At 57.1% G+C, this 114,344-nt stretch carries 105 protein-coding genes, 1 tRNA gene, 2 pseudogenes and 1 riboswitch (1 of these 109 running past the window's edge); of the genes and pseudogenes, 59 read left to right on the top strand and 49 right to left on the bottom strand.

The window, feature by feature from the left end:
* The 5 genes in view from IM303_RS17130 to IM303_RS17110 are tightly spaced (at most 44 nt apart) and all read right to left on the bottom strand, a layout consistent with a single transcriptional unit that may run on beyond the window.
* Window positions 1-526 carry the 5' portion of an ABC transporter ATP-binding protein gene (locus IM303_RS17130; RefSeq protein WP_049000655.1) on the bottom strand. It extends 446 nt beyond the left edge of the window, so the window shows 526 of its 972 coding nt (coding positions 1-526); the start codon lies at window positions 524-526; its stop codon lies off the left edge, out of view.
* Complete coding sequence (locus tag IM303_RS17125; RefSeq protein WP_047367402.1) at window positions 523-1,497, bottom strand: ABC transporter ATP-binding protein; 975 nt, start codon at window positions 1,495-1,497, stop codon at window positions 523-525. Before IM303_RS17125 ends, IM303_RS17130 begins: the two co-directional genes overlap by 4 nt.
* Window positions 1,490-2,335, bottom strand: a complete 846-nt coding sequence (locus IM303_RS17120; protein WP_028014404.1) for an ABC transporter permease — start codon at window positions 2,333-2,335, stop codon at window positions 1,490-1,492. Before IM303_RS17120 ends, IM303_RS17125 begins: the two co-directional genes overlap by 8 nt.
* A 4-nt stretch (window positions 2,336-2,339) precedes the next feature.
* On the bottom strand, window positions 2,340-3,293 hold the full coding sequence (locus IM303_RS17115; RefSeq protein ID WP_028014405.1) for an ABC transporter permease: 954 nt from the start codon (window positions 3,291-3,293) through the stop codon (window positions 2,340-2,342).
* A gap of 44 nt (window positions 3,294-3,337) precedes the next feature.
* On the bottom strand, window positions 3,338-4,927 hold the full coding sequence (locus IM303_RS17110; RefSeq protein ID WP_045260792.1) for an ABC transporter substrate-binding protein: 1,590 nt from the start codon (window positions 4,925-4,927) through the stop codon (window positions 3,338-3,340).
* A 245-nt stretch (window positions 4,928-5,172) separates the two neighbouring features.
* On the opposite strand from IM303_RS17110, the gene yghU reads away from it, so the two are divergent.
* On the top strand, window positions 5,173-6,039 hold the full coding sequence (gene yghU / locus IM303_RS17105; RefSeq protein WP_028014407.1) for a glutathione-dependent disulfide-bond oxidoreductase: 867 nt from the start codon (window positions 5,173-5,175) through the stop codon (window positions 6,037-6,039).
* A 158-nt stretch (window positions 6,040-6,197) separates the two neighbouring features.
* Window positions 6,198-6,530 carry a glycine zipper domain-containing protein gene (locus IM303_RS17100; protein WP_041908148.1) on the top strand — a complete coding sequence of 111 codons (333 nt, stop codon included), beginning with the start codon at window positions 6,198-6,200 and terminating at the stop codon, window positions 6,528-6,530.
* Window positions 6,531-6,579: 49 nt separating this feature from the next.
* On the opposite strand, the pseudogene IM303_RS17095 reads toward IM303_RS17100, so the two are convergent.
* A pseudogene (locus IM303_RS17095) lies at window positions 6,580-8,128 on the bottom strand (methyl-accepting chemotaxis protein).
* Between the two features lie 219 nt (window positions 8,129-8,347).
* Here IM303_RS17095 and IM303_RS17090 point away from each other — a divergent pair.
* Window positions 8,348-9,388: pseudogene (locus tag IM303_RS17090) on the top strand (aldo/keto reductase).
* Window positions 9,389-9,458: 70 nt separating this feature from the next.
* Here the strand turns inward: IM303_RS17090 and IM303_RS17085 are convergent.
* Together IM303_RS17085 and IM303_RS17080 are read right to left on the bottom strand one after the other, a co-directional pair.
* Window positions 9,459-9,947 carry a TIGR00645 family protein gene (locus tag IM303_RS17085; RefSeq protein ID WP_003862473.1) on the bottom strand — a complete coding sequence of 163 codons (489 nt, stop codon included), beginning with the start codon at window positions 9,945-9,947 and terminating at the stop codon, window positions 9,459-9,461.
* A gap of 81 nt (window positions 9,948-10,028) precedes the next feature.
* Complete coding sequence (locus IM303_RS17080; protein WP_041908140.1) at window positions 10,029-10,532, bottom strand: ESA_00282 family adhesion-associated protein; 504 nt, start codon at window positions 10,530-10,532, stop codon at window positions 10,029-10,031.
* A gap of 103 nt (window positions 10,533-10,635) precedes the next feature.
* Here IM303_RS17080 and IM303_RS17075 point away from each other — a divergent pair, with 103 nt between their 5' ends.
* Both IM303_RS17075 and IM303_RS17070 read left to right on the top strand, forming a co-directional pair.
* Window positions 10,636-11,040 carry a hypothetical protein gene (locus IM303_RS17075; protein WP_041908138.1) on the top strand — a complete coding sequence of 135 codons (405 nt, stop codon included), beginning with the start codon at window positions 10,636-10,638 and terminating at the stop codon, window positions 11,038-11,040.
* A 1-nt stretch (window position 11,041) separates the two neighbouring features.
* Window positions 11,042-11,494 carry a cytoplasmic protein gene (locus IM303_RS17070; protein ID WP_192971889.1) on the top strand — a complete coding sequence of 151 codons (453 nt, stop codon included), beginning with the start codon at window positions 11,042-11,044 and terminating at the stop codon, window positions 11,492-11,494.
* A 42-nt stretch (window positions 11,495-11,536) separates the two neighbouring features.
* Here the strand turns inward: IM303_RS17070 and exbD are convergent, their stop codons facing one another.
* On the bottom strand, window positions 11,537-11,962 hold the full coding sequence (gene exbD / locus IM303_RS17065) for a TonB system transport protein ExbD (protein WP_032643392.1): 426 nt from the start codon (window positions 11,960-11,962) through the stop codon (window positions 11,537-11,539).
* A 4-nt stretch (window positions 11,963-11,966) separates the two neighbouring features.
* Window positions 11,967-12,698: a tol-pal system-associated acyl-CoA thioesterase gene (gene exbB / locus IM303_RS17060; RefSeq protein ID WP_028014417.1), complete on the bottom strand. Its 732-nt coding sequence runs from the start codon at window positions 12,696-12,698 to the stop codon at window positions 11,967-11,969.
* Between the two features lie 251 nt (window positions 12,699-12,949).
* Between exbB and metC the strand changes: the two genes are divergently transcribed.
* Together metC and yghB are read left to right on the top strand one after the other, a co-directional pair.
* Complete coding sequence (gene metC, locus IM303_RS17055) at window positions 12,950-14,137, top strand: cystathionine beta-lyase (protein ID WP_049000643.1); 1,188 nt, start codon at window positions 12,950-12,952, stop codon at window positions 14,135-14,137.
* 143 nt (window positions 14,138-14,280) lie between these two features.
* Window positions 14,281-14,940 carry a DedA family general envelope maintenance protein YghB gene (gene yghB, locus IM303_RS17050; RefSeq protein ID WP_028014419.1) on the top strand — a complete coding sequence of 220 codons (660 nt, stop codon included), beginning with the start codon at window positions 14,281-14,283 and terminating at the stop codon, window positions 14,938-14,940.
* A 45-nt stretch (window positions 14,941-14,985) separates the two neighbouring features.
* On the opposite strand, the gene IM303_RS17045 is transcribed toward yghB, so the two are convergent.
* Window positions 14,986-15,885 carry an AraC family transcriptional regulator gene (locus IM303_RS17045; protein ID WP_049138328.1) on the bottom strand — a complete coding sequence of 300 codons (900 nt, stop codon included), beginning with the start codon at window positions 15,883-15,885 and terminating at the stop codon, window positions 14,986-14,988.
* A gap of 195 nt (window positions 15,886-16,080) precedes the next feature.
* Between IM303_RS17045 and yqhD the strand changes: the two genes are divergently transcribed.
* Both yqhD and dkgA read left to right on the top strand, forming a co-directional pair.
* Complete coding sequence (yqhD, locus tag IM303_RS17040) at window positions 16,081-17,244, top strand: alcohol dehydrogenase (RefSeq protein ID WP_192971892.1); 1,164 nt, start codon at window positions 16,081-16,083, stop codon at window positions 17,242-17,244.
* A 105-nt stretch (window positions 17,245-17,349) separates the two neighbouring features.
* Window positions 17,350-18,177 carry a 2,5-didehydrogluconate reductase DkgA gene (gene dkgA / locus IM303_RS17035; protein WP_021242117.1) on the top strand — a complete coding sequence of 276 codons (828 nt, stop codon included), beginning with the start codon at window positions 17,350-17,352 and terminating at the stop codon, window positions 18,175-18,177.
* Window positions 18,178-18,250: 73 nt separating this feature from the next.
* Here the strand turns inward: dkgA and IM303_RS17030 are convergent, their stop codons facing one another.
* From IM303_RS17030 to IM303_RS17010, 5 genes are all read right to left on the bottom strand, one after another.
* Window positions 18,251-20,422, bottom strand: coding sequence for a YgiQ family radical SAM protein (locus IM303_RS17030; protein WP_224066003.1), 2,172 nt, complete (start codon window positions 20,420-20,422; stop codon window positions 18,251-18,253).
* 131 nt (window positions 20,423-20,553) lie between these two features.
* Window positions 20,554-21,966: a cell division protein FtsP gene (gene ftsP / locus IM303_RS17025; protein ID WP_193360115.1), complete on the bottom strand. Its 1,413-nt coding sequence runs from the start codon at window positions 21,964-21,966 to the stop codon at window positions 20,554-20,556.
* Between the two features lie 58 nt (window positions 21,967-22,024).
* Complete coding sequence (gene plsC, locus IM303_RS17020) at window positions 22,025-22,762, bottom strand: 1-acylglycerol-3-phosphate O-acyltransferase (RefSeq protein WP_193360114.1); 738 nt, start codon at window positions 22,760-22,762, stop codon at window positions 22,025-22,027.
* 162 nt (window positions 22,763-22,924) lie between these two features.
* Window positions 22,925-25,183 (bottom strand): DNA topoisomerase IV subunit A, encoded by a 2,259-nt coding sequence (parC, locus tag IM303_RS17015; protein ID WP_192971893.1) that lies wholly within the window; start codon window positions 25,181-25,183, stop codon window positions 22,925-22,927.
* 118 nt (window positions 25,184-25,301) lie between these two features.
* Complete coding sequence (locus IM303_RS17010; RefSeq protein ID WP_023309189.1) at window positions 25,302-25,703, bottom strand: YgiW/YdeI family stress tolerance OB fold protein; 402 nt, start codon at window positions 25,701-25,703, stop codon at window positions 25,302-25,304.
* 139 nt (window positions 25,704-25,842) lie between these two features.
* Between IM303_RS17010 and qseB the strand changes: the two genes are divergently transcribed.
* The 5 genes from qseB (at window position 25,843) to lysM (ending at window position 29,395) form a co-directional block, all read left to right on the top strand.
* Complete coding sequence (qseB, locus tag IM303_RS17005) at window positions 25,843-26,502, top strand: quorum sensing response regulator transcription factor QseB (protein WP_047364588.1); 660 nt, start codon at window positions 25,843-25,845, stop codon at window positions 26,500-26,502.
* A complete protein-coding gene (gene qseC, locus IM303_RS17000) occupies window positions 26,499-27,836 on the top strand; it encodes a quorum sensing histidine kinase QseC (RefSeq protein WP_193360113.1) in 1,338 nt (445 codons plus the stop codon). Before qseB ends, qseC begins: the two co-directional genes overlap by 4 nt.
* Before the next feature lie 105 nt (window positions 27,837-27,941).
* Entirely contained in the window at window positions 27,942-28,523 is a 582-nt protein-coding gene (locus tag IM303_RS16995) for an NAD(P)H-dependent oxidoreductase (RefSeq protein ID WP_193360112.1), read from the top strand.
* Window positions 28,524-28,554: 31 nt separating this feature from the next.
* Window positions 28,555-28,869 carry a putative quinol monooxygenase gene (locus tag IM303_RS16990; RefSeq protein WP_008502984.1) on the top strand — a complete coding sequence of 105 codons (315 nt, stop codon included), beginning with the start codon at window positions 28,555-28,557 and terminating at the stop codon, window positions 28,867-28,869.
* Window positions 28,870-28,954: 85 nt separating this feature from the next.
* Window positions 28,955-29,395, top strand: coding sequence for a peptidoglycan-binding protein LysM (lysM, locus tag IM303_RS16985; RefSeq protein ID WP_028014428.1), 441 nt, complete (start codon window positions 28,955-28,957; stop codon window positions 29,393-29,395).
* A gap of 32 nt (window positions 29,396-29,427) precedes the next feature.
* Here the strand turns inward: lysM and IM303_RS16980 are convergent, their stop codons facing one another.
* The 3 genes from IM303_RS16980 to IM303_RS16970 are packed head-to-tail and all read right to left on the bottom strand — an operon-like array spanning window position 29,428 to window position 33,745.
* A complete protein-coding gene (locus IM303_RS16980) occupies window positions 29,428-30,615 on the bottom strand; it encodes a glycoside hydrolase family 88 protein (RefSeq protein ID WP_193360111.1) in 1,188 nt (395 codons plus the stop codon).
* Window positions 30,616-30,632: 17 nt separating this feature from the next.
* Complete coding sequence (locus tag IM303_RS16975; protein WP_193360110.1) at window positions 30,633-31,898, bottom strand: oligosaccharide MFS transporter; 1,266 nt, start codon at window positions 31,896-31,898, stop codon at window positions 30,633-30,635.
* 32 nt (window positions 31,899-31,930) lie between these two features.
* Window positions 31,931-33,745 carry a DUF2264 domain-containing protein gene (locus tag IM303_RS16970; RefSeq protein WP_049000620.1) on the bottom strand — a complete coding sequence of 605 codons (1,815 nt, stop codon included), beginning with the start codon at window positions 33,743-33,745 and terminating at the stop codon, window positions 31,931-31,933.
* 166 nt (window positions 33,746-33,911) lie between these two features.
* Here IM303_RS16970 and IM303_RS16965 point away from each other — a divergent pair, with 166 nt between their 5' ends.
* Window positions 33,912-34,751 (top strand): AraC family transcriptional regulator, encoded by an 840-nt coding sequence (locus tag IM303_RS16965; RefSeq protein ID WP_049000618.1) that lies wholly within the window; start codon window positions 33,912-33,914, stop codon window positions 34,749-34,751.
* 40 nt (window positions 34,752-34,791) lie between these two features.
* On the opposite strand, the gene IM303_RS16960 is transcribed toward IM303_RS16965, so the two are convergent.
* From IM303_RS16960 to IM303_RS16940, 5 genes are read right to left on the bottom strand one after another with little or no spacing between them, the layout of a single operon-like run.
* Window positions 34,792-35,667: a MurR/RpiR family transcriptional regulator gene (locus tag IM303_RS16960; RefSeq protein ID WP_049000616.1), complete on the bottom strand. Its 876-nt coding sequence runs from the start codon at window positions 35,665-35,667 to the stop codon at window positions 34,792-34,794.
* Window positions 35,664-36,614, bottom strand: coding sequence for an iron-siderophore ABC transporter substrate-binding protein (locus IM303_RS16955; protein WP_193052552.1), 951 nt, complete (start codon window positions 36,612-36,614; stop codon window positions 35,664-35,666). Before IM303_RS16955 ends, IM303_RS16960 begins: the two co-directional genes overlap by 4 nt.
* Before the next feature lie 9 nt (window positions 36,615-36,623).
* Entirely contained in the window at window positions 36,624-37,664 is a 1,041-nt protein-coding gene (locus IM303_RS16950; RefSeq protein WP_150145055.1) for an iron ABC transporter permease, read from the bottom strand.
* Window positions 37,661-38,644, bottom strand: coding sequence for an iron ABC transporter permease (locus IM303_RS16945; protein ID WP_193360109.1), 984 nt, complete (start codon window positions 38,642-38,644; stop codon window positions 37,661-37,663). The genes IM303_RS16950 and IM303_RS16945 overlap by 4 nt, the downstream gene beginning before the upstream one ends.
* On the bottom strand, window positions 38,641-39,453 hold the full coding sequence (locus tag IM303_RS16940) for an ABC transporter ATP-binding protein (RefSeq protein ID WP_193360108.1): 813 nt from the start codon (window positions 39,451-39,453) through the stop codon (window positions 38,641-38,643). The genes IM303_RS16945 and IM303_RS16940 overlap by 4 nt, the downstream gene beginning before the upstream one ends.
* A 384-nt stretch (window positions 39,454-39,837) precedes the next feature.
* On the opposite strand from IM303_RS16940, the gene IM303_RS16935 reads away from it, so the two are divergent.
* On the top strand, window positions 39,838-41,976 hold the full coding sequence (locus IM303_RS16935; protein WP_193360107.1) for a TonB-dependent siderophore receptor: 2,139 nt from the start codon (window positions 39,838-39,840) through the stop codon (window positions 41,974-41,976).
* Between the two features lie 83 nt (window positions 41,977-42,059).
* Here IM303_RS16935 and parE read toward each other — a convergent pair whose 3' ends face one another.
* Genes parE through nudF form a run of 5 tightly spaced genes read right to left on the bottom strand, consistent with a single transcriptional unit; the run spans window position 42,060 to window position 46,468 of the window.
* The gene (gene parE / locus IM303_RS16930) at window positions 42,060-43,952 is read right to left on the bottom strand and encodes a DNA topoisomerase IV subunit B (RefSeq protein ID WP_193360106.1); all 1,893 of its coding nucleotides are present in this window, start codon (window positions 43,950-43,952) and stop codon (window positions 42,060-42,062) included.
* 28 nt (window positions 43,953-43,980) lie between these two features.
* Complete coding sequence (gene yqiA / locus IM303_RS16925) at window positions 43,981-44,562, bottom strand: esterase YqiA (protein WP_041908103.1); 582 nt, start codon at window positions 44,560-44,562, stop codon at window positions 43,981-43,983.
* Window positions 44,562-45,389: a 3',5'-cyclic-AMP phosphodiesterase gene (gene cpdA / locus IM303_RS16920; protein WP_028014441.1), complete on the bottom strand. Its 828-nt coding sequence runs from the start codon at window positions 45,387-45,389 to the stop codon at window positions 44,562-44,564. The genes yqiA and cpdA overlap by 1 nt, the downstream gene beginning before the upstream one ends.
* Before the next feature lie 27 nt (window positions 45,390-45,416).
* Window positions 45,417-45,839 (bottom strand): DUF1249 family protein, encoded by a 423-nt coding sequence (locus IM303_RS16915; protein WP_003862516.1) that lies wholly within the window; start codon window positions 45,837-45,839, stop codon window positions 45,417-45,419.
* Complete coding sequence (nudF, locus tag IM303_RS16910; protein ID WP_028014443.1) at window positions 45,836-46,468, bottom strand: ADP-ribose diphosphatase; 633 nt, start codon at window positions 46,466-46,468, stop codon at window positions 45,836-45,838. The genes IM303_RS16915 and nudF overlap by 4 nt, the downstream gene beginning before the upstream one ends.
* Window positions 46,469-46,672: 204 nt before the next feature.
* Here nudF and tolC point away from each other — a divergent pair, with 204 nt between their 5' ends.
* The 3 genes from tolC to IM303_RS16895 all read left to right on the top strand — a co-directional run bounded on the left by tolC (window position 46,673) and on the right by IM303_RS16895 (window position 50,141).
* A complete protein-coding gene (tolC, locus tag IM303_RS16905; RefSeq protein WP_028014444.1) occupies window positions 46,673-48,151 on the top strand; it encodes an outer membrane channel protein TolC in 1,479 nt (492 codons plus the stop codon).
* Between the two features lie 161 nt (window positions 48,152-48,312).
* Window positions 48,313-48,978, top strand: a complete 666-nt coding sequence (locus IM303_RS16900; RefSeq protein WP_049000611.1) for a DUF1190 family protein — start codon at window positions 48,313-48,315, stop codon at window positions 48,976-48,978.
* 2 nt (window positions 48,979-48,980) lie between these two features.
* Window positions 48,981-50,141 (top strand): glutathionylspermidine synthase family protein, encoded by a 1,161-nt coding sequence (locus tag IM303_RS16895; RefSeq protein ID WP_047364600.1) that lies wholly within the window; start codon window positions 48,981-48,983, stop codon window positions 50,139-50,141.
* Between the two features lie 37 nt (window positions 50,142-50,178).
* On the opposite strand, the gene ygiD is transcribed toward IM303_RS16895, so the two are convergent.
* Window positions 50,179-50,967: a 4,5-DOPA dioxygenase extradiol gene (gene ygiD / locus IM303_RS16890; protein ID WP_048959959.1), complete on the bottom strand. Its 789-nt coding sequence runs from the start codon at window positions 50,965-50,967 to the stop codon at window positions 50,179-50,181.
* A gap of 130 nt (window positions 50,968-51,097) precedes the next feature.
* Here ygiD and zupT point away from each other — a divergent pair, with 130 nt between their 5' ends.
* The 5 genes from zupT to IM303_RS16865 all read left to right on the top strand — a co-directional run bounded on the left by zupT (window position 51,098) and on the right by IM303_RS16865 (window position 57,093).
* Complete coding sequence (gene zupT / locus IM303_RS16885) at window positions 51,098-51,871, top strand: zinc transporter ZupT (protein ID WP_028014448.1); 774 nt, start codon at window positions 51,098-51,100, stop codon at window positions 51,869-51,871.
* A gap of 333 nt (window positions 51,872-52,204) precedes the next feature.
* Complete coding sequence (locus tag IM303_RS16880) at window positions 52,205-52,765, top strand: fimbrial protein (RefSeq protein ID WP_045261131.1); 561 nt, start codon at window positions 52,205-52,207, stop codon at window positions 52,763-52,765.
* A 73-nt stretch (window positions 52,766-52,838) separates the two neighbouring features.
* Window positions 52,839-55,277 carry a fimbria/pilus outer membrane usher protein gene (locus IM303_RS16875; protein WP_193360129.1) on the top strand — a complete coding sequence of 813 codons (2,439 nt, stop codon included), beginning with the start codon at window positions 52,839-52,841 and terminating at the stop codon, window positions 55,275-55,277.
* A gap of 9 nt (window positions 55,278-55,286) precedes the next feature.
* Window positions 55,287-56,048, top strand: a complete 762-nt coding sequence (locus tag IM303_RS16870; RefSeq protein WP_048959459.1) for a molecular chaperone — start codon at window positions 55,287-55,289, stop codon at window positions 56,046-56,048.
* Entirely contained in the window at window positions 56,032-57,093 is a 1,062-nt protein-coding gene (locus IM303_RS16865) for a fimbrial protein (protein WP_028014452.1), read from the top strand. Before IM303_RS16870 ends, IM303_RS16865 begins: the two co-directional genes overlap by 17 nt.
* Window positions 57,094-57,138: 45 nt before the next feature.
* Here the strand turns inward: IM303_RS16865 and ribB are convergent, their stop codons facing one another.
* Window positions 57,139-57,792: a 3,4-dihydroxy-2-butanone-4-phosphate synthase gene (gene ribB, locus IM303_RS16860; RefSeq protein ID WP_028017147.1), complete on the bottom strand. Its 654-nt coding sequence runs from the start codon at window positions 57,790-57,792 to the stop codon at window positions 57,139-57,141.
* Window positions 57,793-57,898: 106 nt separating this feature from the next.
* Window positions 57,899-58,049, bottom strand: a riboswitch (FMN riboswitch).
* A 121-nt stretch (window positions 58,050-58,170) separates the two neighbouring features.
* Here ribB and ubiK point away from each other — a divergent pair.
* Entirely contained in the window at window positions 58,171-58,467 is a 297-nt protein-coding gene (ubiK, locus tag IM303_RS16855; RefSeq protein WP_028014454.1) for a ubiquinone biosynthesis accessory factor UbiK, read from the top strand.
* Between the two features lie 64 nt (window positions 58,468-58,531).
* Here the strand turns inward: ubiK and hldE are convergent, their stop codons facing one another.
* The 3 genes from hldE to IM303_RS16840 are packed head-to-tail and all read right to left on the bottom strand — an operon-like array spanning window position 58,532 to window position 64,181.
* Window positions 58,532-59,962, bottom strand: a complete 1,431-nt coding sequence (gene hldE / locus IM303_RS16850) for a bifunctional D-glycero-beta-D-manno-heptose-7-phosphate kinase/D-glycero-beta-D-manno-heptose 1-phosphate adenylyltransferase HldE (protein ID WP_003862540.1) — start codon at window positions 59,960-59,962, stop codon at window positions 58,532-58,534.
* A gap of 40 nt (window positions 59,963-60,002) precedes the next feature.
* A complete protein-coding gene (gene glnE / locus IM303_RS16845) occupies window positions 60,003-62,858 on the bottom strand; it encodes a bifunctional [glutamate--ammonia ligase]-adenylyl-L-tyrosine phosphorylase/[glutamate--ammonia-ligase] adenylyltransferase (RefSeq protein ID WP_192971902.1) in 2,856 nt (951 codons plus the stop codon).
* Between the two features lie 21 nt (window positions 62,859-62,879).
* Window positions 62,880-64,181 carry an inorganic triphosphatase gene (locus IM303_RS16840; RefSeq protein WP_193360105.1) on the bottom strand — a complete coding sequence of 434 codons (1,302 nt, stop codon included), beginning with the start codon at window positions 64,179-64,181 and terminating at the stop codon, window positions 62,880-62,882.
* Between the two features lie 229 nt (window positions 64,182-64,410).
* Between IM303_RS16840 and IM303_RS16835 the strand changes: the two genes are divergently transcribed.
* Both IM303_RS16835 and IM303_RS16830 read left to right on the top strand, forming a co-directional pair.
* Entirely contained in the window at window positions 64,411-65,031 is a 621-nt protein-coding gene (locus tag IM303_RS16835) for a TIGR04211 family SH3 domain-containing protein (protein WP_028014457.1), read from the top strand.
* Window positions 65,032-65,091: 60 nt separating this feature from the next.
* Complete coding sequence (locus IM303_RS16830; protein ID WP_028014458.1) at window positions 65,092-66,333, top strand: multifunctional CCA addition/repair protein; 1,242 nt, start codon at window positions 65,092-65,094, stop codon at window positions 66,331-66,333.
* 13 nt (window positions 66,334-66,346) lie between these two features.
* On the opposite strand, the gene bacA is transcribed toward IM303_RS16830, so the two are convergent.
* Both bacA and folB read right to left on the bottom strand, forming a co-directional pair.
* Complete coding sequence (gene bacA, locus IM303_RS16825) at window positions 66,347-67,168, bottom strand: undecaprenyl-diphosphate phosphatase (protein WP_028014459.1); 822 nt, start codon at window positions 67,166-67,168, stop codon at window positions 66,347-66,349.
* A gap of 107 nt (window positions 67,169-67,275) precedes the next feature.
* Window positions 67,276-67,644 (bottom strand): bifunctional dihydroneopterin aldolase/7,8-dihydroneopterin epimerase, encoded by a 369-nt coding sequence (gene folB, locus IM303_RS16820; RefSeq protein WP_028014460.1) that lies wholly within the window; start codon window positions 67,642-67,644, stop codon window positions 67,276-67,278.
* A 107-nt stretch (window positions 67,645-67,751) separates the two neighbouring features.
* Between folB and plsY the strand changes: the two genes are divergently transcribed.
* Together plsY and IM303_RS16810 are read left to right on the top strand one after the other, a co-directional pair.
* Complete coding sequence (gene plsY, locus IM303_RS16815; RefSeq protein WP_014833311.1) at window positions 67,752-68,366, top strand: glycerol-3-phosphate 1-O-acyltransferase PlsY; 615 nt, start codon at window positions 67,752-67,754, stop codon at window positions 68,364-68,366.
* Window positions 68,367-68,458: 92 nt separating this feature from the next.
* Window positions 68,459-69,925: an MFS transporter gene (locus IM303_RS16810; RefSeq protein ID WP_193052561.1), complete on the top strand. Its 1,467-nt coding sequence runs from the start codon at window positions 68,459-68,461 to the stop codon at window positions 69,923-69,925.
* Between the two features lie 40 nt (window positions 69,926-69,965).
* Here IM303_RS16810 and IM303_RS16805 read toward each other — a convergent pair whose 3' ends face one another.
* Complete coding sequence (locus IM303_RS16805; RefSeq protein WP_047367377.1) at window positions 69,966-70,388, bottom strand: MarR family winged helix-turn-helix transcriptional regulator; 423 nt, start codon at window positions 70,386-70,388, stop codon at window positions 69,966-69,968.
* Window positions 70,389-70,531: 143 nt separating this feature from the next.
* Between IM303_RS16805 and IM303_RS16800 the strand changes: the two genes are divergently transcribed.
* The 9 genes from IM303_RS16800 to ureG all read left to right on the top strand — a co-directional run bounded on the left by IM303_RS16800 (window position 70,532) and on the right by ureG (window position 77,168).
* On the top strand, window positions 70,532-71,545 hold the full coding sequence (locus IM303_RS16800) for an alpha/beta hydrolase (RefSeq protein WP_028014463.1): 1,014 nt from the start codon (window positions 70,532-70,534) through the stop codon (window positions 71,543-71,545).
* A 137-nt stretch (window positions 71,546-71,682) separates the two neighbouring features.
* Entirely contained in the window at window positions 71,683-72,510 is an 828-nt protein-coding gene (locus IM303_RS16795) for an urease accessory protein UreD (protein WP_193360104.1), read from the top strand.
* 10 nt (window positions 72,511-72,520) lie between these two features.
* Window positions 72,521-72,823, top strand: a complete 303-nt coding sequence (locus IM303_RS16790) for an urease subunit gamma (RefSeq protein ID WP_041908071.1) — start codon at window positions 72,521-72,523, stop codon at window positions 72,821-72,823.
* A 10-nt stretch (window positions 72,824-72,833) separates the two neighbouring features.
* Complete coding sequence (locus IM303_RS16785) at window positions 72,834-73,148, top strand: urease subunit beta (RefSeq protein ID WP_028014465.1); 315 nt, start codon at window positions 72,834-72,836, stop codon at window positions 73,146-73,148.
* Window positions 73,141-74,844, top strand: a complete 1,704-nt coding sequence (gene ureC / locus IM303_RS16780; protein ID WP_193360103.1) for an urease subunit alpha — start codon at window positions 73,141-73,143, stop codon at window positions 74,842-74,844. The genes IM303_RS16785 and ureC overlap by 8 nt, the downstream gene beginning before the upstream one ends.
* A gap of 9 nt (window positions 74,845-74,853) precedes the next feature.
* On the top strand, window positions 74,854-75,318 hold the full coding sequence (gene ureE, locus IM303_RS16775; RefSeq protein ID WP_049000589.1) for an urease accessory protein UreE: 465 nt from the start codon (window positions 74,854-74,856) through the stop codon (window positions 75,316-75,318).
* A gap of 9 nt (window positions 75,319-75,327) precedes the next feature.
* The gene (locus tag IM303_RS16770) at window positions 75,328-75,867 is read left to right on the top strand and encodes a HupE/UreJ family protein (protein ID WP_049000588.1); all 540 of its coding nucleotides are present in this window, start codon (window positions 75,328-75,330) and stop codon (window positions 75,865-75,867) included.
* Window positions 75,867-76,541, top strand: a complete 675-nt coding sequence (locus IM303_RS16765) for an urease accessory protein UreF (RefSeq protein WP_193050849.1) — start codon at window positions 75,867-75,869, stop codon at window positions 76,539-76,541. Before IM303_RS16770 ends, IM303_RS16765 begins: the two co-directional genes overlap by 1 nt.
* A 9-nt stretch (window positions 76,542-76,550) precedes the next feature.
* Window positions 76,551-77,168, top strand: a complete 618-nt coding sequence (gene ureG / locus IM303_RS16760) for an urease accessory protein UreG (RefSeq protein ID WP_022651876.1) — start codon at window positions 76,551-76,553, stop codon at window positions 77,166-77,168.
* A 47-nt stretch (window positions 77,169-77,215) separates the two neighbouring features.
* On the opposite strand, the gene tsaD is transcribed toward ureG, so the two are convergent.
* A complete protein-coding gene (gene tsaD / locus IM303_RS16755) occupies window positions 77,216-78,229 on the bottom strand; it encodes a tRNA (adenosine(37)-N6)-threonylcarbamoyltransferase complex transferase subunit TsaD (protein ID WP_063438607.1) in 1,014 nt (337 codons plus the stop codon).
* 236 nt (window positions 78,230-78,465) lie between these two features.
* Between tsaD and rpsU the strand changes: the two genes are divergently transcribed.
* From rpsU to rpoD, 3 genes are all read left to right on the top strand, one after another.
* Window positions 78,466-78,681, top strand: a complete 216-nt coding sequence (gene rpsU, locus IM303_RS16750; RefSeq protein ID WP_001144069.1) for a 30S ribosomal protein S21 — start codon at window positions 78,466-78,468, stop codon at window positions 78,679-78,681.
* A 115-nt stretch (window positions 78,682-78,796) separates the two neighbouring features.
* On the top strand, window positions 78,797-80,542 hold the full coding sequence (gene dnaG / locus IM303_RS16745; RefSeq protein ID WP_028014472.1) for a DNA primase: 1,746 nt from the start codon (window positions 78,797-78,799) through the stop codon (window positions 80,540-80,542).
* 153 nt (window positions 80,543-80,695) lie between these two features.
* Window positions 80,696-82,540, top strand: a complete 1,845-nt coding sequence (gene rpoD / locus IM303_RS16740) for an RNA polymerase sigma factor RpoD (protein ID WP_028014473.1) — start codon at window positions 80,696-80,698, stop codon at window positions 82,538-82,540.
* Window positions 82,541-82,640: 100 nt separating this feature from the next.
* Here rpoD and mug read toward each other — a convergent pair whose 3' ends face one another.
* Window positions 82,641-83,147 carry a G/U mismatch-specific DNA glycosylase gene (gene mug / locus IM303_RS16735; protein ID WP_048998545.1) on the bottom strand — a complete coding sequence of 169 codons (507 nt, stop codon included), beginning with the start codon at window positions 83,145-83,147 and terminating at the stop codon, window positions 82,641-82,643.
* Window positions 83,148-83,271: 124 nt separating this feature from the next.
* Between mug and IM303_RS16730 the strand changes: the two genes are divergently transcribed.
* Window positions 83,272-83,347, top strand: a tRNA-Ile gene (locus tag IM303_RS16730).
* Between the two features lie 320 nt (window positions 83,348-83,667).
* Window positions 83,668-84,837, top strand: a complete 1,170-nt coding sequence (locus IM303_RS16725) for a DNA repair protein (protein WP_193360102.1) — start codon at window positions 83,668-83,670, stop codon at window positions 84,835-84,837.
* Here IM303_RS16725 and IM303_RS16720 read toward each other — a convergent pair whose 3' ends face one another.
* Complete coding sequence (locus IM303_RS16720; RefSeq protein WP_048958934.1) at window positions 84,838-85,602, bottom strand: siderophore-interacting protein; 765 nt, start codon at window positions 85,600-85,602, stop codon at window positions 84,838-84,840.
* A gap of 147 nt (window positions 85,603-85,749) precedes the next feature.
* Here IM303_RS16720 and IM303_RS16715 point away from each other — a divergent pair, with 147 nt between their 5' ends.
* Window positions 85,750-86,244, top strand: coding sequence for a PadR family transcriptional regulator (locus tag IM303_RS16715; protein WP_048998879.1), 495 nt, complete (start codon window positions 85,750-85,752; stop codon window positions 86,242-86,244).
* Here IM303_RS16715 and IM303_RS16710 read toward each other — a convergent pair.
* Together IM303_RS16710 and IM303_RS16705 are read right to left on the bottom strand one after the other, a co-directional pair.
* Window positions 86,241-87,800: a methyl-accepting chemotaxis protein gene (locus tag IM303_RS16710; protein WP_028014479.1), complete on the bottom strand. Its 1,560-nt coding sequence runs from the start codon at window positions 87,798-87,800 to the stop codon at window positions 86,241-86,243. The genes IM303_RS16715 and IM303_RS16710 overlap by 4 nt on opposite strands.
* A 336-nt stretch (window positions 87,801-88,136) precedes the next feature.
* Complete coding sequence (locus IM303_RS16705) at window positions 88,137-89,657, bottom strand: PAS domain-containing methyl-accepting chemotaxis protein (RefSeq protein ID WP_193360101.1); 1,521 nt, start codon at window positions 89,655-89,657, stop codon at window positions 88,137-88,139.
* Between the two features lie 435 nt (window positions 89,658-90,092).
* Between IM303_RS16705 and ygjG the strand changes: the two genes are divergently transcribed.
* From ygjG to IM303_RS16660, 9 genes are all read left to right on the top strand, one after another.
* Complete coding sequence (gene ygjG, locus IM303_RS16700; protein ID WP_048338836.1) at window positions 90,093-91,472, top strand: putrescine aminotransferase; 1,380 nt, start codon at window positions 90,093-90,095, stop codon at window positions 91,470-91,472.
* 484 nt (window positions 91,473-91,956) lie between these two features.
* Entirely contained in the window at window positions 91,957-92,499 is a 543-nt protein-coding gene (locus IM303_RS16695; protein WP_028014482.1) for a fimbrial protein BcfA, read from the top strand.
* A 153-nt stretch (window positions 92,500-92,652) separates the two neighbouring features.
* Window positions 92,653-93,360, top strand: coding sequence for a fimbria/pilus periplasmic chaperone (locus tag IM303_RS16690; RefSeq protein WP_028014483.1), 708 nt, complete (start codon window positions 92,653-92,655; stop codon window positions 93,358-93,360).
* Between the two features lie 49 nt (window positions 93,361-93,409).
* Window positions 93,410-96,028 (top strand): fimbrial biogenesis usher protein, encoded by a 2,619-nt coding sequence (locus tag IM303_RS16685; protein WP_047367093.1) that lies wholly within the window; start codon window positions 93,410-93,412, stop codon window positions 96,026-96,028.
* Entirely contained in the window at window positions 96,029-97,045 is a 1,017-nt protein-coding gene (locus IM303_RS16680; protein ID WP_049000025.1) for a fimbrial protein, read from the top strand.
* Between the two features lie 9 nt (window positions 97,046-97,054).
* Complete coding sequence (locus IM303_RS16675) at window positions 97,055-97,597, top strand: fimbrial protein (RefSeq protein WP_049000026.1); 543 nt, start codon at window positions 97,055-97,057, stop codon at window positions 97,595-97,597.
* A 9-nt stretch (window positions 97,598-97,606) separates the two neighbouring features.
* Entirely contained in the window at window positions 97,607-98,137 is a 531-nt protein-coding gene (locus IM303_RS16670) for a fimbrial protein (protein WP_049000027.1), read from the top strand.
* Window positions 98,103-98,840 (top strand): molecular chaperone, encoded by a 738-nt coding sequence (locus IM303_RS16665; RefSeq protein ID WP_074171846.1) that lies wholly within the window; start codon window positions 98,103-98,105, stop codon window positions 98,838-98,840. The genes IM303_RS16670 and IM303_RS16665 overlap by 35 nt, the downstream gene beginning before the upstream one ends.
* 31 nt (window positions 98,841-98,871) lie before the next feature.
* Window positions 98,872-99,498, top strand: coding sequence for a hypothetical protein (locus IM303_RS16660; protein ID WP_049137050.1), 627 nt, complete (start codon window positions 98,872-98,874; stop codon window positions 99,496-99,498).
* Between the two features lie 45 nt (window positions 99,499-99,543).
* Here the strand turns inward: IM303_RS16660 and lsrG are convergent, their stop codons facing one another.
* The 6 genes from lsrG to lsrA are packed head-to-tail and all read right to left on the bottom strand — an operon-like array spanning window position 99,544 to window position 105,229.
* Entirely contained in the window at window positions 99,544-99,837 is a 294-nt protein-coding gene (lsrG, locus tag IM303_RS16655) for a (4S)-4-hydroxy-5-phosphonooxypentane-2,3-dione isomerase (protein ID WP_003862606.1), read from the bottom strand.
* Window positions 99,834-100,721 carry a 3-hydroxy-5-phosphonooxypentane-2,4-dione thiolase gene (gene lsrF, locus IM303_RS16650; RefSeq protein ID WP_028014491.1) on the bottom strand — a complete coding sequence of 296 codons (888 nt, stop codon included), beginning with the start codon at window positions 100,719-100,721 and terminating at the stop codon, window positions 99,834-99,836. The genes lsrG and lsrF overlap by 4 nt, the downstream gene beginning before the upstream one ends.
* An 11-nt stretch (window positions 100,722-100,732) precedes the next feature.
* Complete coding sequence (gene lsrB / locus IM303_RS16645) at window positions 100,733-101,734, bottom strand: autoinducer 2 ABC transporter substrate-binding protein LsrB (RefSeq protein WP_047367089.1); 1,002 nt, start codon at window positions 101,732-101,734, stop codon at window positions 100,733-100,735.
* Between the two features lies 1 nt (window position 101,735).
* Window positions 101,736-102,713: an autoinducer 2 ABC transporter permease LsrD gene (gene lsrD / locus IM303_RS16640; protein ID WP_047367088.1), complete on the bottom strand. Its 978-nt coding sequence runs from the start codon at window positions 102,711-102,713 to the stop codon at window positions 101,736-101,738.
* Entirely contained in the window at window positions 102,714-103,745 is a 1,032-nt protein-coding gene (gene lsrC / locus IM303_RS16635) for an autoinducer 2 ABC transporter permease LsrC (RefSeq protein WP_049000033.1), read from the bottom strand.
* Window positions 103,742-105,229 carry an autoinducer 2 ABC transporter ATP-binding protein LsrA gene (lsrA, locus tag IM303_RS16630; protein WP_049000035.1) on the bottom strand — a complete coding sequence of 496 codons (1,488 nt, stop codon included), beginning with the start codon at window positions 105,227-105,229 and terminating at the stop codon, window positions 103,742-103,744. Before lsrA ends, lsrC begins: the two co-directional genes overlap by 4 nt.
* 215 nt (window positions 105,230-105,444) lie before the next feature.
* Between lsrA and lsrR the strand changes: the two genes are divergently transcribed.
* The 3 genes from lsrR (at window position 105,445) to IM303_RS16615 (ending at window position 110,236) form a co-directional block, all read left to right on the top strand.
* Window positions 105,445-106,416: a transcriptional regulator LsrR gene (gene lsrR, locus IM303_RS16625; RefSeq protein WP_049000036.1), complete on the top strand. Its 972-nt coding sequence runs from the start codon at window positions 105,445-105,447 to the stop codon at window positions 106,414-106,416.
* A gap of 32 nt (window positions 106,417-106,448) precedes the next feature.
* Complete coding sequence (lsrK, locus tag IM303_RS16620; protein WP_193360100.1) at window positions 106,449-108,029, top strand: autoinducer-2 kinase; 1,581 nt, start codon at window positions 106,449-106,451, stop codon at window positions 108,027-108,029.
* Window positions 108,030-108,214: 185 nt separating this feature from the next.
* Window positions 108,215-110,236 carry an NADPH-dependent 2,4-dienoyl-CoA reductase gene (locus IM303_RS16615; RefSeq protein WP_028014498.1) on the top strand — a complete coding sequence of 674 codons (2,022 nt, stop codon included), beginning with the start codon at window positions 108,215-108,217 and terminating at the stop codon, window positions 110,234-110,236.
* Here the strand turns inward: IM303_RS16615 and rlmG are convergent.
* Window positions 110,233-111,369: a 23S rRNA (guanine(1835)-N(2))-methyltransferase RlmG gene (gene rlmG / locus IM303_RS16610; RefSeq protein ID WP_193360099.1), complete on the bottom strand. Its 1,137-nt coding sequence runs from the start codon at window positions 111,367-111,369 to the stop codon at window positions 110,233-110,235. The genes IM303_RS16615 and rlmG overlap by 4 nt on opposite strands.
* Before the next feature lie 83 nt (window positions 111,370-111,452).
* On the opposite strand from rlmG, the gene IM303_RS16605 reads away from it, so the two are divergent.
* The 3 genes from IM303_RS16605 to IM303_RS16595 all read left to right on the top strand — a co-directional run bounded on the left by IM303_RS16605 (window position 111,453) and on the right by IM303_RS16595 (window position 114,244).
* Complete coding sequence (locus IM303_RS16605) at window positions 111,453-111,956, top strand: YgjP-like metallopeptidase domain-containing protein (RefSeq protein WP_193066168.1); 504 nt, start codon at window positions 111,453-111,455, stop codon at window positions 111,954-111,956.
* Between the two features lie 70 nt (window positions 111,957-112,026).
* Window positions 112,027-113,025, top strand: a complete 999-nt coding sequence (locus IM303_RS16600) for a Gfo/Idh/MocA family protein (RefSeq protein WP_193360098.1) — start codon at window positions 112,027-112,029, stop codon at window positions 113,023-113,025.
* 250 nt (window positions 113,026-113,275) lie between these two features.
* Window positions 113,276-114,244 carry a TerC family protein gene (locus IM303_RS16595; RefSeq protein ID WP_063438525.1) on the top strand — a complete coding sequence of 323 codons (969 nt, stop codon included), beginning with the start codon at window positions 113,276-113,278 and terminating at the stop codon, window positions 114,242-114,244.
* Window positions 114,245-114,344: the final 100 nt, after the last annotated feature.

The following is a 114,344-nucleotide window of genomic DNA, read 5'->3' as shown; positions in this document are numbered from 1 at the left end:
CAGGATGCACGGACAACGCGCGGGCAATACTGATGCGCTGACGCTGCCCGCCGCTGAACTCATGCGGGAACCGTTCAAGGTGTTCGTGCTTCAGCCCCACTTTGTAGAGCAGCGTTTCCGTACGTTCTCGCTGTTCTTCGCGGCTGTAGCCGTGGATCTGCATCGGTTCGGCCACCAGCTGTCGCACCGTCATACCGGGGTTGAGCGAGGAGTAAGGATCCTGAAAAATTGCCTGCATCCGCTTACGCAGCGGCTTGAGCTCTCTTTCGCGGACGTGGGCGATTGCCTGTCCGGCAAAGTGGATCTCGCCAGAGGTAATATCGAAAAGGCGCAGTATGGCGCGCCCGAGGGTGGATTTTCCGCAGCCGGACTCCCCCACCAGGCCAAACGTCTCGCCGGGCTGGATATCAAAGCTCACGCCATCAACCGCCTTCACGGCCACGCCTTTACGCAGCAAACCGCCGTTGAGCGGATAGTGCTTCCGCAGATCGCGCACGCTCACTAATGGCGCCTGTTGTTCACTCATGCCTGAATCTCCTCGGCCCATAGCCAGCAGGCGGCGCGATGGCCCTCTCCGGCGGTGTAAAATGCGGGTTGCCGTTCACACTGGGGCATGCGCTTCGGGCAGCGTTCCGCAAATGGACAGCCCGGCGGCGGGTTAAGCAGGCCAGGCGGCGAACCTTCAATGGGCGATAAACGTTGGTTGACCTCATCCGGGCGCGGCAGAGAGGCCAGCAGACCTTGGGTGTAAGGATGCGCAGGGCGATAAAAAATGTCCTCCACGCTCCCCTCCTCCATCACCAGCCCGCCGTACATCACCACCACGCGGCTGCAGACCTGCGCCACCACGCCGAGATCGTGGGTGATCAGCAAAATCGCGGTCCGGGTCTGCTGTTGCAGACTTTTCAGCAGGCGCAGGATCTGCGCCTGAATGGTCACGTCCAGCGCGGTGGTCGGCTCATCGGCAATAAGAAGCTTCGGATTGCAGGAGAGCGCAATAGCGATCATCACCCGCTGGCGCATCCCGCCGCTGAACTCGTGGGGATACTGGTCGTATCGGCGTTCCGCTTCAGCAATGCCCACCTGATCCAGCATGGCTATTGCTGCCGCTTTGGCCGCTTTTTTCGACAGTTTTTTATTTCGCACCAGGATCTCAGACATCTGCTTGCCGATAGTGAGCACCGGGTTCAGGGCGGTCATCGGATCCTGAAAAATCATCGCGATCTCGTTGCCGCGAATGGCGCGCATCTGCGCGGGCGTTTTCTGCGCCAGGTCCTCATTCTGGAAGCGAATGCTGCCGCCGGTTATCCGTCCGTTGCTCCCCAGAAGCTGGATAATCGACTTACAGGTGACGCTTTTCCCGCAGCCCGACTCGCCGACGATACCGACGAGTTCCCCCGGCTGAACCTGAAAGCTCACGCCGCGCACCGCGTGAACCTCGCCCTCGCGGGTGCGGAACGTGGTTTGCAGGTTCTCAAGCGCTAATAAGTTACTCATCGCGATTTGCTCCCGGCTCAAAGGCGGTACGGAACACATCGCCCAGCACGTTAAAGCTGAACACCGTCAGCAGGATCAGAATGCCGGGGAACATCGCCAGCCACGACGCTTCGCCAATATAAGACTGGGCGTTGTTAAGCATGCTTCCCCATGATGCCGCCGGTGCCTGCACGCCCAGCCCTAAGAAGCTGAGCGTTGACTCCATCAGAATGGCCGAGGCGATATTCAGCGTGGCCGCCACGATAATGGTCGGCAGCACGCCGGGAATGATGTGGCGCACGATAATACGCAGCGGATGCGCTCCCGACGCGCGGGCATAAAGCACGTACTCGCGCTCTTTCACCGATAGGGTTTCAGCACGCACCAGACGCGACATGTTCATCCACGTCAGCAGGCTGATAATCAGAATGATGTTATCCACGCCCGGCTTGAGGTAAGCATTCACCACCAGCAGCAGGAAGAAGGCCGGAATGGCCATCAGGATATCCACGGCGCGCATCATCAGGTTATCCAGCCAGCCGCCAAAATAGCCGCTCACCGTTCCTACCACCGTGCCGATAAGCGTGGAAAAGAGCATGGCAAGAAAACCGACCATCAGGGAGATCTGGCCGCCGTACAGCGCGCGGGTAAAGTAGTCGCGCCCGTATTCGTCGGTGCCGAACCAGTGCGCGGCATCCGGCGGCAACGTGCGCGCGCCGAGCGCCATCCGATCTGGATCGTACGGACTTAACCCCGCACAGAGCGCGGCGACAACGAAAATAAAAAGCACAAACAGGGAGAACTGCGCCGGACGGTTGCGGCGCAGCTGGTGACGAACCTGCTGCCAGCGTCTGCTCATCCGGTTACCTCAGCGTACGAATGCGGGGATCGGCGAAGCGATAAAGCACGTCGGCGATCAGGTTACCGACGATCAGCATTATCGACGAGAGCATGATGATCGCCATAATCAGCGGGTAGTCCAGCGAGGCGATCGACTGGATCCCGAGCAGCCCCATCCCCGGCCAGGAGAAGACGCTTTCCGTCACATAGGCCCCCACAATCAGCTCACCGAACGACAATCCGAACAGGGTGATCACCGGCAGCAGCACGTTTTTCAGCACGTGGCGGAACAGAATGCTGGAACGCGTGGCGCCGTAGGCCAGCTGGGTCTGCACGTAGTCGGCCGAGAGCTGCGAGATGGTGTTGGAGCGGATGTAGCGTACGTAGCTGGAAAGATTATAAAACGTGAGAGCAATACACGGCAGCACGCCGTGGCGCAGCAGATCCAGCGCATTATCTTCCATGCCGATGGTGCGCATCCCCATGCTGGGGAACCAGTTAAGCTGCACGGCAAAAACGGTGATGAGCAAAATGCCGAACCAGAAAATCGGTACCGAGATGCCGATATAGGCAAACAGGTTCAACAGGTGATCCAGCCAGCGGTGCTTAAATGCCCCCGCCAGCAGCCCCAGCGGGATCGCCAGCACGATAGCCATCAGCAGCGACGCCCCCATCAGCCCCAGCGTGGCCGGAATGCGTTCGCCGATCATCTCCAGCACCGGGCGGTGGTAAATCAACGAATAGCCGAGATCGCCCTGCAGGACGCTTTTCAGCCACAGGACGTACTGCGTGACCAGCGGCTTATCCAGCCCCAGGCTCTGGCGAATGCGCTCAATATCTTCCGGCGCCATACGCGGCGTGATGTACGCGGCCACGGGGTCGCCGGGCGCGAGCTTGACCAGCAAAAACGCCACCAGCGAAATAAAGAAAAGCATCGGCAGCAGCTGCAGCAGCCGACGCGTGAGGAGTGTGTTCACGACGTGCCCTTAAAAGGCCCCGATCTTACGACCGGGGCAACAGCCTATTTTTGATAAATTTTTGACAGATCCTGGAACAGATAAACCGGCTTCGGCTCCGCTTCCTTCGTGCCGCCGAAGCGTTTATCCACGGCGACGGTCGCATTGGTGTAGGCGATCGGGTAGTAGGTCATCTCGTTCGCCACGGTCTGCTGAATTTGCTTGTAGATATCGGCACGTTTCGCGGCGTCGGTTTCCACCGCACCTTTATCCCACAGGGCATCAAACTGCGGATTTTTGTAGTGCGCGTAGTTATAGGCTTCGTTGCTCATGAACAGCGATTTGTAACCGTCCGGCTCTGCTCCCATAATGTAGCCGCCCAGGTTCAGTTCCCACGCGGTGTTGTTCATATCAAGACTGCGCTGAGACATGGCGTTGGAGTCCAGCGGCATCAGCTCCACGTTCACCCCAATGCCCTTCAGCGCCTGCTGAATGTAGAGCGCCATGCTCTCCTGGGTTTTGTTGGTGTTCACATACGCCAGGCGCAGCTTGAGGTTGTCCGGCGCGCCGGACGTCTTGAGCAGGTCTTTGGCTTTTTGCAGATCGAATTTGTACTGTTCAACGTCATCCGTCTTGTAAAGCGTATCTGGCGTCAGGAACGAGGTTGCCGGTTTAGCGTAGTCCAGCGAGGTAAACGCGGTCTGGGTTAGCTCGTCTTTGTTGATGGCGTACGCGATGGCCTGACGCAGCGCTTTGCTCTTCATCACCGCCACGTTCTGGTTGAACGTCATATAGGCCAGACGGCCTTCCGGATAGACCACGAAGTCAAATTTCCCGGTATTTTTCAGGCGGTTCACATCCTGCGGGTCAACCATCTTGAGGTTGATTTCACCGTTTTGCAGCGCCAGGTTGGCGGCGTTGCTGTCTTTGGCGAAACGGTAGGTGACGGAATCGAGCTTCGGTTTGCCGTTCCAGTAATCGTCGAAGCGCGTAAGGGCGTAATACTGACCGGCGCGATACTCTTTAAATTTGAACGGCCCGGAACCGACCGGCGCATCGTTTTTGGTGCTCTTTTCCAGGTCGCCTTCACCGGCGAACACGTGCTGCGGGATCGGGTAGATCTGCACCAGGGTGCCGGTAAAGGCCGCGCTGACCTGCGGTAAGGTGAACTTAACGGTGCGCTCATCAACCTTGCTCACTTCAACAGGCTTGCCGCCGTAGGTAAACATGCTGCGGAAGAAGCTGTGCTGTTTGGCATCCAGCAGCTTATTGAAGGTGAAGACCACGTCGTCCGCCGTCAGCGGCTGGCCGTCCTGCCATTTCAGGTTCGGTTTTAACGTCAGAGTGTAGCTCAGGTTGTCGGCAGAGGGCGTCAGGCTTTCCGCCAGGCCCCACTCAATGTTGCCGTTATTAAAGCTGTACAGCGGGGCATAAAGCGCCTGCATGATGGTTAACGTTGTGCGGTCGCTGGCGTAGAGCGGATTAACGGCTAACGGGTCGCCGGAGGTAATCCCGATAATGAGCGAACCGCCCTCTTTTGGCGCGTCGCTTTTTGCCGCCGCGGCCGAATTTGTCTCTTTATTTTTCGCATCATCACAGCCCGCCAGGCCTAACGCGAGCGAAACGACCACTGCCGATAACAGAAGCTTGCGCATCTCACTAACTCCTTGCCTTATAAAGTGTTTATTACTGCATCTTTTATTTATGTTGAAGCATCATATTCAGCTTTAGTGGTTTACGCATTAATTATGAAAATGCGATTTTCGATTAAGCTTATGCCGGATTTGATATATATAAGCAGCAGAAGGAATAGCGGTTAATTGCTTGCGCTCACAACGTTAAACGCTTCACAAATCTCCTGCTACACTGCCTCAACACATCACTAAAAAGGCAGGCCAACATGTCAGACAACACGTATCAGCCACCCAAAGTGTGGGAATGGAAAAAGAACGGCGGCGGCGCGTTCGCCAACATCAACCGTCCAATTTCCGGCGCAACGCATGAGAAAGATCTTCCTGTCGGCTCTCACCCGCTGCAGCTCTACTCGCTGGGCACACCGAACGGCCAGAAGGTGACGATCATGCTCGAAGAGCTGCTGGCGCTGGGCGTGACGGGCGCGGAATACGATGCGTGGTTGATCCGCATCGGCGAGGGCGACCAGTTCTCCAGCGGGTTTGTAGACGTGAACCCGAACTCGAAAATACCGGCGCTGCGTGACCACTCCACGAACCCGCCAACGCGCGTCTTTGAATCCGGCAATATCCTGCTCTATCTGGCGGAGAAATTCGGCCACTTCCTGCCGAAAGATCCGGCGGGACGCACCGAGACGCTGAACTGGCTGTTTTGGCTCCAGGGCGCGGCACCGTTCCTCGGCGGCGGCTTTGGCCACTTCTACAACTATGCGCCGGTAAAAATCGAGTACGCGATTGACCGCTTCACCATGGAAGCTAAGCGCCTGTTCGACGTGCTGGATAAACAGCTGGCGCGCGGTCGCTACGTGGCGGGTGAGGAGTACACCATCGCGGATATGGCGATCTGGCCTTGGTTCGGCTGCGTGGCGCTGGGCAGCGTCTATAACGCCGCCGAGTTCCTGGACGCGGAGAAGTACACCAACGTCCAGCGCTGGGCGAAGGACGTGGCGAACCGCCATGCGGTTAAGCGCGGTCGCATCGTTAACCGCACCAGCGGCGAGCTGAACGAGCAGCTCCACGAACGCCACGCGGCGAGCGACTTCGATACCAATACGGAAGACAAGCGTCAGGCGTAACGTTTCGCCGGGCGGCTCCCCGCCCGGCAGCCGCGATCCTTGCCCAGGGCATGATTAGCCTAAAGGTTGAGTGGCTATTGCTGGCACTATCTGGACGTTTTTCTCACCTCAGAATGAGAAACGCCGTATCAACTGACAGCAGTCACAAAGGATCTGTTATGAAACTTATTAAAACAACGCTGGTTATCAGCGCCCTCATTTTTTCCACCTCGGGAATGGCCATCGACAAAACCGCCGCCGGCGCGGTAGCAGGTGCTGCTATTGGCGCTGCCACGGGCAAAGATCTGAAATCAACCGTGGGCGGTGCCGTGGTTGGCGCAGGCACGGGGGCAATGTTCAAAAACGGCGAAAAAGGCAAAGACGCACGTAAGGGCGGTGCCGTGGGTGCCGTCGTTGGCGCGGGCGCGGCTGCGGTGACGGGCAATAGCGTGCTGAAAGGCGCGGCCGTGGGTGCCGGCACGGGCGCGCTGATTGGTGAAGCGACGCACTAACAGCATCGGGAAAAGAAAGAAGTAAGGCCGCATCAGGCGGCCTGTTGTGTTATGCCGTCAGGCGGAACTTCTGCACCGAGCGTTGAAGCTCTTCGGTCTGGCGTTCCAGCGCCGCGGCTGCCGCGGAAACCTCTTCGACCAGCGAGGCGTTCTGCTGGGTGACGCCGTCCATCTGCGTAATGGCAATCCCGACCTGCGAAATGCCCTTACTTTGCTCCTCAGAAGCCGACGCGATTTGCTTCATAATGGTCGTCACCTCCGTCACGTCGCGCAAAATCGCATCCATGGTGGTGCCCGTGTCGCTCACCAGCTGCGCACCCTGCTCTACGCGGGTCACGGAATCGGTAATCAGACCCTCAATTTCTTTTGCCGCATTGGCGCTGCGGCTTGCCAGGTTGCGGACTTCACCCGCTACCACGGCGAACCCACGCCCCTGCTCGCCCGCGCGCGCCGCTTCTACGGCCGCATTGAGCGCCAGAATATTGGTCTGGAAGGCAATGCTGTTGATGACGTTGGTGATTTCAGCAATTTTCTTCGAGCTTTCCGAAATACCGCTCATGGTGGTGACCACCTCTTCCACCAGCGAGCCGCCGCGGCTGGCGGTGGTTGAGGCCACATCGGCAAGCTGGCTGGCCTGACGCGCGCTTTCGGCGTTCAGCTTCACGGTAGCGGTCAGCTGTTCCATGCTGGCCGCCGTCTCTTCCAGCGCGGCAGCCTGCTCTTCGGTACGGGAAGAGAGATCGTTGTTGCCGCTGGAGATCTCCGTCGCACCGCGCCAGATATTCTCACTGCCGGAGCGAATGGTGCTGACCGCTTCACGCAGGCTGTCCTGCATGGCGCTCAGCAGCGGCACCAGCTGTCCCACGCAGTTGCGGCCGAAAGGCGCAATGGGCTGGCTGAGATCGCCCTGGGCAATCTGGCGGAACTGCTGGCGAATGCGCTCCAGCGGTTTGACCAGCATCGCCACCAGGTAGCGGTCGGTAAAGAGCAGGATCAGCAGGCCGATAATGGTGGCGACGATAATAACCGTGCGGGTCATGCTGGTCAGGCCGTCGACCACCATGCGGGTGCTGTCGAGCGTCTTCGCGGCGGCATTATTGAACTTCTCGGCGGCGGCACCGAACGCACGGCTTAGCGGCGGCGTAACGTTGTTGGCCTGCTGGCGGTAGCCGTCCAGGGTCGCCTGCTTCGCCTGCTCCATTTGCGGCGTCACGCCCTGTTCAAGCAGCGCCTGCCAGGTACCGATCACCTGCGCAGAGACCTGCTCATCCATTGGGCCAGGCGAGATCGCCTTCATTTCGGCCAGTTTCTTACCCATGTTGTCCAGCGCCTGTTGGGCAGAGGACCAAATCCGGCGTGCCGCCAGCGGCTTTGACCTCCATGGCGCGGCTCAGACGGGTCACAAAGCGGAAATACTGATCGTTGCCCTGGCTGAGCACCATCATCTGTTTAACCAGCTGGCGATCGACTTCATTGCCGTCTGATACCCGTGACAGGGACCAGGTGCTGTACAGCCCGACGCCCGCCCACATTAAACAAAAAATCCCGAGGATCGTCAGCATGACGAAACGGATCGTGAAATTACGGAGCATATTCATAAGTCTTCCTTGCCGTGAGGGTGAATTCGCCCAGAGGCGAGTGCTACTCTCGTTATCGGCAGGGTGCAGGGAAATTATAACCTTTTGTGATTATTTTTAGTTAGCGTGGCTTCACAGGTCGCACAGCCACCGTTAACCCTTATCTTCGCACGACATGATGTGATAAGTTCAGAATGAAAACGACGTTTCAAAAAATCATCTATAAGAAAAGGAGACATCATGTCCTGGTACCCTGACGCTACCCGCTACGAGAATATGCAGTACCGCTACTGTGGCAAGAGCGGCCTGCGCCTGCCCGCGCTGTCGCTGGGCCTGTGGCATAGCTTCGGCCACGTTCAGCCCCTTGACTCCCAGCGCGCGCTGCTGCGTAAAGCCTTCGATCTCGGGATTACCCATTTCGATCTTGCCAACAACTACGGCCCGCCTGCGGGAAGCGCGGAAGAGAACTTTGGCCGCCTGCTGCGTGAGGACTTTGCCCGGTATCGCGACGAGCTGATTATCTCCACTAAAGCCGGTTACGACATGTGGCCAGGCCCGTACGGTTCAGGCGGCTCACGCAAGTATCTGCTCGCCAGTCTCGACCAGAGCCTGAAACGTATGGGCGTCGAATACGTGGATATTTTCTATTCCCACCGCGTGGATGAAAATACGCCAATGGAAGAGACGGCCTCCGCGCTGGCTCATGCTGTTCAGAGTGGGAAAGCGCTGTACGTGGGCATTTCCTCCTACTCTACCGAGCGCACACAAAAAATGGCCGCGCTGCTGCACGAGTGGAAGATCCCGCTGCTGATCCACTAGCCGTCCTATAACCTGCTTAACCGCTGGGTCGATAAGACCGGCTTGCTGGATACGCTGGAAGCAAACGGCACGGGGTGTATTGCCTTTACCCCGCTGGCGCAGGGTCTGCTGACCGGAAAATACCTGAACGGTATTCCGGAAGGTTCTCGCATGCAGCGCGAGGGGAACAAAGTGCGCGGCCTGACGCAGAAAATGCTGACGGAAGCTAACCTGAACAGTCTTCGTCTGCTTAATGAGATGGCGCAGGCGCGCGGGCAGACAATGGCGCAGATGGCGTTGAGCTGGCTGCTGAAAGATGCTCGCGTGACGTCAGTGCTGATTGGCGCGAGCCGCCCGGAACAGCTGGAGGAGAACGTTCAGGCGCTGGGTAATCTGCGCTTTACGGAAGATGAACTGACGCGGATTGACCAGCACGTGGCGGACGGGGAACTGAATTTGTGGCAGGCGTCGTCGGATAAATAGTGTGGTTCGATGCTTTCTCCCCTAACCCTCTCCCCGGGAGAGGGTTAGGGTGAGGGGAGAAATGTGTACCTTATTTCTTACTGATCTTATCCAGATACCCCATCACAAACGCCGACAGCACAAACGTCAGGTGGATAATCACATACCACATCAGCTTATTATCCGGGACGTTTTTCGCGTCCATAAACACGCGTAACAGGTGGATAGAGGAGATTGCCACTATAGATGCCGCAACTTTATTCTTCAGCGACGAGGCGTCCATTTTCCCCAGCCAGCTGAGCTTTTCTTTATGCTCGGCGATATCAAGCTGAGAGACGAAGTTCTCATAACCGGAAAACATCACCATCACCAGTAAGCCGCCCACCAGCGTCATATCCACCAGCGACAGCAGAACCAGAATTAAATCAGCTTCCGCCACGGAGAAAATGTTAGGCAATACGTGGAAAATCTCCTGGAAGAACTTGATCGTCAGGGCGACCAGCGCCAGGGAAAGACCGAAATAGACGGGTGCGAGCAGCCAGCGAGAGGCATACATTGCGTTTTCAAAGAAGCGTTCCATAAAATCCTGTCTGCAAACGAAACCAGCGCTCAGTATATCTCAACGGCGCTGACTGTTTGCAAGAACTAACCAGTACGCCACTCAGACGTCGTCCGGGTTAACCTCAGGACGCGCATACTCCGGCCAGACCAGCACCACCAGCTCCGGGTAGGCTTCCAGGCTAAACTCGCGAAAACACTGGCGAAGGTTTAATACGTCCAGGTCTGAATACGAGACCTTCTCACCGTTAAGACAGCGCTTTTTGATGTTGTCGTAATATTTATAAACCGCTGAATTCAGATCGCTACAGCGACGCTGCGCCTCAAACAGACCGGGCGTGTCATTAATTTCCGACATTTTCATGCGCTTAATTGTCGCGTGTAAGAAGTCGATATATTCATGATTCACCCGCCAGTACCAGACAGGCGTAACGGAGTTCATCAAAACAGAGAAATGATCTTCTCCTTCCTCTTTTGTCATCAGTTCAGGTTGTGGCGGTTCACTGGTGTCTTTCGACACTTTCGTTTTATTGAACTCCTGCATCAATAAAAGCACACCAGCGGTCAGTAATAGTAATGTGATGACCGTAAAAAAGATGCTGTTCATGGGTTGGCTCCATTTTTTTTGATTTTAAAATTGCCTCATGATATTGTCAACGAATCTCACGCCTTTACCAACCCCACCCTGTTGAAACTAAAGGAAATTAAAAATGCTGCCCGACTATCTCGTCCCGGCTAAGTACCACATTACGCCTGTGGAACAGCAACCGACGGAAGAAGAAAAAAAGGCCAGTTTCACTCAAGGGAAAAGAAAGCTCTCTGATTTCGAGCCTGATATATTAATTGGCGTTTCTCACACTGGCAAATCCCGTAATATGCTGCTGGAAGAGCACGATCGCCATATAAAAGACCGCTTATTTCGCGCTATAAAAATTGAAGCGTTCGTCCACCTGCTGAATGACCTGCAGGCAGAAGGCGAAATAGATGCCCAGAAACTAAGTCAAATAATGGCTGAAAAAACGAAGGAAATAAATGAGGCCGGCAATGAAATTTGGCTTAATCTAATTACGCGAGAAAAAAACAACCCTATTTTTTATACCCTGGGGGAAGATTAACGTGAAAGAAGTTAAAGACAATAACGTTTATTTGACTTTAGATGATAAAAAAAGTGATGAATTTATCTTAAAGCAAAATATCGAGGCGCTAAGAAATGCAAAAAATGCCGAGATGACGCGTATTACACAAGACCTGGTATCGATCCCGGCAACGCTGGTGCGTCTGAAATGGCAGAATCGCCGCGAGATTTATCCGTTACAGGTTAAAGAAGAAATTTACGGCGCCGTGATGAACGCCATCATCGAGCAGCTTCCAGAACTGAAAGAGAAACTGCTGGGACGTCTTGAGGCCAACTATCAGTATCTGCTTGCCAGAGAAGTCGCCACCCTGCGCCTGACGCGCAAACTGTCAGCCGGTGAGTACCGTACGTCAAACGTCACCTGCGTTGCGCTCGATGAGGACGCGCTGACCACCACCCCCTCTACCGCACCGACGGACAGCAAAAACGCATAAACCGACAGGCATAAAAAAAGCCGGCTTTCGCCAGCTTCTTTATCACTTCGAGGCCGCTTTCTCTTCCCCGACCAGCCCAATCTTCAGATAACCCGCCTGATGCAGCGTGTCCATTACCTTCATCATGGTTTCATAGTCGACGGTTTTGTCCGCCCGGAAGAAGACGGTGGTGTCCTTCTTGCCGCCGGTCAGCTGGTCCAGCGCCGGAATAACGGAGGCATCCGTCACAGGGTCGTTCCCCAAGAACATGGATTTATCCGCTTTCACCGACAAATAAATTGGCTTTTCCGGACGCGGCTGCGGCTGGCTGGAGGAGGCAGGCAGATTCACCTTCACGTCGACCGTCGCCAGGGGTGCTGCCACCATGAAGATAATCAGCAGCACCAGCATGACGTCGATAAACGGCGTCACGTTGATTTCGTGCATTTCGCCGTTATCGTCCAGATTTTCGTTTAGACGCATTGCCATACAATCAACCTACGCGCAGTTTAGACGCCGCATGCACCGGCTTCACGGCGCTGGCATTCAGGTCGAGATCGCGGCTTTGCAGCAGCAGAACCTGAGCGGCAACGTCGCCGAGCGTGGCTTTGTAGTTGCCGATCATACGCGCGAAAATGTTGTAGATAACCACCGCCGGAATTGCCGCGACCAGACCGATTGCCGTCGCTAGCAGCGCTTCCGCGATACCCGGGGCCACTACCGCCAGGTTGGTGGTTTGGGTCTGAGCAATGCCGATAAAGCTGTTCATGATGCCCCAGACCGTACCGAAAAGACCGATGAACGGTGAAATCGCGCCGATGGTCGCCAGATACCCATTGCCGCGTCCCATGTGTCGGCCAACGGCCGCAACGCGACGCTCCAGACGGAAACCGGTACGCTCTTTAATACCTTCGTTATCTTCACTGCCGGCGGAGAGTTCCAGCTCGTTCTGAGCTTCATTCACTAACAGGGTGGTCAGGCTTTTCGGGTGGAAGGATGAGGTCATCTCAGAAGCCTGATCCAGAGAGCGGGCTTCTGCCAGCTGCTGCTGTTCCCGCTTGAGGCGACGCTTCTGCGAAAGCAGCTCGGCGCTTTTGCTGAAGAAGATAGCCCAGGTGACAACGGACGCCAGAATCAGGCCGATCATCACAATCTTAACCACGATGTCAGCATGATGATACATGCCCCAAACGGAGAGATCCGTCTGCATCAAATTATTACCCACTCTGTATCTCCAGGACGCAAATCACAAAATCTGAACGTAATAATATCAAAAAGCCGTCGAATTGATAGTCGTTCTCATTAGTATTTACATGGTGCCGTAATTTTCGCTCAGTTTCCTTGCGCTTACGCAGTAAAAATTTCTTATGCGCTTTTTTGCTAATATTTTCTGCTTATTCGATAAGCATGCGGGTGCAGTTTTTTACAATCGTGGTAGTCTGGACGTCCAGACGTATAAAAACAGGGTTAGCGAACATGACCAAGAAGCATCTTGATACCACGCTGGTGCAGGCGGGACGCAGCAAGAAATACACTCAGGGATCGGTCAACAGCGTGATTCAACGCGCCTCCTCGCTGGTGTTTGATACCGTTGAGGAGAAAAAAATCGCCACGCGTAACCGCGCAAAAGGTGGGCTGTTCTACGGTCGCCGCGGAACGCTAACCCATTTTTCGCTGCAGGAAGCGATGTGCGAGCTGGAGGGGGGCGCGGGCTGCGCGTTGTTCCCGTGCGGTGCGGCGGCGGTCGCCAACACCATTCTGGCGTTTGTCGAACAGGGCGACCATATCCTGATGACCAACACCGCCTATGAACCCAGCCAGGATTTCTGCACCAAAATTCTCAGCAAGCTCGGCGTGACCACCAGCTGGTTTGACCCGCTGATTGGTGAAGGCATTGCTGAACTTATCCAGCCAAACACGCGCATTGTGTTCCTGGAATCTCCCGGCTCCATCACCATGGAAGTGCACGACGTTCCGGCTATCGTGAAGGCCGTGCGCAGCAAAGCGCCAGAGGCGATTATCATGATCGACAACACCTGGGCGGCAGGTGTGCTGTTTAAGGCGCTGGAATTCGATATTGATATCTCGATTCAGGCGGCAACGAAATACCTGATTGGGCACTCTGACGGGATGATTGGCACCGCGGTTTCCAACGCGCGCTGCTGGGACCAGCTGCGGGAAAATGCCTACCTGATGGGCCAGATGGTGGATGCAGACACGGCATACATGACCAGCCGGGGCATTCGTACGCTCGGCGTGCGTCTGCGTCAGCATCATGAAAGTAGCCTGAAAATCGCTGAATGGCTGGCGCAGCATCCGCAGGTTGAGCGCGTGAACCATCCGGCGCTTCCGGGTAGTAAAGGCCATGAGTTCTGGCAACGTGACTTTACGGGCAGCAGCGGGCTGTTCTCGTTTGTGCTTAAAAAACGGCTGAGTAATGACGAACTGGCAAGCTATCTGGATAATTTTACCCTCTTCAGCATGGCCTACTCCTGGGGCGGTTTTGAATCTCTGATCCTGCCGAATCAGCCGGAGCAGATCGGGGCCCTGCGCCCCGGCGGAGAAGTGGACTTCAGCGGCACCCTCATTAGATTGCATATCGGTTTAGAAAATGTGGACGATTTAATTGCGGATTTATCTGCAGGCTTTGAACGTATCGTGTAGAGTGCGGGCTGAAAATGTACTCCCCGGACGCTTTTGTGAACACTGCATGCAGAAAAGTCTGCATGAGTTGCGCCTGCGATCAATCCCGACAGGTGAAATTGGGAGTACAATAGCGTTATCTCTGCTGTTCCACAGGAAAGTCCATGGCTGTTATTCAAGATATTATCGCGGCGCTCTGGCAACATGATTTTGCCGCCCTGGCGGATCCCCACGTTGTAGGCGTCGTCTATTTCGTGATGTTCGCGACGCTGTTTCTGGAAAATGGATTACTGCCAGCCTCGTTTTTACCCGGTGACAGTTTGCTTTTGCTTGCCGGGGCGCTGATCGGCAAAGGCGTCATGGACTTTACGCCAACGATGGTTATCCTTACCTCCGCCGCGAGCCTGGGCTGCTGGCTGAGCTATCTGCAGGGCCGCTGGCTGGGGAACACGCGCGTGGTGAAGGGCTGGCTGGCGCAGTTACCGCATAAATACCACCAGCGTGCGACCTGCATGTTTGACCGCCACGGCCTGCTGGCGCTGCTCGCCGGGCGTTTCCTGGCGTTTGTTCGCACCCTTCTGCCCACCATGGCGGGTATTTCCGGGTTGTCTAACCGCCGCTTCCAGTTCTTCAACTGGCTGAGCGCCCTGCTGTGGGTTGGCGTGGTAACCACCCTCGGCTACGCGCTGAACATGATCCCCTTTGTGAAGCACCATGAAGATCAGGTGATGACCTTCCTGATGATCCTGCCAATATTCCTGCTGGTTGCTGGGCTGGTGGGTACCATTGCGGTGGTGATTAAGAAAAAGTATTGCAGTGCATAAACAAAAGCCGGGTGGCGCTACCGCTTTCCCGGCCTACGTTTCACCTCAGGCGCCCTGCATCGTTCTTATACGTGACGCATCCTCTCCCGGCGTGACGCCGAAATAGCGCTTAAACTCCCGACTGAACTGCGACGCACTTTCATAGCCGACGCGCATGGCCGCCGCGCTGGCCTTCATGCCGTCGTGAATCATCAGCATCCGTGCCTTATGCAAACGGTAGGTTTTGAGGTACTGCAGCGGCGAGGTGCTGGTCACCGACTTAAAGTTGTGGTGAAACGCCGAAACGCTCATGTTCGCTTCCGCCGCCAGCTGGTCAACGCTGAGGTTCTCCGTGTACTGGCTTTCAATACGCTTGAGCACGCGGCTGATCAGGCTGAAGTGGGTCTGTCGGCTCACCAGCGCGAGTAACGCCCCGCCGCCCGGCCCCAGCAGCACGTGATAAAGAATTTCGCGGATAATCTGCTTGCCGAGAATACGCGCGTCCAGCGGCCTTTCCATGACGTCCAGCAGGCGCTCAATGGCGCAGAGGATCTCTTCCGACAACGTCGCCGAGTTAATCCCGCTGGAGGCCATCGACGGCTGGAAAAGCTCGTCTTCGCCAATCTCCATCAGCAGCTCCTGCAGTTGAAGAATATCGACGTTGACGCGAATACCCGCCAGCGGGACCGACTCTGTCGCGAAGGTTTCACATTCGAAGGGTAAAGGTACCGTCAGGAGCAGATATTCATTGGTGTCGTAGCGGAACACCCGCTCGTTGATATAGCCAATCTTATGGCCTGAAAAGAGAAAAACGATGCCCGGCTGGTACATCACCGGCGTGCGCGTCCCGGGCTGCGTGCCGTAGAGCAGGCGAATGTCCGGCAGCAGGTCGCTAACATTATTTTCTTTATCTATCAGCATTTTAATCTGCGAGGTAAGCTGAAGGCAGATCGCTTCACGGTTCATTTTACGTTACTCCGGGTACGGTTTCCGACCCTCACAGTCTGCGCATTTTTACGAAGTTTCTCCAGCGCTCTGTAGAAATGGGCAAGACATCGGCAGGAATGTGCATTGAGAGCCTGGCCCCGGACGGCCACAATGAGCAGCATCAGGTAGCCATCAGCGCCACCACGGTTTTTCACCCACTAAAGGGAACGAGCAATGAACAACTTTAATCTTCACACCCCAACCCGCATTCTGTTTGGTAAAGACGCTATCGCCGACCTGCGCGCGCAGATCCCTGCTGACGCCCGCGTGCTGATCACTTACGGTGGCGGCAGCGTGAAAAAAACCGGCGTGCTGGATCAAGTTTACAGCGCTCTGGACGGACTGGACGTGCGTGAGTTCGGCGGCATTGAGCCAAACCCGTCTTACGAAACGCTGATGAACGCGGTGAAAATCGCCCGCGAAGAAAACATCACCTTCCTGCTGGCGGTCGGCGGCGGCTCCGTGCTGGACGGCACTAAATTCATCGCGGCGGCAGCGCACTACGCTGATGGCATCGATCCGTGGCACATCCTCGAAACCCGCGGCAGCGACATTAAAAGCGCGATCCCGATGGGATCCGTATTGACCCTGCCAGCGACGGGTTCTGAATCCAACAAGGGCGCGGTGATCTCCCGTAAAACTACCGGTGATAAGCAGGCCTTCATGAACGAACACGTTCAGCCTGTCTTCGCCATTTTGGATCCGGTTTACACCTACACCCTGCCCGCACGTCAGGTGGCGAACGGCGTGGTCGACGCCTTTGTACACACCGTCGAGCAGTACGTGACCTACCCTGTTAATGCCAAAATTCAGGATCGCTTCGCGGAAGGCATTCTGCTCACGCTGATTGAAGACGGCCCGAAAGCGCTGAAAGAGCCGGAAAACTACGACGTGCGTGCCAACGTCATGTGGGCCGCGACGCAGGCGCTGAACGGCCTGATCGGCGCTGGCGTGCCGCAGGACTGGGCAACCCATATGCTGGGCCACGAGCTGACGGCGATGCACGGCCTGGACCACGCCCAGACGCTGGCCGTTGTGCTGCCTGCGCTGTGGAACGAAAAACGGGATACCAAGCGCGCCAAACTGCTGCAGTACGCCGAGCGCGTGTGGAACATCACCGAGGGTTCTGACGATGCGCGTATTGATGCCGCCATTGCAGCGACCCGTAACTTCTTTGAAAGCCTGGGCGTGCCAACGCGTCTGTCCGGCTACGGCCTGGACGGCAGCTCCATCCCTGCCCTGCTGGTAAAACTCGAAGAGCACGGCATGACCCATCTGGGCGAGCATGGAGACATTACGCTGGACGTCAGCCGTCGAATCTACGAAGCGGCACGCTAAGCGTTTTTGGCATCCTGACTTTCGTTTTTTGACATTTCGTCCAGACTTAATGCACACCCCATCGCCGGAGTCCCCCTCCGGCGATGCGCACCTGAAGGAGGAAAAATGGCAAACCAAACCGTAATCAAGCTGCAGGACGGCAACGTGATGCCCCAGCTGGGGCTAGGTGTATGGAAAGCCGGTAACGACGAGGTCGTCTCCGCCATTCATAAAGCACTCGAAGTCGGCTATCGGTCGATTGATACCGCCGCCGCGTACAAAAACGAGGACGGCGTGGGGACCGCGCTGGCCAGCGCCGGCGTCCCCCGCGATGAGCTGTTCATCACCACTAAACTGTGGAACGACGATCAAAAGCGCCCCCGCGAAGCATTGCAGGAGAGCCTGGAGAAACTCCAGCTTGATTTCGTCGATCTGTACCTGATGCACTGGCCGGTTCCGGCCATCGACCATTACGTTGACGCCTGGAAAGGGATGATTGAACTGCAGAAAGAGGGGCTGGTGAAAAGCATCGGCGTCTGTAATTTCCAGGTGCATCACCTGCAGCGCCTGATCGACGAAACGGGCGTCGCTCCGGTGATTAACCAGATCGAGCTGCACCCGCTGCTGCAGCAGCGCCAGCTTCACGCCTGGAACGCCACCCACAAGATCCAGACCGAGTCCTGGAGCCCGCTGGCGCAGGGCGGTGAAGGCGTGTTCGACCAGAAAATTATCCGCGACTTGGCGGATAAATACGGCAAAACCCCGGCGCAGATCGTCATTCGCTGGCATCTGGACAACGGCCTGGTGGTGATCCCGAAATCGGTCACGCCGTCGCGCATTGCCGAGAACTTCGACGTCTGGGATTTCCGACTGGACAAAGACGAGCTGGGTGAAATTGCGAAGCTGGATAAAGGTAAGCGGCTTGGGCCGGACCCGGATCAGTTTGGCGGGTAATCGCGTTAAAACGCCGGGTGGCGGCTTCGCCTTACCCGACCTACAAAAAACCCCGGCAAGCCGGGGTTTTCTTTTACGCTTTACGCTTCACAGGTTTCTTCACACTGGAATTACCGTTCGAACGCTGATGCACAATCGGCGTATGTTTGGTCAGCGCCGGGCGCGTATTGCGGTTCTGGCGACGCGCTTCGCGCATCTCATCCAGCGTAGGAGCCGGAACCAGGCAGTCGCGGCGCGAGCCAATAAGGTGTTTTTTGCCCATATCTTCCAGCGCCTGGCGGATCAGCGGCCAGTTTTTCGGGTCGTGGTAACGCAGCAGCGCCTTATGCAGACGACGCTGTTTATCCCCTTTCGGCACCACCACCTCTTCACTCTTGTAGCCAATCTTACTCAGCGGGTTTTTGCCGGTGTAATACATGGTCGTCGAGTTGGCGAGCGGTGAAGGATAGAAGTTCTGCACCTGATCCAGACGGAAGCGACGCTGCTTCAGCCACAGCGCCAGGTTCACCATGTCTTCATCGCGCGTGCCAGGATGCGCGGAGATGAAGTACGGGATCAAATACTGCTCTTTGCCCGCCTGCTTCGAGTAGGTGTCGAACAGCTGCTTAAAGCGATCGTAGCTGCCCATGCCCGGCTTCATCATCTTCGACAGCGGGCCTTCTTCGGTGTGCTCCGGCGCAATCTTCAGATAACCGCCGACGTGGTGCGTCGCCAGCTCTTTGATATAGCGAGGATCTTCCACGGCGATGTCGTAACGCACCCCGGAGGCGATGAGGATCTTTTTGATGCCCTTCAGGTCGCGCGCGCGGCGGTAGAGGTTGATCGTCGGCTCGTGGTTAGTATCCATGTGCTCGCAAATGCTCGGGTAGACACAGGAGAGACGACGGCAGGTCTGCTCCGCGCGCGGCGACTTGCAGCGCAGCATATACATGTTCGCGGTTGGGCCGCCGAGATCGGAGATCACGCCGGTAAAGCCCGGCACCGTGTCGCGAATGGCTTCGATCTCATTGATGATCGAATCCTCAGAGCGGCTCTGGATAATACGGCCTTCGTGTTCGGTAATGGAGCAGAAGGAGCAGCCGCCGAAGCAGCCGCGCATGATGTTGATCGAGAAGCGGATCATCTCATACGCCGGGATACGGGCGTTGCCGTACGCCGGGTGTGGCACGCGCTTGTACGGCAGCGCAAAGACGCTGTCCATCTCTTCAGTGGAGAGCGGGATCGCCGGTGGGTTGATCCAGATGAAGCGCTCGCCGTGCTTCTGCATTAGCGCGCGGGCGCAGCCCGGGTTGGTTTCATGGTGCAGAATACGGGACGCGTGCGCGTAGAGCACCTTGTCGGCTTTCACCTTCTCGTAGGACGGCAGCAGCACGTATGTCTTTTCCCACGGCTTCGGGCGCGGCGGCTGCACAACGATAGCCTTCGCTTCCGCTTTCTTCGGCTCAACCGGCTTGTTATCGGCACACGGCAGATCTTCACCGTACGGGTGCGGGATCGGGTCGATTTTGCCCGGCATATCAATAATGCGGGAATCCACCCCGCTCCAGCCCGGCAGCGCTTCTTTCACCATGATCGCAGTATTGCGCACGTCGCGGATGCTGCTCACCGGCTCGCCCTGCGACAGACGGTGCGCCACTTCCACCAGCGGACGCTCGCCGTTACCGTAAATCAGCATGTCGGCCTTGGAGTCCACCAGCACCGAGCGGCGCACGGTATCTGACCAGTAGTCGTAGTGCGCGGTGCGGCGCAGGCTCGCCTCGATGCCGCCGAGGATCACCGGCACGTCTTTCCAGGCTTCTTTGCAGCGCTGGGTATAAACCAGGGTCGCGCGGTCCGGACGTTTGCCCGCCACGTTATCCGGCGTGTAGGCGTCGTCATGACGCAGCTTGCGGTCGGCAGTATAGCGGTTGATCATCGAGTCCATGTTGCCAGCGGTCACGCCGAAGAACAGGTTTGGTTTTCCCAGACGCATGAAGTCGTCTTTGCTGTTCCAGTCGGGCTGGGAGATGATCCCCACGCGGAAGCCCTGCGCTTCGAGCATACGGCCACAGATGGCCATGCCGAAGCTCGGGTGGTCAACGTAGGCATCGCCCGTGACCAGAATGATATCGCAGCTGTCCCAGCCCAGTTGGTCCATCTCTTCCCGGGACATCGGCAGGAACGGCGCCGGTCCAAAGCAGGCCGCCCAGTACTGGGGCCAGGAGAAGAGGTCACGATCCGGCTGGATCAGGGAAATTGCGCTCATAGTGCTTCCGAAGAAAAAATAGACAAAAGGGCGGGGATTATACGCTGGAACATTGTGGGAAATGAAGGGGTATTATGCGGGCTGTTGCCCTCACCCCAACCCTCTCCCACAGGGAGAGGGAGAAAAGCACGTTACGGCGCCGGATTCACCAGCATCTGCCCCACGGAACCCATGTCCATCATCTCCAGCGTCTGGCTGTGGAACAGGAACGGGAAGTGCGGCCACGAAGGCTGACCGTAGTAGACGAGCAGTTCAACCTGGCCGTCCACCCACACGGTATCTTTCCAGCCGCGATCTTCCGGGAACGGCATCGCGCCATTAACGTTGCGGATCAGATATGACACACCTTCAATATGGAACGACTGCGGCATGTCTGACCGGACCGTCCAGCGCTCCCAGGTACCCTGCTGAGCGGTGATATCAATGCGATTTACATCCCACAGCGCGCCGTTGATGCCCGGATCGTCGCCCAGGCTGATATCACGGCTGCGCACCGGCGAGCCGCTCATGATCTCCTGCGGCAGCAGGCGCATCGGCAGGCTATCGGTGACCAGCGGCAGCAGGCCGGTTGGACGCAGAGTAAGCACCAGCGTGGAGACCAGAATGCTCGACGGCTCAAAGAACCCACGAATACGGTCAACGATGCTCGCGGCTTCACCACAGGTGACGGAGACTTCGTCCCCGTTGGTCATATCCACCAGAATTTCACGACGTTCACCCGGCGCCAGCGCAAGCTGTTTAACGGAGACCGGCGCGGGTAAAAAGCCCTGGTCGCCGGAGATCACGTGCAGTGGACGGCCATCGCTCATCTGCAGCTGATAGCGACGCGAGTTAGAGGCGTTGAGCAGGCGCAGGCGCACCCAGCCGCGGGACACTTCCACGTACGGGCTCTGCGCGCCGTTAACCAGCAAGGTATCGCCGACAAAGCCACCGCTGCCCGGCTCGCTGTACTCCGGCGTGCCGAAGTTATCCAGACGTTTGTCCTGAATAATGACCGGGAAATCGTCCACGCCGTAGTGGTTCGGGATCGGCAGAGATTTACTGACCTCATCTTCCACCAGCCACATGCCGGCCAGACCGTTATAGACCTGCTGCGCCGTACGGTTAGGGGTATTGGCGTGATACCACAGGGTTGCCGCACTCTGGCGAATCGGCAGGACGGGCGCCCAGTCGGCGTTGGGGGACATCATTCGCGCCGCGCCGCCAATCAAAGGGCCAGGAACCTGTAAGCCGCTGATGGTCATGGCGACATTTTCAGCCGTACGGTTGCTGTAAATGAGCTTAACGTCATCGCCGTTCCACACGCGGATGGTCGGCCCGAGGTAGCGCCCGTTAATGCCCCACACCGGCGCGCGCGTGCCCTGGGTAAAGGACCAGTGGCTGCGCTGAAGCGTGAGGAAAAGCGGCTGCCCGCGACGGGATTCAATCAACGGCGGAATGGGCAGCGGCTGCTGCTGCCCGGCGGCGCTGGCTGTCAGCGGCATCGCACCCGCACAAAGGGCAATCCCCGAAGCCTGAATAAACTGACGCCGACTGAGTGACATATAAGCTCCATCTGAAACGACTAACAACGCGGGAATTCTTTTTCCCTTTAACGCCGAATTAAACCTTACCGGCGGCTTCTCTTTCTGCGACTTCTTTATCCAGCAGCGCAATATGCAGAGCCATGAGCTCGCGGCAGTGTGCTGCCAGTTCGCGCACCTGGTCTTTACCGTATTTGCTGGTATCGACGGGTGGCAGCATTTCGACAATCACCAGACCATTATTCAGGCGGTTAAGATTAATCTTATTAGAAGTATTGGAAACGCACACGGGAATAATTGGAACACCTGCCGCAATTGCGGCATGAAACGCGCCGGTTTTAAACGGCAGCAGGCCGCGCCCGCGGCTACGCGTCCCTTCCGGGAACATCCAGATTGAGATCCGGCGCTTTTTAAAATGATTCACCACTTCTGCAATGGTGCCGTGCGCTTTTGCACGGTTGTTACGGTCGATCAGCAGGTTACCGGTCAGCCAGTACAGCTGGCCAAAAAACGGGATCCACAGCAGGCTTTTTTTCCCCACCGTCACGGTCGGAGGCAGAACAATATTGGAGGCCGTCACCATATCGTAGTTGTTCTGATGGTTGGCGATATAGATGGCGTTACCGAAGTTTTCCGCTCCTTCAGGCAGGCGTTTTTCAACCTTCAGACCAAACAGCGGCGCAAGGCGACCGAACATATGGCCAAAGGTGGCAACATGCTTCGGATTACGCGGGCTGAACAGGCAGTAAATAGAGCCGAAAATACAGACCAGAATGCAGTAAATAACGGTAAGAATGAGACGAACAATGTATAGCATAGCGACCTCTGAAGCCCTGACAGCTGACAATTATACTTCACCTGTGGCCAGGTAAGGACTTTATTACGAGCGCGTATTGTTAATCGCAACGCACGAATTAACAACGATTTTACGGGAAATTTTATTGAAATACCCCCTCCGGACAGAGGGGGTGTTATGACATTACTCTTCGCTGTCGCCCGCGCTGCTGCGCGCAGGCGAATCAATATCCACGCGGTCGATACGCTGCAGGCCGCGCATCAGCGAACCGCGGCGACCGCGCTCGCCCACCACTTTCTGCAGCTCTTCCGGGCGAAGCTTGATTTTACGCTTGCCAACGTGGATGGTCAGCGTGCTCTGCGGCGGCAGCAGGAAGAGGTGCGCCAGGCCATCTTCACCTTTCGCGGCTTCCGCCGACGGGATGTTGATGATCTTGTTGCCCTTACCTTTCGACAGCTCCGGCAGATCGCTGACCGGGAACATCAGCATGCGTCCGGCAGAGGTGATCGCCAGCAGCATGTCGCTCTCGTTCTCAATCACCAGCGGTGTCATCACGCGGGCATTGTCCGGCAGGCTGATCAGCGCTTTACCGGCACGGTTACGCGACACGAGGTCGTTAAAGGTACAGATAAAGCCGTAGCCCGCATCGGACGCCATCAGCAGCTTCTGGTCGTCGGCCTCCATCAGCATGTGGTCAACCGTTGCGCCCGGCGGCAGCGTCAGCTTACCGGTGAGCGGTTCGCCCTGGCCGCGCGCGGAAGGCAGCGTGATCGGGTCGATAGCGTAGCTGCGGCCCGTGGAGTCGATAAACGCCACCGGCTGGTTGCTCTTGCCTTTCACCGCCGCCTTAAAGCTGTCGCCCGCTTTGTAGCTCAGACCCGGCGCGTCGATATCGTGGCCTTTGGCGCTGCGCACCCAGCCGCTCTGCGACAGGACAATGGTCACCGGCTCGGACGGCTGCATGTCGTGCTCGTTCATCGCCTTCGCTTCTTCGCGCTCGTGCAGCGGAGAACGACGGTCGTCGCCGAAGGCATCGGCATCCGCCTGCAGCTCTTTCTTCAGCAGGGTGTTCATCTTGCGCTCGGACGCGAGGATCGCCTGCAGCTGATCGCGCTCTTTTTCCAGCTCGCTTTGCTCGCCGCGGATCTTCATCTCTTCCAGCTTAGCGAGATGACGCAGCTTCAGTTCGAGGATCGCTTCGGCCTGGGTTTCGCTGATGCCAAAGCGTGACATCAGCGCAGGCTTCGGCTCGTCCTCGGTACGGATGATCTCAATCACTTCATCGATATTGAGGAATGCCACCAGCAAACCTTCGAGGATATGCAGGCGCTTAAGCACTTTCTCCAGACGATGGTTCAGACGACGGCGCACCGTATCGCGGCGGAATGTCAGCCACTCGCTGAGGATCTCCAGCAGGTTTTTCACCGCCGGACGACCGTCGAGGCCAATCATATTCAGGTTGATGCGGTAGCTTTTTTCCAGATCGGTAGTGGCGAACAGGTGGTTCATCACCTGCTCCATGTCCACGCGGTTAGAGCGCGGCACGATCACCAGACGAGTCGGGTTCTCGTGGTCGGATTCGTCGCGCAGATCGTCCACCATCGGCAGCTTTTTATTGCGCATCTGGGCGGCGATCTGCTCCAGCACCTTCGCACCGGACACCTGGTGCGGCAGCGCGGTGATCACCACGGCGCCGTCCTCTTTATTCCACACCGCGCGCATGCGCACGGAACCGCGACCGTTCTGGTAGATTTTGCGGATTTCTGCACGCGAGGTGATGATCTCGGCTTCGGTCGGGTAATCCGGCCCCTGCACGATATCCAGCAGCTCCTCCAGCGAGGTTTTTGGCTGCTCGATCAGGGTGATGGCGGCTTTCGCCACTTCACGCAGGTTGTGCGGCGGAATGTCCGTCGCCATGCCCACGGCGATACCGGTGGTGCCGTTCAGCAGGATGTTCGGCAGACGCGCAGGCAGCATCTTCGGCTCCTGCAGCGTACCGTCGAAGTTTGGCACCCAGTCAACGGTTCCCTGACCCAGCTCGCCCAGCAGCACTTCGGCGTATTTGGACAGGCGGGATTCGGTATAACGCATCGCTGCGAAGGATTTCGGATCGTCCGGCGCACCCCAGTTCCCCTGCCCGTCCACCAGCGGATATCGGTAAGAGAACGGCTGGGCCATCAGCACCATCGCTTCATAGCAGGCACTGTCGCCGTGCGGATGGTATTTACCCAGCACGTCACCGACGGTACGGGCGGATTTCTTGAACTTGGCGGTAGCGTTCAGCCCCAGTTCGGACATCGCATAGACGATGCGGCGCTGAACGGGCTTCAGGCCATCCCCGATAAACGGCAACGCCCTGTCCATGATGACGTACATGGAGTAGTTCAGGTAGGCGTTTTCCGTGAATTCATGTAGCGCGAGGCGCTCTGCCATATCGCTCATTACGTGTGATTCCTCAACTCAGAAACCGAAGGGTTTCAGGCAATATTGCCGCAGATACTACCTCATCTGACGAATTGAGTCACAAAGAAAAAGGGCCGCATAAGCGGCCCTTTTCGGGTTATTTGTTCAGCTTGATAACCTGCTTCACGTCGATTTCAAACTCGTTCCAGTCTTTGTCGACTTTACCCTGCAGCTCTACTTTATCCTGCGGGGTGACGGTCACGCCGTTCCAGCGCTTGTGGTCAATCTCAACCACCACCGTGCCGGACTCGTCGCGGAAGGTGTAGCGGTCATCGGACAGGCGCTCGGTAATGTTCCCGCGCAGCTTCACCCAGGCATCGTCCTTCAGGTCTTTCACTTTAGCCGCGGTGGTGAGGTTGGCGTTGTTATCGACAAAACCGCCCTGCTGGGTTTGCGTCTGGGTCTGTGTCGCTGATGGGCCAGTAAAACCGCCCTGTGCAGCAAAGACCGGCGCGGTGGTCATCATCATGATGGCAGCAATTGCAGCGAATTTTTTCATCTTCATCTCTCCCTTTAATGTCGTTTCGCAGTCCATTAAACAGGGTAAACCTTAACAACTTCTTAAGGGGAAAATTTATTTATTTTTACTGTACAGCAGGCGCTTGCAGAGGGTTTACTGACGGCATCAAGGAGGGAACATGCGCATTTTACTGGTAGAAGACGACAGGTTAATCGGCGATGGCATCAAAGCAGGCTTAAGCAAACTGGGCTTTAGCGTGGACTGGTTTACCGACGGGAAAACCGGGCAGGCCGCGCTCGCCTCAGCGCCCTATGATGCCGTGGTGCTTGACCTGACCCTACCGGGAATTGACGGTCTGGAGATCCTGCGCGCCTGGCGCGAAAGCGGCCGCAGCGAGCCGGTACTGATCCTGACCGCGCGGGATGCGCTGAACCAGCGCGTTGAAGGGCTGCGCCTCGGTGCGGACGATTATCTCTGTAAGCCGTTCGCGCTGATAGAAGTGGCCGCCCGTCTGGAAGCGCTGGTGCGCCGCAGCCACGGTCAGACCCGCAGCGAGCTGCGCCACGGCAAGGTGACGCTCGATCCGGCAAGCCTCGTCGCCACGCTGGAGGGCGAAACGCTGACGCTTAAACCGAAAGAGTTCGCCCTGCTGGAGCTGCTGATGCGCAACGCGGGCCGGGTGCTGCCGCGAAAGCTGATCGAGGAAAAGCTTTATACCTGGGACGATGACGTCTCCAGCAACGCCGTCGAAGTCCATGTCCATCATTTACGCCGCAAGCTCGGGAGCGAGTTTATCCGCACCGTGCACGGCATCGGCTACACCCTGGGTGACGCATGAAGCTGAGCCTGAAGCTGCGCCTGACGCTCCTCTTTTTAGCGCTGTCTCTGACGGCCTGGTTTGCCGCCAGCCTGGTGGCGTGGCAGCAGACCACACACAAGCTCGATAAGCTGTTCGACACCCAGCAGATGCTGTTTGCCAAACGGCTGCTGACGATGGATCTGGACGAGATCCGCGCGCCACAGCGCATGCGCGAGGTGCCGAAAAAGGCCAAACACGGGCATCTGGACGATGACGCGCTGGCCTTCGCTATTTACGCTTCAGACGGCACGATGCTCCTTAACGACGGCGAAAACGGGCGCGATATCCCATATCACTATCGTCGTGACGGCTTTGATGACGGACGGCTTCAGGATGACAACGATGAATGGCGCTTTTTATGGCTGACGTCGCCAGACGGAAAATACCGCGTGGTGGTCGGCCAGGAGTGGGAGTACCGACAGGATATGGCGCTGGACGTGGTCAGCTCGCAGCTGACGCCGTGGCTGGTGGCGCTGCCGGCGATGCTGCTGTTGCTGATCGTCCTGCTGAGCCGGGAGCTGAAGCCCCTTAAAAAGCTGGCCCAGACCCTGCGCTCCCGCTCGCCGGACGCCACCGACGCCCTGCCCACTCAGGGCGTGCCGGCGGAAGTGCGCCCCCTGCTCGACTCGCTGAACCATCTTTTTACCCGTACCCAGGAGATGATGACCCGCGAGCGCCGCTTTACCTCCGACGCCGCCCACGAGCTGCGCAGCCCGCTGGCGGCGCTGAAGGTGCAAACCGACGTGGCGCAGCTTTCTCAGGACGATCCGCAGGCGCAGGAAAAAGCGCTGGCGCAGCTGCACGCGGGTATCGACCGCGCCTCCCGGCTGGTGGATCAGCTCCTCACCCTGTCGCGCCTGGACTCGCTGGACAGCCTGGACGGCGTAGAACAGATAGCGATGGCCGACCTGCTGCAGTCTGCGGTAATGGATATTTATCCTTCTGCACAGCAGGCGGGTATTGATATTCGCCTGCACATCAACGCGCCGGAGGTGACCCGAACGGGTCAGCAGCTGCTTCTGAGCCTGCTGGCGCGCAACCTGCTGGATAACGCCACCCGCTACAGCCCGCGCGGCAGCGTGGTAGACGTGACGCTGAACACCCGTAGCGTTACCGTGCGCGACAATGGCCCGGGCATTTCGCCCGATGCGCTGGCGCGTCTCGGCGAGCGCTTTTATCGTCCACCGGGTCAGGACGCCACGGGCAGCGGGCTGGGGCTATCCATTGTGAAACGCATTGCCGCGCTGCACGGCATGCGCGTCTCGCTGGGCAATGCGCCAGAAGGCGGCTTTGAAGTGAAGGTTAACTGGTAAGGGATTATTGCATTTAGCGCAAAAGACTTTGCACATTTTGCTTATTTTTCCGCTCCGTCCTCGCGCGTAGAATACCCGGCATACTCTCATCACCGAGGACAAATAATGAGCAATATTCTGATTGTCAACGGCGCGAAAGAGTTCGCGCACTCTAAAGGCCAGCTGAATGACACCCTGACCGAGGTCGCGGACGGTTTCCTGCGCGACGCCGGGCATGATGTTAAGGTCGTGCGCGCGGACAGCAACTATGACGTGAAGGCCGAAGTGCAGAACTTCCTGTGGGCCGATGTGGTTGTCTGGCAGATGCCGGGCTGGTGGATGGGCGCGCCGTGGACCGTGAAAAAATACATGGACGACGTCTTCACCGAAGGTCACGGTTCGCTGTATGCCAGCGACGGACGCACCCGCTCAGATGCCTCTAAAAAATACGGCTCCGGCGGCCTGATTCAGGGCAAAAAATATATGCTCTCCCTGACCTGGAACGCCCCTCTGGAAGCCTTCACCGAAAAAGATCAGTTCTTCGAAGGCGTGGGCGTAGACGGCGCGTATCTGCCGTTCCACAAGGCGAACCAGTTCCTGGGGATGGATCCGCTGCCGACCTTTATCGTCAACGACGTGATTAAAATGCCTGACGTCCCGAGCTATATCGCAGAATATCGCAAGCATCTCGCGAAAATTTTTGCTTAACTGGTAGCCTGGAATTAAAGGAGTAGTAACCATGCTTACAGTAATCGCAGAAATCCGTACTCGTCCAGGTCAACATCACCGCCAGGCGGTGCTGGATCAGTTCGCGAAAATCATCCCAACCGTACTGAAAGAAGAAGGCTGCCACGGCTACGCGCCGATGGTGGACGCCGCTACCGACGCAAGCTTCCAGGCCACTGCGCCAGACTCCATTATCATGGTTGAGCAGTGGGAAACCGTCGCGCACCTTGAAGCACACCTGCAGACCGCGCACATGAAAGCGTGGAGCGATGCGGTGAAGGGTGACGTGCTGGAGACCCACATCCGTATTCTGGAGCAAGGGGTTTAAAACCTGCCTTCCCTCTCCTTCCGGGGAGGGAATTCTCTCTGACCTGCTATGCTTATTCTGACTTCATGATTAACAGGAGGATGGAATGGGTCTTTTTAACTTCGTGAAAGAAGCAGGCGAAAAGCTATGGGATAACCTGACCGACCACAAAGGTCAGAGCGACAAAATCACCGAGCACCTCAAGAAACTCAACATTCCCGGTTCAGACAAAGTTCAGGTTAACGTTACCGACGGCAAGGCCAGCGTGACGGGTGACGGGCTGACCCAGGAGCAGAAAGAAAAAATCCAGGTCGCCGTCGGCAACATCGCGGGCGTCAGCGAGGTGGAGAACAACATCACCACGACCGATGCCAAAGATGAAGCCACCTACTACACGGTAAAATCCGGCGACACCCTGAGCGCTATCTCCAAAACCGTGTACGGCGATGCCAACCAGTACAACAAGATTTTTGAGGCTAACCGCCCGATGCTCTCCAGCCCGGATAAAATCTACCCCGGCCAGACGCTGCGTATTCCTAAAGCGTGATCCGCGAGTCGGGGGATGCCCCCCGACCTTTTTTACCAGTACAGTTTCCAGCTCTGCGTAAAGCGCACCAGCGCCTCCACGTAGAAGTAATCTCCCCAGCTCGCACACTCGTCCACCCCTTTGTTGTTCGCCAGGTGATAGACCGAGTGCTTCAGCAGCCCGGTGCCCTTCTCCTCTTTGCCCATCAGGTAGTGCTTCGTCAGTGACGACATAATGCCTTTGGCCCATTCCAGATAACGCTCCCGGTCCGGATCCGTCACGGGCAGTTGCTTCACCAGCTCCAGCAGCCCGCACACCGCAATCGCCGCCGAGGACGAATCGCGCAGCGCGTCGGTCCCCACCAGCGCCAGATCCCAGTGGCAGACGTAGTCTTCCGGGAGGCGGTTGAGGAAGTAGTTCGCCAGCCGCTTCGACAGGGCGATCATCGTCTCGTCGCCGGTATAGATATAACTCAGCAGGAAGCCGTAAATCCCCCACGCCTGCCCGCGCGACCAGCAGGAGTCATCGGCATAGCCCTGCTGGGTATTGCCGTAGCGCGGCGAGCCGGTTTGTACGTCCATATAATAGGTGTGGAACGTGGAGGCATCGTCGCGGATGAGATACCTCGCCGCCTGCATGACGTGCGCTTTTGCGGCGTCAGCAAAGCGCGGATCCCCCGTCTGCTCCGTCGCCCAGTAGAGCAGCGGCAGGTTCATGTTGCAGTCGATGATCATCCGTCCGGCCTGCTCCGGGTCTGAAAGATCGCCCCACGCCTGAATGATTTTCGCCTTCTCATGAAAGCGCTCCAGCAGGGCTTCAGCCGCCAGCAGGGAGAAACCGCGCGCCTCGTGGCTGCCGGTGAGTCGCCAGGCCGCCACGCAGGAGAGCGTGTACAGGAAGCCCAGATCATGAGTGTTGGTGTCGCTGCGCCCGGCGATGCGCAGGCCGAAGGAGCGCACGTGTTTTTCCGCCATCGAGCGGAATTTCTCCTCGCCGCTCATCTCCCACGCCAGCCACAGCTGGCCGGTCCAGAAGCTGGTTGTCCACTCTACGTTGTCGGTCAGCGGGTAATAACCGTTCCGGCAGGTTTCCGCCGGGAACAGCTCTCCGAATGCCGTTAAATGACGGCTAATCAATTCGAGGACGTGGCTACGCGCAGAGATCAGTTCATCGCTAAACAGGCGCGAGTCTACGGGAGCAGGAATGGCAGACAGGCGTTCCTCTCTGATACGACTTAACATATTTCGGTTCCTTGTGGTCAGCGTGATGAAGGTTCTGCTACGTTCAGCGGGCGGGGGCCGCGCCATTTACTCTGGCAGGCGGATAACGTAAAGGCAGAAATAAAGGTAAAGATCAGCGCCGTCGCCCCCATGATGATATAGGTCTGTTCAAAGCCGATGCGGTCATACATATATCCGGCAGGCGAGGAAACCACCACGTTCCCCACGTACAGCATCGCCTGATAGCCCAGTAAATACATGGTGGCGTTCACGCGCTTGTCGAAATGCTCCGCAATATATTTAAAGACCGACACCAGCAGCAGGCAAATTTCTATACCGTATAGCGGCTTGAGCACGGAAATTAACAGATGCGAGTCGCACATCCCGGAAATAATCAAACGCGCCCCGACGGTCAGCCCGACAATTAATAGCCCGCGCCTGGCGCCAATAAAGTTAACGAACAGCGGGACAACCATATACATTACGAATTCTATGCCCGACTGCACGGTGCCGAGATAGCCAAACACCGCGTTACCCTCATGAATATCGTCAAAGAAGGTGACGAAATAGCGCGAGAACTGCTGCTCGGCGATAAACATCATCCACGCCACGCCCGCCACATACAGGCAAAAAGCCCAGAACTTACGGTTACGCAGCAGGGCATACACATCTGTGGGGGCAATTTTCTCTTTGGTCAATACCGCATCGGCATGAACGGAGTTAGTGTTCACTTTCAGGCTGAGCAGGACAACCAGCATCACGATCGACGTCACGCTGCCCATAATAAAGTTATAGGTCGGTGAGAGGTTGAACAGCAGGCCGGAGAAGGACGATGCCACCGCCCAGCCGAGCGAGCCCCACATACGAATTTGCCCGAACTCCATGCCGTTTAAGCGGCTGAAGCGGTCGGAATAGGATTCACACGCCGCCACGCCCGCATACCAGGCAAAGCTTAAATAGAGCGCGCCGATAATAATCCCCAGCAAGGTGCTGGACATTAACAGCGGCTGATAGACGTAAATAAAAAACGGCGCCATCAGGGCCGACATGGCGACCACAAAATAGAGCAGATATTTGCTCATGCCGATTTTATCGAGAATATAGCCGTAGATGGGTTTGAGAATAACGGAAAATATTCCGTTCACCGCGAACACGGTTCCAATTACCGTCCCGCTGAGATTCGCTTTTTGACCCAGCCAGATCGCCAGCAGGCCAATACTCGCGGACCAGGTAAAGAAATAGAGAAAAATAAAGCTGCTGATTTTGTAATATTCGGTTCTGTTGGTTGTCGATGTATTTTTCATACCATCCTCGCCGAGGTGTAGGGTCAGAATTTTTATAACGTGAACGACAGCAGACGTTCGCCTCCAGGGTCGCGGATTACGACCCGGTTATGGTTCATATCCAGATGCGGCGCGGCCGCAACGTTCTGTTTTTCACTGGCAATGACGGCGCAGCAGAGCCAGCGCTCTCCCGGATGGAGATCGGTTTTTAAAAGCGGAATGGAGGCGCACTCCGGGAACATGATGCTGCTGTTCGGCGGCGTGACGATGCTGTCCGGGGTGCGTTCAATGAAAGGCGACAGATCGACAATCGCACTGCTGCCGTTCTCTACCGCCAGATAGCTGCCGCGCGCGCGGATTTGGTGATCCGTTTTCATCACGGCGAAACCGCCCTCCGCCGTTTGCAGCGTGCGCGCGCTGTTGATGCGGTGCAGGCGCAAATGCCACTCGCCGAAGGGGATTTGCCAGGTCTCGATGTGCACGTCGTGCCAAGGCGACCAGCCTGAATAGATGTAGTTTTCATCCACCCGCACCGCGTCGCACTCGCGACGTCCGCGGAAATAGTTATCCCCGTCCGCCAGCAGCAGCATGGAATCACAGGCCGCATGCTTCAGGCCAAAGCGCCCGCGCTCAATGGTGAAGCCAAAGCGGCTGGAGTAGGCAAATTTGGTGTATTTCGCTTCGGTGTTGACGTAGTTGTTCAGCTCTAGCTGACCGGCGGTGAGCATGGTGACGTGTTGAGAGTTCGTCGAATGCATCAGGATCTGCTGCGCGTGCGGGATGACGTGCTTCTCCGCCAGCGTGGGCAGCGGCTGTTCTTCTGCCTGCCAGAACGGATGCGTCTCCGGCAGCGCCAGAATCAGGTAGCTTTTTAGCGCCCAGTAGGGCGAGCCGGGAGAGTTATAGTCCTCACACATGGCGAGGTTCGGACAGGCAAAACCGAGGGTCAGAATGCCGTCCCGGTCGGTAATCGTCCGCTGCTGCCACCAGCGGAGATGGCGCAGGATAATGCCCTTCACAATACCCGGCGTGAACACGTCAAGTTCAGAGAAGGCAACCGCGCTCCAGAAGGCGACCATCGCAAAGCGGTAGGTCAGGCTGCGGCCAAACGGTACCGACGCGCCGTCCGCGGCGGACCAGTAGATAAAGTCCTCCGCAAACAGACGCGAGCGCTCGCGCAGCACTTCTGCCCTCGCCTCATCGCCGCTTAAAGTGGCGTAAATCAGGCCGTAGAAGTGGAACGCCATGGAGATGTAATAATCTTTCGGGCGACCCGCGCCGTCGGAATACCAGCCATCACCCAGGTAATAGGCCTCCATCAGCGCAAACCGATGGTCGATGGCGGCCTGGTCGTACGGCAGCCCGGCGCGTTTGAAGCCCAGCTGGACCATAATGGCAAAGTAGTTCCAGTTGCTGTCGGGCATCTGCGCGTCGGCAATCTGATTCAGCCACGCGCGCAGGTTCATCACCTCGCGCTCGCTGAAGCAATCGGTGAGTTTATTCCCCAGCAGGGAAAGCCCCAGACCGTAGGATGCCATCTCGACCAGACGCTGATCGTACGGATCGGTTTCGCCCCAGTAGCCCGGGCTTTGCGGATCGGTGCCGATCCTGATGGCCTGCATGTACTTCTCGCTAAACGGCGAAGCATCGCCCGAAGCCAACAGCGGAAACAGCCCCCATAGCGCGCGGGAGAGCCCCTCCATCTGCGCGATATCCGTCGCGTAGTGCGCGCAGGTATCACCCAGCGAGAACCGCGAATGATTTACCGGAAACTGCTTATCCAGCGCGCCAAGTAAGGTATTCAGAGACGCCACGACGTCCTGGCGTGAAGACAACAGATTTGATTTTTCTTCGCTTTCCGCCCGCATAGTTCCACCCTCGTCATCAACTGCGGCCAAGCATAGTGAATGCGTAAGGTGGAGAAATGTTAGCCACGTCACAGGTGAGAACGTTCGATAAACCTGCGGTTGATAAAATTTAAAAAGGTGGTTTATAAATCTCTTCTGACGGGGAAAAGTTGAGTTTTATTGCACTATGCATGACGCGCCCATAACCGATCGTCTTGAGCTCATTACCTTAAACGACACCGTAGCGTCGTTCAGCCGCCTGTTTGCTAACACGGTGCGTTACCACCACTGGCATCAGTGTCTTGAAATTCTCTATGTGGAAGAAGGGTTTGGCGTCGCGATTGTCGATAACCGTCACTACACCATGCGCCCCGGACGCCTGTTTTTCTTTCCGCCGTTCACCCTGCATAAAGTCAGGGTGGACGAACAGGCGGAAGCGATTTACCGGCGCACGATTATTCACCTCGACCACCACGCGGTGCTGAAGTGCCTGCGTGATTTTCCGCACACGCAGCAGCGGCTGGAGAAACTCTCGCGTCGCGGCTCAGAGGCATGGGTGGTTGACCTGGCACACTGCCACAGCCATGTCGATCATCTGTTCAGCTGTTATCCGCCGCCGATGAGCAGCGAAAGCATCGCCGGGCTGCTGATTAGCCTGTTTGCTATGTTGCCTGACGATCGTACCGGCGCACCGGGCAGCAGCTCGGGGATCGCCAGCCAGGTGATGTTCTGGCTGGACGAGCATTATCAGGAGAAATTCCGCCTCGACGCGCTGGCAGCGGAACTGGGCAGATCGCGCAGCTACGTGTCGCGAAAATTTCATGCGGAGACGGGGGAGAAAATCCACCACTACCTGAACACGCTCCGCCTGCGTAAGGCGTGCGAATGCCTGCTGCACAGTGACGCGAGCGTGCGGGAGATTGCTGTGCGGGTGGGATTTTCCGACGTGACCTGGTTTATCAGCGCATTTAAGAAGGGGATTGGCGAGACGCCGCTGCAGTACCGGAAGAATCATCGTGCGGTATGACACCCTCACCCGCCCCTCTCCCGCGGGAAGAGGGAGACAATCAACTGCTTTTCTTGCCCGGCTTTAGCCCACGGTGAAGCTCGTTGATGCGCTTCATCGACTTGATGGTGCGCTGCGGCTCGGTGGAGGCGACGGATAAAACAATCATCTCCAGGCACAGCAGCACCGTGCCGTGGAGCGGGATTTTGCCCTTCTCGCCGCCGCGCGGAACGTGGATCACCACGCTGGCCTCTTTGCTGAATCGCGAGTCGGTGGCATTGGTGAGCAAAATGGTGGGAATACCCAGCCGTTTCGCTTCGCGCAGCGTGGTCTGTCCTTCCCGATGCGCGGATTTTTGCGCCATCATGATCAGCACATCCCCGCGCTGGAGACCTATCAGCTGCTCGGCCAGCCCTATTCCGGTGCGGTTAAGCGGCGTGGCGGGTAGCCCCATCCGGCTGAACATCCTGGCGGTGTAGTCGGCCAAAATCCCGGATGCGCCAATCCCAAATATGGCAACCTGCCTCGCCTGCGCCAGCAGCGAGACCGCCTGCGCCATCGCGAAGCGGTTGTGGGGTTCAGACAACACCTCACAGGTGTGCTGATGCCCCTCCAGCACGAAATCAATGCTCGCATTGACGTCGCTGGTCAGCGTATTCACCGTGGTGGAGATCTTTTCGCTGGAGGTCACAACCGGGCCAAACCACTGCTCCAGCGTCTGCTTGAGATCGCGCAGCCCGGCGAAACCCAGCGCCTGGATGGCGCGAACGACGGTAGCGTCCGACGTTTTCAGCAGCGTCGCGATCTCCATTGCCGTCTGCTCCATCACCGCTTCACGATTTTCATTGATATAGCGCGCCACCTGCAGCAGGCGCGGCGTGAGCTGGTGCGACCGGGAGCGGAGGCGGTCGCCGAAGAGATCAACTTTACGGCTCATCGTGACGCCTCCGGCAGCGGACGTCCGGCAATCTGCGACTGGACCTGCGCGGCCATCAGCCCTAACGAGGCGAACGAGTTCGAGATGGCCTCTTCACGCGAGATCAGCACGTAATGTCCGGTGCGACAGGCATTCAGGAACTGACACCAGCCCGGCATCACCGCATCCATCGCCTCCAGCTCATCCTGCGGTTTGCCGCCCGTATCCCCGCGCCAGGTGGCGAAAACGAAATCCGCATCCAGCTCCGGCAGCCGCTCGGCGCTGACGTCAATGCGTCCACCTTCCGGGATGGACTCAATCAGCGGCGGGAAGGTGAACCCGGCATCACGCAGCACGCGGCCCAGCGAGTGATAGCTGTGCATGGCGTTGATTTTCCCCTGATTGGCCTGAATCACCGACACGCTCACTTTGCGGGTATCAATAGTCGCTTTCAGCGCCTGAATTTGCTCCTGATAGCGCCGCTCCAGAACCTTGAGCCGCGCCTGCGTGCCCGTCAGTTGCGCCAGCTTGCGGTAGATCTCCGGTGCGCCGCCATCGAGATGATCGATACTCACCGTCGGGGCAATTTTCTCCAGCTGTTCCACCGGGGTATTTCGCGTCGGCTCGGTAATGATCAGGTCAGGCTTTGCGGCGGCGATGGCTTCAATGTCGATATCCGCAGTGCCGATAAACTTGATGTCGGAATTATCGAAGTCGACGCCGGTCAACATGCCGCTGGAGCGCAGAAAATGGCTGCCGTCCGGCCGGGTGCGGCCATGGCTCGCCACCGGCGGCACGCCAAGCTCAATCAGCGGAATAGTGATGTCCAGGTCGTGTAGCGAGACGATCCGTTTCGGATGCACCGGCACCACCACCTTACGGTTCAGATCGTCAGTAAACGTCTGCGTCGGCTCGGTCGCGCTCGCCGCAAACCCCACCAGCAACAGCAATGAAAACAGTATGCGCATGTTAATCCCCTAAAATCTGTCCCGACGCTGCCAGAGCAGCAGCAGGAAAAACGGTCCGCCAATCAGTGAAATCACAATTCCCGCCGGCAGCTGCAGCGGGAGGAATGCCAGCCGCCCGACGTTATCCGCCAGTAGCACCAGCAGCGCCCCCAGCACGGCGCTACCCGTCAGGAGCGCCGTTTGCCCGCCGCGGAGCAGCAGGCGCGCCATGTGCGGCGCAATCAGCCCGACAAAACCAATGCTGCCCACGCAGGAGACGCAGGCTGCCGTCAGCACTACCGGGGCGAGAACCCTTAGAAGCGCCAGCCGGTTTGTGCGCACGCCAAGGCCCGCTGCGGTGTGGTTACCAAGCAGCGCCACGTCCGCAGCGCGGGCGGTAAACAGCAGCAGCGCAAACGCCGGAAGCGCCCAGGCTGCGGCAATGCAGACCAGCGTCCAGTTTGCCGCGTGGAGGCTGCCCGCCAGCCACAGCATCGCCGTCTGCACGTCGCGCACGTCCGCCGTGGTCATAAAAACGCCCATTGCGGCGGCAAAGACCCACGACACGCCGATGCCGATCAGGATGAATCGCGGACGTGAGATATCGCGCGCCAGGGCCACCACCAGCAGCGCGGTGAGCAGCCCCCCGGCCATGCCAACCAGCGGCCGCCAGGCCAGGCCTAGCGCCGGGAACTGAAATATCAGCAGCAATACCGCCGCGCTACAGCCCTCTTTCACCCCGATAAGCCCCGGATCGGCCAGGCCATTGCGGGTAATGGACTGCATTGCCGCCCCCGCCATGCCGAGCATCCCACCGCACAGCGCCGCCATCAGCAGGCGCGGCAGGCGGATATCCATCACGATGTAGCGCGTCTCTGACGTCAGGGTTTCTGGATAAAACAGCGCGCGCCCGATGGCGGAAGTGGGGATGGGCAGAGAGCCGTGCGTCAGGCCAAACCCCGTCAGCAGGCAGGCGGCCAGCGTCAGGATGACCAGACATACCAGCGCCTTTGGGCGGACCAGCGCCGAGAAGGTGCCAACGCGTAGCGCACGCAGTCCGGCGCGGTTCATTTAAACATCCTCGAGGCCATGAAGATAAAGACCGGGGCGCCAACCAGCGCGGTCATGATGCCGGTTGCCAGCTCCCAGGGCGAAAACAGCGTGCGGGCAGCGATATCCGCCAGCAGCAGAACCAGCGCCCCGCACAGGGCGGACAGCGGCACCATCACGCGCAGATCGACCGACACCAGACGGCGAACGAGCTGAGGCACCACGAGCCCGATAAAACCGATCGGCCCGGCGAGGGAGACTGCCGCACCGCAGAGCAGCGCGATAGCCATCAGGGCAAGCAGCCGCGTTTTCAGCAGCGATACGCCAAGCCCCTGCGCCATTCTGTCGCCCAGCGCCAGCATGTTGAGCGAGGGCGACAGCCAGAGCACCAGCGCAAAGCCCACGCCAGCCACCCACAGGGCAGCGGCAATCGTTTCACCGCTGACCCCCGCTAAATCCCCCGCCAGCCAGGTGCGCATGGCGAGCAGCGTCTGTTCATCGAGGATGAGCACCGTGGCGGTAATCGACGAGGCAAACGCCGACATCGCCACGCCGCACAGCGTGACCTTCATCGGCGTAAGCCCGGTGCGTCCGGACGAGGAGAACGTGAGCACCAGCAGAAACAGCGCCGCGGCTCCGGCGGCGGCAATCAGCGGGCGCCCAAACGGCAGCGTCATCCCCAGCGCGCTCGTCAGCACCACCGCCAGCGCCGCCCCGGCGTTGAGCCCCAGAATATGCGGTTCGCCGAGCGGGTTGCGGATCGTGGATTGCAGCAGCACGCCCGCCACACCGAGCGCGGCCCCCGCCACCATCGCGGCGCAGAGGCGCAGCAGTCTGAGCTTGATGATGATGTTATGGTCGAAATTGCGCGGATCGAAGTGGAGGATGGCCTCCACCACCGTTTGCGGGGCGATAAAGCGGGCGCCGATCCCCAGATGGGCAATCGCGCCGGTTGCAAGCAGCAGGGCGAACATCAGGAAAGCCAGAGAGGTGCGCATCATGGCTGTTTTGCGACCTGGCGAAACGGCATAAAGAACGGTTTACCGGTCAGCGGATTGATGGACATATGCACGTCGACATCAAACACCGCTTTAATCAGCTCCGGCGTGCAGGCGTCCCCTTCATACAGTACGCCCTCGACTTTTCCCTGGCGTAAAAAGACCAGCGAATCGCCGTAGCTCACGGCGAAGTTGAGATCGTGCAGCACCACCACCACGGTACGTCCGTGCTCGCGCGTCAGCGTATGCAGCAGTTCGAGGATCTCCACCTGGTAGCGGAGATCGAGGAACGTGGTGGGTTCATCCAGCAGGATATAGGGCGTTTGCTGCGCCAGCGCCATGGCGATCCAGCAGCGCTGACGCTGGCCGCCGGACAGGCTTTCGACGGGCATGTGGGCAAACTCGGCCGTGCCGGTCAGGCGCAGGGCCTCCTCCACCGCCTGCTCGTCCTCGTCGCTCCACTGGCGCATAACGTTCTGCCAGGGAAAACGCCCGCGCGAGACCAGTTCAAAAACGGTTAACCCTTCCGGCAGCAGCGGAGACTGTGGCAGGATGCCAAGCTGGCGGGCGACGGCTTTCGTCGGCTGCGCGTGGATCGCCTTGCCGTCGAGAACCGCCGCGCCGCCAAGCGGCTGAAGCAAACGCGCGATGGTACTCAGCAGCGTGGATTTTCCGCAGCCGTTCGCCCCCACCAGAACGGTGATTTTCTGCTGGGGGATCGCAAGGGAAATATCATCAACGATGATTTTTTTCTGATAACCGGCAGAAAGATTCTCCAGAACCAGACCCGGTTTTGTCGTGTTGTGAGCCACGTGCATGCCAATGTAATAAAAAAGGGAAACAAATATAAATAAAAATCATTCTCTTTTGAGAGTTTGAGGCCGCGCCATGTAGTAGTCAAGGGAAGAAACACCCTGAAAAAACCAGGGGTAACGGTGTGCTACTACACTGGCCGGTAAAACAATAAAGAGTTAATTTTCAATTGATTAATTGATTACCTCTGTGCTTTTCCGTTACGTTTCAGAGATGTAGCCGATTTTTAGCTTTTTTCATTTACTACTACATTTCCGCATGATTGAATGATTCTCAATTACATGTTCGATGCCAGTTCTGGCTAACGGGCAGACCATAAAGGGCAATGACTCACAGGTTCTTCCGTAAAGCACCTTCACGGATATTTTGGGATAACAGTTGTAATGGCTACGTTCACACCTTCACTCTCTGGGATAAAAGGGCGCGCGCTCTTTTCACTGCTGTTTATGGCGCCGCTGTCGCAGGCAGCAGACACCACGGCTAAAGACGGCGAAACGCTTACCGTCACCGCCGATCCAAATGCTACGGCGGAGGTCACCAACGGCTACCAGCCGCTGAATACCTCCACCGCCACGCTGACCAACATGCCGATGCTGGATATCCCGCAGGTGGTGAATACCGTCAGCGATAAGGTGCTGGCGGATCAGCACGCCACCACGCTCGATGAAGCGCTCTATAACGTCAGCAACGTGGTGCAGACCAACACCCTGGGCGGTACGCAGGATGCCTTCGTGCGCCGCGGGTTTGGCGCAAACCGCGACGGCTCGATCATGACCAACGGCCTGCGCACCGTGCTGCCGCGCAGCTTTAACGCCGCAACCGAACGCGTGGAAGTGCTGAAAGGCCCGGCCTCAACGCTGTACGGCATTCTCGATCCGGGCGGCCTGATTAACGTCGTCACGAAGCGCCCGGAGAAAATCTTCGGTGGCTCGATTTCTGCCACCTCTTCCAGCTTTGGCAGGGGCACCGGACAGGTCGATGTCACCGGTCCGATTGAGGGCACGCGCCTGGCGTATCGCCTCACGGGCGAGTATCAGGACGAGGATTACTGGCGCAACTTCGGCAACGAACGCAGCACATTTATCGCCCCGTCGCTGACCTGGTTCGGCGACGATGCCACCGTGACCGTGCTCTATTCGCATCGCGACTATAAGACGCCGTTCGATCGCGGAACGATCTTCGATCTCAACACTAAAAAGGCCGTCGACGTCGATCGCAAAACCCGCTTTGACGAGCCCTTCAACGTGACCGACGGGCAGTCCGATCTCGCTCAGCTTAACGCGGAGTATCGCCTCAACAGCCAGTGGACCGCGAGATTCGACTACAGCTACAGCCAGGATAAATACAGCGACAACCAGGCCCGCGTCATGGCCTACGATTCAAAAACCGGCACCCTGACCCGCCGGGTGGATGCAACCCAGGGCTCGACCCAGCGCATGCACAGCACCCGTGCGGATCTGCAGGGCAACGTGGATATCGCGGGCTTTTATAATGAGATCCTCACCGGCGTGTCGTATGAAAATTACGATCTGCTGCGCACGGACATGATGCGCTGTAAGAACGTCAAAGGTTTCAATATCTATAATCCGGTTTACGGCAAACTCGACGAGTGTACAACCGTCTCCGCCGCTGACAGCGACCAGACGCTCAAGCAGGAGAGCTACTCGGCCTACGCCCAGGATGCCCTGTACCTGACGGATAAATGGATCGCCGTCGCCGGGCTGCGCTACCAGTATTACACTCAGTACGCGGGCAAAGGTCGTCCGTTTAACGTCAATACCGATAGCCGCGACGAGCAGTGGACGCCGAAGCTGGGGCTGGTTTACAAACTGACGCCAGCAGTCTCGCTGTTTGCCAACTATTCGCAGACGTTTATGCCGCAGTCGTCCATTGCGAGCTACATTGGCGACCTGCCGCCGGAAACCTCAAACGCGTACGAAGTAGGCGCAAAGTTCGATCTGTTCGACGGCATTACCGCCAATATCGCGCTGTTTGATATTCACAAGCGCAACGTGCTGTATACCGAAAGCATTGGGGGCGAAACCATCGCCAAAACCGCGGGCCGCGTGCGCTCTCAGGGCGTGGAGGTGGATCTTGCCGGGTCACTGACCGAGAACACCAATATTATCGCCAGCTACGGCTATACCGACGCGAAGGTGCTTGAAGACCCGGACTACGCGGGCAAACCGCTGCCGAACGTGCCGCGCCACACCGGCTCACTCTTCCTGACGTACGATATTCATAATGCGTTTGCCGGGAATACCCTGACGCTCGGCGGCGGCGGGCACGGCGTAAGCCGCCGCTCGGCGACCAACGGCGCGGATTATTATCTGCCGGGCTATTTCGTGGCGGATGCGTTTGCGGCGTATAAGATGAAGCTGCAGTATCCGGTGACGCTGCAGGTGAACGTGAAGAACCTGTTTGATAAGACCTACTACACGTCGTCGATTGCGACCAACAACCTGGGCAACCAGATTGGCGACCCGCGCGAAGTGCAGTTTACGGTGAAGATGGAGTTTTGATGTAAAAAAGCCCGGTGGCGCTAATGCTTACCGGGCCTACGATCCATTCCCTCTCCCTGTGGGAGAGGGTTAGGGTGAGGGCATCAGGCCTCAATATCCGCCATATCCCCTTTCTCCTGCAGCCAGTTACGTCGGTCTTCCGAACGTTTCTTGGCGAGGAGCATATCCATCACGGCGTTGGTTTGCTGTTCGTCTTCGTCGCTGATCGTCAGCTGCACCAGGCGGCGCGTGTTCGGATCCAGCGTCGTTTCGCGCAGCTGCATCGGGTTCATTTCGCCCAGCCCTTTAAAGCGCTGCACATTTGGTTTGCCCTTCTTACGCTTAAGCTGCTCCAGCACGCCCGCCTTCTCTTCTTCCGTCAGCGCGTAGTAAACCTCTTTGCCGAGGTCGATACGGTAGAGCGGCGGCAGCGCCACGTGGACGTGACCGTTTTTCACCAGCGTGCGGAAGTGCTTCACAAACAGCGCGCACAGCAGCGTGGCGATGTGCAGACCATCGGAGTCCGCATCCGCGAGAATGCAGATCTTGCCGTAGCGCAGCTGGCTCAGATCCTCGCTGTCCGGATCGATGCCGATCGCAACGGAGATGTCGTGCACTTCCTGCGAGGCCAGCACTTCGTCTGAAGAGACTTCCCAGGTGTTCAGGATCTTACCCTTGAGTGGCATGATCGCCTGATATTCACGATCGCGCGCCTGTTTGGCCGACCCACCCGCCGAATCCCCTTCCACGAGGAACAGCTCGGTGCGGTTGAGATCCTGCGCGGTGCAGTCCGCCAGCTTGCCCGGCAGCGCAGGGCCGCTGGTCAGCTTTTTACGCACCACTTTCTTCGCGGCACGCAGACGACGCTGGGCGCTGGAGATGGCCATTTCAGCCAGCATCTCAGCCGCCTGAACGTTCTGGTTCAGCCACAGGGTAAACGCATCTTTCACCACGCCGGAGACGAACGCCGCGCACTGGCGCGATGACAGACGTTCTTTGGTCTGACCGGCAAACTGCGGATCCTGCATCTTCACGGAGAGCACGTAGGCGCAGCGGTCCCAGATATCTTCCGCCGAGAGCTTCACGCCGCGCGGCAGTATGTTGCGGTATTCGCAGAACTCACGCATCGCGTCCAGCAGTCCCTGACGCAGGCCGTTGACGTGGGTACCGCCGAGCATGGTTGGGATCAGGTTAACGTAGCTTTCCGTCAGCAGCTCGCCGCCTTCCGGCAGCCACAGCAGCGCCCAGTCCACCGCTTCGGTATCACCGCTAAAGTTACCGACAAACGGTTTTTCCGGCAGCGTCGGCAGGCCGTTTACCGCTTCGCACAGGTAGTCGTTCAGGCCATCGGCGTAGCACCAGGTCTGCTCGGTGTTGTTAACGTGATCTTTAAAGGTAATTTCCACGCCCGGGCACAGTACCGCTTTGGCTTTCAGCAGGTGCGTCATGCGAGAAACGGAAAAGCGCGGGCTGTCGAAGAAGCTTTCGTCAGGCCAGAAGTGGACGCTCGTGCCGGTGTTGCGTTTAGCGCACGTGCCGACAACCTGCAGGTCCTGCACCTTCTCGCCGTTTTCAAACGCGATGTTGTACACCTGACCGTCGCGACGGACGTTCACTTCCACGCGTTTGGACAGGGCGTTCACCACGGAAATCCCCACGCCGTGCAGACCACCGGAGAACTGATAGTTCTTGTTGGAGAACTTACCGCCCGCGTGCAGACGGCATAGAATCAGCTCAACGGCAGGCACGCCCTCTTCCGGGTGGATGTCCACCGGCATGCCGCGACCGTCGTCGATGACCTCCAGCGACTGATCGGCGTGCAGGATGACGTCAACGCGTTTGGCATGGCCCGCCAGCGCTTCGTCCACACTGTTATCAATAACTTCCTGGCCCAGATGGTTCGGGCGCGTCGTATCGGTATACATCCCCGGGCGGCGGCGAACCGGCTCAAGCCCGGTGAGTACCTCAATGGCATCAGCGTTATAGGTTTGCGTCATGATTTAAACTAGCAATTCGCATTGATTGTCAGTGGCTGTGCAGTCCAAGAAAATCGACAATCTGGGTGAAATGATCCTCAAAGCCCGTGAAAGCATGGTTTCCGCCCTCTTCTATAGTCTGGCGGCAGGAGGCGTAATACGCCACTGCCTGGCGGTAATCCAGCACTTCATCACCCGTCTGCTGCAGCAGCCAGATGAGATCCGGCGCTTCAAGCGGGTCGACCTGCATAACTTTGAGATCGTAAATATGGCGTGACTCTAGCACATATTGCTGCCCGGTGTAGGGGTTCTCGTTTTCGCCAAGAAAGTCCCTCAGCAGCTCAAATGGCCGTACCGCCGGATTAACCACAACGGCGGGCAGCATAAAGCATTGTGAGAGCCAGGTGGCATAGTACCCGCCCAGCGATGAGCCGACTACGCCAAAGGATTCACCGCCGTGTTCAAGCACGATCGATTCGAGCATTTCCGCCGCCTCCGCCGGGTACGGCGGCAGCTGCGGGATAATCATCTCAACGTGGGGGTGATGCTCGCTCAGCCACTGGCGAAACTGCGTCGCTTTTGCGGAGCGCGGCGAGCTGTTGAATCCGTGCAGATAAAGGAGCGTAGACATCAGTAGCCTTCTGAAGCGGTATCCGGGCGGAACTCTGCGCCTGCCAGACGGCAGACTTCCGTGGTCAGCGTGCCGTCGGCATGCAGTTCCAGCCAGCGCCAGCCTGGCGCGATGGTATCCAGCGTAAAGTTGGCGCAGTGCGGCTTAAACTGCACACAGGTTGACGGCGTCGCCAGCATGCGACGTCCGTTCCAGTCGAGATCCTGTTCCTGATGGATGTGTCCGCACAGCAGGTGTTTCACGCGCGGGTATTTCGCCAGCACGCTATCCAGCGCCGCGGAGTTACGCAGGCTGTGCTGATCCAGCCAGCTACAGCCTGCCGGCAGCGGATGATGATGGAGCAACAGCAGCGTATGACGTTCAGGTTCGGCAGCCAGTTTGGTCTCCAGCCAGTCGAGTTGAAACTCGCTTAATTCACCGTGCGGGACGCCAAATACCTGGCTGTCCAGCAGCAGGATCTGCCACTGTTCACCCGCAAATACGCACTTCGCCGGAGAAATCCCCGCATCCTGAAGGGAGCTGTACATTGCGGGCTGGAAATCGTGGTTTCCGGGCAGCCAGACGCAAGGCACGCTAAAGCTCGCGATGCCTTCAGCAAAATGCTGGTAGGCCGCGGAGGACTGGTCCTGCGCCAGATCGCCCGTTGCGACAATCAGGTCGCAGTCGCGATGTTCAGCGTGAATGGCGCTCAGTACCGCCTGATAACTCTCCCAGGTATTAACCCCCAGCAAAGTTTCATGCTTTTCGGCAAAAAGGTGGGTATCGGTGATTTGTAATATCCTGACTGGCGCCCCACCAGCAACAGTCAGGTTCAACAGGCTTTCCAAATGGTGTCCTTAGGTAGGTTTATGACGCTAACAAACCGGAATCGCCATTGCTCCATGTGCTAAACAATATCTTAGCCAGTCGGCTAAAAACTGGTTAATTTGATGCTTTTCGTCGCGTTGATGCAACTTTTTATTCGGATAATCATACCGCGCCTTGAAGCGAAAGATCTGCTGACTTGAACACACTTCAGCGACCATCGCGTCATGATAGAGACGCACCGTCATTGACGGCAGGCTCCAGTAGCTGATGCTGGGCGCTGTTTGTTCTATTTCCACCAGCGTAGTGTAGCGCGTTGATTCTGTTATCGTTAACCGATACTGCGCGTTGCTCACCTGATAGCTTACCGTTTCGCCGGGTGCGTCGTTTCTCGGCAGCAGGCGGCGCAGCTGTGCGAAATTGGTTTCGCACAGGCGCATCATTTCTGGGAAGTCAGGCGTATAGCGCTTCATTTTTTCCACTCGTTTCGTAATGTCTGATAATGCAGCTGCAGCCATTGCAGGGCGATGACAGACGCTGCGTTGTCGATTTTCCCCTCTTCTACCCACTGATAAGCCTGTTCCCGGCTCACCACATGAACCCGAATATCTTCGTTTTCATCAGCCAGACCGTGAATACCTTCTGCGGTCGTGGCGTCCACTTCGCCCACCATAATGGATAAGCGTTCGCTGGTGCCACCCGGACTCGCCAGATAGCTCAACACTGGTTTTGTGCGGCCTACCACCAGCCCGGCCTCTTCCAGCGCCTCGCGACGGGCGACGTCTTCAACCGACTCGCCCTCTTCGATCATCCCTGCCACCATCTCCAGCAGCCACGGGCTTTCACTGGTGTCATACGCGGCAATGCGGATCTGCTCCACCAGCACGACTTCGTCACGCACTGGGTCAAAGGGTAGCAAGACAGCCGCATGCCCGCGCTCAAAAATTTCACGTCTGATTTCGCCGCTCATTTCACCGTTGAACAGGCGATGCCTGAAACGGTAAAGATCCATCGAAAAAAAACCGCTATAAAGCGTTTCTCGTGCAATAATTTCTACATCGTTTTTGGCGAATGTCACGGGCAACTTTTCTGGTTTTTGCATGAGTCGAGTCCTGGTAGCAATGGTGATGAAATTATGAATTTCAAGGCTGTTTGGCTGCCGTTTGTAAGGCTATATGGTAGATTGGTGCAAATTACCGCCAGATGGCACGTAACGCCAACCTTTTGGTGTGGATGATTCTGTTAGAATCGGCAATTATTTTTTAATTAGATCAGCGCTAATACTGCTTCACAACAAGGAATGCAAATGAAGAAATTGCTCCCCATCCTTATCGGCCTGAGCCTGACGGGCTTCAGTGCAATGAGCCAGGCGGAAAACCTGTTACAGGTCTACCAGCAGGCACGTCTGGGCAACCCTGATTTACGTAAATCAGCGGCCGATCGTGATGCTGCGTTTGAAAAGATTAACGAAGCGCGTAGCCCACTGCTGCCGCAGTTAGGTTTAGGTGCAGATTATACCTACAGCAACGGTTTCCGCGACGCTAACGGCGTTAACTCCAATGCTACCAGCGCCTCACTGCAATTAACACAGACGCTGTTTGATATGTCCAAATGGCGCGCCCTGACCCTGCAGGAAAAGAGCGCGGGCATCCAGGATGTGACCTATCAGACCGACCAGCAAACGCTGATCCTGAATACTGCCACCGCGTACTTCAACGTGCTGAGCGCCATTGACGCGCTCTCCTACACCGAAGCGCAGAAACAGGCGATCTACCGCCAGTTGGATCAAACCACCCAGCGCTTCAACGTGGGTCTGGTGGCGATCACCGACGTGCAGAACGCCCGTTCACAGTACGACACCGTGCTGGCCAACGAAGTGACCGCGCGTAACAACCTCGACAACGCGCTGGAATCCCTGCGCCAGGTCACCGGGAATTACTATCCTGAGCTGGCTTCCCTGAACGTCGACAGCTTCAAAACGGATAAGCCGCAGGCCGTTAACGCCCTGCTGAAAGAGGCGGAAAACCGCAACCTGACGTTGCTGCAGGCGCGTCTGAGCCAGGACCTGGCCCGCGAGCAAATTCGTCAGGCGCAGGACGGCCATCTGCCAACCCTGAGCCTGAGCGCGTCCACCGGCGTTTCTGACACGACCTACAGCGGCTCTAAAACCAATTCTGCCCAGTATGACGACAGCAATATGGGTCAGAACAAAGTGGGCCTGAGCTTCTCTCTGCCGCTGTACCAGGGCGGTCAGGTAAACTCTCAGGTGAAACAGGCGCAGTACAACTTTGTTGGCGCGAGCGAGCAGCTGGAAAGCGCGCACCGCAACGTGGTGCAGACCGTGCGTTCGTCCTTCAACAACGTGAACGCGTCTATCAGTAGCATCAACGCCTATAAACAGGCCGTTGTGTCTGCACAGAGCTCACTGGACGCGATGGAAGCCGGTTACTCCGTTGGTACCCGCACCATCGTTGACGTGCTCGACGCGACCACCACGCTCTACAACGCGAAACAGCAGCTCTCCAGCGCACGTTACCAGTACCTGATTAACCAGCTGAACATCAAGCAGGCTCTGGGTACGCTGAACGAGCAAGACCTGCAGATGCTGAACAGCGCGCTGGGCAAACCGGTCTCTACCTCGCCGGACAGCGTTGCGCCGGAGAACCCGGAGCAGGTTGCCGCCGTTGATAACTTCAACGCTAACGGCAGCGCCCCTGCCGCACAGCCAGCGGCCGCGCGTAGCACGGCACCTGCAAGCAGCGGTTCTAACCCGTTCCGTAACTAAGAGTGTTATCACGCCCTCTCTCACCGGGAGAGGGCGCAGCTGAATCACACCCGAACGTAAGCCAACGTAAAGATCCCCCTGATTCCGCCCCTCTTCGCTTCATTTTCAACCACTCATCCACTATCCTGAGCGTTATTACCACTGGGTCCTGGAAGACAAACATGAAACGGACAAAAACGATTAACCACGCGTCGTTCCGCAAAAGCTGGAACGCACGCCATCTCACCCCTGTTGCGCTGGCAGTAACCGCGGTCTTTATGCTGGCAGGCTGTGAGAAAAACGACGAAACGGTTTCGCTGTATCAAAACGCGGACGATTGCTCCGCCGCAACCGGCCAGACAGCAGAATGTAAAACCGCCTACACCAACGCCCTGAAAGAAGCGGAACGCACCGCGCCGAAATACGCCTCACGCGAAGACTGCGTGGCGGAATTTGGTGAAGGACAGTGTCAGCAGACGCCAGCTCAGGCAGGTACTGCGCCGGAAAATCAGGCGCAGGCGCAGTCCAGCGGCAGCTTCTGGATGCCATTAATGGCAGGCTACATGATGGGCCGCCTGATGGGCGGCGGTGCGGGCTATCAGCAGCAACCGCTGTTTAGCTCGAAAAACCCGGCCAGCCCGGCTTATGGTCAATATACCGATGCCAGCGGCAAAGGCTATGGCGCAGCGACCCCGGGCCGCACCGTGACCGTCCCGAAAACCGCGATGGCGCCGAAGCCTGCGACCACCAGCACCATCACCCGCGGTGGGTTCGGTGAGTCTGTGGCGAAACAGACCAGCATGCAGCGTAGTGCAACAGGCACTTCCACTCGCTCAATGGGCGGCTGATCATGGAACGAGTCGGTATTACCGAGCGCCCGGACTGGCGCGAAAAAGCTACTGAATACGGTTTTAACTTCCACACCATGTACGGCGAGCCGTACTGGTGTGAAGATGCTTACTACAAACTGACGCTCGACCAGGTGGAAAAACTGGAAGAGGTGACGGCCGAGCTGCACCAGATGTGCCTGAAGGTGGTGGATAAAGTCATCGACAGCGACGAGCTGATGACTAAATTCCGTATTCCGAAGCACACCTGGAGTTTCGTCCGTCAGTCGTGGAAAACGAATCAGCCTTCGCTTTACTCTCGCCTCGATCTGGCGTGGGATGGCGTGGGTGAGCCGAAGCTTTTAGAAAACAACGCGGATACGCCGACCTCTCTTTACGAAGCGGCATTCTTCCAGTGGATTTGGCTGGAAGATCAGATGAACGCCGGAAACCTGCCGGAAGGTAGCGACCAGTTCAACAGCCTGCAGGAAAAGCTGATTGAGCGTTTCGCCGAACTGCGGGAGCAGTTTGGCTTCAATCTGCTGCATCTTGCCTGCTGTCGCGACACGGAAGAAGACAGGGGCACGGTTCAGTATCTGCAGGACTGCGCGGCCGAAGCGGAAGTGGCGACTGAATTCCTCTATATCGAGGATATCGGCCTGGGGGAAAAAGGTCAGTTTACGGATATGCAGGATCAGGTGATCAGCAACCTGTTCAAGCTCTATCCGTGGGAATACATGCTGCGTGAAATGTTCTCCACCAAGCTGGAAGACGCGGGCGTGCGCTGGCTGGAACCGGCGTGGAAGAGCATTATCTCCAACAAAGCCCTGCTGCCGATGCTGTGGGAGATGTTCCCGAACCACCCTAACCTGTTGCCAGCTTACTTTGCCGAAGATGAGTTCCCGCCGATGGAGAAATACGTCGTTAAGCCTATCTTTTCCCGCGAAGGCGCGAACGTCTCCATTATCGAAAACGGTAAAACGCTGGAAGCGGTTGAAGGGCCGTACGGTGAAGAAGGGATGATCGTCCAGGAGTTTTATCAACTGCCGAAGTTTGGCGACAGCTATACGCTGATCGGCAGCTGGCTTATTAACGATCAACCTGCCGGGATTGGTATTCGCGAAGATCGCGCGTTGATTACGCAGGATCTGTCACGGTTCTATCCGCATATTTTTGTTGAATAAAACTTGCCCGGTGGCGCTACGCTTACCGGGCATGTTTTTACCCCACCTGCACCGACAGCATACTCAAACTGCCCATCTCAATGCCGTCAACCGGAATGGTAACCGGCTCCTGACCGTCCCATGCACCTAACACATACAGCAGCGGCAGGAAGTGTTCCGGCGTCGGGTTAGAGAGCGAACCGCCTTCGTGATCCAGATAGTTCACTAACGGATGCTTCTCAACCGGGCCTTGCCAGGTCAGGTTCGCTTTGACGTAGGCGTTAAAAGCGCTCGCCCACGGGTATGGCGTGTTCTCACCGTGCCAGCGCGCCGTACGCAGGTTATGCACCACGTTGCCGCTTGCCACCAGCATGATGCCCTCATCACGCAGGGTCGCCAGTTTGCGGCCCATTTCCAGATGCCAGGCCGCCGGTTTAGTGCTGTCGATACTTAACTGCACCATCGGAATATCTGCATCAGGGTACATCTTAATCAGTACACCCCACGAGCCGTGGTCAAAGCCCCAGGCTTCTTTATCCAGCGCCACTGGAACAGGTGCGAGCAACTCTACCAGCCGCTGTGCCAGCGCAGGCGAGCCGGGAGCCGGATAATGCGTATCATACAGCGCCTGCGGGAAGCCGCCGAAATCATGAATGGTTTTAGGCGCTTCCATGGCCGTCACGCCGGTACCACGGGTAAACCAGTGCGCAGACACCACCACAATCGCCTTCGGACGCGGCAATGTCTCCCCCAGATGACGCCAGGCGCGGGTATAAACGTTGTCTTCCAGAACGTTCATTGGGCTGCCGTGGCCTAAAAACAGTGCAGGCATACGAGAAGAAGACATGGTGGTATCCTTAGAGAAGGTATCAATTTGATGGTTCTACATTACGCGCATTCAGGTGAAGATAAACGCAGATAACCGTGAAGATCATCATCAGGAAATTTGAACGTAAGATATCCCTTAAGGAGAGTGCATGTCAGTACCCTTAATTTTGACCGTGCTTGCGGGTGCCGCGACCTTTATCGGTGCGTTCCTCGGCGTGCTCGGGCAAAAACCGTCTAATCGTCTTCTGGCGTTCTCGCTGGGCTTCGCCGCTGGGATCATGCTGCTTATCTCGCTGATGGAGATGCTGCCAGCAGCGCTTCACACCGAGGGAATGTCTCCGGTTCTGGGCTACGGCATGTTCATCGTTGGTCTGCTGGGCTATTTTGCGCTCGACCGTATGCTGCCCCACGCCCACCCTCAGGATTTGATGCAAAAAAGCGTTACTCCAATCCCCGGCAACATCAAGCGCACGGCGATCCTGCTGACGCTGGGTATCAGCCTGCACAACTTCCCGGAAGGTGTCGCCACGTATGTCACGGCCAGCAGCAATCTGGAAATGGGATTTGGTGTCGCGCTGGCGGTAGCCTTACACAATATTCCTGAAGGACTTGCCGTGGCCGGGCCGGTTTATGCCGCAACGGGTTCAAAACGTACTGCCGTCTTCTGGGCGGGGATTTCCGGGATGGCCGAAATTCTCGGCGGCGTGCTGGCGTGGCTGATCCTTGGAAGCCTCGTCTCCCCTGTCGTGATGGCGGCGATTATGGCTGCCGTGGCCGGGATTATGGTTGCGCTCTCTGTCGATGAGCTGATGCCGCTGGCGAAAGAGATCGATCCTAACAATAATCCCAGCTACGGCGTGCTGTGCGGCATGTCGGTGATGGGGTTAAGCCTGGTGCTGCTGCAAACGGCAGGTATAGGCTGACACGGATGCCCTCATCGATGAGGGCAATTCTTTGATGCGCCCCAGCGCAGTCGTTGCATTTTACACTGTCTGCGGCTCTGTATTTACAATTGGAAAATCAAGAGTTTTTATGGATATTTTTAAGCGCAATATTTTCCAATTAAATTGCGCTTAAAAAACCGCTGCTGCATGAAATATTAACCGGTTACGATAGTAATAAATTATATATTAACCTCCTCTAAAAATATCTTTAAGCCTCATTAATCGTAAAAGCCTCCCTCATCCCGTTATACTTTGCGAGTATTCTGAAAATTAATATTCAGATTATGAATTCAATTGAAAAAGGATATTTTCATGTATATGGGTAAAAAAGTATTGTTAGCGGTTGCGATGGCTGCCATCGTTTCGGGTTCTGCTTTTGCTGATGACCAAGGTTCCGGCAAAATCAAATTCAAAGGCGTGGTCATTGATGCACCGTGCAGCATTGCACCAGACAGCGTTGATAAAGAAGTGGACCTGGGTGAAGTTACCACTGCCGTGATCAACGCTAACAAAAAGTCTACCGCTGTTCCGGTTGATATCAATCTGGAGAACTGCCAGCTTGACGATCCGGCGGACGAAACGGATACGCCAGTGACCAAAGTTGACGTGACCTTCACCAGCGCAGCAACTGACGCTACTGACACCAGCCTGATGAGCAACACCTATGCTAGCGGTGCTCAGAACGTCGGTGTTCGTCTGCTGGACAACAACGAAGCCAACATCACCCTGGGTTCGGCTCAAACGGTCGATCTGCTGGCGGGTTCCACCACTCAGACTCTGCACTTCAAAGCATTAATGGAAGTTGCTCAGGGTAAAACTGCCACAGCGGGTCAGGTTGAAGCGACTGCCAACTATGTGCTGATGTACAAATAAGGCAATGCATCACGATAAAACCGGCTGGCATTATTTGCCAGCCGGTATGTGATATTATTTTGGTAACAGGATGATGACATATAAATTACAATCTAAAATCATCATTGCGTCCCTGTTAATGACGAAGATTGCCTCTGCCACCGAGTTTAATATCAATGCCATTGATAAAGACCAGCGGGGCAGCGTTGACCTCTCCCTTTTTAAAAATGAAATAGCGGTTACCCCTGGCAGCTATTTTGTTACCGTATCAATTAACGACACACCGCTGGCTAACGGCTGGAAGCTTAGCTGGAAAGAGGTAAATAATACGGTACAGGTGTGTATTCCTCCTGAACTGGCGGATACGTTTGCCCTGAAAGAGGAAGTCCGCGACGCCTTACCCGAAAAAGAGGGATGCGTCGACTTTTCCTCCAGACCGGATATCACCTTTAATTTTGAACAAGCGACCCAGACGCTGAAGGTCACCGTACCCCAGGCATGGTTGCAGTACCGCGCCGCCGACTGGATGCCACCCGCAACGTGGGACAATGGCGTACCGGGCGTGATTCTGGATTACAACCTGTTCGCCAGCCACTATCAGCCCAGCGACGGCAGCAGCACCAACAACGCCAACACCTATGGCACGGCGGGCGCGAATATGGGCGCATGGCGCCTGCGCAGTGATTATCAGTACAGCCAAACGCATACCGATGCAGGTTCGGATCATGACGGACGCTTTTCGCGCGTCTACATGTTCCGCCCTCTTCCTTCGCTTGGTGCTAAGCTGACGCTGGGTGAAACGGACTTCCAGTCCTCAATCTTTGACGCTTTTACCTATACCGGCGCCTCCCTGATCAGCGATGAGCGCATGCTCCCCTGGTCGCTGCGTGGCTATGCGCCACAAATTACTGGTATCGCGCAAACCAACGCGACCGTCACCGTCAGCCTGGCCGATCGCGTAATTTATCAAAGCAAAGTCCCACCTGGCCCCTTTGTTATTCAGGATCTTAACCAGTCCGTTCAGGGAACGCTGGACGTAAAAGTGACGGAGGAAGACGGGCGCGTCAGCACCTTCCAGGTCTCGGCGGAATCGGTGCCTTTTTTAACGCGTAAAGGGCAGGTTCGCTACAAGCTGGCGGCGGGTAAAGCGCGTAAAGACGCCTCTCATGACGTCGAAGACACCGGTTTTATGAGCGGTGAATTCTCATGGGGAATGCTGTCAAATACCTCGCTCTATGGCGGGACGCTTGCCGACGGGGATCATTACCGTTCCGTTGCCGCCGGGATCGGGCAAAATATGGCGCATCTGGGTGCCCTCTCTTTTGACGTCACGCAGGCCACCAGCCAGCTCCCCTTCCAGGATAGCCAGACGGGTTACAGCTATCGTTTTAACTACAGTAAGCGTTTCGATACCACCGGCAGCCAGCTTACGCTTGCCAGCTACCGCTACTCCGATCGGAAATTCCTGAGCTATGCCCGCTTCCTTGATTATGACGACAACGATCGTCAGACAGAAAAGCAGACGCTGAGCGTAACCGCCAGCCAGTACATCAGCTCGTTATCGCTCAACCTCTACGTCAACGTACTGCGTCAGACCTGGTGGAACGAAGCCCCGTCCACGACCGGAAGCATTACCGCAGGCTATAACTTTGATCTGGGGCGCTGGAAAAACCTCGGCGTCACCCTCTCCTGGAGCAAAACGCATTACGAAGATGAAGACGACGATACGCAGTTTTATCTTTCCCTGAGCGTACCGATCGATCCGGATCATCGTCTCAGCTACGATCTGCACAACAGCGATAGCCTGAGCCAAAATGTCTCCTGGTACGACACGTCCGACCGCAATAATACCTGGGGCGTCTCCGCGGGGACGGAGAGTGAACACGCGGACGCGGGCGCACAGATGAGCGGCAACTATCAGCACTATTCACCGTTTGGCGATCTGAATATCTCCGGAAGTTATAAAGCTGATGAATATAACTCCCTGAGCGCCAGCTGGAATGGCTCGTTTACCTCAACGGCCAAAGGCGCGGCGCTGCACCGTCGCAGCTACGGAAACGAACCGCGCGTGATGGTCAGTACCGACGGCGTCGGCAACATTCCGCTGAACATGTCACGGGATGAAACCAACCGCTTTGGTATCGGCGTTTTACCGTCGGTTTCCAGTTACTCTCCCGCCAGCGTACAGGTCAATCTGGATAACCTGCCTGACGGCGTCGATGTGGACAACCGCATTACGACCACCACCTGGACCGAGGGGGCGATTGGCTATCGCCAGATTGCGACGCGCGCAGGCAACGATATTGCCGGCATTCTACGTACGCCAGCCGGCACCCCGCCGCTGGGCGCGATTGTTCACCTGCTGGAAAGTGACCAGCAAATCGGCATGGTCGCCGACGAAGGCCACGTCTGGCTGGGTGCGGTAGAGCCTGAACAACAATTCCGGGTAACGTGGGGTGACAATCAGCAGTGTCGCTTCTCGCTGCCTTCACACCTTGAAAACAGTATGCAGTTGATACTGCCATGTCAGTAAGAAACCATGATGAAACTCACCTCTTTTACCAGCCTGTGCCTGATGTTAATCGGCACCGCATTTACCACTCACGCTGCCGTTAACCTGGACCGCACCCGCATTGTGTTTCCGGAAAGCGATAAGGCCAGCAGCCTCAAGATTGATAATCAGAGCAAAACGTTGCCTTATCTGGCGCTCTCCTGGATAGAAGATGAAAACGGACGCAAGGAGGACAGCCATTTTATGGCGCTTCCGCCGATCCAACGTCTTGAAGCGGGCGCCTCGTCTCAGGTCCGGATTGTGAAGCAGGCCGCGACCGCCCGGTTGCCGAAAGACCGGGAATCACTGTTTTATTTCAACCTGCGCGAGGTGCCGCCGAAAAGTTCCAGCGCGAGCGAGGAACGCAGCGTAATGCAGGTCGCGATGCAGAGCAGGATCAAACTGTTCTGGCGTCCCAAAGCGATCGCCAAAAAGGCAGGCGATCAGGCAGAAATGCGTATGGAAGTCACCGCAAACGCGAAAGGGCTCACCGTGCATAACCCTACGCCTTATTACATCACGCTGGCGTGGCTGAGCAAAAATGCGAAAACCATGCTGCCCGGTTTTGACAGCCTGATGATCGCCCCGTTTGCGACGGCGACAACCTCTACCGGTGACTATCACGGAAACTACTACAGCATTGGCTACATCGATGATTACGGTGCGCTGAAAAAGGTCGACGCGCAATGTTCAGGTACGGCGAAATGTACGCTCAGCGAGCATAAGGTCGATAAAGATGCGCAAGCTCGCTAATCTGCTGTTCCTGCTGCTGATATCCGCTCTGCCCGTAAGAGAAGCGCTGGCGCTGGACTGCTATCTTGGTGCTTCAGGCGGGCCGGTTGAAGAGACAAAAACCATCTCGCCCTTTGCTATCCCCAGCAACGCGCAGGTGGGGCAGAAAATCTGGGAATCAGATGACATTAAAATCCCGGTTACCTGCGATCACAACGTCACCAGCGGCTTTCAGCCGGAAGACGTTTACGCCTGGGTCAACCCTTACCCGGCCGCAACGGACCCTTACTATGAGCTTGGCGTAACCTACGAAGGTGTGGACTACGATGCCACGGGCCAGCCGAATGGCGTGGATACCCGCCAGTGTCTCGATAACAAGAACATCCTCATCTATACCCCGGCTCAGATCCGGCAGATGGGCTGGGAAAACCTGATCTGCTCCGGTAACCCGGATGACGTCCATACGACACGCACGTTTATTGCCCGCTTTCGCCTGTTTGTAAAAATTAAGGCGATTCCGCCTCACGGCTACGTGAGTTCGCTCGGCGATTACATCGTGGTGCAGTTTGACGGTAAAGGCGGGGTCAACCAGATGGCCGACGCGAAAAACCTGAAGTATCACATCAACGGCTTGCAAAACATTACCGTTCTGGACTGCGGGGCAACCTTCAGCATCTACCCTGAAAACCAGGAGATCGATTTTGGCACCTTCAGCGCTCGCGACATTGTGAACCAGAAAACGCGCGTTCGTGAATTTACGGTTAAAACCACCAAGGTGCAGGACGCGCAGTGCTCTGATGGATTCAAAATGGACTCGTCATTCTACACGAACGAAAAGCTCAGCGCTGACGATACGGCGCTGTTGATTGGCAACGGGCTAAAACTGCGTATTCTGAACGGAACGGATCCGTTTACCTTCAACCACTATCAGGAGTATGCCGACTTCACCGGGAGTACGTTGCAGTATGAGCAAAAGTACACGGCAGAGCTGTCGTGGGATGAGGGAAAAGCGATCCAGTCCGGACCGTTTGAAACCGTGGTGCTGTTTAAAATTAACTACCACTAGCGACAAAAAAAGCCGGGTTTCCCCGGCTTTTTCACATCAACGGTCTCAGCTGGCCTTGCGCTCGTGCGCCTGACGGTATTCCACCAGATCTTCAATTGTGACAACCGGCATGTTGTGCAGACGCGCAAAGGTGATGCACTCTGGCGCGCGGGCCATGGTGCCGTCATCGTTGGTCAGTTCACACAGCACGCCCGCAGGCTTAAAGCCCGCCAGTGTCACCAGGTCGATCGTCGCTTCGGTGTGACCACCGCGGGTCAGCACACCGCCCGCCTGCGCGCGCAGCGGGAAGACGTGGCCTGGACGATGCAGATCGGAGGGTTTCGCATCATCAGCAATGGCGGCACGCACGGTGGTCAGGCGGTCAGCCGCCGATACACCGGTAGTCACGCCATGCGCCGCTTCAATGGTCACGGTAAAGCCGGTACCAAAGGCGCTGGTGTTGTTCTCAACCATCATCGGCAGCTCAAGCTGCTTACGACGATCTTCGGTAATACACAGGCATACGATGCCGCTGCCGTGACGGATGGTCAGCGCCATCTGTTCAACGGTCATGTTTTCGGCGGCGAAAATCATGTCGCCTTCGTTTTCACGGTTTTCATCGTCAAGCACCATCACACCGCGGCCTTCGCGCAGTGCATCCAGTGCATGTTCAACACGTTGAGTTGAAGTGCCAAAAGAGGAAAGTAGCGTCTGATTCATGGTAAAAAAACCTCATTAACATTATGGTTACCAGAATCAGGGCAGTCTTAGGAGCGCCGTATAAGCGGCAAAAAGATAACGTGAGCGGGCCCATGCCCGACTGGATCGTTACTCTCTCCCATCCGGACTTTAACCGTCGGCCCCGGAATTACACCGGATCTGCTGACCTTTGAGAATTCACCCAAAGCGCTCGCGGGCTTTCAGCGTTAAGCTGATTTACCGCCGGTGGGGAATTTCGCCCCGCCCTGAGAATAAGCGAGATAACTATAACGCTATTGATTAACCTGGGCAATGCATAAGCTTCAAACAAATCTGCTTTATCCTGGGTCATGACGCGCTACAATGTTCATCAACACCGACTTATCAAGGGAAGCCATTATGATTGACCCGAAAAAAATTGAGCAGATCGCGCGTCAGGTTCATGAGTCCATGCCAAAGGGCATTCGTGAATTTGGTGATGACGTTGAGAAGAAAATCCGCCAGACGCTGCAGGCGCAGTTGGTTCGCCTTGATTTAGTCAGCCGCGAAGAGTTTGACGTGCAGACCCAGGTTCTGCTGCGCACCCGCGAGAAGCTGGCGCTGCTGGAACAGCGTCTGAGCGAGCTGGAAAACCGCAATGCGCCGGAAGAAGTGAAGCCGGCACCGGCCATTCCACCGGTGGACGATCAGGAGTAAGTGCGGCCTGATGCCCTCTCCCACAGGGAGAGGGTGAAAAAAAACGGGCCAACTGGCCCGTTTTTTACTGACTGTCTTTCTGGATCTTCTTGATGATGTTGGTGGTTGAACACCCGTCCTCAAAATTGAGCACCATCACCTCACCGCCGTTGGCCCAGACCTCTTCGCTACCTGCGATTTGCTCTGGCTTGTAATCGCCGCCCTTCACCAGCAGGTCTGGCAGGATCCCGGCAATCAGGCGCTGCGGGGTATCTTCTTCAAACGACACCACCCAGTCCACCGCTTCCAGCGCGCCAAGCACAATCATACGTTGCTCGAGCGGGTTCACCGGGCGCGTTTCGCCCTTCAGACGTTTGGTCGACGCATCGCTGTTCACTGCCACAATGAGGCGATCGCCCAGCTTGCGCGCATTCGCCAGATACGACACGTGGCCCGCGTGCAGGATGTCGAACACGCCGTTGGTCATCACCACTTTTTCACCGCGCTTGCGCGCGGCGGCAACGGCCACCTTCAGCTCGTCTTCGGTCATGACGCCAAAACCGGTATCCGCACGCCCGCGCACCGCGTTTTCCAGCTCGATTGGCGAAACGGTTGAAGTACCCAATTTACCGACGACCACGCCCGCCGCGGCGTTCGCGAAGTAGCACGCCTCTTCCAGGGAGTTACCCGCCGCCAGCGTTGCCGCCAGCACGCCGATCACCGTATCACCGGCACCGGTCACGTCGTACACTTCCTGCGCCTGGGTTGGCATATGCAGCGGCGCCTTGCCCGGCTGCAGCAGCGTCATCCCCTGCTCGGAGCGGGTGACCAGCAGCGCGGACAGCTCGAAGTCAGCAATGATCTTCATGCCGCGCTCAACCAGTTCTTCCTCGGTTTTGCACTTGCCCGCCACCGCTTCGAACTCAGAAAGGTTTGGCGTCAGCAGGGTTGCGCCGCGATAGCGCTCAAAATCGGTGCCTTTCGGGTCGATCAGCACCGGTACGCTGGCTTTACGCGCCAGCTGAATCATCGTTTGCACGCTCGCCAGCGCGCCTTTGGCGTAGTCAGACAGCACCAGCGCACCGATGTTGCCCAGCGCCTGGTTAATGCGCTCGTGCAGCGGCTCGGGATCAACGCCTTCGAACCCTTCTTCAAAATCGAGGCGGATCAGCTGCTGGTTACGCGACAGCACGCGCAGCTTGGTGATGGTTGGGTGTGTCGGAACAGAAACGAAGTCGCACTTCACGTTCACGTCCGCCAGCGACTTGCTCAGCGCACGCGCCGCATCGTCGATACCGGTCAGGCCCACCAGACGCGAGTGCGCGCCCAGCGAGGCTATATTCATCGCCACGTTTGCCGCGCCACCTGGACGCTCTTCAATGGTGTCGACCTTAACCACCGGTACCGGCGCTTCAGGAGAGATGCGGCTGGTCGGCCCATACCAGTAGCGATCCAGCATCACATCCCCGACAACCATTACTCCAGCACGTTCAAACTCTGGCAGTGTTACTTTCATTCCTGACTCCAGAAAGATTCACAATTTGCGCGCGATAATATCACACTTGTTTTGTTACGCACGGCTCCACCAGCCATTTCTGCCAGCTTGCCGTCACCTGGGCGCGCTCTGCGGTAAAACAGTCCAGCGCCACGTGGCCCGGCTGTTCCTGCAACGCCAGGTGATGAAGTTCATCGCGCAGCGTGGTGTAGGCGCGGGTTAAGGCCTGCGCCTCCTGCTCGTCCATAATGTCGTTTTGCGCCAGCAGTTCCAGAATGCGCACGTTATCGGACCAGCGGGTTAACTTCGGCTTGTCGTGGGCATGCAGTAGCACCAGGTACTGAGTGATGAACTCAATATCGGTAATCCCGCCCTCATCGGCTTTAATATCAAAGCGATCGCGATGTTTGTTACCCAAATGCGCGCGCATTTTCTCACGCATTTCGCGCACTTCAGTTTGCAGGGTGCTGCCCTCGCGCGGGGTCGTCATGACTGACTTGCGGACCGCATCGAACTGCGTTTTGAGCTGCGGATCGCCGTACACCACGCGGGCGCGCACTAACGCCTGATGTTCCCACGTCCAGGCTTCGTTCTTCTGATAGTCAGCAAAAGCGTCCGTCGAGGTGACCAGCATGCCTGCCGCGCCGGACGGGCGCAGACGCGCGTCCACCTCGTACAGAATGCCCGACGAAGTGCGGGTGCTGAACAGGTGCATTATGCGCTGGGCCAGGCGCAGGTAGAACTGCCGCCCGTCAATCTCACGTTCGCCGTCGGTCATCACGTCAACCGGGCAGTCGTGCAGGAAAATCAGATCCAGATCGGAGCTGTAGCCCAGCTCCCAGCCGCCCAGCTTGCCGTAACCGACCACGGCAAACCCTCGCCCCTCGCGGTCAGCAAGATGCTTCGGCTGGCCATAGCGGGCCACCATCTGCACCCACGCCTGGTGGACTACCGCGTCGATGATCGCCTCCGCCAGCCAGGTTAAGTGATCGCTCACTTTCATTACCGGCAGCGTACCCGCGATATCCGCCGCCGCTACGCGCAGCATCTGCGCCTGCTTAAACTGACGCAGCGCCTCCAGCTGCTGCTCTTCGTCCTCTTCCGGCACGCGCAGCAGATACTGGCGCAGCTCGTCGCGGTAAGCGTCCGTCGCCGTCGGCTGATAGAGCGTGTTCGGGTCAAGCAGTTCGTCCAGCAGCAGTGGGTATCGCGCCAGCTTGTTGGCCACCATCGGCGACGCGGCGCAGAGGGAAATCAGGTGTTTCAGCGCCCCCGGAAACTCGCTCAGCAGTTCAAGATAGGTGGTACGCGTGATAATCCCGCTCAGCAGCGGCATCATGCGCGACAGCGGCACCGGCGCATCCTCGCGGGAGCAGACGTCGCTCAGCAGATGCGGCATCAGATGATCCAGCACCTGCCGACCGCGCGGGCCAATGGCGCGCTTGTTCAGCTCAAGGCGGAAATCGGCAATCAAGGCCACCACGCGATGGCGGGCATCGTCGCTTAAGTGCGCCAGCACCGGCGTGGTGTCATCTTCCTGGAGCGCGTCCTGCCACAGTTCGCGCCAGTGCTCGGAGAGCGCATCGTCCGGCGATTCACTTTCGTCGTCACCAATAAGATCGTTAAAGATGCGGCGCACGCCTGCCATATGGGCATCCAGCCGTTCGGTCAACGTTGACCAGTCATCCGCCCGCATGCCCCAGGCCAGGCGCGCCCGGTTAAGGTCATCGCCCGGCAGGGTCTGGGTCTGTTCGTCGTTAATGCTTTGCAGCAGGTTTTCCAGACGGCGCAGGAACAGATAGGCCTCGCGCAGGGTTTGCGCGTCGCCGTACGGAAGCAAATGCAGTTGCTCAATGGCGCTCAGCGTCGGCAGTAGCGAGCGGGACTGCAGCGACGGCTCGCGCCCGCCGCGGATCAGCTGGAAGACCTGAACGATAAATTCGATTTCGCGGATGCCGCCCGCGCCAAGCTTGATGTTGTCCTTCAGACCGCGACGGCGCACCTCGCGGGCGATCATCCCTTTCATATTGCGCAGGGACTGGATCACGCTAAAGTCGATGTAACGGCGGAACACGAACGGGCGCAGCATGGCACGCAGCTCATTGGCGTAGGCGTCGTCGCTGTCGCCCATGATCCGCGCTTTGACCATCGCGTAACGCTCCCAGTCGCGCCCCTGCTCCTGGTAATAATCTTCCAGCGCGGCGAAGCTCAGCACCAGCGGGCCACTGTCGCCAAACGGGCGCAGGCGCATGTCCACGCGGTAAACAAAGCCGTCCTGCGTAGGCTGGTCCAGCGCCTTAATCAGACGCTGCCCGAGTCGGGTAAAGAACTGGGCGTTATCCAGCTCGCGACGACCGCCTCGCGTGGCGCCATTCTCCGGCCAGGCAAAGATCAGGTCGATATCCGAGGAGAAGTTCAGCTCGCAGCCGCCCAGCTTGCCCATCCCCAGAATCAACAGCGGCTGCGGAACCCCTTCTTCGCTGCACGGCGTGCCCCACTCTTTACAGCAGGCGGCGTAGAGCCAGTCCCGCGCGGCGACAATCAGCGTCTGCGCCAGCTCGCTCAACTGCTGCAAGGTGCTCTCTTCACTCACCAGCTCCAGCGCCTGCGCCCAGGCAATGCGCACCATCACCCGGCGGCGGAACTGACGCAGAACGCGCATCAGCGTGGCTTCATCCGCCACCTCTGCCAGCGCGGTTTGCAGCCAGCCAGCATAGTGCCGCCACTCGTCAGCCTGCGGCGGCGCGCTTTCCAGCTCTGCCAGCCAGTCAGGATTGGCGCTGACGCTCTCCTGCACAAAATCACTGAACGTGAGCACGCTTTTCGCCTGCTCGCTTAACGATGACGCGGGTAACGACTCGGGCAGACGTTCGCAAACGGTTTGCCAGTGCTGCTGTAACTGCGAAGAAAGCGGCATATCAGGGGTTCCTTGCCAGAATTAACGTTTTCCGCTGTGCAGCCAGTATGGATCCTGCGAAATGGCTTCGTTGCGGAAATGCTCGATCTCAATCTGCTGACGGGTCTCAATGGCATGCTTAAGCCCCTGCCAGTTCTCCAGCCAGGCCTGCGCCTTCACGCCCTCGTACGCTCCCGACAGAAGCAATATGCTGTCGATATTACGCGCCAGGCGGGGAAGCTGGTCGGCATACTGGTCGCCCAGCGGATGCGCGAAGGTGGTTCTCAGCTCGGCGGCGTGGCGGGAAAGATGGATATCCGCGAAGCGTTTAAAGTTGTCCGCGATTTTGGTCTGCGCTTTTGCATCGAGGAAGACGCGCCAGCCGCGCGTCACCAGAAACTCGGTCAGCGCCAGTTTTGCCGCGGCATTTTGCGGGCTATAAAGCGCGGTTTGCGCCGACACGTCGGAAAGCAGCAGCGTTTCGGTCTGGGTCAGCAGATCGCGTAAGTGAGCGCTAGCTTTACGCGGTACGATACCGCCAAACAGCGTCAGGGTATGACGCACCAGTCCGATAGCGGCCAGCACCTGTTTTTTGGCATTTTTGACGTTACGCGCCCACAGTTCTTCATGGTACTGCCATTGGGAGAGCGCCAGCTCCAGCGCCGCTTCCATGCCCTGCTCAATGCTGGCTTTCGGGACGACGCGCAAAATCGGAGTCTCTCTCAGCACGCGTGGCGCATTTCCGGCAGCCAGGTGGTAGCCCCGCGCCGCTTTGCTCAAGCTGCCCTGACGTAAACCCGGCTGGCTTACCAGCTTGCGCGCCAGCTTCAGCACGTCGCTCGCATCCCCTTCCAGAAGTTCCAGCTCCAGCTCGCAGATCGGTTCCTGGAACTCACCCGCCTTCACCTCGCCTAAATCCAACGCGATTTCAATGCGGCTTTTGCCTTCCGTCACCAGCCATTTCTCGCGAGCGAAATCGGTGCTGAACAGCGGCTGCACCTGCCCAGCCAGCGTGGTGGGCAGTTCGCCTTCCGGCCAGACTTCCGCCGGGAAACGTTCCAGCTCAAGTTCTGGCTTACTGATGTCGATATTGTATTCCGGGCGCTGATGCAAACCGCCGACCACGCGGCCGGCGATTTTCATCGTCATCTCGTAGCGTCCGTTCGCGCCGCGGATGCGCAGCCCCATATCGTGGTTGCGCAGCCAGTTGTCCGGCGTTTCGTAGTAGATGTTGAGCAACGGTACGGGTTCATGGTGCTCGCCGGAGAGCGTATTCAGATGCTGACGGAGCGCGTCAACGCTGTCTTTTTCGACGATAAATTTTAATTCGATTTCCTGAGCCATAGCCTTGTACTTTTGCGGGCGTCACAGACGCGTCAATGAGGGCGAACTTCCTCGCCATTTATTTGTCAGTACATAGTATTTTGCGCCAAATTGCCATGCAATGAGCAATTTGTCGGGCGTAAATGTGTAGAGTCGTGACACAGATGATTCTGATTGCTGATGAATGCTTTGCGTAGAGACACTGTTGCCACTACTATCGTTCCACTTTTTATGAAAATAACGACTAATGATGCTTAAATTACGCCTGATTGGACTTACTTTACTCGCTTTTAGCGCCGCAACCGCAGTGCACGCTGAAGAGAAGCGTTACGTTTCTGACGAACTTAACACCTGGGTGCGCAGTGGCCCCGGAGATAATTATCGCCTCGTGGGCACGGTGAATGCCGGCGAGGAAGTCACCCTGTTGCAGACCAACGCGGAGACCAATTACGGTCAGGTTCGCGACAGTTCCGGCCGTACCTCCTGGATCCCAATGAAAGAGCTGAGCACCGTGCCAAGCCTGCGCACCCGCGTGCCGGATCTGGAAAATCAGGTGAAGACCCTCACCGACAAGCTGAACAACATCGACGGGACCTGGAACCAGCGCACCGCTGAAATGCAGCAGAAAGTGGCGCAGAGCGACGGCGTGATCAACGGTCTGAAAGAAGAGAATCAAAAGCTCAAAAACGAGCTGATCGTCGCGCAGAAAAAAGTGAACGCCGCGAACCTGCAGCTTGATGACAAACAGCGCACCATTATCATGCAGTGGTTTATGTATGGTGGCGGCGTGCTGGGCGTTGGTCTGGTGCTGGGTCTGGTTCTGCCACATCTGATCCCAAGCCGTAAGCGTAAAGATCGCTGGATGAACTAATTCGTCTTCTCTGCCAGACTTACGTATCATTCTGGAAAAGAGAAAACGGGAGAGTTGGGCGTGAAGAGTTATCTGGTCGGTGGTGCGGTACGTGATGCGTTATTAGGTCTGCCGGTCAAAGATAAAGACTGGGTGGTGGTGGGCGCCACCCCGGAAGAGATGCTCGACGCGGGCTACCAGCAGGTAGGCCGCGATTTTCCCGTGTTCCTGCATCCGAAAAGCCGGGAAGAGTACGCCCTGGCGCGTACCGAACGGAAATCCGGTTCCGGTTATACCGGCTTCACCTGCTACGCCGCGCCGGATGTGACGCTGGAGCAGGATCTGCTGCGCCGCGATCTCACCATTAACGCCCTGGCCCAGGACGAAAACGGCCATATCATCGACGCCTACGGCGGGCAGGACGACCTGCGCGATCGTCTTTTGCGTCACGTCTCCCCGGCATTTTCTGAAGATCCGCTCCGCGTGCTGCGCGTGGCGCGTTTTGCCGCGCGTTACGCGCATCTGAGCTTCCGTATTGCGGATGAGACGATGGCGTTGATGACGGCCATGACCGAGGCGGGCGAGCTGGAACACCTGACGCCGGAGCGCGTCTGGAAAGAGACGGAAAATGCCCTCACCACCCGCAACCCGCAGGTCTTTTTCCAGGTTCTGCGCGACTGCGGCGCGCTGAAGGTGCTGTTCCCGGAAATCGACGCGCTGTTTGGCGTGCCCGCACCGGCGAAATGGCATCCCGAAATTGATACCGGCGTGCACACGCTGATGACGCTGAGCATGGCCGCCATGCTCAGCCCTGAGGTGGACGTACGTTTTTCCACCCTGTGCCACGATCTCGGCAAAGGCTTAACGCCGAAAGAGTTCTGGCCGCGCCATCACGGGCACGGTCCGGCGGGGGTAAAGCTGGTTGACGGGCTCTGCCAGCGTCTGCGCGTGCCGAATGACATCCGCGATCTGGCAAAGCTGGTCGCCGAGTTCCACGACCTGATCCATACCTTCCCGATCCTGAAGCCCGCCACCATCGTGAAGCTGTTCGATAATATCGACGCCTGGCGCAAGCCGCAGCGCGTGGAGCAGATCGCACTCACCAGCGAAGCGGACGTGCGCGGCCGCACCGGGTTTGAAGCGTCCGATTATCCCCAGGGGCGTTTGCTGCGCGAAGCGTGGGAAGTCGCAAAAGCGGTGCCAACGAAAGACGTGGTTGAGGCAGGATTTAAAGGCCCGGAGATTCGCGAGGAGCTAACCAAACGGCGGATTGACGCGGTTACCGCGTGGAAGGAAAAGCGTTGCCCTCAGCCGAAAGAGTGAGGGCAATCGGTTATCAGAAGAAGACCACGTACACCGCAGCCGCGACGATAAAGCGGTAGATCGCGAACGGAATAAACGAGATACGCTTAATCAGCTGCAGGAAGGTTTTGATGGCAATCAGCGCCACGATAAAGGCGGTGATAAAGCCCACGGCAAACATCGGAATATCGCCTGTGGTCAGGAAGCCAATGCTTTTGTAAAGGTCCAGCGCGGTGGCGCCCATCATCATCGGCACCGCCAGCAGGAACGAGAACTCGGACGCCGCATAGCGGCTCACGCCCATCAGCATCCCGCCTGAAATGGTCGCACCTGAACGGGAGAAGCCCGGCCACAGCGCCAGACACTGGAAGCAGCCAATGATAAACGCCTGACGATAGGTCATATCGTCCAGGCCTTCCGCACGCGGGACTTTTGGCTTCAGCACTTCCGCGGCAATCAGCAGGAAACCGCCCACCACCAGCGCGTACATGACGTTAATCGGGTTAAACAGCGATTTAATGGTGTCGTGGAATACCAGCCCCAATACCACCGCCGGGATCATCCCGAGCAGGATGTGAATCAGCGTCAGGCGGCCTTTGCCCTCTCCTTCACGCTGCGGCAGACGGCCAAAATGGATGCCGATCAGGCCAAACAGGCGACGCCAGAACATCACCACCACCGCCAGAATCGAGCCCAGCTGAATTACCACCTCAAACGTCTTTGCGGTATCGCCTTCGAAGCCAAGCAGATGGCCAACGATAATCATATGGCCCGTACTGGAAACCGGCAAAAACTCCGTCAATCCTTCGACCACACCCAGAATTGCCGCCACCAGCAGCGAGTGCATATCGCTCATCTATAAACCCCTAAAAAAGATATAAAAAAACGGTCGCCCCTAACGGCTACCGTGAAAGATACAGCCTTAAGACCGATATAACCTAAAATGGTTTAGCAATTATGACGTTAAATCTTTCCTTTCAGATTTGTGCCACGCTCGATAATCACGCCTACGTTGGCGGCGCGCGCCACCGCGCCCGGCTTGCTCAGCTTAATGCGTACCCACGGTGAGTTGAATTTGGTCAGCAGCAGATCCGCCACCTCTTCCGCCACCCGTTCCACCAACGCAAAACGCTGTCCTTCCACGTGGCCGATCACCGCTTCGCTGATGTCGGCATAGCTCAGACAGTCATTCACGTCATCGCTTTTTGCCGATTTGCGGTTATCCCATCCCATTTCGATATCGAACACCAGTTTCTGCTCGATGGTCTGTTCCCAGTCGTAAACACCAATTGTGGTGATTACCGAAAGTTGCTCTATAAATACAATATCCATCACGACCTGCCTGCTTTTTGGCTAAACCGGATACCACTTCCGGCGAATTATGCGTATTATCCACAGATGCTGAGAATACAGATACATTTTCAAAACGGAACAGCGTTATGAGTGCAATCGCGCCTGGAATGATCCTCCTCGCCTATCTTTGCGGCTCAATCTCCAGCGCCATTCTGGTCTGCCGCATTGCCGGGTTACCTGACCCGCGTGAAAGTGGTTCCGGGAATCCGGGAGCGACCAACGTGCTTCGAATTGGCGGCAAGGGAGCAGCCGTAGCGGTTTTGATTTTTGATGTTCTGAAGGGGATGCTACCCGTCTGGGGCGCGTATGCGCTGGGCGTCACGCCATTCTGGCTGGGGCTCATCGCCATCGCCGCCTGCGTCGGCCATATCTGGCCCGTATTCTTCGGCTTTAAAGGGGGCAAAGGGGTGGCGACCGCCTTTGGTGCCATCGCGCCCATCGGATGGGACTTAACCGGCGTCATGGCCGGGACCTGGCTGCTGACCATTCTGCTGAGCGGCTATTCGTCGCTGGGTGCCATCGTCAGCGCGCTGATTGCCCCGTTTTACGTCTGGTGGTTTAAACCCCAATTCACCTTCCCGGTATCGATGCTCTCCTGCCTGATCCTGCTGCGTCATCACGACAATATCCAGCGCTTGTGGCGACGCCAGGAAACGAAGATCTGGACGAAGCTCAAGCGAAAGAAAAAAGATCCCGAGTAGGCGGTTAGTTATGCCTTATAACCAAATGTGATTTTTGTCACCTTCTGCCTGTGGTAACTGTTAGAGACACAACACAACCACACAAAAAGAATATGGCAGAAATCACAGACACCACTCCCCTTTCAACGGCAGGAATTCCCCCTGATGGCGACATTCAGTGGGTGCGCAGTGCATCGGACGTTTCACGTCTCGTTAATGACGGCTCACAGGGCCGGGCTAACGCCCGGATCGTGGTCGGTATCGCTCTGGGCGGGATTTTCCTCGATGCCTACGATCTAGGCGCGCTGGCGTTCGGCATTAAAGACATTACCCGCGAATTTAACCTGACGCCCGCCGGTACCGGCATGGTGGCCTCGGCGATTACCTTTGGTGCGATTGTCGGGGCGCTGCTCGGCGGTTACCTCACGGATAAAATCGGGCGCTACCGCGTCTTTATGGCCGACATGGTATTCTTTGTCGTCGCCGCTATCGCCTGCGCGCTGGCCCCGAATGAATATGTGCTGGCGGGCGCGCGCTTTGTGATGGGCCTTGGCGTGGGGATCGACCTTCCCGTGGCGATGGCGTTCCTGAGCGAGTTTGCCAGGCTGAAAGGGCCGGGCAATAAGGCCTCCAGCGTCGCGATGTGGTGCCCTACCTGGTATGCGGCGATCAGCATCTCTTACCTTCTGGTTCTCTTTTTCTACGCCGTGCTGCCGGAAAGCCACAGCGACTGGCTCTGGCGTTTGATTCTCGGCTTTGGCGCGGTACCCGCGCTGGTGATTATCGCCATCCGCAGCCGCTATATGAGCGAATCGCCGGTCTGGGCGGCGAATCAGGGCAACCTGAAAGAGGCGGCGTCCATTTTGCGGCAGTCGTACAATATTAACGCCCACGTCCCGCAGGATGCGCTCACCCAGCCTGCGCCTGTCGTGAATAAAGCCAAATGGTCGAACTATCTGAACCTGTTCCACGGCATCTATCTGCGGCGTACCACGCTCGCCACGCTGCTGTCCGTCGTCTCCTCGTTCGCCTATAACGCCGTGGCCTTTGGCCTGCCGGTGATTATTTCAAGCTTCTTCGTGCAGTCTATGCTGACCACTATTGTGATCTCGCTGGCGCTGAACCTGCTGTTTGCGTTTATCGGCGGATTACTGGCGGTGCGCTACGTGCCGCGCTTCGGCGCGTGGCGGATGTCGCTGGCGGGTTACGCCTGTCAGCTTGTGGCGCTGCTGGGGCTGGCGCTGATTGGTCGACCGGACGGTGCTTCTGAAGGTGTGCTTGCCGTGGCGATGCTGGCGCTTTTTCTGTTCGGTCAGGGATTTGGCCCGGGCGCGCATACCATGACGTTCGCCTCGCTGAGCTACCCGACCTCGCTGCGCGGCGTGGGCGTGGGTCTCAACCAGACGCTGATGCGCAGCAGCTCCACGCTGTCGCTGTTCCTGTTCCCGCTGCTGGTCGCGTCTCTCGACACCGCCGTGTTCTGGGTGATTGCGCTGGCGCCGTTTATCGGTCTGGCGTCATTGCTGGCGATCCGCTGGGAGCCGTCCGGGTATGATGTGGATGCGGAGGACTACCGGTAACGACACATCGCTTCGGTGGGTTCCCTCCACCGAAGTGCGCTTACAAATCTTCCAGCAGCGTTCGGGAGAGTTTTTTTAGCATTTCCAGCTCATCATCATTCATCCGCATGCTGCAGCGAATCTGGTCCGGCAGCGCCATCACCTGCTTTTTCAGTTCTTTCGCTTTATCGGTCAATACGACATTTTTCATCCTTTCATCCCCCACAACCGCGATACGGTTGAGAAAACCTTTTGCCTCAAGCTTCTGAACCAGCGGGGTCAATGTGCCTGAATCAAAATAGGTTTTATCGCTGAGATCGCGAAGCGGGATGTTGTCTTTCTCATAAAGCGCCATCAAAACAACAAATTGCGGATAGGTCAGATCCATCTCCTGCAGCAGGGGGCGATACTGGCGCACGAACGCATTGGTGACCGAGTACAGCGAGAAGCACAATAAATCATCTAGTGTTTTGTTTTCTTTCATTTTTCTATCAACCCTGAATCTGTTGTCTAAAAAAAATTATAAATAATGTTTGACTAAAAGTATCTTGCGCGCAAGTATTACATCAACAACTAAGTAGCGCACTATTTAGTTATCCAATCAAATACGTTAAAAGGGGTACCACCATGAAAACATTAACCGCCATCCTGATTTCTTCCGTCTTCGCGTCAGCCGCGGCATCCGCTCAAACCACCAATACTCCAGCCCCGACCGCAGGCGTACAGGCATTTCTTGATGTCCTGAATGCTGGCAAAGGGAAACCGATGGAACAGATGACCCCGCAGGAGGCCCGCCAGGTACTGATCGGCGCGCAGCAAGGAGCAAAATTGCCGCCCGCTCAGGTGACTGAAAAAACGATCCAGGTCAATGGCCAGACGATCGCCCTAAAAATTGTGAAGCCTGAACATGCTGCCGGTACGCTCCCGGTATTTATGTTCTTCCACGGTGGCGGTTGGGTGCTGGGTGATTTTCCAACCCACGAACGTTTAATCCGCGATCTGGTTCGTGCATCAGGCGCCGCAGCGGTTTACGTTGATTACACACCGTCACCTGAAGCCCATTTCCCGGTGGCAATCAATCAGGCCTATGAAGCGACAAAATGGGTAGCCGAGCACGGCCAGGAAATTGGCGTGGACGGCAGCCGTCTGGGCCTGGTTGGTAACAGCGTGGGCGGCAACATGGTGGCTTCAGTGGCGTTGCAGGCCAAACAGTTTAATGGGCCAAAAATTCGCTACAACGTGATGCTCTGGCCAGTGACGGACGCCAGCTTTGATACGGCTTCCTATCACCAGTTCGAAAATGGCTACTTCCTGTCAAAAAACATGATGAAATGGTTCTGGGACAACTACACCACCAGCGCTGCCGATCGTAACAATATCCTTGCCTCTCCGCTTCGCGCCAGCACTGCACAGTTGAAAGGCTTCCCGGAGACGCTGATTCAGACAGCTGAGCTGGACGTTCTGCGGGATGAAGGTGAAGCATTCGGGCGTAAACTGGATGCGGCTGGCGTCCCGGTGACCGTCACGCGCTATAACGGCATGATCCACGATTACGGCCTGCTTAACCCGCTGAGCCAGGAGCCAACGGTTAAAGTCGCCCTTGAGCAGGCAGGTGCAGCATTGCATGACCACCTGAAATAGGATCGTCATGCTTCATACAGAGCACGGCCCCGGGCCGTGCTTTTTAATTTCCTCTATCCATAAGCGACTCATATGACAGCCTTCATTTCCGCCAGGGCATACTGAAACGACCCCGATGATGCGCAGATGGAAGCAGCATGTTAGCAGCTCAGGTCACTGATAATACGTATAAAGGCTGGCAGGCGTCGCTTGCCCTGCAGTTTTGTCACGCCCCTGAGAAAACCCTCCTGCGTTCCGCGCGCCACGTCGGGCCGCTCACCGTACAACGTCCGTTTTACCCCGAAGGAAAAACCTGCCACCTCTATCTGCTGCACCCGCCCGGCGGCGTCGTGGGCGGCGATACGCTGGATATTTCCGTTCGGCTCGATGCCAAAAGCCACGCGCTTATCACCATGCCCGGCGCCAGCAAGTTCTACCGCAGCAGCGGCCCGCAGGCGCGTCTGAGCCAGCACTTTTATCTTGATGAAAACGCCACGCTGGAGTGGCTGCCGCAGGACACCATTATCTTTCCCGGCGCGAACGCCGCGCTGCGTTCCATCTTCCACCTTAAGGCCTCCAGCACGCTGCTGGCGTGGGAGCTGTACTGCCTGGGCCGCCCGGTAATCGGTGAGACCTTCAGCCACGGCACGCTGGAGAGCCGCCTTGAGGTGTGGGTGGATGACGAACCGCGCCTGATAGAGCGCCAGCACCTCGGCGACGGCGATCTCACGCCCGTTGCCGGACACCCGTGGATCGGCACCCTGCTGTTCTATCCGGCCCGGGAAGAGCATCTCGACACGGTGCGCGCGCTGCTCGCGCCTCTGGGCCATTTTGCGGGGGCAACGCTCACCGACGATCTGCTGTCGGTGCGTTTTCTCTCCCACGACAACCTGATTTGCCAGCGGGCGATGCGCGACATCTGGCAGTCGCTTCGCCCGCTTCTCACCACCAAAACCGCCTGTTCGCCGCGCATCTGGCAGACATAAGAGAAACGTTATGGAACTGACCCCCAGAGAAAAAGACAAGCTGTTGCTGTTTACCGCCGCGCTGGTTGCCGAACGCCGCCTTGCGCGCGGGGTAAAGCTCAACTACCCGGAATCGGTCGCGTTGATCAGCGCCTTCATCATGGAAGGCGCGCGCGACGGCGAAACCGTCGCCGCGCTGATGGAGGCGGGCCGCCACGTCCTTACGCGCGATCAGGTGATGGAGGGCGTGCCGGAGATGATCCCGGATATTCAGGTGGAAGCCACCTTCCCGGACGGCTCCAAGCTCGTCACCGTCCACAACCCGATCGTGTAAGGAGCACGTGATGATCCCAGGTGAATACCAGATCCAGCCCGGCACTATTGCGATCAACGTCGGGCGTGAAGCCCAAAGTGTTGTTGTTGAAAACCACGGCGACAGGCCGATCCAGGTCGGATCGCACTACCACTTTTACGAGGTCAACCCGGCGCTGAAGTTTGATCGCGAAGCCACCAGGGGCTACCGGCTGAACATTCCGGCGGGTACCGCCGTGCGCTTCGAGCCAGGCCAGAAGCGAGAGGTGACGCTGGTGCAGGTGACGGGCGCGCAGCGCATTTTTGGCTTTCGCGGCGAGGTCATGGGCGAGGTGAAACATGGCTGAAATTTCACGTCAGGCGTATGCCGACATGTTCGGCCCCACTACCGGGGATAAAGTGCGGCTGGCGGACAGCGAGCTGTGGATCGAAGTGGAAAACGATCTCACGATATACGGCGAAGAGGTCAAGTTCGGCGGCGGGAAGGTGATCCGCGACGGCATGGGTCAGGGGCAGATGACCGCTGACAGCTGCGTGGATCTGGTTCTCACCAACGCGCTGATCGTCGACCACTGGGGGATCGTGAAGGCCGATATCGGCGTGAAGCACGGGCGGATCTTCGCCGTCGGCAAAGCCGGGAACCCGGACATTCAGCCCGGCGTGACGATCCCGATCGGCGCCGCGACGGAAGTGATTGCCGCCGAGGGGAAGATCGTCACCGCTGGCGGGATCGACACCCACATCCACTGGATCTGCCCTCAGCAGGCGGAAGAGGCGCTGGTCTCCGGCATCACCACCATGATTGGCGGCGGCACCGGTCCGGCGGCGGGCACCAACGCCACCACCTGCACGCCGGGGCCGTGGTATATCGCCCGCATGCTGCAGGCCGCCGATACGCTGCCGGTGAATATTGGCCTGCTCGGCAAAGGTAACGGCTCCAACCCGGATGCCCTGCGCGAGCAGATCGCCGCCGGCGCCATCGGGCTGAAGATCCACGAAGACTGGGGCGCGACGCCCGCTGCGATTAACTGCTCGCTGGAGGTGGCCGAAGAGATGGATATTCAGGTGGCGCTGCACAGCGACACGCTGAACGAGTCCGGGTTTGTCGAAGACACGCTGGCGGCCATCGGCGGGCGCACGATCCACACCTTCCACACCGAAGGCGCGGGCGGCGGCCACGCGCCGGATATCATCACCGCCTGCGCGCACCCGAATATTCTGCCCTCTTCCACCAACCCGACCTTGCCCTACACGGTGAACACCATCGACGAGCACCTCGACATGCTGATGGTTTGCCATCACCTTGACCCGGATATCGCCGAGGACGTGGCGTTTGCCGAATCCCGCATTCGCCGGGAGACCATCGCTGCGGAAGACGTGCTGCACGATATCGGCGCGTTCTCGCTCACCTCGTCAGATTCGCAGGCCATGGGCCGCGTCGGGGAAGTGATTATCCGCACCTGGCAGGTGGCGCACCGCATGAAGGTCCAGCGCGGCGCGCTGCCGGAAGAGACGGGCGATAACGACAACTTCCGCGTGAAGCGCTATGTCGCCAAATACACCATTAACCCGGCGCTGACCCACGGCATCGCCCATGAAGTGGGCTCGATTGAGGCGGGCAAGCTGGCGGATCTGGTGGTCTGGTCCCCCGCCTTCTTTGGCGTAAAACCGGCCACCATCGTCAAAGGCGGGATGATCGCCTGCGCGCCGATGGGCGACATCAACGCCTCGATCCCCACGCCGCAGCCGGTGCATTACCGCCCGATGTTTGGCGCGCTGGGCGCCGCACGTCACGCCACGCGGCTGACGTTTGTTTCTCAGGCGGCCCACGCGAACGGCATCCCGCAGCAGCTCAGCCTGCAGAGTGCCACGGCGGTGGTAAAAGGCTGCCGGACGGTGAAAAAGGCCGACATGATCCACAACGATTTACAGCCGAATATCACCGTTGACGCGCAAACCTACGAGGTGCGCGTCAACGGCGAGCTGATAACCAGCGAACCGGCCGACGTTCTGCCGATGGCGCAACGCTATTTCCTGTTTTGAGGAGTGAAGATGATCTATTTGACCCAACGTCTGGACCACGCGCACCCGATCACCGCCAGCGTCACGCTGCCGATTGACGTGCGGGTGAAAAGCCGCGCCCGCGTGGCGCTTAACGACGGGCGTGAAGCCGGACTGATGCTGCCGCGCGGCCTGCTGCTGCGCGGGGGCGACCTGTTGACCACCGACGACGGCAGCGAAGTGATCGAAGTGATCGCCGCCCCGGAGTCGGTTTCCGTGGTGCGCTGCGCCGATCCGTTCCTGCTCGCCCGCGCCTGCTACCACCTGGGCAACCGCCACGTACCGCTGCAGGTCATTCCCGGCGAGCTGCGTTATCACCACGATCACGTTCTCGACGACATGCTGCGCCAGTTCGGGCTGGAGGTAACCTTCGCCAGCCTGCCGTTTGAACCGGAAGCGGGCGCTTACGCCAGCGATACCCACAGCCATAGCCATTCTCACGCCCATTCACATTAAGGATCAATCATGCGTAAGTATTTACCGCTGTTACTGCTGGCTTTTTCCGTTCCCGCGCTCGCGCATCCCGGCCACGGCGCCGACAGCTTTCAGGCCGGTTTTCTCCACCCGCTGACCGGGCTGGATCACCTGCTGATGCTGACCGGGGCTGGCGTGCTATCTGCCCTGAGCGGCCGCAAGCTCCTGCTGCCGTTTGCCACCCTCGGCATGATGCTTGTCGGCGCCGTTGCGGGCAGCCTGCTCGGCGGCTTTAGCGGCATGGAGATGCTGATTATCGCCTCGCTGGCGGTCTGCGGCGTGATGATGTTTAAAACCGAAAACCGCCTGCTGCTGGCGGTGCCTGCCCTGGCGATGTTCCACGGCTGGGCGCACGGCGTGGAGATGTCTGGCCACAGCTTCTGGCTGTTCACCAGCGGTTTTATGCTGGCCAGCGCGACGGTGCTGGGCGCCAGTTTCGCCGCAGGCTTGCTGCTGCGCCGCCACGACGGTCTGCGTAAAACCTTCGGCGGCGGGCTGATCGTCTCCGCCCTGCTGGCGCTGATGAGCTGATGGAGCATGCCCGCCAGCGGCTGCGCCTGATGCAGCTCTCCAGCAGCAGCCTGCCGGTCGGGTCGTTTACCTGGTCGCAGGGGCTGGAGTGGGCCGTAGAGGCGGGCTGGGTTACGAGCACCGACGCCTTCAGGCGCTGGCAGATCCAGCAGATGAAGCAGAGCTTTTTCTGCGTCGACCTGCCGCTGTTCATCCGCCTGTACCGTGCCTGCGAACAGCAGGACGTCGCGGCAGCAAAACGCTGGACGGCATATTTGCTCGCCTGCCGGGAAACGCGCGAGCTGCGCGAAGAGGAGCGCAACCGTGGTGCGGCCTTTACGCGCCTGATTAAAAGCTGGGAGCCGAACTGCCCGGCAGAGTGGCTGCCGCTGTTTGCGCAGAGCCAGCTCTGCGGCATGGCGTGGCTCGGCGTGCGCTGGGGCATTGGCGCGCGCGAGCTGGCGCTGAGCCTCGGCTACAGCTGGATAGAGAGCGCGGTGATGGCGGGCGTCAAGCTCGTCCCCTTCGGACAGCAGGCGGCGCAGCAGCTGATTATCGAGCTGAGCGACCATTTTGCCGCCGGATTTGAACAGGCATTTTTACGTGGCGACGACGCACTGGGGGCAGCTACGCCACTGTCGGCCATCGCCTCCGCGCGCCACGAAACACAATATTCACGACTATTCCGTTCCTGAGGAGTCAACATGGCTGATTACAAACATCCCCTGCGCGTGGGCGTGGGCGGTCCGGTAGGATCGGGCAAAACCGCGCTGCTGGAAGCGCTCTGCAAGGCGATGCGCGACACGTACCATCTGGCGGTGGTGACCAATGATATCTACACCAAAGAGGATCAGCGCATCCTGACCGAGGCGGGCGCGCTAGAGCCAGAGCGCATCGTGGGAGTAGAGACCGGCGGCTGCCCGCATACCGCCATCCGCGAGGATGCTTCAATGAACCTGGCGGCGGTAGAAGCACTCAGCGAGAAGTTCGGCAATCTGGATCTGATCTTCGTGGAAAGCGGCGGGGACAACCTGAGCGCGACCTTCAGCCCGGAGCTGGCGGACCTGACCATTTACGTGATCGACGTGGCCGAAGGGGAAAAAATTCCGCGCAAGGGCGGACCGGGGATCACCAAATCCGATTTCCTGGTGATCAACAAAACCGATCTTGCGCCCTACGTGGGGGCGTCGCTGGAGGTAATGGAGCGTGATACCAACCGCATGCGCGGCGAGCGCCCGTGGACGTTTACCAACCTGAAGGCGGGTGACGGTCTGGGGACGATTATTGCGTTTCTGGAAGAGAAAGGGATGCTGCGGGTGTAGTCGTAAATTTCCCTCTCCCCTGTGGGGAGAGGGTTAGGGTGAGGGGGTTACGCCTCAGGCAGTTCCGCCAGCGGCCAGCGCGGACGCACGGACACGCTCAGGTCGGCCGTTGCCCCCGCATTCAGGCGCACCATCCCGGCGTAGGCGATCATCGCCCCGTTATCGGTACAGAATTCCGGACGCGCGTAGAACACTTCCCCGCGACGCTTTTGCATCATCTCCGCAAGCTTCGCGCGCAGCGTGCGGTTGGCGCTGACGCCGCCCGCCATCACCAGGCGCTTAAACCCGGTCTGATCCAGCGCGCGCTTGCACTTGATCATCAGCGTATCCACCACCGCGTCTTCAAACGCGCGGGCAATATCGGCGCGGGTCTGCTCGTCGTTGTCGTTATTGCGGATAGTATTCGCCGCGAAGGTTTTCAGCCCGGAGAAGCTGAAATCCAGCCCCGGACGGTCGGTCATCGGGCGCGGGAAAACAAAGCGCCCTTCCGTTCCCTGCGACGCCATTTTAGAGAGCATCGGGCCGCCTGGGTAATCCAGACCCAGCAGCTTGGCGGTTTTGTCGAACGCTTCGCCGGCGGCGTCGTCGATCGACTCACCCAGCAGCTCGTACTTGCCAATACCCGTTACGCTAATCAGCTGGGTATGCCCACCGGAGACCAGCAGCGCCACGAACGGGAACTCAGGCGGATTGTCTTCCAGCATCGGTGCCAGAAGATGCCCTTCCATGTGGTGAACCGGAATGGCGGGAACGTCCCACGCGAAGGCCAGCGAACGCCCCACCGTTGCGCCGACCAGCAGCGCGCCGACCAGGCCCGGACCGGCGGTATAGGCTACGGCGTCAATATCGGTTGAGCTTAATCCGGCCTCTTTCAGCGCCGCCTGAATCAGGGGCACCGTTTTACGCACGTGGTCACGAGAGGCCAGTTCAGGTACGACGCCGCCGTAGTCAGCGTGCAATTTCACCTGACTATACAGCTGGTTGGCCAGAAGCCCTTTTTCGTCGTCGTAAATGGCGATGCCGGTTTCATCGCAGGATGTTTCAATACCCAGTACACGCATGACTTGTTTTACCTCGTTTCAATACCGCGCAGTGTAGAGCCTGGGCGGGTTGATGTAAAACTTTGTTCGCCCCAGGAAGAAGGCTCGTGTATACTCCTCACCCTTATTAAAGTCCCTTTCAAAATCGCATCGGTGCTTTACAAAGCAGCAGCATTTGCAGTAAAATTCCGCACCATTTTGAAATAAGCTGGCGTTGATGCCAGCGGCAAACCGAATTTATTAAAGGTGAGAGTTACATGCCGGTAATTAAAGTACGTGAAAACGAGCCGTTCGACGTAGCACTGCGTCGCTTCAAACGTTCATGCGAGAAAGCAGGTGTTCTGGCTGAAGTTCGTCGTCGTGAGTTTTATGAAAAACCAACGACCGAACGTAAGCGCGCTAAAGCTTCCGCTGTGAAACGTCACGCGAAGAAACTGGCTCGCGAAAACGCACGCCGTACTCGTCTGTACTAATCTGTTGAGGGCCAACGCCCTCAATTGACAGACAGAGTAGTAGTCGTAAGGCCGTGCTTCCGGAAGGAATGCGCGGCTTGTTTTCGTTTATAAGTCGCTTAAATTTTTGGGGCATATGGCCGGAAGAATCCCACGCGTTTTCATCAATGACCTGCTCGCCAGAACCGACATCGTCGATCTCATCGACGCGCGGGTAAAGCTGAAAAAGCAGGGCAAGAACTACCATGCGTGCTGTCCGTTCCATAACGAAAAAACCCCCTCCTTCACCGTAAACGGTGAAAAGCAGTTTTACCATTGCTTCGGCTGTGGCGCACACGGTAATGCCGTCGATTTTTTAATGAACTACGACAAGCTCGAGTTCGTTGAAACCGTCGAAGAACTGGCGGCGATGCATAATCTTGAAGTGCCGTATGAAGCAGGCAGTGGGCCAAGTCAGATCGAGCGCCATCAGCGGCAAACGCTGTATCAACTGATGGATGGCCTGAATTCGTTTTACCAACAGTCTCTTAAGCACTCTGCGGCTGAGCCTGCGCGTCAGTATCTGAACAAGCGCGGACTGAGCGACGATGTGATTGCGCGTTTCGCTATTGGTTACGCCCCGCCCGGCTGGGACAACGTGTTAAAGCGTTTTGGCGGCAATAGCGAAGATCGTAAATCCCTCATCGACGCAGGCATGCTGGTCACTAACGACCAGGGACGAAGCTACGACCGCTTCCGTGAACGGGTGATGTTCCCGATCCGCGACAAGCGTGGCCGGGTAATTGGTTTTGGTGGTCGCGTATTGGGTGATGCCCTGCCGAAATACCTAAACTCTCCGGAAACCGATATTTTCCATAAGGGCCGCCAGTTGTACGGTCTTTATGAGGCGCAGCAGGACAATGCGGAACCTCCGCGTCTGCTGGTCGTCGAAGGCTATATGGACGTCGTTGCGCTGGCGCAGTACGACATTAACTACGCGGTTGCGTCGTTAGGTACGTCCACCACTGCCGATCATATTCAACTGCTGTTTAGGGTGACCAACAACGTCATCTGCTGTTACGACGGTGACCGAGCCGGACGCGACGCCGCCTGGCGAGCGCTGGAAACCGCGCTGCCGTATATGACCGACGGACGTCAGCTACGCTTTATGTTCCTGCCCGACGGTGAAGACCCGGATACGCTGGTGCGTAAAGAGGGCAAAGCGGCATTCGAAGCGCGGATGGAGCAGGCACAGCCGCTCTCCACGTTTCTGTTTAACAGCCTGATGCCGCAGGTGGATTTGAGTACCCCTGACGGGCGCGCGCAGCTCAGTACTCTGGCGCTGCCGTTAATCAGCCAGGTGCCCGGCGAAACGCTGCGCATCTACCTGCGTCAGGAGTTAGGCAACAAGCTCGGTATCCTGGATGACAGCCAGCTTGAACGTTTAATGCCTAAACAGGCTGAAAACGGCACGGTTCGCCCCGCGCCTCAGCTAAAACGCACAACCATGCGTATACTGATAGGGTTACTGGTGCAAAACCCCGAACTTGCTCCGCAAGTGCCGTCGCTGGCGGGTTTGAACCACGAAAAGTTGCCCGGACTTGGCTTATTTTCAGAACTGGTCAACACTTGTTTGTCTCAGCCAGGTCTGACCACCGGACAACTTTTAGAGCATTATCGCGGCACAAAAGAGGCCGCTACCCTTGAAAAACTGTCGATGTGGGACGATATAGCAGATAAGGAAATTGCAGAAAAAACGTTCACCGACTCGCTCAACCATATGTTTGATTCGATGCTTGAGTTGCGCCAGGAAGAGTTGATAGCTCGCGAGCGCACCCATGGCTTAAGCAGCGAAGAACGCCGGGAGCTCTGGATGATTAACCAGGAACTGGCGAAGAAATAAAAAATTTAACGGCTTAAGTGCCGAATATCGATCGGGAAGCCCCCGGCAGCCGCACTGAGAGGCAGCGGCAAAAATATAAGTACGCCCTCGCTTTAAAGGTTGGCAGCACCATCGCCGACACCAATCAAACGAATTAAGTGTGGATACCGTCTTATGGAGCAAAACCCGCAGTCACAGCTGAAACTTCTTGTCCAACGCGGTAAGGAGCAAGGCTATCTGACCTATGCCGAGGTCAATGACCATCTGCCGGAAGATATCGTCGATTCAGACCAGATCGAAGACATCATCCAAATGATCAATGACATGGGCATTCAGGTGATGGAAGAAGCACCGGATGCCGATGATCTGTTGCTGGCTGAAACCTCCAACAACACTGACGAAGATGCGGAAGAAGCTGCTGCACAGGTCCTGTCCAGCGTGGAATCTGAAATCGGGCGTACCACTGACCCGGTCCGCATGTACATGCGCGAAATGGGTACCGTTGAACTGTTGACCCGCGAAGGCGAAATTGACATCGCAAAACGCATCGAAGACGGGATCAACCAGGTTCAGTGCTCTGTTGCCGAATACCCGGAAGCGATTACCTATCTGCTGGAGCAGTACGATCGCGTTGAAGCGGAAGAAGCGCGCCTGTCTGACCTGATCACCGGTTTTGTCGACCCGAACGCTGAAGAAGATATGGCGCCTACCGCCACTCACGTCGGTTCTGAGCTGTCTCAGGAAGAGATGGATGACGACGAAGATGAAGATGAGGAAGAAGACGACGACAGCGCGGACGATGACAACAGCATCGACCCGGAACTGGCGCGCGAGAAGTTTGCCGAGCTGCGTACCCAGTACGAAGTAACGCGTGACACCATCAAAGCGAAAGGCCGCAGCCATGCCGCCGCTCAGGAAGAGATCCTGAAGCTGTCTGAAGTGTTCAAACAGTTCCGCCTGGTGCCAAAACAGTTCGACTACCTGGTAAACAGCATGCGCGTGATGATGGATCGCGTACGCACCCAGGAACGCATCATCATGAAGCTGTGCGTTGAGCAGTGCAAAATGCCGAAGAAGAACTTCATCACCCTCTTCACCGGCAACGAAACCAGCGAAACCTGGTTCAACGCGGCTATCGCGATGAACAAGCCGTGGTCTGAAAAACTGCACGACGTGAAGGACGATGTCTATCGCGGTCTGCAGAAGCTGCAGCAAATTGAAGAAGAGACCGGCCTGACCATCGAGCAGGTCAAAGACATCAACCGTCGCATGTCCATCGGTGAAGCGAAAGCCCGCCGTGCGAAGAAAGAGATGGTTGAAGCGAACTTACGTCTGGTTATCTCTATCGCCAAGAAATACACCAACCGCGGTCTGCAGTTCCTGGATCTGATTCAGGAAGGCAACATCGGTCTGATGAAAGCGGTAGATAAGTTTGAATACCGTCGTGGTTACAAGTTCTCTACTTACGCGACATGGTGGATCCGTCAGGCGATCACCCGCTCTATCGCGGACCAGGCACGCACCATCCGTATTCCGGTTCATATGATTGAGACCATCAACAAGCTCAACCGTATCTCCCGCCAGATGCTGCAGGAGATGGGCCGCGAGCCGACGCCGGAAGAGCTGGCCGAGCGCATGCTGATGCCGGAAGACAAGATCCGTAAAGTGCTGAAGATCGCCAAAGAGCCAATCTCCATGGAAACACCGATCGGTGATGATGAAGATTCGCATCTGGGGGATTTCATCGAGGATACCACCCTCGAGCTGCCGCTGGACTCGGCTACTACCGAGAGCCTGCGTGCCGCCACGCACGACGTTCTGGCTGGCCTGACCGCCCGTGAAGCAAAAGTGCTGCGTATGCGTTTCGGTATCGACATGAATACCGACCACACGCTGGAAGAAGTGGGTAAACAGTTCGACGTGACCCGCGAACGTATCCGTCAGATCGAAGCGAAAGCGCTGCGTAAGCTGCGTCATCCAAGCCGCTCTGAAGTGCTGCGTAGCTTCCTGGACGACTAATCCTGGTAAACAGCAAAAAGCTCCCAATCGGGAGCTTTTTATGTTTATTCCCTCTCCCCGTGGGAGAGGGCCAGGGTGAGGGCATCAGGCCGCAAAGGAGCTAAAGCCCCCGCACCATCAGCGCCTCATCCAGCTCCCTGTAGGCCTCCACCAGCTTATCCAGCGTCGCTCTGTTGAGCCCGCTAGGATTCGGCAACACCCACACCTGCGTAACGCCGATGGTGATGTTCTGCTTACCCCACTTAGCCCCGCGCTGGCTAAACGCCTGCTCGTAGGCCTGCTTACCGAGGATCGCCAGCGCGGCGGGCTGATAGTCTTCAATCTTCTTTACCAGTTCCCGCCCGCCGCTGCGCAGCTCATGCAGGTTGACCTCGCTTGCCTGTACCGTCGGCCTCTCGACCAACATGGTAATTCCGCAGCCCGTGTCCAGCAGGTGCTGCTCCTCTTCCGGCTTGAGTAACCTGTCGGTAAACCCGGCCTGATAGATCACCTTCCAGAAGCGATTGCCCGGATGGGCGAAGTGAAAGCCGGTGTGCGCCGAGGACTTTCCTGGATTGATTCCGCAAAACACCACCCGCAGGCCAGGGGCCAGAATGTCGTTGATCATCTTTACTCCCGCTGATACGTCGTAATGGAAGTATAAAGGATTGATAATGCGTTGTTTATAAAAACAGCAGGCAGGTGTGAATGGCTGGATTGCTGCGGGGAGTTACTTTATAATTCACCGCCACGGCCCCTTAGCTCAGTGGTTAGAGCAGGCGACTCATAATCGCTTGGTCGCTGGTTCAAGTCCAGCAGGGGCCACCAAATTTTAGTGTTAGAATCATATGATTAAGCCACTCTAGCGAGTGGCTTTTTTGTTGGCTGAATAACGGGTACCATCTTGTTGTCCCCTGAGTTTTCCCCCAAGCATTCGCCAGGCTGTATCCCTCCTTTGATTTTGCTGCCCCCTATGCAAGCACATACGGAATCAATCACACGTAGCCCGGCCTGCAGCTCACCCTCACAAACTGCAAAACTAAAGAAATCCCCCATCGCGCCGATCATCATCCGTGTGTATTATTTCCTGTAGCTTTTACAACAACTACCCTTAACTCAAATACTTAAGCGCCAAAGCGAAAGGCATCATGAGCACACCGATCAAACGGCTAGAAATCATTAAAAATGCCATTGAACTGGAAGATGACGACATCATCCAGAGCCAGCTGACACGCCTGAAAAATGAAGCGTTTGACGATGAGCTACAGGCAATCGTCGTGGCGCTTGAGGAAAAGAACTACACCGCGGCCATGGCGGCCATAACCGCCTGGCTGCAGGGCCAACGCGCCGTGACCCAGTGGCGTGACCCACAGGTAGCCGCCAGCAAGCTGGAGCTGAAGGCGCTGGAAGAGCGTCTGCGCGATCTGATTGACCGCCGCAACGCGCGCGTGCAGCAGCTTGATGAGTTCAACGATCTCTATTTCTCCCGCCTCGGACCGCTGATGCAGCAGATCCTCGCCCTGCGTAAAACGCTGGCGGAGCTGAACCTGCGTCGTCAGCAGGCGGAGGCACGTCGTCGCGAGGAGGATTACCGCCGCTGTCAGCGCTATATGGCGCAGGCGGTGGAGGTGCTGGCGACGCTTACCCAGCGCTGGCGCAATCTCCCGGCTGACTCCGTCCAGGCCGCTCAGGCGCGTAAGCATCTGGAACAGCAAAGCAATCTGATTACCAACCTGCTGGCCGAAGCGCTCGAACTGGAAAGCGGCTTAACGCGTGAAGAAGAGCCCGCGCGTCAGGCGCGCGACGAGGCCAACGAAGAGTACGAGAAGTATCGCGAACAGCATCACGATGCCGAAGTGCGGCTGCGCAAGGGCAAACATCTCTCGGAAGAAGATCAGAACGAACTCAAGCGCCTCTGGCGGCAGGCGAGCAAGCTCTGCCATCCGGATTTAGTCGCAGACGATCTGAAAGAGGAAGCCAACGCGATGATGGTGCAGCTCAACCAGGCCAAACAGCGCGGCGACGTCAAAACCATTCGCTCGCTGGTGGCCCGCCTGCAGCAGGGGTTCGAGCCATTGATGGCGAGCGACAGGCTGAACGATCTGGAGCGTATCCGCAAAAAAATGGCGCAGGTCCGCGAGCAAATCGACACCTTAGTGAACGAGCTGGCGGAGCTGGAAAAAGAGGAGTCCTGGCTGCTGGTCTCGTCGCTGAGCAATATGGAAGCGTACTTTGCTCAGCAGGAGAAAGCGCTAAAAGAGGTATGCGCCTCGCTCGAACACCAGGTTAACGAAGCGCAGATGGATTCGGCAGCCTGATTATTTAGCGTGCCAGTATGCGCTGGCACGCACCAGATGCTGGTCAATCGCGTTGGTTTCAAACTGGCGGCTCAGGCTTTTTACCACCTTCCCTTCTCCGGTCAGCCAGATAAAGTAATCCTCCGCCGGCACGGCCAGCGCCGCCAGACGGTCAGCCACCGCCTGCTCGCTGTGGCCCACCACCCAGGTGATGTTGAAATCACTCAGGTGCGCCAGATAGTCCTTATAAGATTCGTCACCTACGGTCACCACCGCGTGAATCTCCGGACAAACCGGCAGTTTAGCAATGCTCTCTAAACGTCGACGCAGCGCCGGCATGCCGGACTCGTCGCACACGTACAGCTGCCAGGCGTAATCCTCCGGCACTACCAGCGAACCGCGCGGGCCGCCGATCGTCAACCTGTCGCCCACCTTCGCCTCGACTGCCCAGCCGCTGGCAATCCCGCCGTCATGAATGAAGAAATCGAGCGCCAGTTCATGATTTGCCTCATCGTACAGCGGCGTATAGTCGCGCGCCTGTGGACGTACGCCGTCGCCCCAGTCGATGCCTTCATCGGTGACCTTCGGCGGGACAAACGTGGTGCCAGGTGCAGGGAAAAAGACTTTGGTGTGGTCGTCGAAGCCGCGGGAGCTAAAGCCCTCCAGCGCCTCGCCGCCTAAAACAATGCGCTGAAAGCCTGCGCTAACGCGTTCAACGCGGCGCACCGTCAACTCGCGAAAGCGCAGGTCATTACGCACGCGCTGTGGGTAACGGGTAGATGCCATTTTTAGCCTCTTCTCTGGTAAATACGATATATCGGAATTGATTTTTAAATGATAATGATTACTAATCAGTAAAAAAGCAAGATTTTTTAGATTGCATCTGAATATATCTTAGATATAGTTTAGATATATCAAATTAAGAGACACAACATGCGACATGAACACGACGGCGGCGGACGCCGACCGCGCTTTTTCGGCCACGGCGACCTGCGACTGGTGATTCTGGATATCCTGACCCGCAGCGCCAGCCACGGCTATGAGCTGATTAAAGAGATCGAGAACCTGACCCAGGGGAACTACACGCCGAGCCCCGGTGTGATCTACCCGACGCTGGATTATCTGCAGGATCAAACCTTTATCACCATTACGGAAGAAGAGAGCGGTCGTAAGAAGATTGCGATTACCGCTGAAGGACAGCGCTGGCTGGACGAAAACCTGGAACAGCTGGAACAGATCCAGGTGCGTATTAAGGCGCGCAGCGTCGGCTTTGAGCTGCGCAAAAACCCGCAGATGAAGCGGGCGCTGGATAACTTTAAAGCGGTGTTAGACCTGAAGGTAAATCAGGGAGAGCTCAGCGACGCGCAGCTCAAGCAGATTATCGGCATAATCGACCGCGCGGCGCTGGAGATCTCCCAGCTGGATTAAGCTGGCGCGTGCTCGCTCACTCGGAATACGCGTACCAACTCTTTCAGGTGCATCGCCTGCTCGTTAAGGGATGCCGCCGCCGCGACGGACTCCTCCACCAGCGCAGAGTTCTGCTGGGTGGTGGCATCAATCAGGCCAATCGCGCTGTTGATCTGCGAGATCCCCTCCGTCTGCTCGTGGCTGGCCTGGCGGATCTCGCGCAGGATCGTGTCCATCTCCTCCACGTTGCCGACCATGCCGTTGATCAACGCGCTCGCTTTTTCCACCAGATTCATCCCGTCCTGGGTCTGGCTGGTGGAGCTCTCGATCAGCTCGCGAATTTCACTGGCAGACGACGCGCTCTTCTGAGCAAGCTGGCGAACCTCACCGGCAACCACCGCGAAGCCGCGGCCGTGCTCGCCCGCACGCGCCGCTTCCACCGCCGCGTTCAGCGCCAGAATGTTGGTCTGGAACGCAATGGCGTCGATCAGGTCGATAATGTCGGACATCCGGTTCGACGTCTCGTTAATCAGGCGCATTTTGCTGGTTACCTGCTTCATCATCTCCCCGTTGTTTTTGACCACCGTGGCGGCATCTGCCGAAAGATTAGTCGCTTCCCCGGTGTGCGAGGCGGTGTTTTTCACCGTCGCGGTGATCTGCTCCATCGAGGCGGCGGTCTGTTCAACGGAACTTGCCTGCTCCTCGGTGCGCGCGGCAAGATCCTGGTTACCGGCGACAATCTGCGCGGCTGCGCTGGAGATATTCTCCGAGCCCGTTTGCACCTGCTGCACAATATCCAGCAGGCGGTTTTTCATCTCCATCAGCGCGTGCAGCAATAGGCCCGTTTCGTCTTTGCCGTGCGGCGTGATGCTGCCCGTCAGGTCGCCCTCTGAAATGGCATTGGCAAAATTCACCGCCTCGCCGAGTGGGCGGGTAATAGCGCGCACGATAAACCAGCCAATCAGGCTGCCAGCGGCGACGCTAAAGAGGGTGATCAGGATCAGCAGCAGTCGGCTGGACCTGAAGTCTCCTTCCACCTGCGCCCCCGCGCTCTGCATCTCATGGTTCTGAATCGCAATCAGCTCCTGCACTTTAGCTTTATAGGCCTGCTGCACGGTAAGGGTATGGGTCATCATCTCCTGGATAGCACCCGCACGGTCATTATTCTGCACCGCCTGCAAAATGCGATAGCGCGAGTCCAGATACTGCTGACGAACGTCGCGGATCTCGGCAAGAACCTGCTGCGATTTCGGGTCCTGCAACACCGTATTCAGCTCGCCCAAAATCACCGTGATATGCTCGCTGATCTCTTTAAGATGCTGCTGCGACTGTGCCGTGTACGTTCCCTGTTCATCCAGCAGCATGAGCTGCTGAGTGCTAATAAATTCCTGGAAGTTGTCGATTAACTGGTTCGCTTTAACCGTGGTGGGATAATCATGGGTAATGATGGATTGCATCCCGTTGTTAGCCCGGTTCAGGCTCAGTAAGGACATACTGGCGCTGATCACCATCAGGACAATAAAGAATCCAAACGCCAGAAATAATTTCGTGCCGATCTTTACGTCATGTAAGAACATATTTTCTCCATCGATGTGATTATTTCTCAGACGATCGCTGTTATCGGTAACGAATCCGCTAACTTTATGACTTTGATCGTTTTTTTATTTCATAACTATCACAATGGATAGGTAGAGGCTATTAATTTCGCCCCATCGATCGTTACCAGACCACCAGAACAGTGTTTTGCAAAATAGCATCGGGGAAAACTGACTTAGGCAGGGATAAATAACTGAGGCACTTTCTTTAGTTATTTAATATCTCATTAACAATAAAAAACATTAATAGTCACAACCACAAATAAAAAAGCCGTTTATTCCTTACGGTATAAACGACTTTTCCGGAACATTACTGGCTCAATGGAGCACCGTCACCGCATCCTTAAGACGCCCGGCGCGGTGTTTCACCATGGCAGAGATGTGCGCGCTCTCCTCGACCAGGTCGGCATTTTTTTGCGTAATGCTGTCCAGTTCCGCCACCGCGCGGGTTAGCTCTGACAACCCGGTCGCCTGTTCGGACGTCGAGTGGCTGATCTGCGCGATGAGCTGCGTGACGTTTTTCACCTGCTCGACAATGTCATCCATCGTGCGGCCTGCGGCGTGCACCTGCTCGGAGCCGGACTGTACCCTGCTGGCGCTGGCATCAATCAGCTTGCGGATATCGTTAGCCGCATTCGCGCTGCGGCTGGCAAGGTGGCGAACTTCCCCCGCGACCACGGCAAAGCCTTTCCCCTGCTCGCCGGCTCTTGCCGCTTCAACGGCCGCATTCAGCGCCAGGATATTGGTCTGGAAAGCGATGTCGTTAATCAGGGAGGTAATCGAGCCGATGCGCTGCGTGCTATCGGCGATGTCATCCATCGTTTTCACCACGGTCTGCATCGCGTTGCCGCCTTTCGTCGCCGCGCTGCTCGCGGCGACGGAGAGTTTGTCCACTTCGGCGGCGGTTTCTGAGTTGCTCTGAACGGAAGCGGCCATCTGGTTCATCGTTGCGACGGTCTGCTGCACGTTCGCCACGGTCTGACGCGTACGATCGTTCAGCGCTTCGTTCCCCTGCGCCAGCCTGTCGCTGCCGTCACGGACGCTCATCACCTGACTTGAGACGTCATTGATGAGCCAGCGGCACATCAGCCCCAGTTGTCCTACCGCGCGCAGGGTCAGCCCCAGCTCGTCGCTGCGGTTCAGATGCTGCACGCTGTTGCGCTCGCCGGTCGCCACCTTCAGCGCCTGATGCGCGACGTTTTCGATCGGGCGGACAATTTGCTGCTCAAACAGCAGCGTTCCCAGCAGCGTTACCACGGCGGCCGCGGCGAGCGGCACCCAGCCTGCGGAGGTGGTCTCCAGGGTAGCGGCAAGCGCGGCAAAGAGCGCCGCCATCACGCTGCGTACGCGCCAGCGTAGCGGCATGGAAGGAAGTTTACCCAACCAGCCCTTACGCACCACCAGTCCTTTTTGGATGCGTTTTTTACAGCTCCCGTTATTCAGCGCCCGGTAGAGCGGCTCTACGGCAGCGATCTCTTCCTCCGTGGCTTTGGTGCGGATCGACATATACCCCGTCACCTGCCCATTCCGCACCATCGGTACCGCATTCGCGCGCACCCAGTAATGATCGCCATTTTTACGCCGGTTTTTGACAATGCCGCTCCACGGCTCACCCTGCTGCAGGGTGTACCACATATCGGCAAACGCCGCTTTTGGCATGTCGGGATGGCGCACCAGATTGTGCGGCTGGCCCATCAGCTCATCAAGCTGATAGCCGCTCACCTGCACAAAGGTGTCGTTTGCATGGGTCATATAGCTGTGGACGTCGGTGGTCGACATTAAGGTGGTGTCATCGTCCAGAGGATAATTATTCTGGGTGACACAGGAAGGAGAAGACATGACGGGCATTCCTTGCAGGTTATTCGAATGTTAATTTTGTGGTTTATTATTTTTTCGGCGGTAAACAATTTATCTTTAGTTGTTAAACTTGATGGAGATCGCAGATTTCACTTAAACCGCACTTTTTGTGAGATTTTATAATTCATTGATTCCAAATACTTTCGCAAAGAAATTACCTATAAAGCATGACCTGTTAACGCCCACTTAAGCCGCAAGCCATGCACTCCTTTAGTGCAATTGCCTTTTTGTGCACCTTAGAATGCAGGTTGCCCTGTCCCCCTAAATCCCGTTTCGATTGCTCCGGCATGATTAAATATTGCGCAACATAATTTTAACCTGGCGTTTATCCCGATTTTCGTTAAGTCATCTGAAGTGGCGTAATCCCTGCAATACTTAACTCAGTATCATGTGATACGCGATCCCCGGGAGCATATTTTGAACAGGTTACCTTCCAGCGCCTCGGCTCTTGCCTGTACCGCGCACGCACTGAATCTCATTGAGAAGCGAACGCTCGATCATGAGGAGATGAAACAACTTAACCGAGAGGTCATTGATTACTTTAAAGAGCATGTGAATCCTGGTTTTCTGGAGTATCGCAAATCTGTTACCGCCGGCGGGGATTACGGAGCCGTAGAGTGGCAAGCGGGAAGTCTCAACACGCTTGTCGACACCCAGGGACAGGAGTTTATAGATTGCCTGGGTGGTTTCGGTATCTTTAACGTGGGGCACCGTAATCCAGTAGTGGTTTCCGCCGTACAGAATCAACTTGCGAAACAACCTCTCCATAGTCAGGAACTGCTCGACCCGCTTCGCGCCATGCTCGCGAAAACGCTGGCGGCCTTAACTCCCGGCAAGCTGAAATACAGCTTCTTCAGCAACAGCGGCACCGAGTCGGTCGAGGCGGCGATCAAGCTCGCCAAGGCGTACCAGTCGCCGCGCGGGAAATTCACCTTTATCGCCACCAGCGGCGCGTTCCACGGAAAATCCCTGGGGGCACTGTCTGCGACCGCCAAATCCACCTTCCGCAAACCGTTTATGCCGCTGCTGCCGGGCTTCCGCCACGTGCCGTTCGGCGACATTAACGCCATGCGCACCGTGCTGAGCGAATGCCGTAAAACCGGCGATGACGTGGCGGCGGTGATCCTCGAGCCGATTCAGGGTGAAGGCGGCGTGATTTTGCCTCCACAGGGCTACCTGCCCGCCGTGCGTCAGCTGTGCGATGAGTTTGGCGCACTGCTGATCCTCGACGAAGTCCAGACCGGGATGGGGCGCACCGGCAGGATGTTTGCCTGCGAGCACGAGAACGTTCAGCCGGACATACTGTGTCTTGCGAAGGCGCTCGGCGGCGGCGTGATGCCGATTGGTGCAACGGTTGCCACCGAGGAGGTGTTCTCGGTGCTGTTCGACAATCCGTTCCTGCACACCACCACCTTTGGCGGTAACCCGCTGGCCTGTGCGGCGGCGCTGGCCACCATCAACGTGCTGCTGGAGCAAAACCTGCCTGCGCAGGCGGAGCAGAAAGGCGACATGCTGCTGGACGGCTTCCGCCAGCTGGGGCGTGAGTACCCGGATCTGGTGCAGGAGGCGCGCGGCAAAGGGATGCTGATGGCAATCGAGTTTGTCGACAATGAAATCGGCTACAACTTCGCGAGCGAGATGTTCCGCCAGCGGGTGCTGGTAGCCGGCACGCTCAACAACTCGAAAACCATCCGCATTGAGCCACCGCTGACGCTGACCATAGAGCAGTGTGAGCAGGTGCTGAAGGCGGCGCGCAAGGCGCTGGCAGCGCTGCGGGTAAGAGTAGAAGAAGTATGATTTAATCCCTCCTCTTATGGAGGAGGGAGTTATATCCACTCTAATTTCATTTCAATTTGTAATTAAACATGGCATATTGAAAATCACTCTTACATTGCCCTAAAGAACAATTCCCGTTTTAAATTAATATTTAATTTTAATAAAAGGATAGCGTTCAATAACAATGCAGAAATATCACTCTCGGCGATTGCACCTTACTGAATCAGGCTAAATAGCGCATCAAACATACCCTCCCATTCTAAAAACTAATAAATTTTTAATTAAAACCCATTTAAGAATTTCTAAGCAAAAATCAACCAGCAATAGATTGATATAATATGTCTCGCCTCATAAAATACGCTTTCGGAACATCACGAGAATGTGCAAAACACAGCGTACTGTATGATTCTGTATATTCATGATTTTTAATCTGAATAGTCTTGTATTAAGTCACCTTTAATTTTGTTTCAACTTGACAGAAAACTGTTTATTTAAAAGGATTTGTATGAAAAAGCATGTTTTAGCAATGGTTGTTGCTGCATCTATGGCAAGCGGCGTGATGATGAACGCACAGGCAGACACCACCACAGTAAGCGGCGGTACCGTTAATTTCGTCGGTCAGGTTGTTAACGCTGCCTGTTCAGTTGCTGCCGATTCTGTTGACCAGACCGTTATCCTGAGCCAGGTTCGTACCGTGAAGCTGACTCAAAGCGGAATGCTGGCGAATCAGAAAGAAGATTTCAACATTAAACTGGAAGATTGCGACACCACTGTCAGCCAGAACGCAGCGGTTATTTTCAACGCGCAGCAGGATGCAACTCAGCCGGGCGCTATGGCGAATACCGCAGGTGCAGGTTCCGCACAGAACGTGGCTCTGCAGCTGTTTGGACCGGACGGTAAAAACCTGGATCTGGGTACCACCTCTTCTGCAATCGGCCTGATCAACGGTGAAAACATTATCCCACTGAGCGTTGACTACATCGCTACAGGCGCAGCAACACCAGGTAACGTAGCATCCACCGCTACCTTCCAGATGGTTTATTCCTAATCGAATTAGGATGCTGTCATCCCTCCTTCGTACGCCTGTACGAAGGAGGGATTTTTAATATAACCGACCGTTTTATATAGATTAAATACATAGGCTTAAACGGCATGTTTTATTCTATGTATTTGATTATGTATTCAATGAAGTGATATATAAATGAAACGAATTAATACTGTATCTTTGATAACGAAGCTGATTACGCATTCTTTTTTATTCGCAGCTACGGTGCTGACTACGGCTCACGCTGGGGGGATAGGCCTGGGCGCAACGCGTATTATTTACCCTCAGGGTGATAAACAGATTTCGTTACCTATTACGAACTCGTCTCAAAGCAATGCTTTCCTGGTGCAATCGTGGGTTGCGAACGCCGATCAATCGAAGTCCACAGACTTTATTGTCACGCCTCCACTTTTTGTTATGCATCCTAAAAAAGAAAACACCATCAGGATTATGTACGCTGGCCCAGATTTGCCGAAAGACAGAGAAAGCGTTTTTTATTTCAACAGCAAAGCTATCCCGGCCGTGGATAAAAGTAAGCTGCAGGGAAATACATTGCAGATTGCGACGCAGAGCGTCATTAAGCTTTTTATTCGCCCCAAAAAATTGCCTACCCCGTCAATTGACGCGCCAAAGGCGCTGCGCTGCACGGTCAGTAACGGCAAGTTGACCATCAAAAACGCGTCGCCTTATTACGTGTCGCTGGTGCAATTCAAAGCGGGAAACGCAAAGTTAACCAATAACATGGTTCCGCCAATGAACAGCCTGGTCGTTGATCTACCTGCCGGTAGCGGGAGCCAGGTGACGTTCCAGACCGTTAACGATTTCGGTGCTACCACCCCTGTTCAGACATGCCCTGGAGCATAATTTTCCCGGAAAAATACCGAACATAGCGCGTTGAAGCAGGCAGAGAAAAATGAAGTTTCGCAAGTATCAGACAAGGATAGTCAATCATCGTTTGGCCCCTCTCACGCTGGCCATGCTCGGCGCATTCGCATCCGTTAATGCGGATGCGGGCTATTATTTCAACCCTGCCTTTCTTTCAAGCGATCCTGCGGCGGTTGCTGATTTATCACGTTTTAGTAATGCTGGTCAGGCGCCAGGGGTCTATCGCGTGGACGTATGGCTGAATGACAATTTTTTAGCCACGCGCGACGTCACGTTTAACGTGCGCAAAAATTCAACACCTACGGATGACGATACGGGGCTGACGCCCTGCCTCTCGCGTAAGTCACTTGATGCGATGGGGGTAAATGTCGATGTCTTACCCGGTCTTAAGGACGAAAAAGCGGGCAACTGTGTCGATTTGCCGGCAGCCATTCCCGCTGCCACCACATTTTTTGATTTTGAACACCAGCGCCTGAATATCAGTATTCCGCAAGCGGCGCTGCGTAATAACGCGCGCGGGTACATTCCCCCTGAGCAATGGGACGAAGGCATTAACGCCCTGATGCTGAATTATGACTTTTCGGGTTCGCATAGTCACAATAGCGGTGATTACGGTTCGACGACAGACAACTATTTTCTGGGACTTAACAGTGGATTAAACCTGGGGCCGTGGCGGCTGCGGGATTTCTCTACATGGAGCTACAACAGCAGCGGCTCAGAGACCTACACCAACTGGGAACACATTAAAACCTATGTTGAACGTGCCGTTATCCCGCTAAAAAGCAAGCTAACAATCGGCGAGAACTATACCACTTCGGATGTCTTCGACAGCCTGCCATTCCGCGGGGTGCAGATCAATTCTGATGACAACATGCTGCCTGATAGTATGAAAGGTTTTGCGCCAACCATTCATGGGATCGCTAAATCTAACGCCCAGGTCACCATCAAACAAAACGGTTACACCATTTATCAAAGCTATGTGCCGCCCGGGGCGTTTGCCATTAACGATCTGTACCCCACCTCCTCCAGCGGTGACCTGAATGTGGAGGTCAAAGAATCTGACGGAACGATCAGCAGCTACTCTGTGCCCTATTCCGCGGTTCCGGTTTTACAGCGTGAAGGCACCGTAAAATATGCCGCCACCGCGGCCCGCTATCGCAGTAACAGCGACCAGCAGGAGGACACAAACTTTGTCCAGGGAACGCTTATCTGGGGGTTACCAAAAGGATTTACCGTCTACGGTGGTACGCAGCTGACGGAAAAATACTCTGCCTTTGCGTTGGGTACCGGGGTGAACCTGGGGAATTTTGGCGCCGTATCGGCCGATCTCACCTCCGCACAAAGCGAACTGAGCGACGGTAGCTCACATAACGGGCAGTCAATACGTTTCTTATATGCAAAATCGTTGAACGGCATGGGCACCAATTTCCAGCTGTTAGGCTATCGCTATTCCACATCCGGTTTTTATACCCTGGATGAAACCACCTATAAGCAAATGAAAGGTTATGTCGGCCAGGACGATCCCAACGACCACACCGACGACAATCAGCCCGTGTGGACCGATTATTACAATTTGTACTACACCAAACGCGGCAAGCTGCAGGCCAATATTTCCCAACAGCTGGGCACTGCCGGGTCGATTTTCCTCAACGGCAGCCAGCAAACGTACTGGCATACCGATGAAAAAAATACGCTTATTCAGCTGGGTTATAGCGGAACGGTTGCGGGCGTAACCTATAACCTGACCTACAACTACAATAAATCCCCTGGCATGAGTGAAAGCGATCGTATTTATTCTTTAACGCTCTCCTTCCCGCTCAATCTGTGGCTTCATCCAGGTGGAGATGTGACCAAACGTTTAAACAGCATTTACGCCACATACGGCATGAGCACCGATAACGACGGCAGGGTCAATAATACTGCCGGCATCAACGGAACACTGCTTGAAGACAATAACCTCAGCTACAGCGTTCAGCAGGGGTATCAGAACCAACACACTGGCGCCAGCGGAAGCATCAGCACGGAATATGATAGCGCCTACGGTAATGCGAGCCTGGGGTACAACTACAGTAACAATGGCGATTATCAACAGATCAACTACGGCCTCAGCGGCGGTATCGTCGCGCATCGCAACGGCATCACCTTAAGCCAGCCGTTGGGGGATACCAATGTCCTGATCGCCGCGCCTGGCGCAAGCAACGTGAAGGTCGAAGACGGCCCAGGGATCCATACCGACTGGCGTGGTTATGCGGTTGTGCCGTATGCCAGCGCATACCACCGTAACCGCATGGCGCTGAACACCAACTCGCTCAGCGACGATCTGGACATTGACGAGGCTGTAACCCACGTTGTTCCAACCCAGGGCGCCCTGGTTCGCGCCACCTTTAAGGCGCGCTCCGGAACGCGCGCGATGATTGCACTCATGCATAACGGGCGCCCTGTGCCCTTTGGCGCGGTTGTTACGCGCAGCGATGAAGGTGGGGACACCATCGTAGGCGATAACGGCGAAGCGTATCTGTCTGGGCTGGGCGAGACAGGGAGTCTGACAGCGCAATGGGGCGACACAGATGATAAAAAATGTGTTGCCGTTTACAAGCTAAGTGAAACAAAGCAGTCCCTCGTGCGTTTAAAAGCGGAGTGCCGATAAGTGAAAGTACGCATTATTTTTTTATTACTCAGCCTTACGGCTTCTACGCAAAGTCTGGCAGCGGTCTGCCATAACTTTGATCACAGCATTACTAACGTTAATTACGATCTGACGGCCTCGCTGACAAAAGAACAAAACCAGCTGGGGCAGGCAGTTGAACTGGTTAAATCACAGGATGTGGGCGTAAACGCCATATGTGACTATCATCCAGATGGCGATTCTCGTACCTATCGCTCATACAGGAATACCTACCCGGTGATTTTCACGGAAGACCAGTGGCAGTATATGAATCTTGACCCGATCTATATTGCAGGGGCGATGCGGATAACCGATTCCGAAATTGGTGAATATTTTCCGCCTGGAGACTATATCCATATGGGTAAAGATTACAGGGTGGATAAAGAGGATATGAACATACCTTTCCCGGTATATGACTCCAACCTGGTATTCCGGTTAAAAATTATCAAACCTTTTATCGGCACGGTCATTATCCCCAGTAAAGTGATGTTTAATGTTTATATCACCACCGAAAATACCGACCCGTTGAATGATATTGTTTATCAAATAACTTACAGCGGCGCGGTCACGGTGCCGCAAAACTGCATCATAAATGCAGGGCAAATCATTACGGTTGACCTGGGAAAACTCAACAGTTCTTCATTCACGAAAGCGGGTGAGAAACCTTCTAATGCGCCGGTAAAAACCTTTAATGTTCCCATCGAGTGTAATGCGGACGTGATTTCGCCTGCGCATCTTACGCTTCGACTGGTCGCCAACGCAGACAGCAACGTCGGCCAGGCGATCGCTACGGATAATAAAGATGTCGGCGTGGTGGTAACCAACGAAAATGGCACCGTCATGATACCTAACGACGCCTCCAGCACCGCTGATTTTATTACTGATAGTTCGGGCCATGCTGATGTCACGTTAAAAACCTACCCTATCAGCACGACAGGGAAGGCCCCGGCAGAAGGTCTGTTTACTGCGTTGGCCTGTTTACGTATCGATTTTGCGTAAGGGTGAAAAATGAGAGTCTTGTATTTTGTCGCCCTGGCGACGCTGTTCTCTGGCATAGCAACAACGTACGCCGATGAGGGTTTTACAGTTAACCTCCAGATATACGGCACAATTATCGGCGAATCGTGTGAAGTTGAGGTGAACAGTAAAGAACAAACGGTTGATTTAGGCGCATTCGATATATCTGAATTTCCCGCAACCGGAACAACGACGCCGGAAAAAGCGTTCACGATCGATCTTAAAAATTGTTCACGCGCCATTCAGGGGACAAAAATCTGGTTCAGCGGTATGCCGGATACCAATAACTCGGACCTGCTGGCGCTCAGCGACACGGGTAAAGGAACGGCTGGCGAAATGGCGACGGGCATTGGCGTAGAGCTTCTCAATGCCGGAATGAATCCGATTAAAATAAATAATACGGAATCCGAAATTTATCCCTTAAAGCAGGGAGATAATAGCCTGACGTTTAATTTACGGTACAAATCGACCCTGCCCGAGGTTACGACAGGGAATGCTACGGCCATCATGTATTTTGATCTGCTCTATCAGTAGGATGCGGAAATGAAAAAGTTTTTCACAATAATATTCACCGCGCTTTTTCTGGTGCCATTTTTTTCAGCACGTACACTGGCGCACGACGGTACAATTTATATCACTGGCGAGATTCATAAAAAGACGTGCAGTATCGCGCCTGATTCTCAGAACCTGACCGTCACAATGGACAGCGTGCAAAGTAAATATTTCACCCAGTCAGGTATGGGCGCTGATTATCATCCGTTTGCTATTAATGTGGAAAACTGTGCCGGAACAGAAGGCTCCGTCAGTATTACCTTTGACGGCACACCCGATACAGCAAACCCGGATTTACTGACGCTCATCGGCGGTGAAGGCTACGCAACCGGTATCGGCGTAGGAATTTACAACCAGGACAAGTCGCTCATCTCTATGGGAAGTAAAAGCCAGAAGACGATGATTATTCCTAATCAAAGCGACGCGACTCTCCAGTTTTACGCCCGCTATGTTGCCACCGCAAACAAGGTCACCACGGGAACGGCAAATGCGACGACAACCTTTATTCTCAATTATGCGTAAGTGTGTTTATCCGGCGAAGATCCTGCTTCTCTTTTTTCTCTCCACCATCATGCTTCAGGCGCAAGCTGGCGTGGTGATCGGCGGAACGCGGTTTGTCTATCCGGAACGTGAGAAATCGATCAGCTTTTCCGTGCGTAACCCTTCTGACGAATCGTATCTGATCTACACCAAAGTCGAGCCGGGTGGCCTGTGGACTGGGGCGGATGCCCCACACGGGGTTCAATCCGCATTTGTGGCCACGCCGCAGCTGTTCTCATTGCGTCCGCAACGCGAAAACACGATTCGGCTGATATTTACGGGAGGAAAGTTACCCGAGAACCGGGAAACGCTGTTCACGTTAAACGTTGCGGCTATCCCTTCCGCTAACCCGCACACCACGGGTGTGCAAACGGCGGTACGTTCACGCTTTAAACTTTTTTATCGGCCCACCGGGCTCACCGGCAATCCTGATGATGCTTATCAGGCCTTACGCTGGTCACGAAACAAAAATAACGTCGTTGTGAATAATCCGACGCCTTACTACATCACGCTTTATCAGCTCAGCCTCGGCGGTAAGCGCATCGCTGATGGCGGCCTTGTCGCCCCTTTTAGCGAGCGAGCGCTCGAGGGTTGTCCAGACCCAGGGGTATGCCAGGTGCGCTGGCAAGCAATTAATGACTATGGACGCATTATGCCTGTTCGTACACAGGCACTGGCATCCTAGTCCCGTCTCTCTCTTTTACGGAATAACATCAATGGAAGTTTCAACCTCCCTTCGTCGCCTTTCGCTTCTGCTGGCCGCGACCCTGACTTTCTCAGCCGCAGCGCAGGCAGAGCAAGCGACGCCACAGCAGATTGAACAAACAGGAAAAGCCGCCGAAGCGTATTTCGCCGCCCATCCTGAAAAAATGGGTGAAATTGTTTCTACCTATCTCGCTGAACATCCTGAGTTTTTAGTTGCGGCAGGGGAAAGCCTTCGCCAGCGTCAGGAGATAGCGCAGCAACAGGCCATGGTGCAAAATGTCATCCTCCATCGCGAGCAGCTGCTTGCTGGCGGCGATCCTGTTGTCGGGCCCGCCAACGCAAAAGTCGCCGTGGTGTCTTTTGTGGATGAGCAATGCGTGAACTGCAACGTCACAGAAACGCTTATCCATGCCAACCCGGATATCCGTTTTATCTTTAAAAAATTGCCTTCGGCCGGGTCGGCAAACAAAGTGTTACAGGACAATGTGAAGCTCGTGAAGCAGATCGGTTTTGCCAACGCGCCGGCGTTTGTGGTTTTACCCCAGGAAAAAGATCCGGTCATTCAGCGCATTAGCGTGATGTCAGGAAACGTCTCTTCCGATGCATTAATCATGGCGATCCAGAAAGCCAAAGGATAAGCAGGATGCCCGATGACGCGCATGAGTGCGTCATCGGGCATCGAATTACTCCGGCAACAGCCCCACAAAACTGCGTTTTTTGCGCGGCTCCGACATCAGCTCCTCAAGCTTGTCCACGCACGCCAGATAGTGCGGCGTTTGCTTATGCGCCAGCACCGCCTCTTCGTCTTTGTAGGCCTCGTAGATAAAGAACCGGGTTTTCACCCTCGGGTCCTGCAACACGTCAAAGCGCAGGTTTCCCGGCTCCTTGATTGCTCCCTCGTGGTTGGCGCGAAACACCTCCAGGAACTCGTCCACCCGCTCGGGCTTGATGTTAATCTCAACCAGCGTCACGTTCATTTTGCTTCTCCCTGTTTCTCTTCCTGCCAGAACTGGAACGCCTCCCGGGCGCTCACGTTCTCGTGAACCACTTTTTTCACCGCTTTCAGCATGGCGAGCGGCGCGCTGGACTGGAAGATATTGCGCCCCATGTCCACGCCGGACGCCCCCTGATCAATCGCTCGCCAGCACATCTCCAGCGCCTCAAGCTCCGGCAGCTTTTTGCCCCCGGCGATCACAATAGGCACCGGGCAGCTGGCGGTCACTTTTTCAAAGCCCTCGTCCACGTAGTAGGTTTTGACGAACTGCGCCCCCATCTCGGCGGCGATGCGGCTGGCGAGCGAGAAGTAGCGCGCGTCACGCGCCATCTCCTTGCCGACGCCCGTTACCGCCAGCGTTGGCATGCCGTAGCGCGCCCCTGCATCGACAAGCTTGATGATGTTGTTGATAGATTGATGCTCAAACTCGCTTCCGATGTACACCTGCGCCGCCACCGCGCAGACGTTCAGGCGCAGGGCATCTTCCATCGCCACCGCCACGCACTCGTTCGACAGCTCGCCCAGAATGGAGTTACCTCCGGAAGCGCGCAGCACCACCGGTTTGTTTGTCGCGGCGGGCACCTGGCTCCTGAGAATGCCACGGGTACACATCAGCACGTCTGTTTCACCGAACAGCGGGGCGATGGAGAGATCGATACGCTCAAGGCCGGTGGTCGGCCCCTGAAAGTAGCCGTGGTCAAAGGCCAGCATTACCGTGCGGTTGCTCTGCGGGTTAAAGATGCGCGCCAGGCGGGACTGCATGCCCCAGTCCAGCGAGCCGCAGCCCTTCAGCGTGAACGGCACATTCTGCTGCGGCGTGCCGATGCCAAAATCCTTGCCATCTTTGATGTCGTCTAAATCAGCCATTTGCTCCCCCGTCAGAAATCGTATTTGCTGATGTTTTCTTTGGTGAACACCACCCGCTCCGGCAGCAGCACGATGCCGTTGCCCTTCGCCTCATACTGATAGCCCTGCACGCTGTTCGGCTCCACCTTCAGCGCGCCGATACCTTTTACGTCCACGCTGTCGCCAGGGTTAAGATCGCCTTTTTTCAACAGACGATCGGCGACATTGACCGCAATTTTGCCCTGTTGTACGACATCCCACAGGCCGAAGGCTTTCACCGTCCCGCGCTCAACGTACGGACGCATGACGTTCGGCGTGCTGAAGCCGACAATCGCCACCCCTTCCCGCTTCAGGTTTTCCGCCGCCTGCGCCGCCGCCGGCAGGGCATTGGCGTCCGGCGCGATGATCGCGTCCAGATCCGGATACGCTTTTAAGATCCCCTCGGCGGTCTGCAGAGATTTGGTGGCGTCGTTATAGCCAAACTGGGTGGTCACGATCTGCCACTGGGGGTGATCTTTCTCGATTTTGGCCTTCGCCTCTTTCACCCACTGGTTCTGGTCGGTGACGGTTGGGCTGGAGTAGAAGAACGCCACTTTGGCATTCGGTTTGGTGACCTGCTTGCCCGCCATCTCTACCAGCAGGCCGCCGAGCTGTTCCGGCGTCCCCTGGTTGATATAAATGCTGCGGCACTCCGGTTTGGTGTCGGAATCCCAGGTCAGCACCTTCACGCCGCGCTGCATCGCGCGCTTCAGCGCCGGGCAGAGACCGTCCGGCGACACGGCGGAGACGATAATGGCGTTGTAGCCCTGGTTGACGAAGTTATTGATGAGCTGCACCTGGCCGGAAACGCTCGGCTCTGTCGGGCCATCGTAGGTCACGTCCACGCCAAGATCTTTCCCCGCCTCTTTCGCGCCGTTGCCGCCGCTGGTGAAGAAACCCACGCCCACCAGCTTGGGGATAAAGGCAATGCGGTCCGCCGCCTGCGCCGAAGCGAAGCTGAGGGCCATTGCCAGGACGAGCAGTTTTGTTTTCATCTTACGCTCCGGATAGTTTTCTGAAGAGAGATCGCACCCATTCGCGGTGCAGACTTAGCGAACGTCCCATCACCACCACAACCAGCAGCGCCCCAGACAGCGCGCTCGACACCTGGTTGGGGATGCCGACCATCTGTAATCCCTGCTGGAGATACCCCACCAGCAGCGCCGCCAGCGCCGTACCCAGCACCGACCCTGACCCCCCGTAAATATTTGCCCCGCCGAGTACGGCGGCGGTGAGTGCGGGCATCAGCAAATCGCGCCCCAGATCCGAACGCGCAGAGCCGAAATAGGAGACCATCACCAGCGCGGCCACCGCCGACGCCACGCCGACCAGACCGTACAGCGCGTAGGGCATGCCATTCACCGAAAGCGCCGCATAGCGCGCCGCACGCGGGTTTTGCCCAATCAAAAACAGATGGCGGCCAAAGCGCCCGCGATGGGTAATCAGCCAGAAGAAGGCGGTAATCACCGCGAACAGCACCAGCGGGATCGGCAGCCCCAGCACCGTGAGGTTAGCGAACGCGGTAAAACCGTCCGGGAAGCCGCCGATGCCCTCGTAGCCCGTCGCCCCTGCCATACCGGAGAGCAGCAGCGCGCCGCCGCCGTAGAGGTAGAGCGTGCCGAGGGTAATAACTAAAGGGCTAATGCCGGTGTAGTGGATCAGCGCCGCATTCACCAGCCCACACAGCAGGCCAAGCAGCAGCGTCAGCGGAACGGCGATCGTCATGGGCCACCCCGCCTGCATCATCACCCCCAGCGCGATGGCGCACAGGCCGATGGTGGAGCCCAGCGAAATGTCGATCCCGCCGCTGATAATCACCAGCGTCAGCGGCAGCGCCACGATGCCGATGCAGATGAAATCGCTGGTGCTGAACAGCAGCATGTTAACGTCGAGCATGCGCGGGTTAATGGCGCCGAAGAGCAGGATCTCCAGCACCAGCAATATCAGCAGCGCGCTTTCCCAGTTGAGCCTCATTTACGCCACCTCTTTGTTGCGTTTGGGAAAGGGGGTGACGTGCTTTCCCCCTCTGTTGCCAGGCTGGAACCGGCCGTACTTCAGCGCCCGCTGATGGCGTGACAGCGCCTGGCGCAGCCGCCCGTCGAGCACCAGCACGCCCAGCAGCACCAGCCCGGCGATGAAGTCGTTCCACCACGCCGGTAGCCTGAACAGCACCAGCACGGTGTCGATTTGAGTCAGGAAGAACGCGCCGAGGAACGCACCGACCAGCGTGCCGGTGCCGCCCAGCAGCGAAATGCCGCCGAGCACGCAGGCGGCAATGGCCTTCATCTCCAGCCCGCTGCCGGTCTGGTTGGGCACAAAGCCGATCTGCGCGGCAAAGACAATCCCGGCGCAGGCCGCCAGCATGCCGTTGAGGGTGAAGGCGATCATGCGCGTGCGGTTCACCGCCACGCCCAGCTGGCGCGCGGCGCCGAGGTTATCCCCCACCGCGTAAAAATCACGCCCGAACGCGGTGCGCGATAGCCCCCACGCGCCAACGACAACGAGAATCAACACTCCCACGCCGAGCGGTGAAATGCCGATGGCGGCAGGCTCGGAGAGAGATTTCAGCCCCGGCGGCAGCCCCTCAATCCACTTTCCGCCCGTCCAGAGCAGCATCGCTCCGCGGTACAGCCCCAGCGTGCCGAGGGTGGCGACAATCGCCGGAATGCGCAGCCCCACCACCAGAAAACCGTTGAACGCCCCCGCCAGCGCGCCAATCGACAGCGCAAAAAGTATCGATACCGGCAGGCTGTAGCCACCGTTGAGCGCCACGCCGACGGCAATCGCGGACAACCCGACGGTCGAGCCCACGGAGACGTCGATATTGCGGGTCAGCATCACCAGCGCCGCACCGATGGCCAGCAGGATCAGGATCTGCGCGCTGGCGAAGATCATCCCCAGCGTTTGCAGGCTGAAGTAGGACGGATTCAGCGCCACCAGCACGGCGAACAGCGCCAGAATGGCAAGAAACGCGCTCAGCTCGCGGTTTTTGAGTAAGATCTTCATGATTGTCCTCCAAACGCCAGCGCCATCATCCGATCGAGACTGACGGCGTGGCGCGGCAGCTCGCCGCTGAGTACGCCCTGATGCATCACCAGCACACGGTCCGCGAGGCCGGGAAATTCATCGAGATCGCTTGAGATCATCAGCACCGCAACATTCTGCGCCGCCACGCTTTTAATGAGCTGGTAGATATCGGCACGCGCCGACACGTCCACGCCGCGCGTCGGCTCATCGACGATCAGCAATAAAGGATTGGCCTCCAGACAGCGCGCCAGCAGCACCTTCTGCTGGTTGCCGCCGGAGAGCGTGCGCACGGTTTGATCCGCATGATTGAGCTTGATCCCCAGCGCCCGGTGATAGCGCTCCACCACCGCAGACTCCCGCTTTCGCTGCTGCCAGAGCGACGGCTCGTTCAGCGCCACCGTGTTCCAGCGGACAGGCGCGTCGAGAAACAGGCCGGACACCTGCCTGTCTTCCGGCAGATAAACCAGCCCTTTTTCCAGACGTAAACCCACCGGATCGGAGGTGATCTCCCGGCTCTCCAGCCACACCCGCCCGCCGCGTACGGGACGCAGGCCATAGAGCGTTTCGGCAAACTCGGTGCGCCCGGATCCGACCAGTCCGGCAAGGCCGACGATCTCCCCGGCGTAAATCTCCAGGCTGAGATCGATAAAGCCCTCTCCGGTGAGATCTTCCACGCGCAGCACCGGAAAATCCTGCGGCTGGGTGCGGCGATTTCCCGGCAGCGCCAGCCACAGCTTTTGCGCATCGCTTAAGCCTTTCTCGCGGCTGACCGGCGTCATGGCGGCGATCAGGGCGCTGTCGTCAAACTGGGCGGTTTCGCCGCTGAGCACCACCGCGCCGTCGCGCATCACCGAAACGTGGCTCGACAGCGTGCGGATTTCCGGCAGCTTATGCGAGATAAAGACAATCCCGACGCCGAGCGCCTGTAAGGCGCGGATCTGGCGAAACAGCCGTTCGGTTTCGCCGGGCGTCAGCGAGGCCGTGGGCTCGTCGAGGATCAGAATTCTGGCGTTGCGCATCAGCCCGCGAAGGATCTCAACCATCTGCTGGTCCGCCACTTCCAGGGTGCTGGCCGTTGCGTCGAGATTAAGCTGACATTGCAGCTGCTGGAGTTTCTCCGCCAGCCGCTTTTCCCGATCGCGCTCTCGCGGCAGGCGGAACAGGATGTTTTCCCGCACGGTCAGGTTGGGGAAAAGCAGAGGCTCCTGCGGTACCAGATAAATGCCTAACCGATGCGCCTGCGCCGGGGTAAGCCGTGCAAAAGACTCGCCCGCAACCGAAAGTTCACCGCTATCCGGCGTTTCCACCCCAGCGATGATCTTCATTAGCGTCGATTTTCCCGCGCCGTTACCGCCCATCAGCGCGTGCACCTGCCCCGCAAGCAGCGTGAAATCAATGCCTTTTAAGACCGGCACGCCTGAGAACTGCTTGCTGATATTTCGCGCGTTGAGAAGTGGTGTCATCATCGCTCCGCTATTGAACAAATGATTTTTAGATTTAATAATGTTCAAAAGCGTAGACGGTGAACTATATTTACAACCGTGCAGGGATCACAGTTTTATCGATTGAGATTCAGATTAACCAGAAACGATCTAAAAGATCCGTTTTGCCGCGTGGCTCACATTTTCACGCCGCGCTATTACGAACATATGATCTAAATTTTTATAAGAGTTCAATTATGAGCGATAAACGCACTGCGGAAGAAGGACGGTTTGCCGGGCTGGCACTGGCGGAAGAGGAGCTGGTGGCGCGCGTCGCCTGGTGCTACTACCACGACGGGCTGACCCAGAATGATATCGGCGAACGGCTCGGTCTGCCGCGCCTGAAGATCTCCCGCCTGCTGGAGAAAGGCCGCCAGTCGGGGGTGATCCGCGTGCAGATCAACTCCCGCTACGAGGGCTGCCTGTCGCTGGAAACCGAGCTTCAGCAGCGCTTTGGGCTGAAGCTGGTGCGCGTGATGCCTGCTTTAAACACCCCGCCGATGAACGTGCGGCTGGGCATTGGCGCGGCGCAGTCGCTGATGGGCGTGCTGGAGCCCGGCCAGCTGCTGGCGGTGGGGTTCGGTGAAACCACCATGAGCAGCCTGCAACACTTAAGCGGTTTTATCAGCTCGCAGCAGATCCGCCTGGTGACGCTTTCCGGCGGCGTGGGGCCGTATATGACCGGTATCGGCCAGCTGGATGCGGCCTGTAGCGTCAGCATGATCCCCGCCCCGCTTCGCGTCTCATCTGCGGAAGTCGCCGGGATCTTAAAACGTGAGACCAGCGTTCGGGACGTGATCCTCGCCGCGACCGCCGCTGACGTGGCGGTGGTCGGCATTGGTTCCGTGAACCAGCGCCGTGACGCGACCATACTGCGCTCCGGCTATATCAGCGAAGGTGAACAGCTGATGTACGCCCGTAAAGGGGCGGTGGGCGATATTCTCGGTTATTTCCTTAACGCCGAAGGGGAATGCGTCGAGGGGCTGGAGATCCACAAAGAATTACTCGGCGTCACGCTCGATGAACTGGCGCAGCTGCCCACCATCGTCGGCGTGGCCGGAGGGGAAGAGAAAGCCGATGCGATTTATGCCGCACTGAAAGGTCGCCGTATTAATGGCCTGGTGACGGAAGAGACGACAGCCCGCGCGGTGCTGGCTCTGGCCGAATAAGAGTCGCCCTGCGCTAATAGCGAGGCAAGCTCATGAGTTACCTTTTAGCGTTAGATGCAGGGACAGGCAGCGTTCGCGCCGTAATTTTCGATTTGCAGGGCAACCAGATTGCCGTCGGCCAGGCCGAGTGGAAGCACCTGAGCGTGGAGAACGTGCCGGGGTCGATGGAGTTCGATCTCGACACCAACTGGCAGCTGGCCTGCCGGTGCATTCAGCAGGCGCTGGAGCGCGCGCGCCTAAGCGCGGCGGATATTCAGTCCGTCGCCTGCTGTTCGATGCGCGAAGGGATCGTGCTGTACGACCGCAGCGGCGAGGCCATCTGGGCCTGCGCCAACGTCGACGCCCGCGCCAGCCGCGAGGTGGCTGAACTCAAAGAGATCCACGACTACCGTTTTGAATCCGAAGTGTATGACGTTTCCGGCCAGACGCTTGCCCTTAGCGCCATGCCGCGCCTGCTCTGGCTGGCGCATCATCGCCCGGACATCTACCGCAAGGCCGCGACCATCACCATGATCAGCGACTGGCTGGCGGCAAAGCTCTCCGGCGAGCTGGCGGTCGATCCGTCTAACGCGGGCACCACCGGCATGCTGGATCTCTTTTCACGCGACTGGCGTCCGGCGCTGCTCGACATGGCCGGGCTGCGCGCCGATATTCTCTCGCCGGTAAAAGAGACCGGCACCGTGCTGGGGGCCATCACGAAAGAAGCCGCACAGCAGAGCGGTTTACGCGAGGGCACGCCGGTAGTGATGGGCGGCGGCGACGTGCAGCTGGGCTGCCTGGGGCTGGGCGTGGTCCGCGCCGGACAAACGGCGGTGCTGGGCGGCACCTTCTGGCAGCAGGTGGTTAACCTGCCGCAGGTGCGCACCGACCCTGAGATGAACATCCGCGTGAACCCGCACGTTATCCCCGGCATGGCACAGGCGGAGTCGATCAGCTTCTTTACCGGGCTGACCATGCGCTGGTTCCGCGACGCCTTTTGCGCCGAAGAGAAGCTGATTGCCGAGCGGATGGGGATGGACACCTATTCCCTGCTGGAAGAGATGGCGGGCCGCGTACCCGCTGGCTCCCACGGCGTAATGCCAATCTTCTCCGACGCGATGCATTTTAAGCAGTGGTACCACGCTGCGCCGTCGTTTATTAACCTCTCCATCGACCCGGAAAAGTGCAACAAAGCGACGCTGTTCCGCGCCCTGGAGGAGAACGCGGCAATCGTCTCGGCCTGTAACCTGACGCAGATTTCGCGCTTCTCCGGCGTGACGTTTGATAGCCTGGTGTTTGCGGGCGGCGGCGCAAAGGGCGCCCTGTGGAGCCAGATTTTAAGCGACGTCACCGGCCTGCCGGTGCGCGTGCCGGAAGTCAAAGAGGCAACGGCGCTCGGCTGCGCCATTGCCGCCGGAACGGGTGCGGGGATGTTTGCGGATATGGCCTCGACGGGCGAGCGTCTGGTGAAGTGGAGCCGCGAGTTTACGCCAAACCCGCAGCACCGGGAGCTATACGACAGCATGATGGAGAAGTGGCAGGCGGTGTACGCGGATCAGCTCGGGCTGGTGGACAGCGGGCTGACCACGGCGATGTGGCAGGCGCCGGGGTTAGCGCGGGCAGCGACGCCGTAAATAACGCCGGATGGCGCTGCGCTTATCCGTCCTGGGGTTTTGTAGCCCCGGTAAGCGTAGCGCCACCGGGGAAGTTCTTTGAGATCTATCACAATCATTCGATCCCGCTTTTACCTTTCTGCTGCCGCTGGCTAAATTAGTAACTCATCCGACCACATAACAATAATTTTACACTGGAAGAGACTATGAGCCGCTACCCGTCGCTATTCGCTCCCCTCGATCTGGGGTTTACCACCCTTAAAAACCGCGTGTTGATGGGCTCGATGCACACCGGGCTGGAAGAGCGCCCGGACGGAGCCGAGCGCCTGGCAGCCTTCTATGCCGAACGCGCCCGCCACGGGGTGGCGCTGATTGTCACCGGCGGCGTAGCCCCTGCCCCTTCAGGCGTGACGATGGAGGGCGGCGCAGTCCTGAATGATGCGACACAGCTGCCGCATCACCGCATTGTCACGGACGCGGTGCATAACGAAGGCGGCAAAATCGCCCTGCAAATTCTGCATACCGGGCGCTACAGCTATCAGCCAAAGCTGGTTGCGCCATCGGCTATTCAGGCGCCGATTAACCGCTTTACCCCTCACGCCCTCAGCCACGACGAGATCCTGGCGCTGATCGACGATTTTGCCCGCTGCGCCGCGCTGGCGCGTGAGGCGGGCTACGACGGCGTGGAGGTGATGGGCTCTGAAGGCTATCTGATTAACGAATTCCTCGCCGCCCGCACCAACCAGCGCGACGACGAATGGGGCGGCGACTATGCCCGTCGGATGCGCTTTGCCGTGGAGGTGGTGCGCGCGGTGCGCGAACGTGCGGGCGCGGACTTTATTATTATCTTCCGCCTGTCGATGCTCGACCTGGTGGAGGGCGGCGGCACCTTCGACGAAACCGTGCAGCTGGCGCAGGCGATTGAAGCCGCAGGTGCCACCATCATCAACACCGGGATTGGCTGGCACGAAGCGCGCATCCCGACCATCGCCACGCCGGTGCCGCGCGCGGCGTTCAGCTGGGTAACGCGCAAGCTGAAAGGCAAAGTCTCCGTTCCGCTGGTCACCACTAACCGCATTAACGACCCGCAGGTGGCGGACGATGTGATCTCCCGCGGCGACGCCGATATGGTCTCGATGGCGCGTCCGTTCCTCGCGGATGCCGAACTGCTCTCCAAAGCGCAAAGCGGCCGTGCGGATGAGATCAACACCTGCATCGGCTGTAACCAGGCCTGTCTGGATCAGATCTTCGCCGGCAAAGTCACCTCATGCCTGGTGAACCCCCGCGCCTGCCATGAAACCAAAATGCCGGTGGTTGCAACGGTCAATAAAAAACGCCTGGCCGTGGTGGGCGCTGGCCCCGCTGGGCTGGCGTTTGCGGTGAATGCCGCCTCGCGCGGGCACAGCGTGACGCTGTTTGATGCCGCCGGTGAAATTGGCGGGCAGTTTAATATCGCCAAACAGATCCCCGGCAAAGAGGAGTTCTATGAAACCCTGCGCTACTACCGCCGGATGATCGATCTGACGGGTGTTGATCTGCGGCTTAACCAGCTTGTCAGCGCGGCGGATCTGATCGGTTTCGACGAGGTGATCCTCGCGAGCGGGATCGCACCGCGCACGCCTGCGATCGAGGGCATCGATCATCCGAAGGTGTTGAGCTATCTGGACGTATTGCGTGACAAAGCGCCTGTTGGCGAGAAGGTGGCGATTATCGGCTGCGGCGGGATCGGCTTTGATACCGCGATGTATTTAAGCCAGCCGGGCGAGGCCACCAGCCAGAACATCGCCGAGTTTTGCGTAGAATGGGGCATTGATACCAGCCTGAGCCAGTCCGGCGGATTACGGCCGGAAGGGCCGCAGCTGCCGAAAAGCCCGCGCCAGATCGTGATGCTCCAGCGTAAGGCCAGCAAGCCGGGTGAAGGGCTGGGCAAAACCACGGGCTGGATCCACCGCGCCACCCTGCTCTCGCGCGGGGTGAAGATGATCCCGGGGGTGAGCTACCAGAAGATCGACGACGACGGGCTGCATGTGCTGATCGGTGGTGAACCGCAGCTGCTGCGCGTGGATCATGTGATTTTGTGCGCCGGACAGGAGCCGAAGCGCGATCTGGCCGATCCGCTGCGCGAAGCGGGTAAAACGGTGCATTTGATCGGCGGGTGCGACGTGGCGATGGAGCTGGATGCGCGGCGGGCGATTGCGCAGGGCACCCAGCTTGCACTGGTTATTTAGCGACGGCGACCCAGCTTCACCGCTTTCAGCACCACAAACTTGTTATTGGTCGCAATAGTGACGCAGTTGCCGAAAATCTTCTTCAGCTTGTGGAAGTAGTCCAGGTGGCGGTTCGCCACGATATACAGCTCGCCGTTGATTTTCAGGCAGCGGCGAGCGTGGTGGAACATCTCCCACGCGACGTTATCCGTCAGGGCGTGCTTCTGGTGGAACGGCGGGTTGCAGAACACGGCGTTGAAGCGGAAAGGCTCAACGCCGGAGAGCGCGTTGTTGATCATAAATTCGCAGCGATCCACCGCTTCCGGCATGTTGGTTTCTACGTTCAGACGGCTGGAGGCCACCGCCATCGGCGACTCGTCGCTGAACACCACGCTGGCTTCCGGATTCTTCGCCAGCAGCGTCAGGCCAATCACGCCATTGCCGCAGCCCAGATCGACAATCTCCCCTTCCAGGTTTTCCGGCAGGTGCTCCATAAAGAAACGCGCCCCAATATCCAGCCCGGTGCGGGAGAAAACGTTCGCATGGTTATGGATGGTCCAGTCGGTGCCTTCCAGTTTCCAGCTCAGCGTCTCCGGCGCGTCGGCCAGCTCCGGTGCGCTGAAGGTGCAGTTGATCAGGCGCGCTTTTTTCCAGGCCAGCGTGGTTGTGGTCGGGCCGAGCACTTTCTCGAACAGCTCCAGCGTTGAGGTGTGAATATCGCGCGCTTTGGCACCCGCAATGATGCGGGTTTCCGGCGTGACGACTTTGCGCAGCGCGCGCAGCTGCTGCTCCAGCAGCGCCATGGTTTTTGGCACCTTGATCAGCACCACGTCCGGCGCCTGCGGGTAGTCCGCGGTGCTGTCGAGGAACTTCACGCTGGACTCGTCGATGTCGTTATGGCGCAGGTTTTCACGCGTCGCCAGTTCGCTCAGGTAGGAATCGCCAATGCTGTAAGGCGTGTGCTCTGCCAGGGCGCAGCCCAGGGCACCAAACGCGTCATTCAGGATCAAAACCGGGCCGCGGATTTCAGTCTCATCCAACTGCTGCAGCAGATATTCATCCGCCGCTTCCCACGCCTGAAGCGGGTTTACGTCGTCCGTTTCCGGAAAACGTTTAAGGTTGAGTGAACGGAAACCGTTGTCTAAGTGGCTCATCGGCCCTCCTGAATGGTAAAATTTGGCGTATCCCTGAAAAGGGTGCGTGAGTATACCCGTTTTCGCATTAATTTGGGCTTTTGATGAACCAACTTACTTATCTCCAGGGCTATCCGGAGCATTTACTTTCCCAGGTTCGCAGCCTGATTGCCGAGCAGAAGCTGGGCGCGGTGCTGGAAAAACGCTACCCCGGCACGCACGATTTCGCGACCGATAAGGCCCTCTGGCAGTATACGCAGGATCTGAAAAGCCGATATCTAAAGAGCGCGCCGCCGATCAACAAGGTGATGTACGACAACAAGATCCACGTGCTGAAAAACGCGCTCGGCCTGCACACCGCCATCTCCCGCGTGCAGGGCGGCAAGCTAAAGGCTAAGGCGGAGATCCGCGTGGCGACGGTTTTCCGTAACGCGCCGGAAGCCTTTCTGCGGATGATCGTAGTGCATGAGCTGGCGCACCTGAAAGAGAAAGAGCACGACAAAGCGTTCTATTCCCTGTGCTGCCACATGGAGCCGCAGTATCACCAGCTGGAGTTTGATACCCGCCTGTGGCTTACGCATTTATCGTTAAATGGTAATGCGGAATAGCGCACTGGTTTTGCAATAATCCCGTGCTACAGTGGCTAAAGGTTCCCCGCTACGGAGTACGTAAACGTTTATGATACGTTTCGCAGTCATTGGAACGAACTGGATCACGCGCCAGTTCGTCGACGCCGCCCACGAAACCGGCAAACTTAAACTCACCGCAGTCTATTCCCGCAGCCTTGAGCAGGCGCAGAGCTTTGCTAACGACTACCTCGTCGAGCATCTCTTCACCTCCCTGGATGAAATGGCGCAAAGCGACGCCATTGACGCGGTCTATATCGCCAGCCCGAACTCCCTGCACTTTCCGCAAACGGCGCTGTTTCTCGGCCACAAAAAGCACGTGATTTGCGAGAAGCCGCTGGCCTCCAATATTGAGGAAGTGGAAGCGGCCATTGCGCTTGCCCGCGAAAACCAGGTGGTGCTGTTCGAAGCGTTCAAAACCGCCAGCCTGCCGAATTTCCTTCTGCTGCAGCAGTCCCTGCCGAAAGTTGGCAAAGTGCGCAAAGCCTTTATCAACTACTGCCAGTATTCGTCGCGCTATCAGCGCTATCTGGACGGCGAGAATCCGAATACCTTTAACCCGGCCTTCTCAAACGGCTCGATTATGGATATCGGTTTTTACTGCCTGGCCTCTGCCGTGGCCCTGTGGGGCGAGCCGCACGGCGTTACGGCCACCGCCAGCCTGCTGGAGAGCGGCGTGGATGCACACGGTTTGGTGGTGCTGGATTACGGTGATTTTAGCGTCACGCTGCAGCACTCCAAGGTGAGCGATTCCGTGTTGCCGAGCGAAATTCAGGGCGAAGCCGGCTCGCTGGTTATCGAGAAGATCTCCGAATGCCAGAAGGTGAGCTTCGTGCCGCGCGGCGGCAAAGCGCAGGAACTGACGCAGCCTCAGCATATTAACACTATGCTCTATGAGGCAGAGGTCTTCGCCCGTCTGGTGGAAGACAACGAAGTGAATCACCCAGGCCTTGCGGTAAGCCGCACCACGGCGAAGCTGCAAACCGAGATCCGCCGTCAGACCGGCGTGGTGTTCCCGGCAGACGGCGTGAGCGCGGAAGCGATCGCGTAAAGCTGTGTAATGAAACGGCGCAGGCCATTGACGAAACCGATGGTCTGACATATTTTGTTACCTGCAAAGGGGAGTAACTTCTTCGCCGGTGGATCGTCATTACGATGCGTTAAATATGCATCCGGTCGCCGGGCAACCTTCGTGGTTGTAAGTGAGACCTTGCCGGAAGGCGAGGTCTATGCATAAAAAGCTAACGGCTATCGTCTTCTGACCATGGCCGTTTTTGTTTTTTATGTGTAAGGAAAATAGTATGCATTCTGTCGGCACTCCAATGCTGTGGGGCGGATTCGCAGTTGTCGTGCTCATCATGCTGGCGATCGACCTCTTTTTGCAGGGTCGTCGCGGCGAGCACGGCATGAGCGTTAAGCAGGCCGCCGTCTGGTCGCTGGTCTGGGTTACCCTCTCACTCCTCTTTTGCGCCGCCTTCTGGTGGTATCTGGCCTCGACTGAAGGCCGTGCGGTGGCCGATCCTCAGGCGCTCGCCTTCCTCACCGGTTATCTGATTGAAAAAGCCCTGGCGGTTGATAACGTCTTCGTCTGGCTGATGCTGTTCAGCTACTTTGCTGTGCCTGCAGCCCTGCAGCGCCGCGTGCTGGTCTACGGCGTGCTGGGTGCCATCATCCTGCGTACCATCATGATCTTCGCCGGCAGCTGGCTGATTACCCAGTTCGAATGGTTGCTGTACGTGTTCGGCGCGTTCCTGCTGTTTACCGGGGTCAAGATGGCGCTGGCGAAAGAAGACGATACCGGTATCGGCGATAAGCCGCTGGTGAAGTGGATCCGCGGCCATCTGCGCATGACGGACAAGATCGAGAGCGAACACTTCTTCGTGCGTAAGAACGGTCTGCTGTTTGCCACCCCGCTTCTGCTGGTGCTGATTCTGGTCGAGCTGAGCGATGTGATTTTCGCGGTAGACAGCATCCCGGCAATCTTCGCGGTGACGACCGATCCGTTCATCGTGCTGACCTCTAACCTGTTTGCGATCCTCGGTCTGCGCGCGATGTACTTCCTGCTGGCAGGCGCGGCAGAGCGCTTCTCGATGCTGAAGTATGGTCTGTCGGTGATTCTGGTGTTTATCGGTATCAAGATGCTGATCGTGGATTTCTACCACATCCCGATCGCCATTTCGCTTGGCGTGGTGTTCGGCATTCTGCTGGTGACGCTGGTTATCAATACCTGGGTTAACCGCCAGCACGATAAAAAGCAGCAGGCGGAGTAATCCCCTCACCCTAACCCTCTCCTCATGTACGGTCCGGGGACATAGTGAACACTTGTTCGGGGACATGGTAGACACTTACAACTGAGGCATAAGAACCCGT

The organism is Enterobacter cloacae complex sp. P38RS (genome assembly GCF_014930775.1).
Classification (GTDB): Bacteria; Pseudomonadota; Gammaproteobacteria; order Enterobacterales; family Enterobacteriaceae; genus Enterobacter; species Enterobacter bugandensis.
This window is presented reverse-complemented; position numbering and strand designations above follow the sequence as displayed.

Bases quoted from the DNA above. Each gene is read 5' to 3' on its own strand.
- IM303_RS16785 (WP_028014465.1), top strand. From the start codon at position 72,834: ATGATCCCAGGTGAATACCAGATCCAGCCCGGCACTATTGCGATCAAC.
- lsrD (WP_047367088.1), bottom strand. From the start codon at position 102,713: ATGAGGCTCAACTGGGAAAGCGCGCTGCTGATATTGCTGGTGCTGGAG.
- IM303_RS16955 (WP_193052552.1), bottom strand. From the start codon at position 36,614: ATGCGCATACTGTTTTCATTGCTGTTGCTGGTGGGGTTTGCGGCGAGC.
- yqiA (WP_041908103.1), bottom strand. From the start codon at position 44,562: ATGTCTACGCTCCTTTATCTGCACGGATTCAACAGCTCGCCGCGCTCC.
- lsrR (WP_049000036.1), top strand. From the start codon at position 105,445: ATGAGCGATAAACGCACTGCGGAAGAAGGACGGTTTGCCGGGCTGGCA.
- IM303_RS17085 (WP_003862473.1), bottom strand. From the start codon at position 9,947: ATGGAACGCTTCTTTGAAAACGCAATGTATGCCTCTCGCTGGCTGCTC.
- IM303_RS16965 (WP_049000618.1), top strand. From the start codon at position 33,912: ATGCATGACGCGCCCATAACCGATCGTCTTGAGCTCATTACCTTAAAC.
- tolC (WP_028014444.1), top strand. From the start codon at position 46,673: ATGAAGAAATTGCTCCCCATCCTTATCGGCCTGAGCCTGACGGGCTTC.
- lsrF (WP_028014491.1), bottom strand. From the start codon at position 100,721: ATGGCTGATTTAGACGACATCAAAGATGGCAAGGATTTTGGCATCGGC.
- IM303_RS16895 (WP_047364600.1), top strand. From the start codon at position 48,981: ATGGAACGAGTCGGTATTACCGAGCGCCCGGACTGGCGCGAAAAAGCT.
- IM303_RS16870 (WP_048959459.1), top strand. From the start codon at position 55,287: ATGAAACTCACCTCTTTTACCAGCCTGTGCCTGATGTTAATCGGCACC.
- yghU (WP_028014407.1), top strand. From the start codon at position 5,173: ATGTCAGACAACACGTATCAGCCACCCAAAGTGTGGGAATGGAAAAAG.
- IM303_RS16600 (WP_193360098.1), top strand. From the start codon at position 112,027: ATGATACGTTTCGCAGTCATTGGAACGAACTGGATCACGCGCCAGTTC.
- IM303_RS16720 (WP_048958934.1), bottom strand. From the start codon at position 85,602: ATGGCATCTACCCGTTACCCACAGCGCGTGCGTAATGACCTGCGCTTT.
- IM303_RS17110 (WP_045260792.1), bottom strand. From the start codon at position 4,927: ATGCGCAAGCTTCTGTTATCGGCAGTGGTCGTTTCGCTCGCGTTAGGC.
- IM303_RS16695 (WP_028014482.1), top strand. From the start codon at position 91,957: ATGAAAAAGCATGTTTTAGCAATGGTTGTTGCTGCATCTATGGCAAGC.
- IM303_RS16665 (WP_074171846.1), top strand. From the start codon at position 98,103: ATGCGACGACAACCTTTATTCTCAATTATGCGTAAGTGTGTTTATCCG.
- IM303_RS17100 (WP_041908148.1), top strand. From the start codon at position 6,198: ATGAAACTTATTAAAACAACGCTGGTTATCAGCGCCCTCATTTTTTCC.
- IM303_RS16595 (WP_063438525.1), top strand. From the start codon at position 113,276: ATGCATTCTGTCGGCACTCCAATGCTGTGGGGCGGATTCGCAGTTGTC.
- IM303_RS16705 (WP_193360101.1), bottom strand. From the start codon at position 89,657: ATGTCTTCTCCTTCCTGTGTCACCCAGAATAATTATCCTCTGGACGAT.
- IM303_RS17120 (WP_028014404.1), bottom strand. From the start codon at position 2,335: ATGAGCAGACGCTGGCAGCAGGTTCGTCACCAGCTGCGCCGCAACCGT.
- IM303_RS16685 (WP_047367093.1), top strand. From the start codon at position 93,410: ATGAAGTTTCGCAAGTATCAGACAAGGATAGTCAATCATCGTTTGGCC.
- IM303_RS16710 (WP_028014479.1), bottom strand. From the start codon at position 87,800: ATGTTCTTACATGACGTAAAGATCGGCACGAAATTATTTCTGGCGTTT.
- IM303_RS16770 (WP_049000588.1), top strand. From the start codon at position 75,328: ATGCGTAAGTATTTACCGCTGTTACTGCTGGCTTTTTCCGTTCCCGCG.
- tsaD (WP_063438607.1), bottom strand. From the start codon at position 78,229: ATGCGTGTACTGGGTATTGAAACATCCTGCGATGAAACCGGCATCGCC.
- IM303_RS16935 (WP_193360107.1), top strand. From the start codon at position 39,838: ATGGCTACGTTCACACCTTCACTCTCTGGGATAAAAGGGCGCGCGCTC.
- IM303_RS16950 (WP_150145055.1), bottom strand. From the start codon at position 37,664: ATGAACCGCGCCGGACTGCGTGCGCTACGCGTTGGCACCTTCTCGGCG.
- IM303_RS16835 (WP_028014457.1), top strand. From the start codon at position 64,411: ATGCTTAAATTACGCCTGATTGGACTTACTTTACTCGCTTTTAGCGCC.
- IM303_RS16810 (WP_193052561.1), top strand. From the start codon at position 68,459: ATGGCAGAAATCACAGACACCACTCCCCTTTCAACGGCAGGAATTCCC.
- bacA (WP_028014459.1), bottom strand. From the start codon at position 67,168: ATGAGCGATATGCACTCGCTGCTGGTGGCGGCAATTCTGGGTGTGGTC.
- IM303_RS16840 (WP_193360105.1), bottom strand. From the start codon at position 64,181: ATGGCTCAGGAAATCGAATTAAAATTTATCGTCGAAAAAGACAGCGTT.
- IM303_RS16970 (WP_049000620.1), bottom strand. From the start codon at position 33,745: ATGCGGGCGGAAAGCGAAGAAAAATCAAATCTGTTGTCTTCACGCCAG.
- ribB (WP_028017147.1), bottom strand. From the start codon at position 57,792: ATGAATCAGACGCTACTTTCCTCTTTTGGCACTTCAACTCAACGTGTT.
- exbD (WP_032643392.1), bottom strand. From the start codon at position 11,962: ATGGCAATGCGTCTAAACGAAAATCTGGACGATAACGGCGAAATGCAC.
- hldE (WP_003862540.1), bottom strand. From the start codon at position 59,962: ATGAAAGTAACACTGCCAGAGTTTGAACGTGCTGGAGTAATGGTTGTC.
- IM303_RS16915 (WP_003862516.1), bottom strand. From the start codon at position 45,839: ATGAAGCGCTATACGCCTGACTTCCCAGAAATGATGCGCCTGTGCGAA.
- plsC (WP_193360114.1), bottom strand. From the start codon at position 22,762: ATGCTATACATTGTTCGTCTCATTCTTACCGTTATTTACTGCATTCTG.
- IM303_RS16765 (WP_193050849.1), top strand. From the start codon at position 75,867: ATGGAGCATGCCCGCCAGCGGCTGCGCCTGATGCAGCTCTCCAGCAGC.
- zupT (WP_028014448.1), top strand. From the start codon at position 51,098: ATGTCAGTACCCTTAATTTTGACCGTGCTTGCGGGTGCCGCGACCTTT.
- IM303_RS16805 (WP_047367377.1), bottom strand. From the start codon at position 70,388: ATGAAAGAAAACAAAACACTAGATGATTTATTGTGCTTCTCGCTGTAC.
- IM303_RS16690 (WP_028014483.1), top strand. From the start codon at position 92,653: ATGAAACGAATTAATACTGTATCTTTGATAACGAAGCTGATTACGCAT.
- ureC (WP_193360103.1), top strand. From the start codon at position 73,141: ATGGCTGAAATTTCACGTCAGGCGTATGCCGACATGTTCGGCCCCACT.
- IM303_RS16675 (WP_049000026.1), top strand. From the start codon at position 97,055: ATGAGAGTCTTGTATTTTGTCGCCCTGGCGACGCTGTTCTCTGGCATA.
- rpsU (WP_001144069.1), top strand. From the start codon at position 78,466: ATGCCGGTAATTAAAGTACGTGAAAACGAGCCGTTCGACGTAGCACTG.
- lsrK (WP_193360100.1), top strand. From the start codon at position 106,449: ATGAGTTACCTTTTAGCGTTAGATGCAGGGACAGGCAGCGTTCGCGCC.
- IM303_RS16900 (WP_049000611.1), top strand. From the start codon at position 48,313: ATGAAACGGACAAAAACGATTAACCACGCGTCGTTCCGCAAAAGCTGG.
- IM303_RS16865 (WP_028014452.1), top strand. From the start codon at position 56,032: ATGCGCAAGCTCGCTAATCTGCTGTTCCTGCTGCTGATATCCGCTCTG.
- lysM (WP_028014428.1), top strand. From the start codon at position 28,955: ATGGGTCTTTTTAACTTCGTGAAAGAAGCAGGCGAAAAGCTATGGGAT.
- IM303_RS16990 (WP_008502984.1), top strand. From the start codon at position 28,555: ATGCTTACAGTAATCGCAGAAATCCGTACTCGTCCAGGTCAACATCAC.
- IM303_RS16615 (WP_028014498.1), top strand. From the start codon at position 108,215: ATGAGCCGCTACCCGTCGCTATTCGCTCCCCTCGATCTGGGGTTTACC.
- lsrG (WP_003862606.1), bottom strand. From the start codon at position 99,837: ATGAACGTGACGCTGGTTGAGATTAACATCAAGCCCGAGCGGGTGGAC.
- IM303_RS16975 (WP_193360110.1), bottom strand. From the start codon at position 31,898: ATGAAAAATACATCGACAACCAACAGAACCGAATATTACAAAATCAGC.
- metC (WP_049000643.1), top strand. From the start codon at position 12,950: ATGACCAAGAAGCATCTTGATACCACGCTGGTGCAGGCGGGACGCAGC.
- ftsP (WP_193360115.1), bottom strand. From the start codon at position 21,966: ATGTCACTCAGTCGGCGTCAGTTTATTCAGGCTTCGGGGATTGCCCTT.
- IM303_RS16980 (WP_193360111.1), bottom strand. From the start codon at position 30,615: ATGTTAAGTCGTATCAGAGAGGAACGCCTGTCTGCCATTCCTGCTCCC.
- qseC (WP_193360113.1), top strand. From the start codon at position 26,499: ATGAAGCTGAGCCTGAAGCTGCGCCTGACGCTCCTCTTTTTAGCGCTG.
- IM303_RS16960 (WP_049000616.1), bottom strand. From the start codon at position 35,667: ATGAGCCGTAAAGTTGATCTCTTCGGCGACCGCCTCCGCTCCCGGTCG.
- yghB (WP_028014419.1), top strand. From the start codon at position 14,281: ATGGCTGTTATTCAAGATATTATCGCGGCGCTCTGGCAACATGATTTT.
- lsrA (WP_049000035.1), bottom strand. From the start codon at position 105,229: ATGACACCACTTCTCAACGCGCGAAATATCAGCAAGCAGTTCTCAGGC.
- glnE (WP_192971902.1), bottom strand. From the start codon at position 62,858: ATGCCGCTTTCTTCGCAGTTACAGCAGCACTGGCAAACCGTTTGCGAA.
- IM303_RS16605 (WP_193066168.1), top strand. From the start codon at position 111,453: ATGAACCAACTTACTTATCTCCAGGGCTATCCGGAGCATTTACTTTCC.
- rlmG (WP_193360099.1), bottom strand. From the start codon at position 111,369: ATGAGCCACTTAGACAACGGTTTCCGTTCACTCAACCTTAAACGTTTT.
- ubiK (WP_028014454.1), top strand. From the start codon at position 58,171: ATGATTGACCCGAAAAAAATTGAGCAGATCGCGCGTCAGGTTCATGAG.
- IM303_RS16795 (WP_193360104.1), top strand. From the start codon at position 71,683: ATGTTAGCAGCTCAGGTCACTGATAATACGTATAAAGGCTGGCAGGCG.
- ygiD (WP_048959959.1), bottom strand. From the start codon at position 50,967: ATGTCTTCTTCTCGTATGCCTGCACTGTTTTTAGGCCACGGCAGCCCA.
- dnaG (WP_028014472.1), top strand. From the start codon at position 78,797: ATGGCCGGAAGAATCCCACGCGTTTTCATCAATGACCTGCTCGCCAGA.
- nudF (WP_028014443.1), bottom strand. From the start codon at position 46,468: ATGCAAAAACCAGAAAAGTTGCCCGTGACATTCGCCAAAAACGATGTA.
- IM303_RS16880 (WP_045261131.1), top strand. From the start codon at position 52,205: ATGTATATGGGTAAAAAAGTATTGTTAGCGGTTGCGATGGCTGCCATC.
- parE (WP_193360106.1), bottom strand. From the start codon at position 43,952: ATGACGCAAACCTATAACGCTGATGCCATTGAGGTACTCACCGGGCTT.
- yqhD (WP_192971892.1), top strand. From the start codon at position 16,081: ATGAACAACTTTAATCTTCACACCCCAACCCGCATTCTGTTTGGTAAA.
- ureE (WP_049000589.1), top strand. From the start codon at position 74,854: ATGATCTATTTGACCCAACGTCTGGACCACGCGCACCCGATCACCGCC.
- IM303_RS16875 (WP_193360129.1), top strand. From the start codon at position 52,839: ATGACATATAAATTACAATCTAAAATCATCATTGCGTCCCTGTTAATG.
- lsrC (WP_049000033.1), bottom strand. From the start codon at position 103,745: ATGAAGATCTTACTCAAAAACCGCGAGCTGAGCGCGTTTCTTGCCATT.
- IM303_RS16945 (WP_193360109.1), bottom strand. From the start codon at position 38,644: ATGATGCGCACCTCTCTGGCTTTCCTGATGTTCGCCCTGCTGCTTGCA.
- qseB (WP_047364588.1), top strand. From the start codon at position 25,843: ATGCGCATTTTACTGGTAGAAGACGACAGGTTAATCGGCGATGGCATC.
- dkgA (WP_021242117.1), top strand. From the start codon at position 17,350: ATGGCAAACCAAACCGTAATCAAGCTGCAGGACGGCAACGTGATGCCC.
- IM303_RS17125 (WP_047367402.1), bottom strand. From the start codon at position 1,497: ATGAGTAACTTATTAGCGCTTGAGAACCTGCAAACCACGTTCCGCACC.
- IM303_RS17030 (WP_224066003.1), bottom strand. From the start codon at position 20,422: ATGAGCGCAATTTCCCTGATCCAGCCGGATCGTGACCTCTTCTCCTGG.
- IM303_RS16670 (WP_049000027.1), top strand. From the start codon at position 97,607: ATGAAAAAGTTTTTCACAATAATATTCACCGCGCTTTTTCTGGTGCCA.
- folB (WP_028014460.1), bottom strand. From the start codon at position 67,644: ATGGATATTGTATTTATAGAGCAACTTTCGGTAATCACCACAATTGGT.
- rpoD (WP_028014473.1), top strand. From the start codon at position 80,696: ATGGAGCAAAACCCGCAGTCACAGCTGAAACTTCTTGTCCAACGCGGT.
- lsrB (WP_047367089.1), bottom strand. From the start codon at position 101,734: ATGAAAACAAAACTGCTCGTCCTGGCAATGGCCCTCAGCTTCGCTTCG.
- IM303_RS16790 (WP_041908071.1), top strand. From the start codon at position 72,521: ATGGAACTGACCCCCAGAGAAAAAGACAAGCTGTTGCTGTTTACCGCC.
- ureG (WP_022651876.1), top strand. From the start codon at position 76,551: ATGGCTGATTACAAACATCCCCTGCGCGTGGGCGTGGGCGGTCCGGTA.
- IM303_RS17075 (WP_041908138.1), top strand. From the start codon at position 10,636: ATGCTGCCCGACTATCTCGTCCCGGCTAAGTACCACATTACGCCTGTG.
- IM303_RS16995 (WP_193360112.1), top strand. From the start codon at position 27,942: ATGAGCAATATTCTGATTGTCAACGGCGCGAAAGAGTTCGCGCACTCT.
- parC (WP_192971893.1), bottom strand. From the start codon at position 25,183: ATGAGCGATATGGCAGAGCGCCTCGCGCTACATGAATTCACGGAAAAC.
- IM303_RS17010 (WP_023309189.1), bottom strand. From the start codon at position 25,703: ATGAAAAAATTCGCTGCAATTGCTGCCATCATGATGATGACCACCGCG.
- IM303_RS17045 (WP_049138328.1), bottom strand. From the start codon at position 15,885: ATGAACCGTGAAGCGATCTGCCTTCAGCTTACCTCGCAGATTAAAATG.
- mug (WP_048998545.1), bottom strand. From the start codon at position 83,147: ATGATCAACGACATTCTGGCCCCTGGCCTGCGGGTGGTGTTTTGCGGA.
- IM303_RS16660 (WP_049137050.1), top strand. From the start codon at position 98,872: ATGGAAGTTTCAACCTCCCTTCGTCGCCTTTCGCTTCTGCTGGCCGCG.
- IM303_RS17080 (WP_041908140.1), bottom strand. From the start codon at position 10,532: ATGAACAGCATCTTTTTTACGGTCATCACATTACTATTACTGACCGCT.
- IM303_RS16715 (WP_048998879.1), top strand. From the start codon at position 85,750: ATGCGACATGAACACGACGGCGGCGGACGCCGACCGCGCTTTTTCGGC.
- IM303_RS16800 (WP_028014463.1), top strand. From the start codon at position 70,532: ATGAAAACATTAACCGCCATCCTGATTTCTTCCGTCTTCGCGTCAGCC.
- IM303_RS16725 (WP_193360102.1), top strand. From the start codon at position 83,668: ATGAGCACACCGATCAAACGGCTAGAAATCATTAAAAATGCCATTGAA.
- plsY (WP_014833311.1), top strand. From the start codon at position 67,752: ATGAGTGCAATCGCGCCTGGAATGATCCTCCTCGCCTATCTTTGCGGC.